At 62.9% G+C, this 114,049-nt stretch carries 103 protein-coding genes and 1 pseudogene (1 of these 104 cut by a window edge); 69 read left to right on the plus strand and 35 right to left on the minus strand.

What is annotated here, in order from left to right; all coding sequences use genetic code 11:
* Positions 1–147 precede the first annotated feature (147 nt).
* The 3 genes from ACYVRZ_RS03655 to mscL form a co-directional block, all read right to left on the minus strand.
* Positions 148–2,880 (minus strand): YhgE/Pip domain-containing protein, encoded by a 2,733-nt coding sequence (locus ACYVRZ_RS03655; RefSeq protein ID WP_461224913.1) that lies wholly within the window; start codon positions 2,878–2,880, stop codon positions 148–150.
* 299 nt (positions 2,881–3,179) lie between these two features.
* Entirely contained in the window at positions 3,180–3,692 is a 513-nt protein-coding gene (locus tag ACYVRZ_RS03660; RefSeq protein WP_461224915.1) for an HAD-IIIA family hydrolase, read from the minus strand.
* Between the two features lie 47 nt (positions 3,693–3,739).
* Positions 3,740–4,114 carry a large-conductance mechanosensitive channel protein MscL gene (gene mscL, locus ACYVRZ_RS03665; protein WP_461224917.1) on the minus strand — a complete coding sequence of 125 codons (375 nt, stop codon included), beginning with the start codon at positions 4,112–4,114 and terminating at the stop codon, positions 3,740–3,742.
* A 143-nt stretch (positions 4,115–4,257) separates the two neighbouring features.
* Between mscL and ACYVRZ_RS03670 the strand changes: the two genes are divergently transcribed.
* Genes ACYVRZ_RS03670 through ACYVRZ_RS03680 form a run of 3 tightly spaced genes read left to right on the plus strand, consistent with a single transcriptional unit; the run spans position 4,258 to position 8,288 of the window.
* Positions 4,258–5,196, plus strand: a complete 939-nt coding sequence (locus ACYVRZ_RS03670; RefSeq protein WP_461224919.1) for an AAA family ATPase — start codon at positions 4,258–4,260, stop codon at positions 5,194–5,196.
* A 4-nt stretch (positions 5,197–5,200) separates the two neighbouring features.
* Positions 5,201–6,184 carry a DUF58 domain-containing protein gene (locus ACYVRZ_RS03675; protein ID WP_461224921.1) on the plus strand — a complete coding sequence of 328 codons (984 nt, stop codon included), beginning with the start codon at positions 5,201–5,203 and terminating at the stop codon, positions 6,182–6,184.
* A 4-nt stretch (positions 6,185–6,188) separates the two neighbouring features.
* Positions 6,189–8,288 (plus strand): DUF4129 domain-containing transglutaminase family protein, encoded by a 2,100-nt coding sequence (locus tag ACYVRZ_RS03680; protein WP_461224923.1) that lies wholly within the window; start codon positions 6,189–6,191, stop codon positions 8,286–8,288.
* A gap of 70 nt (positions 8,289–8,358) precedes the next feature.
* On the opposite strand, the gene ACYVRZ_RS03685 is transcribed toward ACYVRZ_RS03680, so the two are convergent.
* Positions 8,359–9,411, minus strand: coding sequence for a YdcF family protein (locus ACYVRZ_RS03685; protein WP_461224925.1), 1,053 nt, complete (start codon positions 9,409–9,411; stop codon positions 8,359–8,361).
* A 139-nt stretch (positions 9,412–9,550) separates the two neighbouring features.
* Between ACYVRZ_RS03685 and ACYVRZ_RS03690 the strand changes: the two genes are divergently transcribed.
* The gene (locus tag ACYVRZ_RS03690) at positions 9,551–10,012 is read left to right on the plus strand and encodes an NUDIX hydrolase (RefSeq protein ID WP_461224927.1); all 462 of its coding nucleotides are present in this window, start codon (positions 9,551–9,553) and stop codon (positions 10,010–10,012) included.
* Here the strand turns inward: ACYVRZ_RS03690 and ACYVRZ_RS03695 are convergent.
* Complete coding sequence (locus ACYVRZ_RS03695; RefSeq protein WP_461224929.1) at positions 9,987–11,327, minus strand: HD domain-containing protein; 1,341 nt, start codon at positions 11,325–11,327, stop codon at positions 9,987–9,989. The two genes, ACYVRZ_RS03690 and ACYVRZ_RS03695, sit on opposite strands and share 26 nt — an antisense overlap.
* 119 nt (positions 11,328–11,446) lie before the next feature.
* Here ACYVRZ_RS03695 and ACYVRZ_RS03700 point away from each other — a divergent pair, with 119 nt between their 5' ends.
* The 4 genes from ACYVRZ_RS03700 (at position 11,447) to ACYVRZ_RS03715 (ending at position 15,009) form a co-directional block, all read left to right on the plus strand.
* The gene (locus ACYVRZ_RS03700) at positions 11,447–11,893 is read left to right on the plus strand and encodes a YwiB family protein (protein ID WP_262314985.1); all 447 of its coding nucleotides are present in this window, start codon (positions 11,447–11,449) and stop codon (positions 11,891–11,893) included.
* 43 nt (positions 11,894–11,936) lie between these two features.
* Entirely contained in the window at positions 11,937–12,575 is a 639-nt protein-coding gene (gene rpoE / locus ACYVRZ_RS03705; RefSeq protein WP_461224931.1) for a DNA-directed RNA polymerase subunit delta, read from the plus strand.
* 83 nt (positions 12,576–12,658) lie between these two features.
* Complete coding sequence (locus tag ACYVRZ_RS03710; protein ID WP_461224933.1) at positions 12,659–13,180, plus strand: DUF1697 domain-containing protein; 522 nt, start codon at positions 12,659–12,661, stop codon at positions 13,178–13,180.
* Between the two features lie 227 nt (positions 13,181–13,407).
* Positions 13,408–15,009 carry a CTP synthase gene (locus tag ACYVRZ_RS03715; RefSeq protein WP_461224935.1) on the plus strand — a complete coding sequence of 534 codons (1,602 nt, stop codon included), beginning with the start codon at positions 13,408–13,410 and terminating at the stop codon, positions 15,007–15,009.
* Positions 15,010–15,096: 87 nt separating this feature from the next.
* Here the strand turns inward: ACYVRZ_RS03715 and ACYVRZ_RS03720 are convergent, their stop codons facing one another.
* Complete coding sequence (locus ACYVRZ_RS03720; RefSeq protein ID WP_461224937.1) at positions 15,097–15,537, minus strand: MerR family transcriptional regulator; 441 nt, start codon at positions 15,535–15,537, stop codon at positions 15,097–15,099.
* A 70-nt stretch (positions 15,538–15,607) separates the two neighbouring features.
* On the opposite strand from ACYVRZ_RS03720, the gene ACYVRZ_RS03725 reads away from it, so the two are divergent.
* From ACYVRZ_RS03725 to ACYVRZ_RS03740, 4 genes are all read left to right on the plus strand, one after another.
* A complete protein-coding gene (locus tag ACYVRZ_RS03725; protein ID WP_461224939.1) occupies positions 15,608–16,600 on the plus strand; it encodes an aldo/keto reductase in 993 nt (330 codons plus the stop codon).
* Positions 16,601–16,872: 272 nt separating this feature from the next.
* The gene (locus ACYVRZ_RS03730; protein WP_461224941.1) at positions 16,873–18,135 is read left to right on the plus strand and encodes a UDP-N-acetylglucosamine 1-carboxyvinyltransferase; all 1,263 of its coding nucleotides are present in this window, start codon (positions 16,873–16,875) and stop codon (positions 18,133–18,135) included.
* A 283-nt stretch (positions 18,136–18,418) separates the two neighbouring features.
* Complete coding sequence (locus ACYVRZ_RS03735; protein ID WP_461224943.1) at positions 18,419–18,667, plus strand: type B 50S ribosomal protein L31; 249 nt, start codon at positions 18,419–18,421, stop codon at positions 18,665–18,667.
* A 176-nt stretch (positions 18,668–18,843) separates the two neighbouring features.
* Complete coding sequence (locus ACYVRZ_RS03740; RefSeq protein ID WP_461224945.1) at positions 18,844–20,643, plus strand: UvrD-helicase domain-containing protein; 1,800 nt, start codon at positions 18,844–18,846, stop codon at positions 20,641–20,643.
* 589 nt (positions 20,644–21,232) lie between these two features.
* Here the strand turns inward: ACYVRZ_RS03740 and ACYVRZ_RS03745 are convergent.
* Positions 21,233–22,078: a helix-turn-helix domain-containing protein gene (locus ACYVRZ_RS03745; RefSeq protein WP_461224947.1), complete on the minus strand. Its 846-nt coding sequence runs from the start codon at positions 22,076–22,078 to the stop codon at positions 21,233–21,235.
* Between the two features lie 135 nt (positions 22,079–22,213).
* Between ACYVRZ_RS03745 and ACYVRZ_RS03750 the strand changes: the two genes are divergently transcribed.
* Positions 22,214–22,642, plus strand: coding sequence for a hypothetical protein (locus ACYVRZ_RS03750; protein ID WP_461224949.1), 429 nt, complete (start codon positions 22,214–22,216; stop codon positions 22,640–22,642).
* Between the two features lie 29 nt (positions 22,643–22,671).
* On the opposite strand, the gene ACYVRZ_RS03755 is transcribed toward ACYVRZ_RS03750, so the two are convergent.
* The 3 genes from ACYVRZ_RS03755 to ACYVRZ_RS03765 form a co-directional block, all read right to left on the minus strand.
* Positions 22,672–23,295: a sugar O-acetyltransferase gene (locus tag ACYVRZ_RS03755; protein ID WP_461224951.1), complete on the minus strand. Its 624-nt coding sequence runs from the start codon at positions 23,293–23,295 to the stop codon at positions 22,672–22,674.
* Entirely contained in the window at positions 23,288–24,547 is a 1,260-nt protein-coding gene (locus tag ACYVRZ_RS03760) for an MFS transporter (RefSeq protein WP_461224953.1), read from the minus strand. The genes ACYVRZ_RS03755 and ACYVRZ_RS03760 overlap by 8 nt, the downstream gene beginning before the upstream one ends.
* Before the next feature lie 95 nt (positions 24,548–24,642).
* Complete coding sequence (locus ACYVRZ_RS03765; protein WP_461224955.1) at positions 24,643–25,509, minus strand: helix-turn-helix domain-containing protein; 867 nt, start codon at positions 25,507–25,509, stop codon at positions 24,643–24,645.
* Positions 25,510–25,648: 139 nt separating this feature from the next.
* Here ACYVRZ_RS03765 and ACYVRZ_RS03770 point away from each other — a divergent pair, with 139 nt between their 5' ends.
* Positions 25,649–26,776, plus strand: a complete 1,128-nt coding sequence (locus tag ACYVRZ_RS03770) for an L-talarate/galactarate dehydratase (protein ID WP_461224957.1) — start codon at positions 25,649–25,651, stop codon at positions 26,774–26,776.
* 132 nt (positions 26,777–26,908) lie between these two features.
* Here the strand turns inward: ACYVRZ_RS03770 and ACYVRZ_RS03775 are convergent, their stop codons facing one another.
* Positions 26,909–27,493: a sugar O-acetyltransferase gene (locus tag ACYVRZ_RS03775; protein ID WP_461224959.1), complete on the minus strand. Its 585-nt coding sequence runs from the start codon at positions 27,491–27,493 to the stop codon at positions 26,909–26,911.
* Positions 27,494–27,631: 138 nt separating this feature from the next.
* On the opposite strand from ACYVRZ_RS03775, the gene ACYVRZ_RS03780 reads away from it, so the two are divergent.
* The 4 genes from ACYVRZ_RS03780 (at position 27,632) to ACYVRZ_RS03795 (ending at position 31,525) form a co-directional block, all read left to right on the plus strand.
* Positions 27,632–28,462 (plus strand): Cof-type HAD-IIB family hydrolase, encoded by an 831-nt coding sequence (locus tag ACYVRZ_RS03780; protein ID WP_461224961.1) that lies wholly within the window; start codon positions 27,632–27,634, stop codon positions 28,460–28,462.
* Entirely contained in the window at positions 28,459–29,250 is a 792-nt protein-coding gene (locus ACYVRZ_RS03785; RefSeq protein ID WP_461224963.1) for a Cof-type HAD-IIB family hydrolase, read from the plus strand. The genes ACYVRZ_RS03780 and ACYVRZ_RS03785 overlap by 4 nt, the downstream gene beginning before the upstream one ends.
* Before the next feature lie 270 nt (positions 29,251–29,520).
* Positions 29,521–30,117, plus strand: coding sequence for an NADPH-dependent FMN reductase (locus tag ACYVRZ_RS03790; RefSeq protein ID WP_461224965.1), 597 nt, complete (start codon positions 29,521–29,523; stop codon positions 30,115–30,117).
* A gap of 67 nt (positions 30,118–30,184) precedes the next feature.
* On the plus strand, positions 30,185–31,525 hold the full coding sequence (locus ACYVRZ_RS03795) for an NAD(P)H-dependent oxidoreductase (RefSeq protein WP_461224967.1): 1,341 nt from the start codon (positions 30,185–30,187) through the stop codon (positions 31,523–31,525).
* 91 nt (positions 31,526–31,616) lie between these two features.
* Here the strand turns inward: ACYVRZ_RS03795 and ACYVRZ_RS03800 are convergent, their stop codons facing one another.
* Positions 31,617–32,720, minus strand: a complete 1,104-nt coding sequence (locus ACYVRZ_RS03800) for a M24 family metallopeptidase (RefSeq protein WP_461224969.1) — start codon at positions 32,718–32,720, stop codon at positions 31,617–31,619.
* A gap of 189 nt (positions 32,721–32,909) precedes the next feature.
* On the opposite strand from ACYVRZ_RS03800, the gene ccpA reads away from it, so the two are divergent.
* The gene (gene ccpA, locus ACYVRZ_RS03805) at positions 32,910–33,911 is read left to right on the plus strand and encodes a catabolite control protein A (protein ID WP_262314970.1); all 1,002 of its coding nucleotides are present in this window, start codon (positions 32,910–32,912) and stop codon (positions 33,909–33,911) included.
* A gap of 151 nt (positions 33,912–34,062) precedes the next feature.
* A complete protein-coding gene (gene lexA / locus ACYVRZ_RS03810; protein WP_262314969.1) occupies positions 34,063–34,689 on the plus strand; it encodes a transcriptional repressor LexA in 627 nt (208 codons plus the stop codon).
* A 517-nt stretch (positions 34,690–35,206) separates the two neighbouring features.
* Here lexA and ACYVRZ_RS03815 read toward each other — a convergent pair.
* The 5 genes from ACYVRZ_RS03815 to ACYVRZ_RS03835 all read right to left on the minus strand — a co-directional run bounded on the left by ACYVRZ_RS03815 (position 35,207) and on the right by ACYVRZ_RS03835 (position 39,588).
* Entirely contained in the window at positions 35,207–36,145 is a 939-nt protein-coding gene (locus tag ACYVRZ_RS03815; protein ID WP_461224972.1) for an AEC family transporter, read from the minus strand.
* An 84-nt stretch (positions 36,146–36,229) separates the two neighbouring features.
* Positions 36,230–36,772, minus strand: a complete 543-nt coding sequence (locus tag ACYVRZ_RS03820) for a 5-formyltetrahydrofolate cyclo-ligase (RefSeq protein ID WP_461224974.1) — start codon at positions 36,770–36,772, stop codon at positions 36,230–36,232.
* Positions 36,769–37,128: a DUF488 domain-containing protein gene (locus ACYVRZ_RS03825; protein ID WP_461224976.1), complete on the minus strand. Its 360-nt coding sequence runs from the start codon at positions 37,126–37,128 to the stop codon at positions 36,769–36,771. The genes ACYVRZ_RS03820 and ACYVRZ_RS03825 overlap by 4 nt, the downstream gene beginning before the upstream one ends.
* A gap of 194 nt (positions 37,129–37,322) precedes the next feature.
* A complete protein-coding gene (locus ACYVRZ_RS03830) occupies positions 37,323–38,702 on the minus strand; it encodes a class II fumarate hydratase (protein WP_461224978.1) in 1,380 nt (459 codons plus the stop codon).
* Positions 38,692–39,588, minus strand: coding sequence for a LysR family transcriptional regulator (locus ACYVRZ_RS03835; RefSeq protein WP_461224980.1), 897 nt, complete (start codon positions 39,586–39,588; stop codon positions 38,692–38,694). Before ACYVRZ_RS03835 ends, ACYVRZ_RS03830 begins: the two co-directional genes overlap by 11 nt.
* 105 nt (positions 39,589–39,693) lie before the next feature.
* Between ACYVRZ_RS03835 and ACYVRZ_RS03840 the strand changes: the two are divergent.
* Positions 39,694–41,355, plus strand: a pseudogene (locus tag ACYVRZ_RS03840) (malolactic enzyme); the annotation flags it as partial.
* A 20-nt stretch (positions 41,356–41,375) separates the two neighbouring features.
* Positions 41,376–42,350, plus strand: a complete 975-nt coding sequence (locus ACYVRZ_RS03845) for an AEC family transporter (RefSeq protein ID WP_461224982.1) — start codon at positions 41,376–41,378, stop codon at positions 42,348–42,350.
* Between the two features lie 96 nt (positions 42,351–42,446).
* On the opposite strand, the gene ACYVRZ_RS03850 is transcribed toward ACYVRZ_RS03845, so the two are convergent.
* Both ACYVRZ_RS03850 and tpx read right to left on the minus strand, forming a co-directional pair.
* On the minus strand, positions 42,447–42,956 hold the full coding sequence (locus tag ACYVRZ_RS03850) for a hypothetical protein (RefSeq protein WP_461224984.1): 510 nt from the start codon (positions 42,954–42,956) through the stop codon (positions 42,447–42,449).
* A 153-nt stretch (positions 42,957–43,109) separates the two neighbouring features.
* Positions 43,110–43,607 carry a thiol peroxidase gene (gene tpx / locus ACYVRZ_RS03855; protein ID WP_461224986.1) on the minus strand — a complete coding sequence of 166 codons (498 nt, stop codon included), beginning with the start codon at positions 43,605–43,607 and terminating at the stop codon, positions 43,110–43,112.
* A gap of 174 nt (positions 43,608–43,781) precedes the next feature.
* Here tpx and ACYVRZ_RS03860 point away from each other — a divergent pair, with 174 nt between their 5' ends.
* Complete coding sequence (locus tag ACYVRZ_RS03860; protein WP_461224988.1) at positions 43,782–44,288, plus strand: flavodoxin domain-containing protein; 507 nt, start codon at positions 43,782–43,784, stop codon at positions 44,286–44,288.
* Between the two features lie 82 nt (positions 44,289–44,370).
* Here ACYVRZ_RS03860 and pepF read toward each other — a convergent pair whose 3' ends face one another.
* Positions 44,371–46,182, minus strand: coding sequence for an oligoendopeptidase F (gene pepF, locus ACYVRZ_RS03865; RefSeq protein WP_461224990.1), 1,812 nt, complete (start codon positions 46,180–46,182; stop codon positions 44,371–44,373).
* Between the two features lie 107 nt (positions 46,183–46,289).
* Here pepF and ACYVRZ_RS03870 point away from each other — a divergent pair, with 107 nt between their 5' ends.
* Positions 46,290–47,297, plus strand: coding sequence for a glycosyltransferase family 2 protein (locus tag ACYVRZ_RS03870; RefSeq protein WP_461224991.1), 1,008 nt, complete (start codon positions 46,290–46,292; stop codon positions 47,295–47,297).
* A 112-nt stretch (positions 47,298–47,409) separates the two neighbouring features.
* Here ACYVRZ_RS03870 and ACYVRZ_RS03875 read toward each other — a convergent pair whose 3' ends face one another.
* Positions 47,410–48,186 carry an alpha/beta hydrolase family protein gene (locus tag ACYVRZ_RS03875; protein WP_461224993.1) on the minus strand — a complete coding sequence of 259 codons (777 nt, stop codon included), beginning with the start codon at positions 48,184–48,186 and terminating at the stop codon, positions 47,410–47,412.
* 336 nt (positions 48,187–48,522) lie between these two features.
* On the opposite strand from ACYVRZ_RS03875, the gene adhE reads away from it, so the two are divergent.
* The 6 genes from adhE to trxA all read left to right on the plus strand — a co-directional run bounded on the left by adhE (position 48,523) and on the right by trxA (position 56,083).
* Positions 48,523–51,138, plus strand: a complete 2,616-nt coding sequence (gene adhE / locus ACYVRZ_RS03880) for a bifunctional acetaldehyde-CoA/alcohol dehydrogenase (protein WP_461224994.1) — start codon at positions 48,523–48,525, stop codon at positions 51,136–51,138.
* A 603-nt stretch (positions 51,139–51,741) separates the two neighbouring features.
* On the plus strand, positions 51,742–51,981 hold the full coding sequence (locus ACYVRZ_RS03885) for a cell division protein ZapA (protein ID WP_461224996.1): 240 nt from the start codon (positions 51,742–51,744) through the stop codon (positions 51,979–51,981).
* A 2-nt stretch (positions 51,982–51,983) separates the two neighbouring features.
* On the plus strand, positions 51,984–52,523 hold the full coding sequence (locus ACYVRZ_RS03890; protein WP_461224998.1) for a CvpA family protein: 540 nt from the start codon (positions 51,984–51,986) through the stop codon (positions 52,521–52,523).
* Between the two features lie 73 nt (positions 52,524–52,596).
* A complete protein-coding gene (locus tag ACYVRZ_RS03895) occupies positions 52,597–54,954 on the plus strand; it encodes an endonuclease MutS2 (RefSeq protein WP_461225000.1) in 2,358 nt (785 codons plus the stop codon).
* A 253-nt stretch (positions 54,955–55,207) separates the two neighbouring features.
* On the plus strand, positions 55,208–55,690 hold the full coding sequence (locus ACYVRZ_RS03900) for a hypothetical protein (protein ID WP_461225002.1): 483 nt from the start codon (positions 55,208–55,210) through the stop codon (positions 55,688–55,690).
* 81 nt (positions 55,691–55,771) lie between these two features.
* Positions 55,772–56,083, plus strand: coding sequence for a thioredoxin (gene trxA / locus ACYVRZ_RS03905; RefSeq protein ID WP_262314952.1), 312 nt, complete (start codon positions 55,772–55,774; stop codon positions 56,081–56,083).
* Between the two features lie 113 nt (positions 56,084–56,196).
* Here the strand turns inward: trxA and ACYVRZ_RS03910 are convergent, their stop codons facing one another.
* A complete protein-coding gene (locus ACYVRZ_RS03910) occupies positions 56,197–56,664 on the minus strand; it encodes a DUF2507 domain-containing protein (protein WP_461225004.1) in 468 nt (155 codons plus the stop codon).
* Between the two features lie 141 nt (positions 56,665–56,805).
* Between ACYVRZ_RS03910 and racE the strand changes: the two genes are divergently transcribed.
* Both racE and ACYVRZ_RS03920 read left to right on the plus strand, forming a co-directional pair.
* Positions 56,806–58,242, plus strand: coding sequence for a glutamate racemase (gene racE / locus ACYVRZ_RS03915; protein WP_461225006.1), 1,437 nt, complete (start codon positions 56,806–56,808; stop codon positions 58,240–58,242).
* A gap of 10 nt (positions 58,243–58,252) precedes the next feature.
* A complete protein-coding gene (locus ACYVRZ_RS03920; protein ID WP_461225008.1) occupies positions 58,253–58,774 on the plus strand; it encodes a metallophosphoesterase family protein in 522 nt (173 codons plus the stop codon).
* Positions 58,775–58,867: 93 nt separating this feature from the next.
* Here ACYVRZ_RS03920 and ACYVRZ_RS03925 read toward each other — a convergent pair whose 3' ends face one another.
* Positions 58,868–59,602 (minus strand): MIP/aquaporin family protein, encoded by a 735-nt coding sequence (locus tag ACYVRZ_RS03925; RefSeq protein ID WP_262314948.1) that lies wholly within the window; start codon positions 59,600–59,602, stop codon positions 58,868–58,870.
* Positions 59,603–59,770: 168 nt separating this feature from the next.
* Between ACYVRZ_RS03925 and cbpB the strand changes: the two genes are divergently transcribed.
* Entirely contained in the window at positions 59,771–60,256 is a 486-nt protein-coding gene (gene cbpB / locus ACYVRZ_RS03930; protein WP_262314947.1) for a cyclic-di-AMP-binding protein CbpB, read from the plus strand.
* 96 nt (positions 60,257–60,352) lie between these two features.
* On the opposite strand, the gene ACYVRZ_RS03935 is transcribed toward cbpB, so the two are convergent.
* Positions 60,353–61,240 (minus strand): DUF368 domain-containing protein, encoded by an 888-nt coding sequence (locus ACYVRZ_RS03935; protein ID WP_461225010.1) that lies wholly within the window; start codon positions 61,238–61,240, stop codon positions 60,353–60,355.
* Between the two features lie 162 nt (positions 61,241–61,402).
* Positions 61,403–62,284: a mechanosensitive ion channel family protein gene (locus ACYVRZ_RS03940; RefSeq protein ID WP_461225274.1), complete on the minus strand. Its 882-nt coding sequence runs from the start codon at positions 62,282–62,284 to the stop codon at positions 61,403–61,405.
* Between the two features lie 154 nt (positions 62,285–62,438).
* Here ACYVRZ_RS03940 and ACYVRZ_RS03945 point away from each other — a divergent pair, with 154 nt between their 5' ends.
* The 4 genes from ACYVRZ_RS03945 (at position 62,439) to ACYVRZ_RS03960 (ending at position 64,830) form a co-directional block, all read left to right on the plus strand.
* The gene (locus ACYVRZ_RS03945) at positions 62,439–62,867 is read left to right on the plus strand and encodes a DUF948 domain-containing protein (RefSeq protein WP_262314944.1); all 429 of its coding nucleotides are present in this window, start codon (positions 62,439–62,441) and stop codon (positions 62,865–62,867) included.
* A gap of 22 nt (positions 62,868–62,889) precedes the next feature.
* A complete protein-coding gene (locus tag ACYVRZ_RS03950; protein WP_461225013.1) occupies positions 62,890–63,381 on the plus strand; it encodes a YtxH domain-containing protein in 492 nt (163 codons plus the stop codon).
* A gap of 234 nt (positions 63,382–63,615) precedes the next feature.
* A complete protein-coding gene (locus ACYVRZ_RS03955; RefSeq protein WP_461225014.1) occupies positions 63,616–64,446 on the plus strand; it encodes a metallophosphoesterase family protein in 831 nt (276 codons plus the stop codon).
* Between the two features lie 75 nt (positions 64,447–64,521).
* Positions 64,522–64,830, plus strand: coding sequence for a hypothetical protein (locus ACYVRZ_RS03960; protein ID WP_461225015.1), 309 nt, complete (start codon positions 64,522–64,524; stop codon positions 64,828–64,830).
* Between the two features lie 50 nt (positions 64,831–64,880).
* Here ACYVRZ_RS03960 and ACYVRZ_RS03965 read toward each other — a convergent pair whose 3' ends face one another.
* Together ACYVRZ_RS03965 and ACYVRZ_RS03970 are read right to left on the minus strand one after the other, a co-directional pair.
* Positions 64,881–65,876: an NAD(P)-dependent oxidoreductase gene (locus ACYVRZ_RS03965; protein ID WP_461225017.1), complete on the minus strand. Its 996-nt coding sequence runs from the start codon at positions 65,874–65,876 to the stop codon at positions 64,881–64,883.
* Between the two features lie 228 nt (positions 65,877–66,104).
* Entirely contained in the window at positions 66,105–67,091 is a 987-nt protein-coding gene (locus ACYVRZ_RS03970) for a helix-turn-helix transcriptional regulator (RefSeq protein ID WP_461225019.1), read from the minus strand.
* Between the two features lie 578 nt (positions 67,092–67,669).
* Here ACYVRZ_RS03970 and efp point away from each other — a divergent pair.
* The 10 genes from efp (at position 67,670) to ACYVRZ_RS04020 (ending at position 79,793) form a co-directional block, all read left to right on the plus strand.
* The gene (gene efp / locus ACYVRZ_RS03975; protein WP_262314938.1) at positions 67,670–68,227 is read left to right on the plus strand and encodes an elongation factor P; all 558 of its coding nucleotides are present in this window, start codon (positions 67,670–67,672) and stop codon (positions 68,225–68,227) included.
* Positions 68,228–68,413: 186 nt separating this feature from the next.
* Entirely contained in the window at positions 68,414–69,766 is a 1,353-nt protein-coding gene (locus tag ACYVRZ_RS03980; RefSeq protein WP_461225021.1) for a polysaccharide deacetylase family protein, read from the plus strand.
* A gap of 73 nt (positions 69,767–69,839) precedes the next feature.
* The gene (locus ACYVRZ_RS03985; protein ID WP_461225023.1) at positions 69,840–70,460 is read left to right on the plus strand and encodes a histidine phosphatase family protein; all 621 of its coding nucleotides are present in this window, start codon (positions 69,840–69,842) and stop codon (positions 70,458–70,460) included.
* A gap of 8 nt (positions 70,461–70,468) precedes the next feature.
* Positions 70,469–71,068: a VanZ family protein gene (locus ACYVRZ_RS03990; protein WP_461225025.1), complete on the plus strand. Its 600-nt coding sequence runs from the start codon at positions 70,469–70,471 to the stop codon at positions 71,066–71,068.
* 400 nt (positions 71,069–71,468) lie between these two features.
* Positions 71,469–72,434, plus strand: a complete 966-nt coding sequence (locus ACYVRZ_RS03995) for an ABC transporter substrate-binding protein (RefSeq protein WP_461225027.1) — start codon at positions 71,469–71,471, stop codon at positions 72,432–72,434.
* 391 nt (positions 72,435–72,825) lie between these two features.
* Positions 72,826–73,791 (plus strand): ABC transporter substrate binding protein, encoded by a 966-nt coding sequence (locus ACYVRZ_RS04000; RefSeq protein ID WP_461225029.1) that lies wholly within the window; start codon positions 72,826–72,828, stop codon positions 73,789–73,791.
* Between the two features lie 111 nt (positions 73,792–73,902).
* Positions 73,903–74,808: an ABC transporter permease gene (locus ACYVRZ_RS04005; RefSeq protein WP_461225031.1), complete on the plus strand. Its 906-nt coding sequence runs from the start codon at positions 73,903–73,905 to the stop codon at positions 74,806–74,808.
* 1 nt (position 74,809) lies between these two features.
* Positions 74,810–75,613, plus strand: a complete 804-nt coding sequence (locus tag ACYVRZ_RS04010; protein WP_461225033.1) for an ABC transporter ATP-binding protein — start codon at positions 74,810–74,812, stop codon at positions 75,611–75,613.
* A gap of 251 nt (positions 75,614–75,864) precedes the next feature.
* Entirely contained in the window at positions 75,865–77,385 is a 1,521-nt protein-coding gene (locus ACYVRZ_RS04015) for a helix-turn-helix domain-containing protein (protein WP_461225034.1), read from the plus strand.
* Positions 77,386–77,678: 293 nt separating this feature from the next.
* A complete protein-coding gene (locus ACYVRZ_RS04020; RefSeq protein WP_461225035.1) occupies positions 77,679–79,793 on the plus strand; it encodes an AAA family ATPase in 2,115 nt (704 codons plus the stop codon).
* A 584-nt stretch (positions 79,794–80,377) separates the two neighbouring features.
* Here the strand turns inward: ACYVRZ_RS04020 and ACYVRZ_RS04025 are convergent.
* A complete protein-coding gene (locus ACYVRZ_RS04025; protein WP_461225037.1) occupies positions 80,378–83,056 on the minus strand; it encodes a transglycosylase domain-containing protein in 2,679 nt (892 codons plus the stop codon).
* A 130-nt stretch (positions 83,057–83,186) separates the two neighbouring features.
* On the opposite strand from ACYVRZ_RS04025, the gene ACYVRZ_RS04030 reads away from it, so the two are divergent.
* Positions 83,187–83,873, plus strand: a complete 687-nt coding sequence (locus ACYVRZ_RS04030) for a YjjG family noncanonical pyrimidine nucleotidase (RefSeq protein ID WP_461225039.1) — start codon at positions 83,187–83,189, stop codon at positions 83,871–83,873.
* 211 nt (positions 83,874–84,084) lie between these two features.
* On the opposite strand, the gene ACYVRZ_RS04035 is transcribed toward ACYVRZ_RS04030, so the two are convergent.
* The 3 genes from ACYVRZ_RS04035 to ACYVRZ_RS04045 all read right to left on the minus strand — a co-directional run bounded on the left by ACYVRZ_RS04035 (position 84,085) and on the right by ACYVRZ_RS04045 (position 87,700).
* Positions 84,085–84,840: a biotin--[acetyl-CoA-carboxylase] ligase gene (locus ACYVRZ_RS04035; RefSeq protein ID WP_461225041.1), complete on the minus strand. Its 756-nt coding sequence runs from the start codon at positions 84,838–84,840 to the stop codon at positions 84,085–84,087.
* Between the two features lie 67 nt (positions 84,841–84,907).
* Entirely contained in the window at positions 84,908–86,314 is a 1,407-nt protein-coding gene (pepV, locus tag ACYVRZ_RS04040) for a dipeptidase PepV (RefSeq protein WP_461225043.1), read from the minus strand.
* 81 nt (positions 86,315–86,395) lie between these two features.
* Positions 86,396–87,700 (minus strand): glycerophosphodiester phosphodiesterase, encoded by a 1,305-nt coding sequence (locus tag ACYVRZ_RS04045; RefSeq protein WP_461225045.1) that lies wholly within the window; start codon positions 87,698–87,700, stop codon positions 86,396–86,398.
* A 76-nt stretch (positions 87,701–87,776) separates the two neighbouring features.
* Here ACYVRZ_RS04045 and ACYVRZ_RS04050 point away from each other — a divergent pair, with 76 nt between their 5' ends.
* The 16 genes from ACYVRZ_RS04050 (at position 87,777) to ACYVRZ_RS04125 (ending at position 106,838) form a co-directional block, all read left to right on the plus strand.
* Positions 87,777–88,097, plus strand: a complete 321-nt coding sequence (locus ACYVRZ_RS04050; RefSeq protein ID WP_262314924.1) for a hypothetical protein — start codon at positions 87,777–87,779, stop codon at positions 88,095–88,097.
* A complete protein-coding gene (locus tag ACYVRZ_RS04055; RefSeq protein ID WP_461225046.1) occupies positions 88,087–89,151 on the plus strand; it encodes a YibE/F family protein in 1,065 nt (354 codons plus the stop codon). The genes ACYVRZ_RS04050 and ACYVRZ_RS04055 overlap by 11 nt, the downstream gene beginning before the upstream one ends.
* On the plus strand, positions 89,148–89,885 hold the full coding sequence (locus ACYVRZ_RS04060; RefSeq protein WP_461225048.1) for a YibE/F family protein: 738 nt from the start codon (positions 89,148–89,150) through the stop codon (positions 89,883–89,885). The genes ACYVRZ_RS04055 and ACYVRZ_RS04060 overlap by 4 nt, the downstream gene beginning before the upstream one ends.
* The gene (locus ACYVRZ_RS04065; RefSeq protein ID WP_461225050.1) at positions 89,882–90,484 is read left to right on the plus strand and encodes a metallophosphoesterase; all 603 of its coding nucleotides are present in this window, start codon (positions 89,882–89,884) and stop codon (positions 90,482–90,484) included. The genes ACYVRZ_RS04060 and ACYVRZ_RS04065 overlap by 4 nt, the downstream gene beginning before the upstream one ends.
* A gap of 69 nt (positions 90,485–90,553) precedes the next feature.
* Complete coding sequence (locus ACYVRZ_RS04070) at positions 90,554–90,802, plus strand: hypothetical protein (RefSeq protein WP_461225052.1); 249 nt, start codon at positions 90,554–90,556, stop codon at positions 90,800–90,802.
* A gap of 127 nt (positions 90,803–90,929) precedes the next feature.
* Positions 90,930–91,280 (plus strand): DUF1827 family protein, encoded by a 351-nt coding sequence (locus tag ACYVRZ_RS04075; protein ID WP_262314919.1) that lies wholly within the window; start codon positions 90,930–90,932, stop codon positions 91,278–91,280.
* A gap of 169 nt (positions 91,281–91,449) precedes the next feature.
* Complete coding sequence (locus tag ACYVRZ_RS04080) at positions 91,450–93,285, plus strand: APC family permease (protein ID WP_461225054.1); 1,836 nt, start codon at positions 91,450–91,452, stop codon at positions 93,283–93,285.
* Between the two features lie 259 nt (positions 93,286–93,544).
* Entirely contained in the window at positions 93,545–96,262 is a 2,718-nt protein-coding gene (gene mutS, locus ACYVRZ_RS04085) for a DNA mismatch repair protein MutS (protein WP_461225056.1), read from the plus strand.
* 32 nt (positions 96,263–96,294) lie between these two features.
* A complete protein-coding gene (gene mutL, locus ACYVRZ_RS04090; RefSeq protein WP_461225058.1) occupies positions 96,295–98,463 on the plus strand; it encodes a DNA mismatch repair endonuclease MutL in 2,169 nt (722 codons plus the stop codon).
* Positions 98,464–98,557: 94 nt separating this feature from the next.
* Positions 98,558–99,136 carry a Holliday junction branch migration protein RuvA gene (ruvA, locus tag ACYVRZ_RS04095; protein WP_461225060.1) on the plus strand — a complete coding sequence of 193 codons (579 nt, stop codon included), beginning with the start codon at positions 98,558–98,560 and terminating at the stop codon, positions 99,134–99,136.
* A gap of 22 nt (positions 99,137–99,158) precedes the next feature.
* Positions 99,159–100,160, plus strand: a complete 1,002-nt coding sequence (gene ruvB, locus ACYVRZ_RS04100; RefSeq protein WP_461225062.1) for a Holliday junction branch migration DNA helicase RuvB — start codon at positions 99,159–99,161, stop codon at positions 100,158–100,160.
* Positions 100,161–100,173: 13 nt separating this feature from the next.
* Complete coding sequence (gene queA / locus ACYVRZ_RS04105) at positions 100,174–101,208, plus strand: tRNA preQ1(34) S-adenosylmethionine ribosyltransferase-isomerase QueA (RefSeq protein WP_461225064.1); 1,035 nt, start codon at positions 100,174–100,176, stop codon at positions 101,206–101,208.
* 15 nt (positions 101,209–101,223) lie between these two features.
* Complete coding sequence (gene tgt / locus ACYVRZ_RS04110) at positions 101,224–102,366, plus strand: tRNA guanosine(34) transglycosylase Tgt (RefSeq protein WP_461225066.1); 1,143 nt, start codon at positions 101,224–101,226, stop codon at positions 102,364–102,366.
* A gap of 94 nt (positions 102,367–102,460) precedes the next feature.
* The gene (gene yajC / locus ACYVRZ_RS04115; RefSeq protein ID WP_461225068.1) at positions 102,461–102,799 is read left to right on the plus strand and encodes a preprotein translocase subunit YajC; all 339 of its coding nucleotides are present in this window, start codon (positions 102,461–102,463) and stop codon (positions 102,797–102,799) included.
* A 224-nt stretch (positions 102,800–103,023) separates the two neighbouring features.
* Positions 103,024–104,592: a ribonuclease Y gene (rny, locus tag ACYVRZ_RS04120; RefSeq protein ID WP_461225070.1), complete on the plus strand. Its 1,569-nt coding sequence runs from the start codon at positions 103,024–103,026 to the stop codon at positions 104,590–104,592.
* A 221-nt stretch (positions 104,593–104,813) separates the two neighbouring features.
* On the plus strand, positions 104,814–106,838 hold the full coding sequence (locus ACYVRZ_RS04125) for a KUP/HAK/KT family potassium transporter (RefSeq protein WP_461225072.1): 2,025 nt from the start codon (positions 104,814–104,816) through the stop codon (positions 106,836–106,838).
* A gap of 56 nt (positions 106,839–106,894) precedes the next feature.
* Here ACYVRZ_RS04125 and ACYVRZ_RS04130 read toward each other — a convergent pair whose 3' ends face one another.
* The 3 genes from ACYVRZ_RS04130 to ACYVRZ_RS04140 all read right to left on the minus strand — a co-directional run bounded on the left by ACYVRZ_RS04130 (position 106,895) and on the right by ACYVRZ_RS04140 (position 109,762).
* Positions 106,895–107,905, minus strand: a complete 1,011-nt coding sequence (locus tag ACYVRZ_RS04130) for a DUF4179 domain-containing protein (protein WP_461225074.1) — start codon at positions 107,903–107,905, stop codon at positions 106,895–106,897.
* The gene (locus ACYVRZ_RS04135) at positions 107,898–108,428 is read right to left on the minus strand and encodes a sigma-70 family RNA polymerase sigma factor (protein WP_461225076.1); all 531 of its coding nucleotides are present in this window, start codon (positions 108,426–108,428) and stop codon (positions 107,898–107,900) included. The genes ACYVRZ_RS04130 and ACYVRZ_RS04135 overlap by 8 nt, the downstream gene beginning before the upstream one ends.
* Positions 108,429–109,273: 845 nt before the next feature.
* Positions 109,274–109,762 (minus strand): DUF2798 domain-containing protein, encoded by a 489-nt coding sequence (locus tag ACYVRZ_RS04140; protein WP_461225078.1) that lies wholly within the window; start codon positions 109,760–109,762, stop codon positions 109,274–109,276.
* A 679-nt stretch (positions 109,763–110,441) separates the two neighbouring features.
* On the opposite strand from ACYVRZ_RS04140, the gene ACYVRZ_RS04145 reads away from it, so the two are divergent.
* From ACYVRZ_RS04145 to ACYVRZ_RS04155, 3 genes are all read left to right on the plus strand, one after another.
* Complete coding sequence (locus ACYVRZ_RS04145; protein ID WP_461225080.1) at positions 110,442–110,816, plus strand: iron-sulfur cluster biosynthesis family protein; 375 nt, start codon at positions 110,442–110,444, stop codon at positions 110,814–110,816.
* Between the two features lie 252 nt (positions 110,817–111,068).
* Entirely contained in the window at positions 111,069–111,488 is a 420-nt protein-coding gene (locus tag ACYVRZ_RS04150; protein WP_262316559.1) for a GNAT family N-acetyltransferase, read from the plus strand.
* Between the two features lie 14 nt (positions 111,489–111,502).
* Positions 111,503–111,796, plus strand: coding sequence for a hypothetical protein (locus ACYVRZ_RS04155; RefSeq protein ID WP_461225082.1), 294 nt, complete (start codon positions 111,503–111,505; stop codon positions 111,794–111,796).
* Here the strand turns inward: ACYVRZ_RS04155 and ACYVRZ_RS04160 are convergent.
* Positions 111,787–112,773 (minus strand): alcohol dehydrogenase catalytic domain-containing protein, encoded by a 987-nt coding sequence (locus ACYVRZ_RS04160; protein WP_461225084.1) that lies wholly within the window; start codon positions 112,771–112,773, stop codon positions 111,787–111,789. The two genes, ACYVRZ_RS04155 and ACYVRZ_RS04160, sit on opposite strands and share 10 nt — an antisense overlap.
* Before the next feature lie 89 nt (positions 112,774–112,862).
* On the opposite strand from ACYVRZ_RS04160, the gene ACYVRZ_RS04165 reads away from it, so the two are divergent.
* Positions 112,863–113,267: a hypothetical protein gene (locus ACYVRZ_RS04165; protein ID WP_461225086.1), complete on the plus strand. Its 405-nt coding sequence runs from the start codon at positions 112,863–112,865 to the stop codon at positions 113,265–113,267.
* Positions 113,268–113,523: 256 nt separating this feature from the next.
* Positions 113,524–114,049, plus strand: partial view of a hypothetical protein gene (locus ACYVRZ_RS04170; protein ID WP_461225088.1) — the 5' portion only. The gene runs 395 nt beyond the window's last position; the window shows 526 of its 921 coding nt (coding positions 1–526); its start codon is at positions 113,524–113,526; the stop codon falls past the right edge of the window.

The raw sequence follows: 114,049 nt of genomic DNA on the forward strand, positions 1-114,049 counted from the left end.
GCAACACTCGCAGAACTCATGCCGTTCAAGTAGGCAGTGACAGCCTTGATACGAAAATCTAAGTCGAATTTGACCATAATAAAACCCCCAGATTTGGATTGTTGTCCAAACTTGGGGGTTCACATCAATGCCCCGGCGTTTTTGGCGTCACTCGATGATTTTGCTTTGGCGCGTGATGCGGTGCATGCGGTCGATCCACGGCCGGATCGGGCCCTTGAGCAGCAGGCCCAAGGCGGTGAAGGCCAGGCCAAACGCAGCAAGCGCCGCGAGGTCTTGCCACAGCCCCGGCCAGTAAATGCCGCCGACGGTTTCGCGCAGCAGGTTGACGGCGTAGGTGAACGGCAGCCAGGGGTTGATGGCCTGGAAGAACCCGCCGGACAGCACCACCGGGAAGTTACCGCCGGCGCCGGAAATCGATAGCACCAAGATAATGATACCGATGCCCTTGCCGACGTTGCCGAACAGCGCAATCAGCGCGTAGAGAATCGAGACGAACACCACGGCCAACAGCATCGCAAACAGCAGGTAAAGCGGCTTGTTGACCACGTAGGTGTGAATCAGCACGATGTTGCCGGCCGCCGCGACCAGTGCCTGCAGCATCCCGAGCCCGGCGAAGGTCAGCCACCGGGCCAAGTAGCGCTGGCGAACGGTGGTGTGGGCGAGTGCGGCCGGCAGCTCGTATTCGGTCATCAGAATCGCACCGAGCAGCAAGGCGCCGACCCAGATGCACAAGGCGAGGTAGAACGGGGCGCTTTGGGAGCCGTAGGTCGGGATGTGGTACAGCGTGGTTTGGCTGACGGTCACCGGAGCGGCCAAAAAACTGGCCTCCTTGGTGGCGTCGCGGCGCAAAAGCGCGATTAAGGCGCTGAGGTCGACGGACCGCTCGCCCTTTTTGATGGCGGCGGCGCCTTTTTGAATCGCGGTTTCAAGCGTCGGCCAGTCGTTTTGCTTGAAGGCGGCCGCGGTTTGCAACCCGCTTTCCAAAAGCGGCAGCTCGGCGTTGGCCTGCGCAAGCGACGTGGTTAGATCGCGCTCAATGCCGGGCAGGTCGCTTTGGATGAAGCCGGTCGCCTTTTGCAGCTTGGTCTTCAGCGCCGGAAACTCGGTTTGGTAAAGCCCCGCGGCCAGGGTGACCCCGGATTGAATTTGGCTCATGTGGCCGTTGAGCAGCCGGTCGGCGTCGGCCAGCTCGGTTTTCAGGGCCGGCAGCTGGCGGCGCAGCGCCTTGAGGAAGGTGTTGGCCTGGCGCAACAGGGTCTTGGTGTTGGCGAGCAGCGCCGGCATGGCCGGCAGAACTTGCTGATTGATCTGCGTCAGCGTGGTGTCGGCGGCGCTCAAGGCAGCGGTGAAGTGGCTCATCACGGTCTGAACACTGGCGGCGAGGTTCAGGTTGGCCAGCACTGTGGCCGCTTGGGCGAAGCCATCTGCCGTGGTCGTCAGTGTGGTCAGGCGCGACCGCAGCTGGGCCAAGGAAAGATCCGGCACCGCCTTCGCCAGCGCCTTGGCCTGAGTCTCCAGGCCGGCCGCCGTGGTCGCCACCCGATTCAGCCGGTCGATCGCCGTCGTCAGTGCCGCGGTATCTTTGACTTGCAGCGTTTGCCCGGTTGCCTTCAGGTGCGTCAGCGTGGCGGCCAGGGCCCGGGCGGTGGCCGCCGCGTTGGCGGCGCGAGCGGCGGCCTGCGTCAACCGCGTGGCAATCGCCGCTCGCACCGCGGCGGTGGCGGGTGCCGCATCCAGTTCGGCCAGGTCGGCGTTCAGGGCGGTCAGGTCGGCCGCCCAGGCGGTGTTCGCTTGACCGATGACGCTCAGCCCTGCGTCAACGGCGGTGTGAACCACGCCCAGTGCCTGGGTCACCTTGGGCAGCACCTGATCCTTGGTGGTGGCCACTGTGGCCTGGGCCGCCTGACCGAAGCGGGTCAACGACGGCAGGGTGCCGTCGACTTGATCGATCACGGTCAGCCCCTGGCCGGTGACCGTCGCGGCCTTGGTGACGGCCTGGGCCAGCGTGTCGTACTGGGCGTTGACCGCGCCCAGCTGGGTGCCGGCGGCCTGGACCTCGGGCAGCTTGCCCTTCACGGTCACGGCCAGCTGCCCGGCGTCTTGGACCAGCGGCAGGTAGCCGTTGGCCGCCACGAGCTTTTGGCCGGCCGCGTTGACTTGCGGCAGGTAGCCGACCAGCTGGTTGGCCGCCTTGAGCTTGGCCTTCAGGGCCGGCAGCTTGGCCTGCACGGTCGAGACGGTGGCCAGGTACTGACGGATGGTCGGCAGCTGGTCGTTCGTGGCGGTGACGAGGCTTGCAAAGCGGCGAATCAGCGGCAGGTTGGCGTCCAGCTTGACGCCGGCCTGGTTGAACACCCCGACCAGCGTCTTGGCCACAGTGTCGACGAACTGGCTTGAAATCGTGCTTTGCAACGTCGTAGTGCCGCTGGCCGTGATTTTGGGCGCAATCGCGTTGATCTTCTCGTTGACGTAGTACTTCAGCTTCGGGCGCTGAATCTTGCCGTCGACGAAGGTCATCAGGTCCTTGGAAAAGCGGCGCGGCACCACGATGCCGGCGTAGTACTTGCCGCTTTGCACCCCGTCGACCACCGCCTGCTTGGAGGAGACGAACTGCCAGCCGAGCTTTTTGTTGGCGTGAAGCTGGGTGATCAGCTCGTCACCGATCGCAATTTTCTTACCGGCGAATTGAGTTGGCGCGTCAGCCGAATAGACGGCGACCTTCAGCGCCTGGGTATTGCTGTAAGGATCCCATAGCGCCCAGACGTTGAACCAGCAGTAGAGGCTGGGGATGATGACCAACGCGCAGATCAACAGGAAGGCGAAGGGGCTCTTGAAGATACGCTTCCAGTCCAGAACGAACAACTTGCCAATGTTTCGCATATTCTCTCCTTGTGGTATGTTCTGCGCGATATTATATCATGTTATGAACATTTTTTTTGGAGAAAATAAAAAGCGCGGCGGTACCGAACGTGTTATTCGACTGGTCGACTGATGCCCGGCCCTCGCAGACGACGCAACGAAGCACCGTCACCTTGATTCGGGCTGACGGTGCTTCGTTGCGCAGGTGGCGTAATCCACGACGCGGTCTGCGATAACCTCGTCGTTGTCCGATTCTGCGATTAGACTAATTTTAGTTTACGGGGTACGCGGTGCCTCCACGGCGGCTCGCTTGCGCTTGGTTAGATTGTGGCGCCGCAGTGGGCCAGCACCCAGTTCGTGGCGGCGGTGAAGTCTGGTTGCTCGATGACACCGGGCCGGCCAGACGCGGGTTCGCCGCGCCCGGTGGCCACGTGCAAGCCGAGGCAGCCGGCGGCCTCGGCCAGGCCCATATCCGCTTGGTTCGAGTCGCCAATCACCACCGCCTCTTGGGCGGTGAAGGCGTAGCGAGCCGTTGCCTGCCGAAACAATCCCAGGTGCGGTTTACGACAGCTGCAGCCAGCCGCTGCTGAGTGGGGGCAAATGAAGACATCATCAGCGCCGAGGGCCAGGAGGCTGGCGACCAGCGCTTTTTCATCGAGCTCACCGCTTGCAATGCGGGTCTGGTTCGTCAGGACTAGGCAGCGCAGGCCGTGCTGGCGGAGCTGCTGCAAGGCGGTTGACACGCCAGGGTAGGGGACAAAGTCTGCGAGTGGGTGAAAATGGCCGTCGCCGCCGAGCGTGCCGTCGCGATCAATCAGAACAGTGGTGAGCATGCAAACCTCCTACTTAGTATTTCCGGATTGGCTCGTCGAAACGCGGCCTAGTCTTGGTTCTGCTTGGCCAGCAGGTCGCGAATCTCGGTGAGTAGCACCTCTTCCTTGGTCGGACCGGCCGGGGCCGCCGCTTTCTTGGGCAGCAGCCGGTTCACGGTGCGAACGATCAGGAAAACGATGAACGCCACAATCAGAAAGTTGATGATGTCGTTCAGGAAGGCCCCGTAGGTGAAATTAGCGCCGAGGACCGAAAAATGCAGTTTGGTCAGGTTGGTGCTCTTGGTGAACATGCCGAGAATCGGGCCGATCAGGTTGTCGGTCAAAGACGTCACCAGCTTGGTGAATGCACTGCCGATGATGACGCCGACCGCCAAGTCTAAGACGTTGCCGCGCATGATGAACTGTCGAAATTCTTTGAACACAATGAACCTCCTGTCGCCGGGACCACCGGCTGGTTTTGCCTTCAGTATACCGGTCTCAACTAGGTGGCCACAAGCGTTGTATCCGCTTGCATTCGAAATATAAATCGATAATAATTAAGGAAAGACCGACAGGAGGAAACAGCATGACACCAGAGGAAGCACAGGCGCTGATCGACGCGGCAATCGATCACATCGACACGGTGATCGTGGGCAAGAAGCAGGTGATTCGCATGACCATCGCGGCCCTTTTGGCAGGTGGGCACGTCTTGTTCGAAGACATCCCAGGGGTGGGCAAAACCACGCTGGCCAAGGCGCTGGCGCGAACCTTCGCGGGGGACTTTCACCGCATTCAGTTCACGCCGGACCTGTTGCCCAGCGATATTTTGGGGGTGACGGTGTACGACCAGGCCCAAGGCGCCTTTCGCTTCCAAAAGGGGCCGGTATTCACCGCCTTTTTGCTGGCCGACGAAATCAATCGGGCGACGCCGCGGGTGCAGTCGGCCCTGCTGGAGGCGATGGCCGAGCGGCGCGTGACCATCGACGACCACACCCACGACTTGCCGGCGGACTTCTTCGTGCTGGCGACTCAAAATCCCGCCGATTACGAAGGCACCTACCCGCTGCCCGAGGCTCAGCTCGATCGCTTCTTGATGCGGCTGACCATCGGCTACCCGGATGCCCAGGCCGAACGTACCCTGCTGGCTTTGGGGCAGGCGGCGCCGCGGCTGGAGGCCCTGACGCCGCTGGTGTCGGCCGCCCAGCTGGCGACGCTCAAGGCGCTGGTCGCCTCGGTACACGTCGCCGGGTCGCTACTCGATTACGTGATGAGCCTGGTCGTGGCCACGCGCGAACACCCCGAGCTCGCCACCGGGGTGTCGCCTCGCGGGGCCTTGGCGTTGGTGGCCGCGGCCAAGGCCTACGCGGTGACGGCCGGGCGCGACTACGTGGTGGCCGCCGACCTGCAGCTGCTGGCACCGGTGGTCCTGCAACACCGCCTGTTGGTGCGGCCCGGTGCCAGCGCGACGGCCCAGGAGGTGCTGGCGGAGTGCCTGGCGAACACGCCGGTGCCGGTGCGGGGGTGAAGCGATGCGGATGGTGATGCGAGACGCCTTGGTGGTGGCGCTGGCCGGCGCGGTGATGCTATTCGGGGCGGCCTTCAACACCGACACCGGCTGGACCCTGGCGCTGTGTGCCGCCGGGCTGTTGGCGATTGGCGTCGTCAGCCTGGGCTGGCCGTTGCGGCTGATTCAGGCGACCAGCCGCAGCCTGGCGACGGCGGAGGCCCCGGTGGCCTTGACGCTGCACGGTCGCGCCTGGTTCGCCCAGCTCGCCGTTCGCGGCGGCGTTCAGCCCGTCAGCTGGGCGCCGGTGTGGGGCCGCGCTCAGGGCAGCGTGGCCGTCAGGCTGGAACGCGGCCGCTACCACCGGCTGCCGCTGACCCTGGTGGCCACGGATGCGGTCGGGCTACTTCAAAAGGCGCGGCCGCTGACGCTGCGGGAGCCGCTTTTAGTCGGCCCCAGGCGGGAGGCGGCGCTATGCGCCAGGCTATACCCGGTGCTTCGCGCGGCGACGGCACGGCTGCAAACTACGGCGGGGGCGCCGAGCTTCGACTTGATCGGGCTGCGACCTTACGTGGCCGGCGACCCGATTCAGGCGATCGATTGGAAGCTGACCGCCAAGCACGGTGCGGCCATCGTGCGGCAGACCAGAAGCGCCACCCAAGTGCCGTGGCAGGCGGTGTTGCTCGCCGACCCGGCGCGGTTTGAGTTACAGTTGGCGCTGGTCCACACGCTGGCTTCGCGGGGACTGTGGCGCGAGCTCACGGCGCTGACGGCGGCGGGGCCGGTGGTCGCCCCAAGCGAGGAATGGTTCGCCACGGTTCAGCCGGATGCGGTCGGTGCGGCGGGGCTTGCCACCTTGCCGAATCTGCCCACCATTGTGTTTTGTCCCGAGGCGGCGGTGGCGGCGGTGCAGGCGGCGCTTGCGCCGCAGCCCGTCTTGGCGGTAGCGCTGACGGCGGCCGGGCCGGTCGTGATGGCCGGCGGTCGCAGCCAACTGGTCAGGGGGTGAGGCGATGAGACAACGCAATCTGGGTGATTGGTGGCGAGCGGTCCTGATGCTCTGGCTGATTCAGGTCATGCTCACCCCGTTTTTGGCCGTCAACGCCCTGGACCACCCCTGGGTGCTGCGCGGCGTCGGCTTGGTCGCGGTGGTGCTGGCCGCCTGCTGGCGCCGCTGGCCGCGCTGGCGGGTGCTGTGGGTGCTGGCGCTGGTGGGAGCAAGCCTGGGCAGCTGGTGTGCCTTGCTGCCCGACATGGCCAAAAACAACCGTAACCTCTGGACGCTCGGGCGCGAGCTGGCCCAGGCCTGGCAGGGGTTCGTCACACGCGGCGGGGTGAACGTGGCGACGCTTTTGGCCGCCTTGCTCGGCCTGCTGTTCGCCTTGGCCCTGGCGGTGCTCGGGGTGCGGTATGCGCATCCATACCTGGCCCTGCTTTTGGTGCTGTGGTACTTGCTGATGGTGCATGCCATTAACGGCAACGCACTGGTGGCCGAGAGCCTGCAGGTGATGGCGATTGCCTGCCTGATCAACGCGGGGTCTTGGCAAGGGGGCCTCGGTCGCGGGGCGGTCGCGGCCATGATCGCCTTGGTCGCGGTGCTGGGCGTGGCGCATGGGTCAAGTGTTTTGGACACCGCCACGGTGCCGGTTCGCAACTGGGTCAACGCGTCTGGGCTGTACGATGTTTTGCTGGCCATGACCGAAGACACGCCGCGAACCGGGTACAGCGACAACGACACGACGCTGGGCGGCCCGGTGTACGACGACACCACGCCGGTGTTCACGGTGGCGACCAAAACCCCGCTGTACCTGCGGGTCACGGTCAAAACCGACTACAGCGGCCGCGGCTGGCAGGAGGGCCCTTTGAGCCGCGACCAGGTGCAGACGCTGACGCTTGACAACGGTATCCTGACCGGAATCAAAGACGCCAAGGCCGCGGCCTACGCCGCCGGCCAAGCGGTCACCATCACCGCCAAGACGCCGGTTGACTACTTCGGGCTGCCCAACGGCGACGTCAGCATCACGGCCGTGTCGCCGGGGTCGTTCAACGACCTCTTTTACGCGGCGGATTTTGCCCGGCTGTTCCGCGGCCAAAGCGGCGGCATCAAGAAGCTGAGTCTGCGGGTGAAACCCAAAAAGCGCGACGCGGCCGCCCTCAGGCAGGTCGGCGACCGCGCGACGGAGGGCCGCACGGTGCAGCTGCCGGAGAAGCTGCCGGCTCGCATCAAGCAGTTGGCGACGCGCGTCACGGCCGGTGCGACCAACGATTACGACCGGGCGGTGGCCATCGAGCAGTTCTTGAAGACGGATCCGCGCTTCACCTACTCGAAGGTCGACACGCCCAAAACGCCCAAGGGTCGTGATTACGTCGATCATTTTCTCTTCACCAGCAAGGTCGGCTACTGCGACAACTTCTCAAGCGCCATGGTGGTGATGCTGCGAACGCTGGGCGTACCGGCACGGTGGGCCAAGGGCTTCAACCAAGGCACCGCCATCGGCAACGACACCTACGCAATCACCAACGCCAACGCTCATTCCTGGCCGGAGGTGTACTTTGGCCCCAAGTACGGCTGGATCGACTTCGAGCCGACGCCGGGGTTCGGCAGCAGTGCGGCGACCCCGCTGACGCTGCAGACCAGCGAAAGCGCCAGCAGCGTAGGCGCCAGCGCAAGCAGCCAAAGTACGGCCAGCGGCAAAAGCGCGTTGCAGGCCGCCAGCCAAAGCAGCGCGACCGTGCAGCAAACCCAAGCGGCCGAGGGCCACGGCCTGTGGCGGTGGGCCCTAGCGGTGATCGCGGCCGCCTTGCTCCTGGTGGCCTGGCTGCTGCGCCGCAAGCTCGTGGCGCGACTTGCCGCGGTCGCGCTGACGCCGCAGAACTTTCCGCGGCGCTACCGGCTGCTGTTGTATGCGCTGGGCGGGGTACGGCGGCGACCGAGCGGCCAGAACCTGGTGGACTACGCCGCGGCCATCGAGGCTCGGCTGCCGCTTGACGGCGCCTTCACGACCCTGACCGCCGCCTACGAGGCCAGCGTCTTCGGCCACCACCAGGCGGTGCCGCTCGCCGCGTTCAGGCGCGTCAGCCGCGGCCTGCCCTGGCTGGCGCGGCGCCTTTAGGCCAAGCCAAAAACACCGGTCACGTTCGCCCACAGTGGGTGAGCGTGACCGGTGTTTGACTTGCGCTGGGTTAGGGCAGGAACGCCTGCTGCAGCGCCACGGCAAGGCCGAAGGCGGCGATCAGGCCGAGGATGACGATGTGGCGGCGCTTGTGGATCACCACGAAGGCCAGGTACTCGCGAATCACGGCGTTAGGCAGGAAGTAAAACGACGTGGCGGCGCCGACCCCGTTGGCGGCCAGCCCGGCGGCCCGGGCGAAGATGCCGGCCCGGAGCAGGTGGTAGTTGTTGGTGAAAAAGGCGGCCTTGTATGGCTGGCCGGCGGTGCGGCTTTCGATCAGGCGCTTGGAGAACAGCATGTTTTGGTAGGTGGTTTTGGAGGCGCCTTCGACCAGCGTGTCGGCTTCGGGAATCCCGGCGGCCAGGGCGAAGCGCTGCATGGCCAGACCTTCCGGCAGCTTTTCGTCCGGGCCCTGGCCGCCCGAAAAGACCAGCGTCGCGTGCTTGCCGGTTTTTTGCAGCTGCTTGCGGTAGAACTTGAGCCCGGCGTTGATGCGAGCGGCCAACAGCGGTGAGACCCGGTCGCCGCCGATCAGGCCGGAGCCCAGCACGATCAGGTAGTCCTTGTCGCGGCGGGGGCGGTACAGGTTGTACAGCACCAGCGCCGTCAAGAAGTTGTACAAGGCGACCAGCTCGTAGCCGATGGCCAGGCTGAAGAACACGGCCAGGCCGTTGTAAACCGGGTCGGGCAGCCAGCCGCGGCCGATGCTGGCGGCGATTTCGAGCAGTAGCAGGCCGATGGCGATCAGAAGCGTCAGCATGTTGCCCAGCGAGTGGCCCTCGCGCCGCCACACCACCCGGGCGTTCCACAGCAGCCAGACCAGGTGCAGGGCGAACAAGACGCCGATCACCAACAGGGCGATGACGAAGAGGGTGGCGAACACCGCGATCAACAGCCGGTTGTTGGAGGCGAGAATCGCCCCGGCGGCCGCGGTCAAAACGGTGATGCCGAATAGGTTGAACAGCAGGCCGTTGAGCAGGCGCCGCGGCTCCTTGAAGAAGCTGGTGAAAAACAGGGCCCCGAACAAGGCGACGGGGATTAACAGGTAAGGCACGACGGCCATGGCGACACTTCCTTGTGGTGATTAAATTTCCGTGGGGTTATAATGAGACCAATCCAGCGGTTAAAAAACAGGGGACAATCGCTTAGGCGCCTTCGCCGCGTTGCGCGGCGGCCCGGCGTTGTCTCGGAAAGGTGTACACATGCATGATCCAGTATTCGGCACCAAGGATCCGACTTTGACCTACAAGACGCGCATCGGCGTGTACGGGGTGATTCCCGATGACACCGGCAAGCGATTGTTGATTCTGGAGGCGCCTAACCACGCGCTGTTTCTGCCCGGCGGCGAGGTCGAGGGGCAGGAAAGCGACGCGCAGACGCTGTCGCGGGAGCTTCTCGAGGAGTTCGGCGTGGCGGTGACGCAAGGGGCGCTTTTGGGCCGAGCCAGCGAGTACTTCTACTCCCATCACCGCCAAACCGCGTACTACCACCCGGCCACCTTCTACGCGGCCCAAGACATTCGGCGGGTGCAGGCGCCGCTTGAGGACTTCAACACGCTGATGCTGATGCCCGTCGAGCTGGCGGCGGCCCAGCTGAAGCGGCCGACGCATCGCTGGGCCGTGGCCCAGTGGCTGCGCCTCACGGCCGGATCAGCGCCCCGTTGAGCAGGTACTTCTGAAAGGTGCGGTAGACCTTGGCGTTGGCCGCCTCGGCATCGGTGTCCAGCATCACCTTGGGGAAGTAGAAGCGCTTGTCCCCGACGGCCTGACCGGACAAGGCGGCGACCAGCCGCGACAGCGTCGACAGCTCCTCGAGGGTGCCGTCGGCCTGGATGATCTCGATTTGGGTCTTCGGGTTGGCGGCGCTTGGGTCGTACTGATCGTATGGCAGGTCGAAGCTGTCGTTTTCGGCGGTGTAGTAGGTGGGGTCAAACCCGGCCTGTTGCACCAGGTCGCGCAGCGTCGGCAACAGGCCGGCGGTGGCCTCGGTGAAGGTCACCGACTTCAGCGGCCGCCGGCTCAAGAAGCGGTCGGCCAGGTCGGCCAGCACCGGATCGGGGTAGTCGAGCCAGTAGCTGAAGTAGGTGTTGAGCACTCCGTCGTCCAAGCGCAAGTAGTCCTGCAGCGTGAAGTCCCGCTTGAAAAACGGAATCAACAGCCGCGGGGCGAAGCTGGCGTCGAACTTGCCGGCCTCATACAGCACCTTGGCGCGTTGCAGAAGGTGGGTTAGAATCATCTCCATCCCGCGCGACACCGGGTGAAAGTAGATCTGCTGGTACATCTGAAAGCGGCTGACGATGTAATCCTCCACCGCGTGCATCCCGTTGGCGTCAAAGCCGATGCCGCCGGCGTAAGGCCGCATCACCCGCAGGATGCGGGTGAGGTCGAACTCGCCGTACTTGGTGCCGGTGTTGTACGCATCGCGCAGCAGGTAATCCATGCGGTCGGCGTCAATTTGGCTTGAAATCATCTGCACGACCTGCGGGTTCGGGTAGGTGTGGGCGATCACGCTGGCCACCTTCTCCGGAAAGCCCGGCGCCACCTGTCGCAGGATGCGGCAGACGTTGGTGCTGGGGTCGGTCACAATCTGGCGAGTGATTGCCTCGTGGTCGGTGTTGAAAATGTGCTCGAAGGTGTGCGAGTAGGCGCCGTGGCCGATGTCATGCAACAGCGCCGCGCAAAGCGCCACCAGCCGCTCGGCGTCGTCCCACAGGCCATCGCCGGCGGTTTGGGTCGGGTAGTTGGCCGCGAAGTTGTCGCAGATCTGGCGGGTGATTTCGTAGACGCCGAGGCTGTGGGTGAAGCGGGTGTGCTCGGCGCCTTGGAAGACCTCCGCCGCCACGCCCAGCTGCTTGATGCGACGCAGCCGCTGAAACTCGGGGGTGTTGATCAGATCCAAGATCACCTGGTGCCGGACGTGGATGTAATTATGAACCGGATCACGAAACACTTTTTCGCGCGGTAAGTACTGAATCGGCATGATTTCTCCTGACTGGGCCAAGGCCCGTGCGTATCACCTTCATTATAAAGGAAAAGGCCGGTCATGACACGCACTTGTGAATTTTGGTATAATGGCTGGCAGAAAGGGACGGTGAGTGCATGGATTTGACACATGGCATCGCGATTACGCTGCACCTGGAAACCTTCGTGGAGCAGGACGGCGAGACTGAAAAACACGTTTTTGACGAGCCCGGCACCTTGGTGGCCATGGGCGGGACGCTGTACATCCGGTACCGCGAGGTGGACCCGACGGCCGGCACAGACTACCCGGTGACACTCAAGCTGCGAACTGACGGCTCCGTTCAGCTGTCGCGCGGCGCAAGCGATGCGGAGACCAACCTGCGCCTGCATTTTGCCAACGACCGGCGCATCTTGACCCGTTACCGCACCCCGTACGGCGATATTCCGGTCGAGACGGTCACGCCGCGGCTGGACGTGCGGATGACCGAGGACCCCTTGGCCGGCGAGGTGTACATCGAATACCAGCTGTTCGGCAACGGCGAACACCTTGGAAATTACCGGCTGCATTTGCAATTTACCGCCTGAGCGCGTAATATCTTTAATAGACTGTGGAAAGGGCGTGTACCGGTTGAAACTAGACGTATTTGCCGATGCGAACAAAGCTGAACTGTCCATGATCGAGGTGGCACGCGCCATCCTCGAGGAGAAGGGCGACACCATGCCTTTCGTGGACATTGTGAATGAGATCCAGACCTACTTGGGAAAGAGCGACGAGGAAGTTCGCGACCGCTTGCCGCAATTTTACACCGACCTGAACGTCGATGGCAGCTTCATCTCCTTGGGCGATAACGTCTGGGGCCTGCGCGAGTGGTACCCTTACGAATCCGTCGATGAAGAGGTCAACCACCCCGAAGAAGACGACGACGCCCCACGCCGCAAGAAGCGCAAGAAGGTCAACGCGTTCCTGGCCGATGTGGCCGACGACGACGATGTCATCGACTACAACGATGACGATCCGGAAGACGACGACTTCGACGACGACGATGACGCGGAAGACGACGCAGAGGCCGACGGCGATGAGCCGGATGACTTCGACGCCGCCGTCGATGCCGACGACAGCGACGAAACAGACGATGCGGCCGACGACCTGCCGGATGGCATCGAAGGGCAGCTGGCCGAGTTCGGCGACGACGATGACGAAGCCGACGACGCGGATGAAGACGGCGACGACTTCACGGCCGATGACGCCGATTCAGACAAAGACTAAGCGTTGATGAAACCGGCTGCGGCCGGTTTTTTGGTCTCACCACGCCGGCCGGTTGGCGGCGCGAGCCAATCCAGGAGAGAGACATGGAATACCTGCTTTTGCTGCGCGGCGTCAACGTCGGTGGCAACCATCGCGTTGTGATGCGTGAGCTGACGGCGGCCGGGGGCCGCGACGTGGTCAGCTACATCAACTCCGGCAACCTCTTGTTGACCTGCGATGGCGACGCAACCGCGCTGGTGGCGCCGGTGCTGGCCACCTACGACTTTCCCATCGCCTTTGCGACCCTTCAAGGCCGGGCCTTTGTGGCCGCGGTCGCCCAGGCGCCGGCGTGGTGGGGGCAGCCCGGTGACCTGCGGCACAACGCGCTGGTTCGCCTGCCGGGGTATGATCCGGCCTACGACGCGCGAATTCGCGCCGGGCTGACGCCTTACGACCGGGTGGCCTTCACGCCGCAGCTGATTTTTTGGTCGGCGCCGGCCAAGGTCAACTACTCCCGGGCCTTTTACGCCAAAATGCTGCCGGAGCCCTTCTACCCGCTGGTGTCGATTCGCAATCGCAACACCACCCTGAAGCTGGCCGCGCTGATGGCCAAGCGCCTGGCCTGAGTCATTTTACGCCGAAATGGGCGCCGAGTGAGCCGCTGAAACCGGCGCCAGCCGCGGGTTTCACGCGCGACTTTCACAAAGTCCTTGACGCCTGGTGTTATTTTCGTTACTATACTTTTTGGGCGCTCTGCTCTTGCAGAGCCAAAACGGTTGCAAGCTCCCTGTTCGGTTGAATAGGGAGCTTGTTTTTGTTTTTACCCGTCAAAATCACACAAAGGAGTTTTCTCATGACCAAGTATATTTTTGTTACCGGTGGGGTCGTGTCTTCACTTGGCAAAGGGATCGTGGCGGCAAGCCTGGGTCGATTGCTCAAAAACCGGGGCTTGAAGGTAACGATTCAAAAATTTGATCCGTACATCAACGTGGATCCCGGCACGATGAACCCGTACCAGCACGGGGAAGTCTTCGTAACCGACGATGGTGCCGAAACGGACCTGGACCTTGGCCATTACGAACGCTTCATCGATATTAACCTGAACAAGTACAGCAACGTCACCACCGGCAAGATCTACTCCGAGGTGCTGGACAAGGAGCGCAAGGGTGAGTACCTCGGCGCGACCGTTCAGGTGATTCCACACATCACCAACATGCTCAAGGAGAAGATCATGCGGGCGGCCACGACGACCGACTCCGACATCATCATCACCGAAATCGGCGGCACGGTCGGTGACATCGAATCCCAGCCGTTCCTCGAGGCGATTCGCCAGATGAAAAACGACGTGGGCGCCGAAAACACCTACTACATCCACGCCACCCTGGTGCCTTACCTGCGGGCCGCCGGCGAGATGAAGACCAAGCCGACCCAGCACTCGGTCAAGGAGCTGCGCAACATCGGCATCCAGCCGAACATGCTGATTCTGCGGACCGAAAAGCCGGTCACGGAAGGCATGAAGGAGAAGATCGCGCTGTTCACCGACGTGCGTCAGGACTCGATCATCGAATCCCGCGACGCCAAGACGTTGTACGAGATTCCCTTGGCGATGCAGGCCCAGGGCATGGACCAGCGCGTGATCGAGCACTTCGGCCTGGATGTGCCGGCCGCCGACATGACCGAGTGGACCGCCTTGGTTCACAAGGTGCAAAACCTGCACCACAGCGTCAAGATCGCCTTGGTCGGCAAGTACGTCGCCCTCAAGGATGCCTACATCTCCGTCGCCGAGGCGCTGAAGTCGGCCGGCTACTTCTGGGATTCAGACATCGACCTTGAGACTTTCCAGGCCGAGGACGTGACCGATGACAACGTCAAGGAGCTGCTGGGCGACGCCGATGGCATCCTGGTGCCTGGGGGCTTCGGCGACCGCGGCTTGGAAGGCAAAATCGCCGCGATTCGCTACGCGCGTGAGAACGACGTGCCGTTCTTGGGCATCTGCTTAGGGATGCAGATGGCGTCCATTGAGTTCGCCCGCAACGTCGCCGGCATCAAGCATGCCGGCTCCACCGAGGTGGCACCGGACATCGAGGACCCGGTCATCGACCTGATGCCGGATCAGGTCAACGTCGAAAACCTCGGCGGGACCCTGCGTCTGGGCCTGTACCCATGCGTTTTGCAGCCGGGGACCGTGGCCGCTGCGGCCTACGACAACGTGCCGGAGGTGCAAAAGCGTCACCGCCACCGCTACGAGTTCAACACCAAGTACCGCAAGACTCTGGAGGACAAGGGTTTGGTCTTCTCCGGCGTGTCGCCTGACAATCGCCTGATGGAAGTAATCGAGCTGCCGGCCAACAAGTTCTTCGTCGCCTCCCAGTACCACCCGGAATTCCAGTCGCGTCCGACCCGTCCGGAAGGCCTGTTCAAGGCCTTCATCAAGGCCGCTGGTGACTTCAACTAACCATAGACACGCCAAAGGGGTACCCGCGATTTGCGGGTACCCCTTTGCTTGCGTGTGGCTAGGTCTGTGCAGGGTAGTGGCGGCTGCCTAGGCGTGGGCTAGTGCGGCCTCGACCTCCGCTTGTGGACAGTTGCGGTAGTGGTCCCAGCCAGGCGCTTCGGTGCCGGTGGCCGCGGCGGCCGCACAGGCGCGGTGGAAGGCCAGCTTGCGGTGCAGGTGAGCCAAAGATTCCGCCAGGGCCTGCTGCTTGGCCGCAAGCACGCGCTCTTGCTGGGTCAAAAGCGCGACGATGGCCGGCTCGCTGCCGGGCGTGTCGGCCAGGTCAAAGTAGGCCTGCAGCTGGGTGATGGTCATGCCGGCCTGCTTGAAGCAGCAGATCGACTTGAGCCGGTTGAAGTGACCGTCGGTGTAGAGGCGGCGGCTGCCGCGGCGCTGGACGTGAGTCAGCAGGCCGACTTGCTCGTAGTACCGCAATGTCGACGCCGGCAGGTTGAACAGCCGGCTGAGTTGGGTAATGGTATAGGTCATAATTGCCTCCGAGAAATCGCTTTACTTCAAGTGTACTTCAAGTTGTACACTAAGCCCAGAGGTGATCAAAATGTATCTTGCAGATGAGAATCGTTACCAGAACATGACTTACAACCGCGTGGGCAACTCCGGGCTGAAACTGTCAGCCCTGTCGCTTGGACTGTGGCACAACTTCGGCACCGTCGACCCCTTGGCCAACCAAAAAGCGGTGCTCGAGGCCGCCTTCGACCACGGCATCACGCACTTCGACCTGGCCAACAACTACGGCCCGACCGCCGGGGCCGCCGAGGAGAACTTCGGGCGGATTTTCCACCAGGAGTTCGCGGCCTACCGCGACGAAATGGTGATTTCCACCAAGGCCGGTTACTACATGTGGCCGGGCCCGTACGGGGAGTGGGGTTCCAAGAAGAGCATCATCGCGTCTTGCGACCAGAGCCTGCGCCGGCTGGGACTGGACTACGTGGACATCTTCTACAGCCACCGGCCGGACCCGGATACCCCGTTCGAGGAAACCGCCCAGGCGCTGGACCAGCTGGTGCGGCAGGGCAAGGCCCTGTACATCGGCATCTCCAACTACTCGGCCGAGCAAACCGCGGCGATTGTGCCGATTTTCCGCCGGCTGGGAACGCCGCTCATCATCCACCAGGTCTGCTACAACATGTTCACCCGCGGTCCGGAAGACGGGTTGTTCCAGGAGCTCGCCAAGGCGCAGCTAGGGGCGATTACCTTCAGCCCACTGGCCCAGGGGCTGTTGACTGACCGCTACCTGAACGGTATTCCGGCCGACTCCCGCGCCGCTCGCAGCTCCAGCCCGTTCCTGCACCCGGCCAACGTCGAAAAAACGCTGGTTACCGTCCGGGCCCTCAACCAGATTGCGGCCGACCGCGGCCAGAGCCTGGCCGCGATGGCCCTGGCCTGGATCTTGCAGCAGCCGACCGTCGCCAGTGTCTTGATCGGGGCCTCGCGGGTCAGTCAGCTGGAGGCCAACCTCAAGGCGCTGGATCAGCCGGACTTCACGACGGACGAGCTGGCGGCCATCGATCGGGTTTTGGCCCAAAAATAACAGCGCGTTCAAAGCCCCGGCGAAGCGATTCGCCGGGGCTTTGCTGACCCCATCGATGCGGCCGAATCCGCGGTCGGCCGCTTCGTGAGGGTTTTCTCAGAATTACCGGTAATCCGGGATCGGCCTTGTGTTTTGTACAGAAGTTCATTAAAATAAAACGATGAACGTGTGTTTTTTTGCACGACTCTCCCATCAGTGAACGAATCAACCGTTGCGCCTGTCTTAGTGGCGCGGCCATACCTGTGAACGTCTGTAAGTGAGGAATAATTCAAATGAAAAAAATGCTGATCCGCGGCGGCAAGAAGCTCTCCGGCACGGTCGTGATCGGCGGGGCCAAGAACAGCACCGTTGCGCTCATCCCCGCCGCGATTTTGTCACGCACCCCGGTGACCCTTGACTCCGTCCCCCACATTCAGGATGTGGACAACCTGATGGCGATTCTCGACGAGATGAACGTGAAATCCGAGTTCGCCGACTGTGTGCTCAAAATTGACCCGACCGAGATTCAAAACGTGCCGCTGCCCAATGGCAAGATCAAGTCGCTGCGGGCCTCGTACTACTTCATGGGCGCGATGCTCGGCCGCTTCGGCCAGGCGGTCGTCGGCCTGCCCGGCGGCGACGACATCGGGCCGCGGCCGATCGACCAGCACATCAAGGGTTTCGAGGCCCTCGGCGCCAAGGTGGCCAACGAACACGGCGCCATCGCGATTCGCGCCCCCAAGGAGGGGCTGCACGGCGCCCGGATTTTCCTGGACATGGTGTCCGTCGGCGCGACCATCAACGTGATTCTCGCCGCGGTGACGGCGCATGGCCGCACGGTGATTGAAAACGCGGCCAAGGAACCCGAAATCATCGACCTAGCCACCTACCTGAACAACATGGGCGCTTCGATTCGCGGCGCCGGCACCGACGTCATTCGCATCGAAGGCGTCGACCAGCTGGCCGCCCACAACGCCCACACCATCATTCCCGACCGCATCGAGGCCGGCACCTACCTCGCCATGGCGGCGGCCGTGGGGGACGGGGTGAAGGTCCAAAACATCATCTCCGAACACCTCGACGCCTTTTTGGCCAAGCTCGAGGAGATGGGCGTGACCATGGACGTCGGCGAGGACAGCATCTTTGTGTACCCCTCCGGCGACCTGCGCATGGTGCAGATCAAGACCATGCCTTACCCGGGCTTTGCCACCGACCTGCAGCAGCCGATCACGCCGCTGTTGCTCAAGGCGCATGGCGAGGGCATTATCGTCGACACCATCTACCCCAAGCGGGTGCGGCACATTCCCGAGCTGATTCGCATGGGCGCCGACATCACGGTCGAAAACGATGTGATCTTGCTGCACCACGCCGACCGGCTGCAAGGCACCGAGGTCGCGGCCGAGGAGATTCGCGCCGGGGCGTGTTTGATGACCGCGGCCTTGATGGCGGAGGGCGAAACCGTCATCACCAAGGCGGAGAACATCCTGCGCGGGTACGATCGCGTGATCATGAAGCTGCAGGGCCTCGGGGCCGACGTCGCGTTGGTCAACGAGTGAGGCGCTTTTGCCGGCTGTCAGGGGGCCAATTGCACCAGCTGTGAGGGTGCCGCAAGCGCGGCTCCCGAGTTTGCTGTACCCGCGCCGCGGTCTGAACGGCGCGTTTGGTAGAAGGGGTGCGGTCCTTTGCGGGGTGCTAGAGGCCGGACGCTGCCGGGTCTGCTACCGCGGCGGATTTGCCAGCGAGCGGTTGCTTTTGGCGAGCGGCTATGATAAACTGCTAAGGTTGTGACACGAATATCTCTAGGTCAGGCAATGGCTTAGGGCAAAGGAGAAGATTACTATGAAGCAAGGCATCCACCCAGATTACCACCAGGTCGTATTCATGGACTCCGCAACCGGGTTCAAGTTCGTTTCCGGCTCGACCAAGACCTCTAACGAAACCGTTGAATTCGAAGGCGAAACCTACCCGTTGATTCGTGTGGAAATCACGTCCGATTCCCACCCGTTCTACACCGGTAAGCAGAAGTTCAGCAAGGCTGACGGCCGTGTTGATCGCTTCAACAAGAAGTACGGTCTTACCAGCAAGTAAACCTGCAATTAAGCAGACGCGCGGCGCATTTGGCCGCGCGTCTTTTTTACGTCACACGAAAGGGCAGATCACTTGATCTGCCCTTCACCATCCTTATTATACCATGGCCGCGCAAGCCAGAAACAGACTGGTTCTCAGGCCCAAAGCGTGTAGACTGAGGGCTCGGAGGTGACGCCATGCAGACGGAACAGGAGCACTTGACGACAATCTACAATCGGCTGGGTGAAGACATCACGACGCTTGCGGCCAAACTGGCCGCCATCACGCAGGAGGGTCAGGCGGTTAAGCGCGAGCTGGGCAGTACCGGCCACCTATCGTTGGGGTCGGCCGCCGAGCGACTGGAGACCTTCGCAAACCTCGAGTCCGGCAACCGGCAGATCGACACGCTCAATTCGCGCTACGACGCGACGGCGACGCGGCTGGCCCATGCCAGGCTGCTGCACCCTGCGGCCTATTTTGCCAAACTCGACCTGGATTACGGCGACGGCGAGCCCGAGTCCGTGTATCTGGGTAAAGTGGGATACGCCACGGCCGACGCCACCGACTTGATCTACGACTGGCGAGCCCCGGTGGCCGACGCCTATTACGCCAACCGCATTGGGGCGACCAGCTTCCGGGCCAACGGGCAAGACATTGCCATCACGGTGGCCAGGCGGCTACAGCTGGTGGTCGACCACGGCAGGTTGGTGGCGGCCACTGAAGCCGGGGCGGCCGTCGCCGACACCCAGCTGCTGGCGGTGTTGGCCCAGGATCGAACGGGGTCGCTCAAGGAAATCACCGCCACCATTCAGGCGGAGCAAAACGCGGTGATTCGCGCGGCGGCGCCGGTGCTTTGGGTCGATGGGGTGGCCGGCAGCGGCAAGACCTCGGTGCTGCTGCAGCGGGTGGCCTACCAGCTGTTTCAGCACCGCGCCGATTGGGCCCCGGACAGCGTGTTGCTGCTCACGCCCAACCGCGCCTTTCGCCGCTACATCCGCGGGGTGCTGCCGGCGTTGGGTGAGCGGGAGCCGCTTTGCACCACCTACGCGGCCTTCATTCGCCAGCTCGGCGACCACCTGGGGCTGCCCGGCGTGACTCAAGTTGGCAACCATCTGGCGGCGCTGGCCGGCTTGCTGCAACAGCCGCTGCCGGCCGGGGCGTTCGGGTTGTCTGAGGCCGCACTGCGTCAGACCGCGGCTTCGGCACCGGCGGCCAAGCGGTTGCAGGCGGCCTGGCGCCTGCTGGTCGCCCAAGCGGCGGTGCCAGCCGACGTGAGCGGTTGGCTGGACTGGGCCAGGCTCGCAGCGGCCTGGGGTCTGGCGGCACTGACGCCTTACGACCGGCTGTACCTGCTGGTGGTCGCCACCGGCTACCGCCAGCCTGGTATTCGGGCGGTGTTCATCGACGAGGCGCAGGATTACGACGGCGACGCCTGGGCGATGCTGGCCGCGCTGTTCGATCAGGCGGCGCTCACCATCGTCGGCGACCACCGTCAGCGCCTGTTTGGCCGGGCCCCGGCAATCGCCGACTGGTTCGCCGGTCGCCAGACCAAGCGGCTGGCGCTGACCACCAGCTACCGGTCGACCGGGGCCATCACCGCCTTTTTCGCCCAGTACGCTGGCAGCTGGGCTGTTCGGGCCGTGCAGCCTCATGGCGTGGCGCCGCGCCAGGTGACGGCGCCGGATTGGGCGGCGTTGGTCGCGGCGCTGCCGGTAACGCCGGGGCAAAGCGTGGCGCTGATTGCGCCGGACGATGCGGCGGCTTCGGCGCTGGCCGCCGTGGTGCCGGAGGCCACGCTGATGCAGGCGGATGACGGCAGTGACGCTGTGGCCGCCTCGGTCCGGGTGATGGCGCTCGCCACGGCCAAGGGCCTGGAGTTCGATCACGTCATCGTGGCGGATTGGCACGGTCGTTTCTACGCGGATGCGCAAAACGGCGCCAATCGCCGCTACGTCGCCGCCTCGCGCGGCACCAAGACGCTGACGCTGGTGAGCTAAGCCAAACTCGTGCGGGGCAAGCGGCGCCGAGAAAAGGCCGAGTCAAATCAGTTGACGGCACATTGGTCTGGTGTTAAGCTACCAGTGAATGATCAGTCACGTGCGGGGATGGCGCTGCGGCCGCAGCGCTGGCACCTCTGCCGCATAGGGGAACGATCCGGAGCGCAAGCGCCTCTAGTACCCAACCCATGCCAAGCCGCAGTGTCGTGCCACACGGCTTTCAAACTCAAGAGTTTTAGTGCAACCCCTTCAACTTAGGAGGAGATACCAGGGCATAGGATTTCACCAACCCACTGCTCGCACCAAGTTAGGACCTACTCGCAACGTGAGGTAGCTGCGGCCCCAGCGAGCGCGGTGGTGAACCACATTGGCAGGACGAAGCCAGGAACGTAACCGAATAAGCCAAGGCCACCGGATTCACTGAGTTCGGTGGCTTCGGCGCGGCCGGCGTCGTAGCGCCAACAGCCCGAACCGTCATTGAAGACGATTCGGGCTGTTTTTGGTGGTGCGATGGCGGCTGGGTGGCGGCAATCCGCCGTCAGACCGATGGCAATCAGGGCGATACGGCGGCCGTCAACAAGGCGCGAGGTCAACCATCGCGTCTTGCCGCCAGCTGGGTCTGCCAGGCGCGAAACTTGGTTGCAAGCGTCGGGTCGATCAGCGCCGTCACCGTCAGAAACTGTGTGAGGGCGGCCGCGTCTTGTGTCTGGCGGGACTCCAGCCAAGGCGTCAGCAGGCGCAAAAAGGCAAAGTGGATGCGGAGGTAAAGATCGCTTGAGTCGGTGCTGTCGGGCTCGACCGCGGCCAACAGCCTGCGGGTCTCGGCGTAGTCGCCGGCCTCCAGCTGGTTCACGGCGAGGTTGTAGACGGCCGCGGTGAAGAGCGGGGTGTAGCTGGGCAGGTGGAAGGCGTGGTACTCCCGCAGCATTTTGGCCAACAGCCTTGCATTGGTCTGCGGCGGCAGGCTATAGGCGAGGTTGCCAAAGGCGATGTATTCCAGGCCAAACCAGCGACCGTCCTGCATCAGGTAATCCGAGACGAATTCGGCAGCCGACGGGGCCAGCTCGGCGTAATACGAGGCTACAATCAACCGAATGAGGTAGCGCGGTGGCGTCGCCGGCAGCGCGTCGGCGTAATTGGAAAGCATGGTCGCGATGGCGGTCGTATCACCACGATCATAGGCCGCGGAAAGCTGGCGCAGCGTGGCCGCCACGCTGGTGTTGGCGGCGGGGAGCAGCTGCGTGAACTCGTCAACCGGCATCCCGGTCGACGCAAGCAGCGCCACCAGGTTAGTCACGCGAATGTCTGCGCTGTCGCGTTCGAAGTGTGAAACCGCCGAGGCGTCCAAGTCGCCACGGACCTGCTTAATGGCCAAGCCGCGGCGCTGGCGCAGCTCGCGGTAGGCCGCCCCTAGGGTGGGGTGTTCGAAAATCATGGCCACGCCTCCTCAAAAATGTGAATCAATTCAGCTTGGCCTCGCGGTGAAACCGTTCTCGGCTACACTGAAGCCAATGCGCTGCCTCTATCTTAGATGGGCCGCGCGTGAATTGAAAGGCGAAAGGAGACAATTATGGTTGCATTGACGCAAGAAGCCGCCTTGGCCATCGTAAAGTCGCTCGGCGTGACACCGGTCGGCAATTACCTGTGGGGCCGCCGCACCGGCTCCTCTGCATCGCGGGTGGTGTTTGACATCACGTCCAACCCCGCTTTGTACGCGGATCTGTTCGAGCGGCCGGTGCTGTTGGTTTTCACCGCGGAGAAGTTGTGGGTGTACCCGCTGAGCGGGCGCCACGAGGGGCGGCCCGAGGCGCTGGCGACGGCCGACATCTCGGACTTTCGGGTGAGCAACACGTTGACCGAAAAGCGCCTGGACATGCGCGTCGCTGGCAAGTGCCGGCACTTTCGGTTTCCGGCTGACCGCCGCGGCGGGATGGCCTACAATGGCGAGAACTTGGCGTATCTGACCGCCATCGACTGGTATGGGTTGGTTGGCAAGTAGCACCCGGGGGGCTGACCGCGTCAACGCGGTCAGCCCTTTGTGTTAAGCATCCCCGGGTCGATGCGGTGGTCTTTGAAGTAAAAATCGCGGTCGTGGTCGTTGACCGGCCGGGCAATCTTGCAGGGGTCGCCGAACGCGACCACGTCGCTGGGCAGGTCGTGGGTGACCACGCTGCCGGCGCCGATCACGACGTTGTCGCCGATGGTGACGCCGGGCAGCACGATGACGCCGGCGCCGAGCCAGCAGTTCTCGCCGATGCGAACCGGCGCGTTGTACTGCAGCCCCCGGGCCCTGAGCTCGGGCAGAATCGGGTGGCCGGCGGTGGCAATCGTGACGTTGGGGCCGATCATCGTACGGCTGCCGATGTGAATGTGGGTGTCGTCGACCAGCGTCAGGTTGAAGTTGGCGTAGACGTGGTCGCCGAGGTGGACGTGGTGGCCGCCAAAATTGGCGTGAAACGGCGGCTCGAGGTAGCAGCCTTCCCCGATATCGGCGAACAGCTCGGCCAACAAGGCGGTGCGACGCGCGGCTTCACCCGGCCGGGTGTGGTTGTAGTCGTACAATTTTTCCAGGCAGGCGACTTGCAAGGCGGCAATCGCCGGGTCACCGGGGTCGTAGAGGGATTCGTTGTGCATTTTTTCGGCTTCAGTCATGAGTGACTCCTTTCGCTAAGCGCGTGACGACAAGCAGGGTAACCAGGGCAATGGCGGCCAGGGTGGCGGCAATCCAGCCCAAGGCGTTCACCGTCACCGTCGCCGGGCCCAGTTGCCCCAGCCAGTTCCACACCGGCGGGGCGAAAAAGGCGGAGGTGACCGTGGCGACGGTCAAGGCGCTGGCGGCCATGTCAATCTGACCCGCCGTCAGCCCCAGGCTGGTGCGGTAAATCAGGTAAGGCCCGGTGTAAGAGTAGATCCAGTTGAAAAACACGGCGGCGGCGATGACCGCAACCGGCTGGCGCCAGGCAATCAGCGCCCAGACGCCAAGTGCCGCGCCGAGGTAGCCGGCGGCCAGCGTGAAGGCGTGAAGGCGCCGGTGCAGCCGGCCGAAGGTGAGCCCGGCGACCAGGCCGCCCAGGTTCATCGCGGCCAAGGTCCAGTTGGCCACGGCCGCCCCGCCGACGTGGTGGGCGGCCATCAGTGCCGGCAGCTTGAGCTGAACGCCCCAGATCAGCAGGTAGGTGAGAAAGGCCAAGGCGCATAGCCCCCACTTGGCCCAAGGCAGGCCGGCCGCGGTTTTTGCGCCGCGGTGGTCGGCGGCCTGGGCCGGGGCGGGGCCATCCGCCGCGGTCGGGGTCGCGTCAACAACGCAATCGGCGGCAGGCGCGGTCCTTGGCTCGGCGGTCGCGCCGCGAGTCGCCTCATCCCCCAGCACCCGGGCCGCCAGCACCGCCAGCGGCCAAAGCAGCAGGTACAAGGCGAAGACGCCGCGCCAGCTGACGGCGATCACAAGCCCGGCCAGCGCCATTAAAAGCGCGTTGCCCAACGCCGACAGCCCGGTTTGGTACCCGAGCAGCCTGGCGCGAAAGTCGCCGCGGTAGGTCCGGGCGATCAGCCCCAAGGCGTGGGGCGAAAACAGCCCGACGCCAAGCCCCAAGCCCAGCCGGCTGGCCAACAGCCAGCCGTAAGGCAGTGGGATGAGCGGCAGGCTGCCGCACAGGCCGGCAAGAAGCAGGCCGTAGACCACGACCAGCCGCACCCCGAAGCGGCCGGTCAGCCAGGGGTTGGCGAGCAGCGTCACCAGCGCCGCCAGGTTGGCGGCGGTGACCAGCCACTCGATGGCGGCGGTGGGTTGGGCTGCGTAAAGTTGCTGCAGGTGGGGAATCAGGCCGGTGATCAGGCTGGCGCAGCCGCCGACCAGAGATAGGCTGAGGATGCTGGCCAGGCGCCAGGCGTTGTGGTGGGACATCAAAAGACCGCCTTTCGTGCGAGGACCCGGTGACGTCAAAAAAGGCCTCGCGGTATGCGAGTACCTTATCACGGTCGTGTCAACGCGAGGCGACACTATTCGCGGCAGTCGGCGTCATCGTTTTCAAAAGGCGCCAGGCGAAAGGCCGATGGGGTGCGGTGAACCAGGCGGCGGAAGTTGCGCTGGAAGGTTTTGACGCTGCCGAAGCCGCAGACGCTTGCGATGTAGTCGATGCCGGCGGTGCTTTCGACCAGCAGGCGCTTGGCGGCGATCACCCGCACCTGCGTCAGGTAGTCATGCACCGGCATGCCCATCGCGTCTTGGAACTGCTGGTTCAGCGTGGTCTGGGAGACATGGGCCCCGGCGGCCAGCGCGGCGACGCTCAGGTCGCCGGCGTAACCGCGGTGAATGCGATCGAGCACCGTGTCGACCAGGTTGGGATTCGGTGCGACCGCCGCGGCCTTGGTCTTGGTGGTGAAGTGGCGATCGAGCAAGACCAGCAGCCGGTAAAAATGGCTCAGCACCAGCAGCCGGTCGTCGGCGTCAAGCGCCGTCGTGATCAGCTGACGCATCGCCTGGGCCTCCGCGAACAGTGCCTGGTAGGCGGCCGGCGCAGCTTCGGCTGAGGCCTGGCCGTTCAGGTGCAGCTGCCAGTCGGCGCTTTGGGGCAGCTTGCCCTGCAAGAAGCGCTCGTCAATGATGAAGCCGAACTCGTCCCAGACCAGCGTGTTGTCGCCGTCTGCTTCGTGGCTGACGCGGCGGTCGACGGCCCAGCAGTCGCCGGGGCGGTAGGTGGTCGCGCGGTTGCCGGCGACGAAGCGCAGGGGGCCGCCGGCGACCAGGAAGTTCAGCTCGACTTCCGGGTGCCAGTGCGGCGCCACGGTGATCGGGGTGCCGGGGTGGTGCTGAAAGAATTTGAACGGCAGGGTTGGCCACTGCTCGACTTGCTCGAATTTGATCATCTGCTACCTCCCAGGACTCGTCACCATTGTAGCAGATTGATTGGCCGCACGGACCGGCGTTCCAAAAGACAGTTAGTCCAAGGAACATTGCGCCACTTTTGGCGGGTCAGTATGCTGGGGGCAAAGGAGTGTGAAGCTGATGAGTTACCAGGTAGATGCGATTCGGCACGTGAAAGTCACGGAGGTCAATGTGCCGCTGGCCGCGCCAGTCAGCGATGCAAAGGTGCTGCAGGGCAAGCAAAAGGCGCTGGCCGGCGTCTTCGTGCTGTGCGTGGAGATCACCACGCACAGCGGGACGCAAGGGGCGGGATTCAGCTACGCCTTACGCGCCGGCGGCATGTCGCAGTATGCCCTGGCCCAGGAATTCGCGCCGCTGATGATCGGCGAGGATCCCAACGATATTCAGCGGCTGTGGGATAAGCTCAGCTGGGCGGGTAACACCTTGGGGGAGAACGGCCTGATCAATCAGGTGATCGCGGCGTTCGACATTGCGCTGTGGGACCTCAAGGCCAGAAAGGCCGACCTGCCGCTGGCCAAGTTGATCGGCGCCAACCGCACCGGCGTTCCGTGCTACAACACCTCGGGCGGTTACCTGCAGGCGCCGATCGACGAGGTGATTGCCAAGGCCAAGTGGTCGCTGGCCCATGGCATGGGCGGCATCAAGCTGAAGGTCGGCCAGCCCGATGCGGCCATCGACATTGCCCGGGTGAAGGCCCTGAGAAATGCCTTAGGTCCCAATGTCCCACTGATGGTCGATGCCAATCAGCAGTGGGATCTGAGTACCGCACTGCGGGTGGGGCATGCGCTTGACGCGTTCAACCTGACCTGGCTGGAGGAGCCGCTCAACGCCCATGACGTGGCCGGCCACCGCAAGCTCAAGAATGCGTTGACCACCCCGATTGGGACGGGCGAAATGCTGTCCAGCCTGAGCGACGTTCTCGACTTTATCGACCAAGATGCCGTGGACCTCATTATGCCGGATGCCCCGCGGCTGGGCGGCATCACGCCGCTGCTGGCCGTGCTGGAACACGCCCGTGAGAAGCGCTTGACGGTTGCGCCACACTTTGTGATGTCCTTGCACCTGCCGCTGGCCGCAACCTACCCGTACCCGATCTGGGTGGAGCACGTCGAGTGGCTTCAGCCGCTTTTCAACGAGGACGTGGTGATTGCAGACGGGCTGATGCAGGTGCCAACCACGCCAGGGCTTGGCATCACCTTTAATCAGGCGAAAATGGCCGAGTTTGGTCTGGCCACGGCGACTTACTAGGCGTCTTAGCGCATTCAAAAGGATGGTGGCCGTGATGTGACCCCCAGGTTTGGACAACAATCCAAATCCGGGGGTTCCATCACGGCCCCATCCTTTTTGGTCCGGCCACTCGGGGCAGCCAAACGGCGTCACTCACGCTCGCACGTCGCCAATCACCTTGGCCGGCACCCCGGCGACGATGGCGAAGGCCTCGACGTCCTTGGTGACCACGGCGCCTGAGCCGACCACCGCGTCGTGGTGGATGGTGACGCCGGGGTTGACGGTGACGCCGCCGCCCAGCCACACGTTGCTTTCAACGGTGATCGGCTGGGCGGATTCGAACAGGTGGACCTGGCCGGCCGCGTCGAACTGGCGGTTGCGAGCGGCCGCCTGTAGGGGATGAACCGGCGTCAGGAAGCTGCACCGCGGCCCGACGAACACGTTGTCGCCGAAGCGAATCTCGGCGCAGTCGAGAAAAATGCAGTCGAAGTTGAAGTAGCAGTGATCGCCCAGGTACAGGTTTTCCCCGTAGTCGAAGCGAACGCTGGGGTTGAGCTCGCAGTCATCGCCTAGGTGGCCCAGCAGCCCGGCGAGAATGGCGTGGCGCTTGGCGTCGTCGCCTTCTTGGGTGGCGTTGTAGGCATCCGCGGCCTGACGCGCCAGCCTGCGTTGCGTGGCCAGTGCCGGGTCCATCGCGTCGTACAGCTGCCCGGCCAACATTTTGGATTGTTCTGTCATGATTGCCTCCTATCGGTGACAGTTTACCACCCCGGTCACCCGGTGCCGGCCGAATCCGGCAGGTGTCGGCAAGTGCTTGCAATTTTGTCGCGTCGGATGTGCTAAGCTGAGGGCAACACCTTGCAAAGGAGCGAGCTTATGACCATTCGACTGATTGCACTCGACATCGACGACACCCTGCTGGACTCGCATCACCGGATTCTGCTTTCGACTCAAACCGCGGTGGCGGCCTGCCTGGCCCGGGGCATCAAGGTCGTCTTGACCTCGGGGCGACCGCTGGCCGGCATCGCGCCGTTCATGACGGCGCTGGGCATTGACGGCCCCGACCAATACGCCGTCACCAACAACGGGGCGGTGGTGGTGACCGCAGACGGAGCCGTGGTCGGCCGCCGGCTGGTTGACAACGCCGGCTACCGGCGGATGACCGCGCTGGCCAAGGCCCTTGACGTGCCGTTCAACGTGGTGGCCGAAGACAGCACCATCATCACCGCCGACCGCGACGTCGACGCGACCATCGTCCAGCAGGCCGCGGAGAACGCCGCCGGGCTGTTGATCCGCGAGCCCGGTGAGCTGCCGGCCGATTTTGCCGTCACCAAGGGGCTGTTCGTCGGCGCCAAGACCCGGCTGGACGCGGCCGCACCGCAGATCGAAGCGGCGCTGGCCGCCGATTACAGCGTCTTGCGAGCTGGGCCGAGCTTCCTGGAGGTGATGGCCCAAGGCGTCGACAAGGCGGCGGGGCTGCGCCTGCTCGCCACGCGCCTGGCTATTTCACCGGCCGACATGATGGCCTTTGGCGACGAGGGCAACGACCTAGCGATGTTCAAGCTGGTCGGCCTGGCGGTATGCATGCAAAACGGCTCGGACGTCGCCAAGGCCCATGCGGATTTTGTTACCGCCAGCAACGACGACGACGGCATCGCCAAGGCCATCACGCGCTTTGTGCTGAAGGATGCAGAGGTGGCGCGATGATTCGACTGATTGCAACGGACATGGATGGCACCTTCCTGAAGGGCGATGGCACCTACGACGTCGCCGCGTTCGCCCGGCTGCACGAGCGGATGCAGGCGCAAGGCGTCCGCTTCGTGGTCGCCAGCGGCAACCAGTTTTCGCAGCTGGTGTCCTTTTTCCCGGATTACCCGGACCTCTTGTACGTGGCGGAAAACGGCGCCTACCTCCGCACGGTCGACCAAGAACTGGCGGTGCATGCCTTTGCCCCAGCCGCTGCGGTCGCCATCCTGGCGGTGTTAGCGGATTTTCCCGAGCTGCAGGTGTTGGTCTGCGGCCGCCGCAGCGCCTACGCTGGCCCGACCGTCGCACCCGCCCATGTCGCCGCGATGCGGCGCTACTACCACCAGCTCGCCGTGGTGCCGGACGTGGCGCAAGTCGCAGACGACGTGCTGAAGTTCGCCCTGAGCTGCCCTCCCAAACGCACGACGGCCTTGGTCGCGGCCTTGAGTGAGCGGCTCGCCGGTCTGGCCGTGGCGGTCAGCTCGGGTCACGGCGACATCGACCTGATTCAGCCCGGGGTTCACAAGGCCGCGGGGTTGCGGGAGCTTGGGGCGATACTCGGCATCGACCTGGCCGACATGGCGGCGTTCGGCGACGGCGGCAACGACCTGGAGATGATTCAAGAAGTCGGGCTCGGCGTGGCGATGGCCAATGAGCAGCCGGCGGTGCTGGCGGCGGCCAAGGACAAGGCGGCCAGCAACGAGGATCAAGGTGTGTTGCGCTACATTGAGCGGCACCTGCTCAAGTAACTCGCGCCGGGTGTGGTGTCGGCCCCAGTCCGGCCGCAGCACGGCACCGCGGCCCAGCCGGTGTTCTAGGTTAGGCGGCTGGCCGTGGTCGCGATGACCGAACACACAGCACAGACAAGCGGTCGGGCCCCTGCGGCACCGGCCGTTTTTGCGCCCCGTCGCGACATCATAGTTTCGGATAACGATGATGGCAGTTTCAAATATTGAACACTTTTTCACAATCTGGCATAATGTGGGTGGTAAGTCGATAAACTAAGGATGGTGAGTTACATGTTGCATTACATTGGCATCGCCGGGACCAACTCGGCGCATTCCACGAATCGCCAGCTGATTCAGTTCGTGCAGCACCACTTCGCAGACAAGGTCGACGTCACGCTGCACGAGCTGACGGACCTGCCGCTTTTCTACAAAACGGCGGATCACAGCATCCCGGCCGCGGCCACTGAACTTGCGGCCGCCATCGCGGCGGCCGACGGCGTGATCATCGCGACCCCCGAGTATGATCACAGCGTCCCGGCCGTTTTGAGCAGCGCCTTGGCCTGGCTGTCCTACCACGTTCACCCCTTCGCGGGCAAGCCGGTGCTGATCATGGGCGCGTCTTACGGGGCCTTGGGCACCTCCCGCGCCCAGGCGCAGCTGCGCCAGATCCTCGAGTCGCCGGAGCTTGACGCGCGGATCATGCCGAGCGGGGAATTCATGGTCGGGCACTCGCTTTCTGCCTTCGATGACAATGGCGATTTGACCAGCCAGACCTTGACCCACCAGCTTGACGCGCTGATGACGAATTTCGCGACCTTCGTGGACGTGAACCGCCAGCTGACCGCCAAGATGACGCGCAGCGCCGACTGGCAGGAGACCAATCACTGATCATTCAAAAAGGAGGGGCAGGCCAGGACCGAAATCCGCTCGCAAGAGTCGCCTGCCAATAATCGCTTTGAAATTCGTTGGAATTGCGGGATCCATCGCGGATGAATCCTATAATCGCAAGTTGTTGACCTACATCGCCAGTGAGTTCGCGCCGCTAGCCGACATCGAGCTGTTGAGCATCCAAGACGTGCCGATGTTCAGTCAAGACGACGACCAGACCGACAGCGCCCCAATCCAGTACCTGGCCAAGAAAATCGCCGCCGCCGACGGGGTGATTCTGGCCACACCGGAGCACAACCACACCCTGGCCCCGGCCATGAAGAACGTGATCGAGTGGCTCTCGTTCAACGTTCACCCGTTCGAAAACAAGCCGGTGTTGATCGTCGGTGCCTCTTATTACACCCAGGGTTCGTCTCGGGCCCAGCTGTCGTTGCGCCAGATTCTCGAGTCCCCGGGTGTCGGCGCCTTGGTGATGCCAAGCGACGAGTTTTTGCTCGCAGATGTTCGCACCGCCTTTGACGACCACGGCAACCTCAAGGATGCCCGCACCGTCAAGTTCCTCGGCAGCGTGATGGGCAAGTTCGCTAAGTGGGTGACGGTGCTCAAGGCGATGAAGGACAAGCAGCCGGACGAGGCCTGGCGCCAAGAGGACCTGAGTGCCGGCCACCCGACCGACACTACCATCGACGTGCCGATGGACGCCAAGGACTGGGTCGAGCAAGGCGCGGCCAAGACCAACGCCGCCGCCGGGCACGATTACGTCAAGCTCGACCGCGGCCTGTTGACCGTCGATCAGCTCAACTGGTTCTTGAACACGTTCCCGATGGAAGCGACGTACATGGACGACAACGATCAGTTCGTCTACTACAACCACTTCCTGGACCACGACGACATGCTGGCGCCACGCTACCCGTGGCAGGTCGGCAACGCCGCGATTGCCTGTCACCCGGAACGTGCCCGTGACCACGTCAAGCAGGTGATCTGGATGCTGCGCAGCAAGCAAAAAGACCTGTTTGCGATGCCGGTGCCGGGCAACAAGATCAACGAAAAGTACATCATGCACTACTACAAGGCGATGCGCGACGGCGACGACAAGTACCGCGGCGTCAACGAGTGGGTGCTTGACATCTGGCCGATTGTCGCCGATTACCTGCGCCGCACCGGCCAGACCTTGGCGCCGAACCCAAGCGCCAAGGCCGACGCCGTGAGCGGTGCGTCGCAAAGCGAAAAGCCGACGCCAGACGCCGACACCGGCGCCTCCGCGGCCACGCCAGCCGCACCGGCGGCCGACGCGACCAGCGGGGCGTCGCAAAGCGCAACGCCGGCGGTTGACGCGACCAGCGGCGCCTCCGAGGCGACCCCGGCGCCGACCGCGCCGGATGCCACCAGCGGCGCTTCCGAGGCGTAAGCCACGAATACACAAAAACTGGGTTGCCCAAGCGGGTAACCCAGTTTTTGTGTCTGAAACTCGCAAGCCGAGCGGTTGACCCAAGCGGCGGCTAGCCGACTTGGGTGTAGTCTTTTGGGGTGTGGGTGAAGGGCTCACAGCCGGTTGCGGTGACGTGAACACAGTCTTCGATACGAACACCGGCGACGCCGGGGATGTAGATGCCCGGCTCGATGGAAAAGCACATGCCCGGCTGCAGTTCCATGTCGTTGCCTTCCATGATGGACGGGAACTCGTGGGTCGACATGCCGATGCCGTGGCCCAGGCGGTGGTTGAAGTACTCACCGTAGCCGGCCTTTTCAATCACGTCACGGGCGATTTTGTCCAAGGCGGCGGCGGTCAGACCCGGCCGCACGGCGGCCTGGGCGGTCAGCTGGGCCTCCAGGCAGACCTTGTGGATCTCACGGGCCTTGGCGGAGACGGGGCCGCCGAACGCGACGGTGCGGGTGGCGTCGGACATGTAGCCGTGGTTGTTGGTGCCAAGATCGAACAACACGAGCTCGCCCGGTTGTACCTTGGTCTGCTCCGGGCCGCCGTGGGGATCCGCGGCGTCGACGCCGGCCTGGACGATGGTGTCAAAGGACATGTGCATCACGCCTTCTTGCATCATCTTGTACTCGATTTCGGCGACGACCTGCTGCTCGGTGATGCCGGTCTTCAAGGCGGCGAAGCCGGCGGCAAAGGCGCGGTCGGCCTGGGCGCCGGCCTCAATCATCGTCGCGATCTCGTCTGGGGTCTTGATCAGCTGCAGACCCTCGGTGAAGCGGCTGGCGTCGGCCGGGAAGGTGGCCTGCGGGAACTCGCGCATCACGGCCTCGAACTTGAAGACGGCCAGGTCATCTTTTTCGATGCCCCACAGCCGCGGGTTCGGGTTGCGGCGCTTGATCTGATCGGCGATCAAGGCGAAGGGGTCCTCGTGGTCGAGGTAGCCGGCGACGCCGTACGGCCAGCCGGTCTTCTTCACGGCCTCGATGGACAGGGCCGGCACGAACAGGAAGGGGTCCTGGTCGGGGAAGACGAACAGGCCGGTAATCCGCTCCTCGGGATCGGAGTAGAAGCCGGTGAAGTAGTTGATGTTGGTGAAGTTGCTGATGTAGGCAAGGTCGAGGCCTTGGGCTTCGACCCATTGTTGCAGTGCTTGCAGGTGTTGATTCATGGTTAGCCTCCTAGACGGCGTTTGGCGCCGGATTCACCCAAAAGTATACCATATTGCCTGTTTTAACGGCTTTCTGAAAAGCCTTGGTGAAAGTTTGCATGAAAACTTCAGTAAACCGCTTGCATTGCGATTATACTTTTGTTACAGTTGATTGGAAATCAACAGCAGATGCCAAGGAGCAATGACACAATGGAAAAACAAACGATTACGATTTACGATGTTGCGCGTGAGGCCAACGTCTCCATGGCGACGGTCTCCCGCGTCGTGAACGGCAACCCCAACGTTAAGCCGGCCACCCGCAAGAAGGTCCTCGAGGTGATCGACAAGCTCGACTACCGGCCGAACGCCGTCGCCCGGGGCCTCGCCTCCAAGAAAACCACCACGGTCGGGGTGATCATCCCGGATGTCACCAACATGTTCTTCTCCAGCCTCGCGCGGGGGATCGACGACGTGGCGACGATGTACAAGTACAACATCATTTTGGCCAACTCCGACGAGAACAGCCAAAAAGAGGTGCAGGTGCTCAACACCTTGCTGGCCAAGCAGGTCGATGGCCTGATCTACATGGGCAATGACATCTCCGACGGCGTTCGCCAGGAGTTCTCCCGCTCAAAGACCCCAATCGTGCTGGCTGGCTCCGTCGACCCGGACGAGCAGGTCGGCTCCGTCAACATCGACTACGTGGCCGCCGTTGAGGCCGCAACCACGCAGCTGATCAACAACGGCAACAAGCAGGTCGCCTTGATCACCGGGCCTTTGAGCCAGGCCATCAACGGGCAATACCGCCTGAAGGGTTACAAGCAGGCGCTGGACAACGCCGGTTTGGCCTACGACGAAAGCCTGGTCTTTGAATCCGACACCAGCTACCACGCCGGGCTCGCATTGTTCGAGCAGCTGCAAAAGGCCGGGGCCACTGCCGCGGTCATCGGCGATGACGAAGTGGCCGTCGGCGTTCTCGACGGCGCAATCGACGCCGGCGTTTCCGTGCCGGACGACTTCGAGCTGATCACCTCCAACAACACCAAGCTGACCGAGATGGCGCGGCCGCAGCTGACCTCCATCGATCAGCCGCTGTACGACATCGGCGCGGTTGCGATGCGCCTGCTCACCAAGATGATGAACAAGGAAGACATCGATGCCAAGACCATTCGCCTGGGCTTTGACATCACCGACCGTCAATCCACCAAGTAAGCCATTGCACCACGAAGCCGTCGCGTTTGCGGCGGCTTTTTGCGTGGCCGGGCGAAACCGGCAACAAACCGCGGCACGACGCGAAAAAAGTTGCAAACACGCGTTTGGTTTGGTATATTAAGGTCAGCAAATCTCATTAGGCGGTGATTGTATGCCATCCCAGGCAAGTGCAAAGCGGTGGAAAGAGATCCTTTTGACCATCCATGATTCGATCGAAAACCGCGGCTACCCGCCGACAGTGCGGGAAATCGGCAAGGCGGTCGGCTTGAGTTCCTCCAGCACCGTGGCGGCCTACCTCGACCGTCTGATCAAGGAAGGGCTGATTGCCAAGGACCCGACCAAACCCCGCACCCTCGAGGTGACCAAGGCCGGTCGTGCTTTCGCCGGCATTCAGGAGGCCGGCATTCCCATCATCGGGACCGTGGCCGCCGGCGTGCCGATTACGGCCATCGAAAACATCGAGGATTACTTCCCGGTGCCGGGCGAGCTCAGCTACGACCCAGACGACCTGTTCATGCTGCGCGTTCAGGGCAACTCGATGATTAAGATCGGCATCCTGAACGGCGATCAGATTATTGTCAAGCAGCAGGCCACCGCCGAGAACGGCCAGATCGTCGTGGCGATGACCACCGACGACGAGGCGACGGTCAAGCGCTTCTTCAAGGAGGCCAACGGCGTTCGCCTCCACCCGGAGAACGACACGATGGCCGACATGTACTTCGACGACGTCATCATCTTGGGCGTCGTGGTGAGCCTTTACCGCCCAGCTTTGGTCTGAGCCAAACAAAACGTCTGTCTTCTTGCGTGATGCAGGAAGGCAGACGTTATTTTTGTGCCGTGACGCAGGGGGAACTTTCGCGAAGTTCGCCTGGCTTTGTCCTAGTTCGTCGGGCTCCGCCAGGCAACGCGGAAGCGCCTAGCTACGGCGCATCACTTGGGCCCAAGTGCGGGACCCAAGCAACAGCGCTAGGTAGTCTCTGCAAAAAAATAGTCTGTATTTAGCCTAGAATGCCACTAGTGAGTGGATTTACCACTAGGCAGGGCGGAGGCTCGGACGGCACCGCTGTTGGAGGCGTAGGGCCGGGGCGAGCCAGCGTGAAATCCCTGTTAGTCGGCCGTACTTGCCGGCTTACAGGCAGGGCGGGTCCTGAGACCGGGACGGGCTCAGGGGAGCCCCACGCGTTCCGCCGCCCCGGGCCGGAGCCGGAAGTAGTGGTCCGTCCGGGCCGGAGCCCGGATTTTCAGATACTACCTAGGCTAGCCGTCCTGCTAAACCCGCGGCCTTTCGCCCTGGTCTACTGCACCAACACCATGATGATTGGGATGGCGACCATCGCCAGCAGGGTGGTGGCGGTGACGGTGATGGCGGCGTTGTTCGCGTCGGCGCCGTAGAGCTTGGCGACGACCGGGGCGTTGGTCATCACCGGCATCGCAGATTGCAGAATGAAGACCTGTTTCATCAGCGTCGGCACCGGGGCGAAGGCGACCAGGGCCGCCATCAGAAGCGGGGCGATGACGAAGCGGCCGGCGCAGATGCCAAGAAGTTCGCGGTCGAAGCGGATGTTGGCGATTCCCGCCTGATGCATCGCAATACCGATGAAGAACATCGAGCCGGGGATGGTCAGGTTGCCGACGTAATTGAGGTCGGCCATCAGAAACTGCGGCAGCTGGATGTGCAGCAGCACCATCAAGACGCCGACGATGAAGCCCAAAAGCGGCGGGGACAGCACCTTGCCCAGGGCTTGCTTGAGGTCAAAATGGGCCGGCCGCGGTCCGTCGCCTTGGATCAGGTAGACGCCGACGGTCCAGAAAATCGTGGTGTTGGCCATGTAGTAGACCAGCACGTACGGCAGGCTTTTGGGTCCGAACAGCGCCATGTTCACCGGCAGCCCGATGAAAACGGTGTTGGAGTTGAAGAACATGGATTTGAACAGGCCGCGGCGCATTTTGGGCACGGCCAGGGCCCGGGCGACCCCGAAGGACAGGCCGAACAACAGGGCCATCGACAAAACGGGAAAGCGCAGGTCCGGCAGCAGGGTCAGCAGCTGATGGGCGGTGAACTTGCCGGTGATGGTGACGATCATGTAGGCCGGCAAGGCGGCCTGCAGGACCACCTTGGAAATCACGCGGCTGGCGCGGTCGTCGAACCAGCCGATGGCGGTCATGCCGTAGCCCAGCGCGATCAGCACCAGGATCTCCAACACGCCGCCGATACTTGAGGCGAATGCAGACAATAGTAGACTCCTTTTCATGGCGCCGGCCGGGGCAACCGGCCAACAAAAAAAGCAGCGGCGCGGCCGCTACGAGGCGTGGATCGGTCAGACGAGAATCAGGTCTTGAATGGGAACGTCGTAATCGTTGATCGGCCAGGCCGCGGTGGCAAACTGCATCACCTTGGGCACTAGCGTGATCGTGTGGCCGCGGTAGCCGGCCAGGAAGCGGTCGTAGTAGCCGCCGCCAAAGCCCAACCGGGCGTGGGTGTCGGTGGCAAAGCCGATGCCCGGCACCAGCATCAAGTCGACCTGCTGGTTGACCTTGGCCTCAAGGTAAGGCGGCTCGGGAATGCCATAGGCGCTGGTGATGCGTCCGGCCGGCCCGGGATCCTCGAGAAAGGCCATCTGGCGGTGCGGCATTGTTTTGGGCAGGTAGACGGTTTTGCCGGCCGCCTTGGCCGCCGCAAGCAAGGCCGCGGTTGGCACCTCGATCGGGCTCGCCACGGTCAGTGCAATCGTCGTGGCCGCCTGCCAGGCCGGGGTGGCCATCAGCTTGGCGGCCAGCACCACGCCGTCTTTTTGCGTCTGGGCGGCCTGGGCCTTGAGTCGGGCGAGCTGCTGGGTTCGAAAATCACGTTTGTCGCTCATGCGTGGTCCCTCAGGTAGCCGGCCAGGACCACGGCGTTGTTGTCGTGCTCGTCCTTGGCGCCGAACAGGAGCAGCACTCGCGGCACGTTCAGTTGCCGCAGCTTGGCGATGAAGGCCGGGGTCTCGGGATTGGCGTCGAGTTCCTGGCGGTACCTGGCGGCGAATTCCGCGGCCTTGGCCGGGTCATGGCCGAACCACTTGCGCAGCTCGGTGCTGGGTGCAATCTGCTTGGCCCAGTCGTCCAAGGCCGCGTTGACCTTGCTGATGCCGCGTGGCCAGACGCGATCCACCAACAGGCGGTAGCCCTCTGGTTGGTTGTGGGCGTAAATGCGAACCGGTACGAATTCCATGATCATTCCCCCTTTGTCTCGATTAAAGCAGGCCGCGCCTGGCGCGTCAAGGGCCGCCGGCACCGCTCGCGGCCGGGGGCGTGGTCCTGGCGACCGGCCGAACGCCGGTGGCAGCGCTGCCGGCGTGAAGCGAAAAAGAAACCGATTGTGCCTCGGCACCGGCAGCGCCCGGCCGGTCTGGCCGGGCCGCACTTTGCGGCCTAATCCTGCCGAAGCTTGGCGCCGGTCATCGCCAGCGGGTCGACCCAGGCGTCGTACTGGGCGGCCGTCAGCTGGCCGGACGCGATGGCGGCCTCCCGCAGCGTCGTGTTGTCGCGCTGGGCAGCCTGGGCGATCGCCGCGCTTTGTTCGTAGCCGATGTGCGGCGACAGGGCCGTCACCAGCATCAGCGAGCGGTCGACCAGCTCCCGCATCCGTGTGGCGTCGGCGGTCAGACCCGCCATCATCAGGTGATCGAACTGGGCGATGCCACCGGCCAGCAGGTCGCAGCTTTCAAGGAAGCTGGCGATCAAAACGGGCTTGTAGACGTTGAGCTCGAAGTTGCCCTGGCTGGCCGCGATGCCGACGGTCACGTCGTTGCCCAGCACCTTGGCGGCGATCATGGTCAGCGCCTCGGCCTGAGTCGGGTTGACCTTGCCGGGCATGATCGAGCTGCCCGGCTCGTTGGCGGGAACGCGCAGCTCACCGTAGCCGCCGCGGGGGCCGCTGGCCAGGAACCGCACGTCGTTGGCGATTTTCATCAAGTCGGCCGCCAGGGTCTTCAACGCCCCGTGAACGACGGTCAGCTCGCTGTGGCTGCTGAGCCCGTGGTAAAAGTTGGACAGGCTGGTGAACGGCAGCCCGGTGGCAACGCCGATCGCGTCGACCATCGCGGTGGTGCGAGCGGTCGTCGTGTTCAGACCGGTGCCGACCGCGGTGCCGCCGAGCGTCAGCCCCAACAGCTGCGGGGCAAGCGCGGTCAGGCTGGCTAAGTCGGCCTCAAGCGTCGCTCGCCAGCCGGAGCACTCCTGGCCGAACGTCAACGGCGTCGCGTCCTGCAGGTGGGTGCGACCGAGCTTGACGGTGTCTTGGAAAGCCGCCTCCTTACCGCGCAGCGTGGCAATCAGCGCCGTGGCGGCCGCCGCCACGCGCTGGACGGCGGGGTAGGCCGCCATGTGCATCGCCGTCGGGAAGGTGTCGTTGCTGCTTTGGCCGCAGTTGACGTGGTCGTTGGGCAGCACGGCCAGGCCGCTATGTTGGCTGGCCAGGTGAGCCAGCACCTCGTTGACGTTCATGTTGGTCTGGGTGCCGCTGCCGGTTTGGTAGACGTGCAGGGGAAAATTCGTCATCAAGGCGTCATCCGGCAGCGCCAATAGCGTCGCGGCCGCCTGGGCGATGGCCGCGGCCACCGGCGCCGGCAGCGCCGCCTCGCGACCGTTGACGTCAGCGGCCGCCTGTTTGATGGTGATCAAGGCGCGAATCACCGCCGCCGGCATCTGCGGTCCCTGGTTGAAGTTGTGGCGGGACCGCTCGGTTTGGGCCCCCCAAGTGGCGGTGTCCGGCAGCTCGACTGGGCCGAGTGAATCGTGTTCAATGCGCATGTGTCTCTCCTTGTGAATTGGCCAAAAGCGTGAGTAATTGGGTGACGGCCGGCGTCGGCACCAGGTGTGAGCCGGTGACCAGCGCCATGTCGAAGGTCGGCTGGCCGCTTTCTGTCAGCGTCAGGGTCACCAACTCGTCGCCAGGCGTGACCGCAACCGCAGCCAGCAGCGCGACGCCGACGCCGGCCTTGACCATCTGCTTGAGAATGGCGACATCCGGGGTGCGGTAGACGATGCGGGGGTGAACACCGGTGGTGCGGGTGAACCAGCTCAGCGCCTTGGTGTGAACGAACCCCTCCGACAGGGTGACAAAAGGCGTCTCGGCAAGCTCGGCGAAGGCCACCGTTCGGCGCTTGGCCAGCGGGTGGTTGGGGGCCACCACCAGGCCAAACGGGCCGCTGGCCAGCGGCCGCACGGTCAGCCCCGCCACCGCCAACGGGCCGATGGAGCCCAAAAGCGCCACGTCGAGGTGGCCGGCCTTGAGGGCCTCCAGCAGCCGAGCGGAGCCGGCCTCGTGGGTCTGCAGCCGATCCATCAGCCCGGCTTGGAGCAGCGCCGGCGCCAGGCGGGGAAAGTAGAAGCTGCCGATAATCGGCGGTAGCCCCAGCTGAATCTTGGTGCTGCGAGCCCGGGCCAGCTCGGACTCGGCCACGGCCAGCTGGTGGGTGATCACCGCGGCATGGGCCGCCAGCTGGGCCCCGGCCGGGGTGACGCGCAGCTGGCCGTGGCTTTGGTCGCGGTCAATCAGCTGAATCTTGAAGTGGGCCTCCAGGCGCTTGAGGGCCATGGTGATGGTCGGTTGGGTGACGCCGAAGCTTTGCGCCACCTGCGAAAAATTTTTTATTTCGCATAATTTCTGAAAATAATCGAGGTCACGCGTGTTCAAGCCGGACACCTCCTGGTCATATAAAAAGAGTTTATCACACCGCGGCGGTTTGACTATGATTTTTTCGGCGGGGTAAGCTGAGTTCATCGAAACCACAAAGGAGATCACGACATGAAATACACACCACAACAACTGCTGCACGATCCGTTTTTGAACAAGGGCACCGCCTTTTCGCAGGTCGAACGCGATGAATATGGCCTCAACGGGCTGTTGCCGGCCGCCGTTCAGACGCTGGACCAGCAGGTGGCCCAGGCCTACGCCCAGTACCTCGGCAAGGGCGACGCGCTTGAAAAGCGACTGTTCTTGATGCAGCTGTTCAACGTCAACCACGTGCTGTTTTACAAGCTGTTCTCCCAGCACATCAGCGAGTTCATGCCGGTGGTTTATGACCCGACCATCGCCGACACGATTGAAAATTACAGCGCCTTGTTCGTGGAGCCGCAAAACGCGACCTACCTGAGCATCGATGCGCAAGACGACATCGCATCCGCCTTGGCCAACGCCGCCAACGGCCGCGACATTCGCCTGCTGGTGGTGACCGACGCCGAGGGCATTTTGGGCATCGGCGACTGGGGGACCCAGGGCGTCGACATCGCCGTCGGCAAGCTGATGGTGTACACCGCCGCGGCCGGCATCGACCCGTCCCAGGTGCTGCCGGTGGTGCTGGATGCCGGCACCAACAACCAGGCGCTGCTGGACGACGACTTGTACCTGGGCCTGCGCAAGCACCGCGCCTCCGGCAAGCCGTACCGCGCCTTCGTCGACAAGTTCGTCGAAGCGGCCACGACCCAGTTCCCGCACCTGTACCTGCACTTTGAGGACTTCGGCCGCGACAACGCCGCCGAGATTCTGGATCAGTACAAAGACAAGATCACGACCTTCAACGACGATATTCAAGGGACCGGCATCATCGTGCTGGCCGGCCTGCTCGGCGCCTTGAACATCTCCAAGCAGCGCCTGGCAGACCAAGTTTACATGAGCTTTGGCGCCGGCACGGCCGGGGCCGGCATCGTCTCGCGCATTTACGACGAATTCGTCGCGCAGGGCATGAGCCCGGCAGAGGCCAAAAAGCACTTCTACTTGGTCGACAAGCAGGGCCTGCTGTTCGCCGATGACCCGACCCTGACGCCGGCGCAGCGGCCGTTTGCGCGGTCCCGCAGCGAGTTTGCCAACGCCGATGCCCTGACGACCCTTGAGGCCGCGGTCCATGCCGTCCACCCGACGGTTCTGGTCGGCACCTCGACGCAGCCCGGCGCTTTCACGGAGCCAATTATCCGCGACATGGCCGCTCACACCGAACGCCCGGTCATTTTCCCGATTTCCAATCCAACCAAGCTGATGGAGGCCAGCGCCGCCGACTTGATTCGCTGGACCGACGGCCGGGCCCTGGTCGCCACCGGGGTGCCGTCTGCCCCGGTCACCCTGGATGGGGTGACCTACGAAATCGGCCAGGCCAACAACGCCTTGATCTACCCGGGGCTGGGCCTTGGCACCATCGCCGTGGCCAGCTCGCGCCTGTCCGACGGCATGATCTCGGCCGCCGCTCACAGCCTGGGCGGCCAGCTGGACGCAACGGTGCCTGGCGCCGCGGTGCTGCCGCCGGTCAACAAGCTGGATGTGTTCTCCAAGACCGTCGCGGTGGCGGTGGCCGAAGCGGCGGTGGCCGAGGGCCTCGCTGAGCCGGTGGCCGATGTCGCGGCCACGGTTGCCGCTAGCCAGTGGCACCCGGAGTACCAGCCACTGACAGGCGTTGAAATCGTGAAGTAACCCGCAAAGGAGAGAATACCGTGACTGCTTTATACACTTCGGTCCAAAGCATTTTGACCATTGTCTTGATCATCGCCTTGGGCTACCTGCTGCAACGCAACAATTGGTTCGACGACGCGTTCGGCGGAACCATCAGCAAGCTCTTGATGAAAGTCGCGCTGCCGGCCTCCATCTTCATCTCGGTGCTGGAGCGGCTGACGCTCAAGAAGCTGGTGAGCCTGAGCTCCGGGCTGCTGTACGGCTTCGGCGCCGTGATCTTGGGTTACCTGATCGCCTTTTTGCTGGTTCGCCTCCTCAAGATTCGCCCGGGGCGGCGCGGCACCTTCATCAACATGTTCGTCAACGCCAACACCATCTTCATCGGCCTGCCGCTCAACCTCGCGCTGTTCGGCGACCAGGCGACGCCGTACTTTCTGATGTACTACGTGGTCAACACCGTCTCCACCTGGACCCTCGGCGCCTTCTTGATGAGCTGGGACGACCCGACCGCCGGCAAGGCCAAGGTCGCCTTTAACTGGAAAAAGCTGCTGCCGGCGCCGCTGTTGGGCTTCCTGGTCGCCTTGGTCTTCTTGCTGTTGAACATTCCCTTCGTTCACGTCGGCTGGCTGGGCTTTGCCGTCAACACGCTGGATTACGTCGGCGGCCTGGTGACGCCTTTGTCTCTGATCTACATCGGGATCATTTTGGCCAAGGCGGGATTCAAAACCATTCGCTTCGATCGCGACTCGATCGTCGCCTTGCTCGGTCGCTTCGTGATCGCCCCGGCCTTGATCACCGCCTTGATCGTGCTTGGCCTTCACGCCGGCTTCAACGTGCCAAGCCTTGAAATCAAGACCCTGATCGTTCAGGCTTCGGCCCCGGGACTGGCGGTGCTGCCGATTCTAGCCACCGAAGGCCACGGCGACGTCGAATACGCCACCAACGTCGTGACGCTGTCGACGGTGCTGTTCGCCATCGTGGTGCCGATTGTAATGCTGCTGATCCAAGGCTTCTAGCCACACGAAAACACGCCGCCTCCATGTGGAGACGGCGTGTTTTCGTGTGGCGGAACGGCGATGCGAGCCGGCGAAACGGTTAGACCGCATCGCCGCTCAGTTGGCCGAGAGCTCGTTGACCTGGTAGTCCGAACCGGCGGCGCTGAAGGCCTCGGCCACCGCCTCACCGTACTGTGCGGCCAGCGCCTGCTCGAACACCGGGTGCAGGTCCTGGTTGACGTAGCGCTCAATCGCCGCGGCGAAGGCGTCGATGCGCCCGCGGTCGGCCCGGGCCTCCCGGTAGTAGCCCTTGGCCACCGGCCAGGCGTCGCGCAGCCGCACGCTCAGTCGAACGGTGTAGCGAACCCGGGCGCCATCCTGTTGAAAGGCGATGGTGGCGCGGCGCAGCTTGGCGAATGGCAGGTAGGCGAGGACCACAATTAGCACGACGACGGCCACCGCCAGCGCCACCAGCGCGGCGCCGAGGGCCAGGGCGGAGACGCCCAGCGCAATCGGCACCACGACCGCGAGCACGACGGCGGCGATGAGCACCGCGAGGATGATAACGGGAATGGCGGCCAGGCCGGACACCGGCTTGCCGTTGACGAGGATAGAGGATTTTTTCATGTTGGGCCCTGCTTTCTTGTTGTTGAGACCAGCTTACCCCACGTCACGGGCCGCGTCACGCAATTGGCGCGAACGGTCGAAAAAGTTGCGCGAGCGGCGCGACCCACGAAAAAAGGCCGGCCTTCCCGAGTGGGGAGGACCGGCCGCTGTCGCTTAACGGTTGTGGGTCTCGAGGTAGGCCAAGGCGCTGTCGTAATCCGGCTCGTCGGTTTGCTCAAGCACCAGCTCGCGGTAGACAATCTTGCCGGTTGCGTCGGCAATCCAGACGCTGCGGGCGTCGGTGTGGCCGTCTGCGACCAACAGGCCCATCGCGCGGCCGAATGCGCCTTCGGCATCAGACAGCAGCTGAATGTTGGCGACGCCTTCTGCGGCACACCAGTTTTGCTGGTCGGCCGCGGCGTTGGTCGATACGGTAACGAAGTGGGTGCCTTCAAAATCGGCCATTGCGGTGTTGAAGCGCTTGGTCGACAGGCTGCAGACGCGGGTGTTGATGTCCGGCACGACGCTGATCAAGGTGTATTGGCCGGCCCAATCCGCCGGGGTGACGGTTCGCCCCGCGGCGTCTTGCAGGGTGAAGGCCGGCAGCGCGTGGCCGATGCCAAGCGGTTCGCCGGTGGTCTGAAGTGGGGTGCCATGACGTGTGATTTGCATGATTAGCCTCCTATGGGTGACGTTACCTTCAGTATAACACAATCCCGTCGACGACGAATTGTGAACAATTTAATTTCAAAAAAGCAACATTTTGATGACAGTTGTGTGCAAAGGTGGCAAGGTGTCAAAGCAGGCTGTTACAATACAGGAAGAGAGACGAAGGGAGCGGGACGGATGGCCAAGTGTTTGATCGTGTACACCTCACAGACCGGGTTCACCCAGCAGTACGCGCTGTGGATTGCGCGGCAGCTGCACTGCGAGGTCGTCGATAGCAAGTTCATTACGCGAACCGAGCTGCAAAACGCCCGGCTGGTGGTCTACGGTGGCCACCTGCTGTGGGGGCGCAAGGTCAGCGGCTTCTCGCGCTTCTACCGCCGGTATGCGGAGGTCTTGCCCGAGCATCTTTTGGTGTTCGGCACCGGGATGCTTGCGCAAAGCGAGCTGGACCTCGACCGGGTTTGGGCTCACAGCTTCGCCAGCTGCACCGTGGCCCCGCAGTTCTTCTACTTCCGCGGTCAAGTCGACCCCAAGGCCTTGCCGGTGCGGCTGCGGCTGGTGTTTCACTGGACGCAGTACTTCGCCTCGGCCACGGCGCCCAAGCCGCCGAATGTCGCCTCGATCACGCCGCTTCTGGTCGCCGCCACGCAGCTGGACGACCTCGGCCTTTTGGAAGGTGATTGATCCGACGCCAAACCCCCGCCATCGGCCGATGGCGGGGGTTTGACTGATTATTGCTGGCCGGCGTGATGCGGCCGGGTGGCGGTTAGTCGCCGATTTCGGCGGAAAGCGCCTCAATCTGTTGCTCGGTGTCGTCCAGGAAGTGAATCATGTTGCGCAAGGCGCCGTCGCTTGTGATGTCGACGCCGGCCACCTGGGCCGAGTGGATCGGATCCAGGCTGTCACCCAGGGCCAAGAAGCGCTGCCAGTCGGCAATCGCCGGCTGGCCCTCTTTTTGCACCCGCAGGTAGGCGCCGGTCGAGACCACCATGGAGGCGGAGTAGGTGTAAGAGTACAGCCCCATGTAGTAGTGCGACTGGCGCATCCACGTCAGCTCCGGGGCCCCGTCGTCCAGGTCGACGGCGTCGCCCCAGAACTGGTGCAAAACGCCCTTTTTGATGCGGTTGAGGTCGGTGGCGGTGAAGGAGGCACCGGCGTCGATCAGCTTGTAGACCTCCCGCTGGAAGGCGGCCTCCAGCAGGTGGGTGACGCAGTTGTGGAAGTAGGTGTCAGACAAAAGGCGGCTCAAGGCGAAGCGGCGCAACCGCGGCGACTCGGCCTGCTGCACCAGACTGTGGGTCAACAGCAGCTCGTGGAAGGTCGAGGGCCCCTCCACAATGTAGGTCGACGGGTTGGCGGCGAGGATGCCATGGGCCTGGGCCGCAAGCGTCATCTGCCCGGCGTGGCCGAGCTCGTGAACCAAGGTGTAAATCGCCGGCAACGTGTCGCTCCAGCTCATCAGGATGTAGGGATGCGCCGAGTACGGGGCCGAGGCGAAGGCGCCGGATTCCTTACCGACGTTGGGGGCAAAATCGACCCAGCGTTCCGGAAAGGCCCGCATGATCAGGTCTTGGTAGGCCTGACCCATCGGCGCCACCGCGTCTTTGATGTACTGTGGGGCTTGATCCAGCGTGACCTTGGGCGTGTAGGTCGGATCCAGGTCGATTTGCAGGTCGGTGTAGCCGATGTGATCCAGCCCCCAGAGCTTTTGGATGTGGCCGATGTAGCGGCGCATCACCGGGGCCAGCTCGGTCATGATCACGTCGATCTGGCGGTCGAACATCTCGCGGGTAACTTCCTGGTCGGCCAGCAGGTAGTCGATTACGGAGTCGTAGCCGCGCATGGTGGCCAGCGTTTTTTCCTTGGCGACCTGAGCGTAGTAGCCGGCGGCCATGCCGTTTTGGTACTTGGCCAGGGTCTTACTGAACTGGCGGTAGGCGGCGCGGCGAACCGCGGTGTCCGGGTGCTTTTGGTAGGTCTCCTCGTAGTCGACGAACGACAGCGGGTAGGTCTTGCCGTTGGCGGTGAAGGTGCCGAAATCCGCATCGCCAAAAAGGCTTTGGCTGCGAATCGCGTTGGGGGCGTCAAGCGCCGGGGCGAGCTCGGCCAGGGCCTTTTCGGCGGCGGGATCAAGCGCCTGTTTCTTGTCTTGCAGCACGTGGCGGATGTACGGGGCCAGCTCGGCGTCGGCCGCCGCCACGGCGTCAAGCGTCGCCGTCGGCTGCTGCTGCAGCTCGGCGGCCAGGAAGGTCAAGGCGCCGTCGAGCTGGGCCATCAGGGCCTCAACGCGGTTGTTTCGCGCCGTTGCCTGGGCGTCGCCGGTGTCGGCGGCGGCCGGCAGGAAGCCGTAGTGCATCACGCGGTCTGCGATGTCTTGGATGTTGGCGTAATCCTCCAAGGCGTCTTGAATCACCGCCGGCTGGGTCAAGTGGCCCTGGTACATGCGGGTGAAGTCGGCGGTCAGTTCCTTGAGCTTGACGATGTCGGCCTCAAAGGCGGCATCGGTGGGGTACAGCGCGGTCAGGTCCCAGGTCTGGTTGAGCGGGGCCTGGCTGCGGGTCATCGGGGTGGTGGACATGAGCATAACTTCCTTTCGTGGTCAGGCTTATTTTACCTGTTTTAGGCGCGTTTGCCGAACACTTCTGATATGATAAGGGCAGTGACTATAAAGAAAGTTGTGATCATGTGAAACTCTTAAGCGTCGTCGTGCCATGCTACAACTCCGCCGATTACATGGCCCGCTGCATCGATGCGCTGCTCACCGGCGGCCCGGAGCTTGAGATCCTGATTGTCGACGACGGCTCCAAGGACGACACCGGGGCCATCGCCGACCGCTACGCCCAAGACTACCCGCAGGTTCGGGCGTTGCACGAGGCCAACGGCGGTCACGGGCAGGCGATTAACTACGGGCTGGCCGAGGCCACCGGGCGTTTTTTCAAGGTGGTGGACTCGGATGACTGGCTGGACCCCGCGGCCCTCAAAGCGCTGATGGCACACCTGGCCGATGCGACCTTCACCGCCGGGCTGGACATGCTGATCTGCAATTACATCTACGACAAGGTGGCGCAAAACCACAAGAAGGTGATTCAGTTCCGCCACCTGCTGCCGACGGACCGTGCGTTCAACTGGCAAGACGTGAAGCTGCCGGTGGGGAAGTACCTCTTGATGCACACGGTGATCTACCGCACCGCGTGTCTGCAGGAGGCCCACCTGAGCCTGCCGGCACACACCTTCTATGAAGACAACCTCTACGTCTTCTACCCGCTGCCTTACGTGACCGCGATGCGCTACCTGGACCTGGATCTTTACCACTACTTCATCGGCCGGGCGGATCAGTCCGTCAACGAGCAGGTGATGATCGGGCGCATCGACCAGCAGATTTTCGTCAACAAGGCGATGATCGATTACTACGCGACCGCGCCGTTGCACGACCCGGCGCTTGCGCGGTACATGAGAAGCTACGTGACCATTGTGACCGGCATTTCGTCGATTCTCTTGCTGCGAGCCAAGACCCCACAGGCCCTGGCCAAAAAGCGCGAACTTTGGGCCTACATGGCCCAAACCGCGCCGGCGCTATACACCCAGATGCGCCACGGCCTGGTCGGGCGGGTGATGAACCTGCCCGGTCACACCGGTCGGGCCCTGACCGTGACCGCCTACCGCATGGCGCGGCACGTTTATCAGTTCAACTGACACGCAAACAGCGCGACCCTCGCTTGGGGGTCGCGCTGTTTTGGCGTTCGGATGCCGGCGCCGACCCGAGGCCTTCGAGCAGTCGGCGAAGCACGGGGCTGTCGCCGGCCCGTCAGATTGTGGCAGCCAAAAAGCCTAAGACGTCTTCGTGAACCGCGTCGAGGTAGCCCTTGCCATGCGCGGTGCCGGCCAGAGCCCGGATGGTGAACGGCACTGCCGCCGTGCTGGCGGCCGCCGCCATCTGCAAGACCCCGCTCATCGGCACGAACTCCTGCAGCGAGTTGGCCAAAAACAGGGGCCCGGTCGCGTGGGTCACCCGCGGTGCCGGCGTCGCCGGGGCGTACTGCGCCTGATCCGGCAGGTAGTTGGTGACGAACCACTTGTAAAAGCCGGGGTCGGCGCCGCCTTGGTCGATGGCGCTTGACGCGACGCTAGCCCCCGGCTCGCGCGGCACGGGCACCACGTCTTCGTGCTCGGCCAGCCACGGCGCGATGTCCAGGATGCCGGACAAAGACACCGCGGGGATGCCGAAGCGAATCGCGAGCTCGACGGCCATGTTGCCACCGGCGCTTGCCCCGACCGCCGCCATGTGCTCGCTTGGGAAGGGCAGGTCGTGGCGCTTGCACCAGCCCATCAACGTCGCCATGTCGCTCAGCGGCGCCGGGAACGGTGCCACCTTGGCCAGGCGGTAGTTGGGCACCATCACGAAGTAGCCGGCGGCGGCCAGCGCCTCGGCCCAATCGGCGTCCTTGTGCTTGTCCCCTTGGAACCACCCGCCGCCGTGAATCAGGATGATGCCCCCTCGGGCGTGGCCGGCCGGCTGGTACAAGTCGGTGGTCAGCCCCAGGCCCTCGGCGTAAAACACATCGGTTGCGATCAGTTGTGCCATGTTGCACCTCCATTGTTGGCTTCGCCTTCCACTTTACGCGGCCGAACGCCCCCGGGCAATTTTTTTGCCTGGCGCGGCCAAGTTTTTTTGAGCCGGCAGTGTGTGAAAAAGTAGACAGTTGCGGTTGCGCCTCAACACAGCCAAAGGCCGCGAAATGAAGCCGGTTACGCTCATCCAGTCACACCCTGGGACAGCTTTAAATCGTTGATGCAACAGTGATTCAAAATCTCCGTGAAAAAATTCACCGAAACTTGTTTACAAATTCACAAAACCTTGCTATATTATTGTTTGTGAAATGGTTAACGAAAACTTGCAAACAAAAGTGGAGGGATCCAGATGCTTAAAGAGACACCTAAAACTGAAGCGCCCGTCGATGTTGACAAGATGATCGACGAACTCGTCGCCAACGCCCATGAAGCGCTGAAGGTCATGAAGACCTTCGACCAGGCCAAGATTGACCACATCGTTCACCGCATGGCGATTGCCGGGCTTGACCACCACATGGAGCTGGCCAAGCTGGCGGTTGAAGAAACCGGCCGTGGTGTGTACGAAGACAAGGCGATCAAGAACATGTTCGCGACCGAAGAGATTTGGCACGCCATCAAGGACAACAAGACCGTCGGCGTGATTGCCGAAGACAAGCAGCGCGGCCTGGTTTCCATCGCGGAACCAATCGGGGTCATCGCCGGCGTAACGCCTGTGACCAACCCGACGTCGACCACGATGTTCAAGTCCGAAATCGCGATCAAGACCCGCAACCCAATCATCTTCTCCTTCCACCCAGGGGCGCAAAAGTCCTCGGCCAAGGCGCTTGAAGTGATTCGCGAGGAAGCGGAAAAGGCCGGCCTGCCAAAGGGCGCCCTTCAGTACATTCCGGTGCCAAGCATCGAAGCCTGCCAGAAGCTGATGAACCACCCAGGCATCGCCACGGTTCTGGCCACCGGCGGCCCTGGCATGGTCAAGGCGGCTTACTCCACCGGCAAGCCGGCGCTGGGCGTCGGGGCCGGCAACGTGCCAGCCTACATCGAAGCCTCTGCCGACATCAAGCAGGCGGTCAACGATGTCATCTTGTCCAAGAGCTTCGATAACGGCATGGTCTGCGCGTCCGAGCAGGCGGTCATCGTCGATGCTGCCATCTACGACCAAGTGAAGGCCGAATTCATCGCCCAAGGCGCCGCTTTTGCCAAGCAAAAGGACATCCCGGCTTTGAGCAAGACCGTCATCAACCTGGAAAAGGGTTCCGTCAACCCACCGATCGTCGGCCAAAGCGCCCACACGATTGCGGACTGGGCCGGCATCGAGATCCCAGAAGACGCGCCGATTCTGATTGCCGAACTCAAGGGCGTTGGCCCGAAGTTCCCGCTGTCTCGTGAAAAGCTCAGCCCGGTTCTGGCCATGATCAAGGCCGAAGACCACGCCGATGGCTTCGCCAAGGCCGAAGGGATGCTCGACAACGGCGGCCTCGGCCACACCGCGGTCATCCACACCGCCGACGAAGACCTGGCGCTTGAATACGCCGATCGTATGAACGCCTGCCGGATTCTGGTCAACAGTCCTTCCACCATGGGCGGCATCGGGGATCTGTACAACGAAATGATTCCGTCGCTGACCCTGGGCTGCGGCTCTTACGGCGGCAACTCGATCTCCCACAACGTCGGCACCATCGACCTGTTGAACGTGAAGACGCTCACCAAGCGCCGCAACAACATGCAGTGGGTGAAGCTCCCCCCCAAGATCTACTTCGAGCGTAACTCGGTCCGTTACCTCGAAAAGATGGACGGCCTGGACCGCGTTTTGATCGTCGGCGACCGCGGGATGGAAAAGCTCGGCTACGTCAAGATCGTTGAGGACGTGCTGAACCAACGCACCAACGACGTGCAGATCCAGACCTTCGTCGATGTTGAGCCGGATCCTTCCTCCAACACCGTTTACAAAGGCACGGAAATTGCCAAGTCCTTCAAGCCCGACGCAATCGTTGCGATCGGCGGCGGCTCCGTCATGGATGCGGCCAAGGGCATCTGGCTGTTCTACGATGGCGACGGCGACTTCTTCGGCGCCAAGCAGAAGTTCCTGGACATCCGCAAGCGGACCTACAAGTTCCCGAAGCCGACCAAGTCCAAGCTGGTCTGCATCCCGACCACGTCCGGTACCGGCTCCGAAGTAACGCCTTTTGCAGTCATCACGGACTCCGACACCGGCATCAAGTACCCGCTGGCCGACTACGCGCTGACCCCAGACGTTGCGCTGGTTGACAGCCAGTTCATCGAAACCGTGCCGCCGAAGGTTGTCGCCGACACCGGGCTGGATGTGCTGTGCCACGCCACCGAAAGCTACGTCTCCACGATGGCCACGGACTACACTAAGGGCCTGTCGATGCAAGCCATCAAGTCTGTTTTCGCCAACCTCGAAAATAGCTACAACGGCGACCTCGACGCCAAGGCTAAGATGCACGACGCCTCCACGATCGCCGGGATGGCCTTCGCCAACGCCTTGCTGGGCATTAACCACAGTATCGCCCACAAGCTTGGCCAGACCTTCCACCTGCCTCACGGGCGTTGCATCGCCATCACGATGCCGCACGTCATCCGCTACAACGCCAAGACCCCGAAGAAGCGGGCCATCTGGGCGAAGTACAACTACTTCCAGGCCGCTGAAGACTACGCCGACATCGCGCGGGCTTTGGGCCTGAAGGGTAACACCACCGAAGAGCTGGTTGAGGCCTACGTTCAGGCCATCATCGACCTGGCCCACCGCGTCGGCGTCAAGCTGAGCCTGAAGGACCAGGGCATCTCCAAGGAAGACGTTTTGGCAAGCGTTGATCGCCTCGCCGAACTGGCTTACGAGGATAACTGCACGGTCACCAACCCGGTAGAGCCTTTGATCGCAGACATGAAGCAGATCGTGCTTGATGAATACGAAGGCACCGACTCCGATCCATCCGTTCGCATCTAAGTTTCACCAACCTTTCACATGCCCCGGCCGCCACTGGCGACCGGGGTTTTGTGATTCCGCGACGTGAGCTTATAAGTTGACAGCAAAATTGGCAGGGCTTACACTGGCTTCAGATGATTGTCAACGGGCAAGGAAAGCGTTGCGGCCGCAGCGCTTGCACTTCTGTTGCTTAGGGGGAAGGTCCGGGACATAAGCATTCCCAGTACCCCCACCCATGCCATGCCGTACCAGGCAACAACGCCGACGTTTTCGCGCAACGGTCCCCTCCGATTGGGACCGACCACCAGGGTGTGGACCACCATCTTCCTGCCGCACAGCGGCTTGCCTACTCGCGTCGAGGTAGCTGCGGCGAGTCGCTGACAGGGGGCCAGTTCTTGCGTCGCCTTGAGAAGGCCAAGGCCTTCTCGTGGCAACGCTGATTACCGCAACGCGTCAACAAGTTGACTGAGGCCGCCACGTGTGCGAGCGCGTGGTGGCTTCGGCGCGGCCGCCGCAGTGAAAAGACTGCGGCGGCTTTTGGCGTGGCGGCGCGTTTGCAGGGCGGTAGCGCGGTTGTGGCATTCATGGTAGAATAAATCAGTATACGAAAAGGAGCGGTGTCGGTTGCAAGAACAAAAAAGACGGTTCAAGGCCGTGATCAATGGCAAACCTTACACAATCGTCGGGCCCGGCAGCGCGGCACATTTTGAGGCGGTTACGGCCATGCTCAATGAGCGGCTGAACCAGATCAAGACGCTGGCGCCAACGCTCAGTTCAGAGGATGCTGCTATTCTGTTGGCCTTCAACGCGTTGTCCGACGCGGTCAAGATCCAAGCGCAGGCGCAGCAGGACACGCAGGAGTAATTATGCTGAGTTTTTTGATTATCCTGGCGCTGGCGTATTTCTTTTACGCCGGGGCCCGGCGGGGGCTGCTGTTGCAGCTGGTGCATGTGGCCGGCTACGTGCTGTCCCTGCTTTTGGCCGCGGCCTGGTACAAGGGGTTGGCCGCCAAAATCACGCTTTTGATTCCGTACCCCTCGGCGACGGAGCAAAGCCGCTTTGTGTTCTTTGATAACCAAGTGGGGCTGACGCTGGACGACGCGTTTTACCGCGGCGTCGCCTTCGTCACGCTGCTGGCCTTGGGGTGGCTGCTCACGCGCTTTGTCGCGCTGTGGCTGCACGACCTCAAGTACCGGACGCTTGACACCCACCTCGATTGGCTGGCCGGCGGGTTCCTCAACCTGGCGATGGGCTACCTGTTCATCTTCTTGCTGCTGTACTTGGTGGCGCTGGTGCCGATCGGCGGCCTGCAGGACATGCTCGAGCACTCGCTTTTGGGCAAGTCCATGGTGCGTTATTCCCTGGGGTTGACCAACCTGTTCACCCAGCTGTGGGTGGTCGGCTAAAACTGAATGTGCGGCCAAGGCGAGGGTGACCTCGCCTTTTGACTGCTTGGAACTGTGAAAGGATATTCCCGATATGAATTCTAAAATACTGCAAACCCTGGCGTACGACCGCGTCACGGCGGCGCTGAGCCAGGAGGTCGCCACGGCGGCCGGCCAGCAGCGCGTCTCGGCACTTCAGCCGACCGCCGACGCCGACGCCGTTCAGGCAGGGCTTGACGAAACCGCCGATGGCGCCACGATTCTGCGCCTCAAGGGCGGCATCCCGATTCCCACGCTGGGCAACATTGGCCCGTCGCTCAAGCGCGTTCGCATCGGCTCGGTGCTCAACGGCACGGAGCTTGCGGCGCTTTCGCGAGTGCTGCGAACCGTCAGCACCGTCGACCGCTTCTTGACCGACCTGGCCGACAACGTCGACTTGCGGGTGGTGTACGACCTCCAGCAGTCTCTGACCACGCTGCCGCAACTGGAGCGGCGTTTGACCACCGCGGTCGATGAGGAGGGCAACCTGACCGATGAGGCCAGCCCGGAGCTCGGTCGCATCCGCCAGTCGATCAAGCGTCTGGAAGGCGACATCCGCTCGCGGATGGAAAACTACACCCGCGGCGGGTCGGCGAAGTACCTGTCGGACCCGATCGTCACCATTCGCGACGACCGCTACGTGATCCCGGTGCTGGCCCAGTACCGCGGCCAGTTCGGCGGCGTCGTGCATGACCAAAGCGCCAGCGGCCAGACGCTGTTCATCGAACCCCAAGCGATCGTCGAGATGAACAACCGGCTGCGCGAGGCGCAAATCGCCGAAGCCACCGAAATCGAGCGCGTATTGGCCGAGCTGTCCGATGAGGTCGCGCCCAACGCGACGGCGCTGGCCGCCAACGCCGAGGTGATCGGCCACCTGGACTTCATCAACGCCAAGGCCAAGTACGCGCGGCTGATCAAGGCCACCGAGCCGACCGTGTCGCGCGAGAACCACGTCGACTTGCTGGCGGCGCGGCACCCCTTGCTCGACCCGCACAAGGTCGTGCCCAACCGCATCACCCTGGGCGAGGACTACCAGGCGATCGTGGTCACCGGCCCGAACACCGGTGGTAAAACCATCACGCTCAAAACCCTGGGCCTGTTGCAGCTGATGGGCCAGTCCGGCCTGTTCATTCCGGCCGCGGCCAACAGCCAGATCGGCGTGTTCTCCGATGTTTTTGCCGATATCGGCGACGAGCAGTCCATCGAGCAAAACCTCAGCACGTTCTCGGCTCACATGAGCAACATCATCACGATCCTCGACCACCTGGACAAGGACGCCTTGGTGTTGTTCGACGAGCTGGGGGCCGGGACCGACCCGCAGGAAGGCGCGGCCCTGGCCATCGCCATTCTCGATGAGGTCGGCGTGATCGGCGCGGATGTCGTCGCCACCACCCATTACCCGGAGCTCAAGCTGTACGGCTACAACACACCCAACACGATCAACGCCTCCATGGAGTTCGACGTCGCGACGCTGCAGCCGACCTACAAGCTGTTGATCGGGGTGCCGGGGCGGTCCAATGCGTTCGACATCTCGCTTCGCCTGGGGCTTGACGCGACCATCGTCGACCGCGCCAAGCTGTTGATCGCCGACGACTCCCACGACCTGAACAACATGATTGCCGATCTTGAAAGCCAGCGCAAGGCCGCCGAAACCGAGTACAAGGCCACCCGTCACGAGCTCGACGAGGCCGAAAAGCTCCACCGAGACCTCCAAGGCGCCTACACCGAGTTCTTCAACGAGCGGGAGCGGCAGCTCAACGCCGCCAAGGACCAGGCCAACGCGATTGTCGACAAGGCCCAGGAGAAGGCCGACAAGATCATCAAGAACCTGCGGCAGATGCAGCTGACCAACCCCGGCACCGTCAAGGAGAACCAGCTGATTGAGGCCAAAAGCGAGCTGTCGCACCTGCACCAGGAGAAAAAGCAGCCCAACCGCGTCCTTCGCCGCGAGAAGCGCAAGCAGGCGCTGGCCGCCGGCGATCGCGTTCGCGTCCTGAGCTACGGTCAAACCGGCGACTTGCTGGAGCAGGTCGACGCCAAGCACTGGGACGTCCAGATCGGCATCATGCGCATGCGCATCGCCACCAGCGACATCGAGAAGGTCAAAGACGACCCGGAACCCGAGCCCAAGCGCCGCATCGCCGGCGTCAAGGGCGGCGGCATGACCGGTCCGAGCACCACCTTGGACTTGCGCGGCCAGCGCTACGAGGAGGCGATGGCCAACCTCGATAGCTACATCGACTCGGCGCTTTTGGCCAATTACCAGCAGGTCACCATCATCCACGGCCTGGGCACCGGCGCGATTCGCAACGGCGTGACCCAGTACCTGAAACGCAACCGGCAGGTCAAGAAGTTCGGCTTCGCCCCGCAAAACGCCGGGGGTTCTGGCGCCACGATCGTCGAGTTCAAGTGAAACGCCCAAACGCCAGCCCGAGCGGTTGGCGCTTTTTTGTGACGTGTTTTTTTGAAACCGGCGCGGCCAAGCCCGGTGCCGGCATGACAAGCCGCACCACCGCAATATGTCACGCTTCGGGTAATCCCCCCAATTTATTTTGCGGTTAATGATCTGGATTACTTTTGGCCGCGGGGCGGGGGTTGACGCCTTCCCCAAGATATGAGATAAGTGCGGAGAGGCGGCGCGAGACGCGGCCGAAAGGGGTGACAACATGCGCCGACAGCATGTGATGATGATCGCACGCAAGGCCGCCTTGGCGGCACTCTTGGCGATTTGCCTAGTCGCCTGCGCCCGACCGCAGGCCAGCGGCTCACTGAACCACCGCTTGCTGGATCGCAACGGTCATACCGTCGGTCACAAGCAAGCGGCGGATTGCGGTAGTGGCAAGCTGACCGCCTTCAACGGGCAGGCGGTGCGACCTGGGCAGGCCGCCACCGTGGCGGCCGCTCGGGCCAGGGTCCAGGTGACCTTGCGAGACTTCCCGCTTCACGCGGTGGCGTATGTGGTCGTTGACAACCGAATCGTGGCGATCGACGAGGTGACGGCGGCTGAGCACACCATCGCGCTGAAGATGACCAAGGCGGCGCAGACACCGGGCCGGCACCGCCTGCGGGTGATGACCTTCGCTCACGACGACGACCGGCAGGCGGTGACCCGGGCTCACAGCCTGTGGTATCGGGTGTTAACCGAATAGGGGAACGCTTGCTTTTGGCCCGGCGGTGCGGTATGCTATGGTTAGTTACGAAAAGTAAGCATAGCATAAGGAGTGATCGTGATGGTACAAGTTGTAACCGACCAGAACTTTGAGACAGAAACTGCCACCGGCGTGACGCTGACCGACTTTTGGGCAACCTGGTGTGGCCCCTGCAAGATGCAAAGCCCGGTGATCGAATCCCTGGCCGAAAGCCGCAAGGACGTGAAGTTCGTCAAGATGGACGTCGACGCGAACCCGGACACCCCGTCGAGCTTCGGCATCATGGCGATTCCGACGCTGCTGGTCAAAAAGGACGGCAAGCCGGTTGAAAAGATCGTCGGCTACCACACCAAGGACCAGCTCGAAGAAGTGCTCAACAAGTACACCAACTAACATCAAAAAAACCGCCGCTCTCCGGTTCAGTCATCGTGACTGGCCGGGAAGCCGCGGTTTTTTGCATGGTGCAAATGCGTGGTGCAAATGCGTGGTGCAAATGCGTGGCGCGATTACAACGCGATGGGCTTATCGGCGGTCGGCTGTTCGGTCTTGGGGTCCAGCACGACGGTCAGCGTGACGGTTTTCTTGCGCCGGTCAATCGTTGGGTTGGCCTCGACCACGACGCCCAGCACCTGCTGCAGGCTCTGGGCCAAGAAGCCGGCCTCAAGGCGAAAGTCGGGGTCGTCGAAGTTTTGGATGCGCGTCTCTACCACGGCGCCGGCCAGCAGGTACGACCGCTCGACGCGTTTGGCAGCCTCAGGTGTCAGGGTGCCCAAGCCGACCTTCTCGAACAAGGCGGGGATGTCCGGTTCGGCGACCGGCAGCTTGGCCGCCAAGGCGCGGCCGGCCCAGTACAGGATGTTGGAGGTTTCGACCCCCAGCAGGTCTGGCAGCAACAGGTCGCGAATGGCCAACTGGCCGAACAGCGGCCCGGTTGCCGGAAGGGTGAGTAGATCTTGATAACTTGCTTTTGCCATGACGGCCTCCTCGTGAACGTTACTTCTAGTATACTGGAATCCCGGGCAAAAATCAGCACCGAAGCCCGGTCGGCACCACTTGATTTTGGCGGCGGAAGCGCCCACAATGAAGGTTCAGACTAAACGAAAGAGGCGTTTGCTATGAAGACGCAACCAATCGGTTTTATCGACTCAGGCGTCGGCGGCCTGACCGTGGTCAAGGAGGCGCTGCGGCAGCTGCCCAACGAAGGCGTCGTGTTCCTCGGCGACCAGGCTCGCCTGCCTTACGGGCCGCGGCCGGCGGCACAGGTGCGTGAGTTCACCTGGCAGATGGTCAACTTCCTGCTCGACCAAGACATCAAGATGCTGGTCGTGGCCTGCAACACGGCGACCGCCGCGGCCCTGCCGGATCTCAAGGCCAAGCTGAACATCCCGGTCATCGGTGTGATCGTGCCGGGCTCCCGGGCGGCGATCAAGGCGACGCGAAAGGCCCACATCGGCGTCATCGGCACGGAAGGCACCGTCGCCAGCCACGCCTACGCCGATACTATTCACGCCAAGGCAAAGGGGTTGAAGGTGACGGAGCTTGCCGCCCCGAAGTTCGTGCCGCTGGTGGAAAGCAACGAAATGACCACCCCGACGGCCAAGCGCGTGGTAGCCGAGACGCTGCAGCCGCTGCTGCACCTGGGCCTCGACACCCTGGTGCTCGGCTGCACCCATTACCCGCTGCTGCGGCCGCTGATTCAAAACGTGATGGGCGACGGGGTCACGTTGATCGACTCCGGTGCCGAAACCGTCAGCGAGGTCTCCACGCTGCTGGATTACTTCGACATCGCCAACGACGCGCCGACCGCGGCACCGCAGCGCGATTTTTACACCACCGGCAACGCCGAACTGTTCGACGTGATCGCCGGCAACTGGCTGAACATGACGGTCAAGGCGACGCACGTGGCCATCGACCAGTTGCCCACCACCGGCCCCAAGCAGGCCCCGACCCGCACCGTCGTGGTGGCCTCCAACAACGCCGGCAAGGTCAAGGAGCTGGCCGCGATGTTCGCCCAAGACGGCATCAAGGTCTTGAGCCTGCGCGACTTTCCCGAGGTCCCGGAGGTCGCTGAAAGTGGCGCGACCTTCGAGGAGAACGCGCGGCTGAAGGCCGACGGCTACGCCAAGGCGCTTGAGCTGCCGGTGCTCGCCGACGACTCTGGGCTTACGGTCGACGCGCTGGACGGCCGGCCCGGCGTGTTCTCCGCCCGGTTCGCCGGGCGCGGCCACAACGACGCGGCCAACAACGCGAAGCTGATCGCCGAGCTGGCCGACGTCGCGCCGGAGGATCGCACCGCCACCTTCCACGCCACCCTGGTGTTCGCCAAGCCCAACCGGCCGGCGGAGGACCTGGTGGTGACGGGCTCTGTGGCCGGGCTGATCACCGGGGTGCCGCGCGGTGAGAACGGTTTTGGCTACGATCCGTACTTCCTGCTGCCGAGTTTGGGCAAAACCATGGCGGAGCTGACGGCGGCCGAGAAGAACGCAATCAGCCACCGCGGCAACGCGATGCGGGCCTTGGAGCAAAAATGGCGTTCCTGGTACCAGGACTGAGGAGGCCGCTGTGAAACTAGTCGTAGTGAGTGACACCCACGGGGACCGCGCGATCCTCGAGACGATTCTGCGCCAGCAGCCCGGTGCGGCCGGGTATTTTTACGCCGGCGACTCGGAGCTTACGGCGGCCGACCCGCTGTTTGACACGTTCCGCGCCGTGGCCGGCAACATGGATTTTGACCCCGACTTCCCGCTGACGGTGACCGCGACGATTCAGGGGCTCACCGTGTTTGAGACCCACGGCCACCGCTTCGGCGTCAACTTCGGGCTCGGTCAGCTGATTGAGGCCGCCCAGGCGGCCAAGGCCCAGGTGGCGTTGTTCGGCCACACCCACCAGCTGGGCTGCGAGGTTCACGACGGCATCCTGCTGGTCAACCCCGGCAGCATCTCCCAGCCCCGCGGCCAGTTCGCCAGTCTTCGCGGCACCTACGCCGTGATTGATGTGACCGAAGCGGCCTTTACGGTCACTTATTACCTGCGCGACGGCCAGCCGGCCCCAGGGCTTCAGCGGCGCTTCACGCGCCAGCGCTGAGGTGCTAGACCAAAAGGCGCCGCCACCTTCGCAATTGCTGCGAGGTGGCGGCGCTTTTTGGGGGCCGCGTGAGGCGTTCGCGCGGCGCCGCGGCTACTTCATGAACACGGTCTTGTACAGCAGGATGGCGGTGATGGCCGCGGCGATCGGCGCGACCACCGGTACCCAGGCGTAGCCCCAGTCCGAGCTGCCCTTGTGGCGCAGCGGCAACAGCTGGTGCAACAGGCGGGGCCCGAGGTCACGCGCCGGGTTCAGGGCCGGGCCGGTCGGGCCACCGAAGCTGGCAACCAGCGTGGCGACCAGAAAGCCCAGCGCCATGTGGGCGGTGCCGAGGTTGTCTTGGAAAAACGGCGCCTTGGTGATGCCCAGTGCCCCGAAGAAGAGAATGAAGGAACCGATGAATTCGTTGATGAAGCCGTTGAGCTTGCTCTTCGTGGCGTTGATGGTGCTGAAGGTCCCCAAGATGTGCTGGGTGTTGGTGGTCAGGTCGTAGTGCGGCTTGTAGGCGGCGACCACCCACAGCTGACCGAACATCGCGCCCAGGAACTGGACGACCAAGTACGGCAGCACTTCCTGCCACGGGAACATGCCGGCCACCGCCAGGCCGATGGTGAAGGCGGGGTTGATGTGGTTGCCCGAGATGCCGCCGATGATCATCGCGGGAATCATGACCCCGGCGCCGTAACCCACGGCGATCAGCATCCAGTCGGAGCCGTTCCCCTTCGTCCCTTTCAGGTCCACGTTGGCCACGGATCCGTTGCCCAGGGCAACCATGATCGCGGTGCCCATGAATTCAGCAATCAGCCGAACTCCTAAATCGTATGTCATTTCGTCTCTCCCTTTACCCGGACTTTCTGAAAATCCGTAATGCACATATTCTACCAATTTATGGAATTATAGGCAAGATTAACGAAGACGTAAAGCTTTTTGCTCACGGGTGCATCGCCCGGCCAATTCCGGTAAAATGAGGGGGTACCCACAAAGAGGAGTGTGCAAATGATCAACAAAGTGATCGATCACATGATGATAGAGAATCGCCAGCACTTCATGATCCCCGGCGAGGTGGTGGCCAGCGTGAACGAGGACAACTCGCTGCGCCACGCGTTTTTGGTTCTGACCAAGGTGCGTTACGCCAAGATTCCGGTGTTGGACCACGACGACCACCTGAAGGGGCTGTTGTCTTTGCCCATGATCACCAACACGATGCTCGGCCTTGACGACCTGAACATCGACCCGCTGGACCGCCTGTGCGTCCGGGACGTGATGGAAACCGACCTGGTGACCGTTGAGGACCCGTACGATGTGGAAAACGTGCTGCACCTGCTGGTCGACAGTCCGTTCCTGCCGGTGGTCCAGGCCGATGGCACCTTCACCGGCATCGTGACGCGCCGCGAGGTCATGAAGGGCATCAACTACATTGGCCACAACATCGACAAGCAATACGCGGTGACCCCACTTGAACAACCGGTTGCCAAGCCCTGACCAGCGGCCCCAGCAACAAGTAACCGCACCGAATTCCAAAACAGCGACCCCCAAACGCCAATTGGCGCGTCAGGGGTCGCTGTTTTGGTCTGAGAATCACGCGTCCGGCCGGTCCAAAAACAGGGTGGCGACGATGCCCAAGGCCCCGGCCACGCCGCACTGAAGCGCGGCGGCCAGCCAGTGGGGCGGCCAGGCCGGGGCGATGCCGGTTTGCACCAGAATCACGACGGCGGCGCAGACAATGCCTGAGACCGTCCAGTAAACCAGCGCCTCAAACCGCGCGAGCAGCCAGGCCATCAGCCGCGCCACCGCCAGTAGGCCGACGGCGGCGCCGAGGGCAAAGGGCACAAGCAGCGCGACGCTGGCAGTGGCCTGGCCAAAGCCGGCCCAGTCGCCGGCGACCGCGGCGCGAGCCGCCGTGCCCAGCTGCCCTACCGCGTTGTAGACGGTGCCGTACTGGTCGATCACCATCAGCATGATCGAGCCGGAAATGCCAGGAATGGCCATCAGCGCCACGGAAAAGGCGCCGGCCCAAAGCATCGTGAAGAAGTCCCCGGCGCCACGCAGCATGGGAATCGCAATCAGGGCCGTCGTGTCGCCTTCGCCCAGCCGCGCCAGCCCGTAGATGGCGGCAAAGCCGGCGATCGCCAGCAGCGGGTGCCAGGCGGCAAAGGGGATTTGGCGGCACTTGCGCCACACGAACGGCGCGATGCCCAGCACCAACCCGGTGAAGAAGGCGTAGGCCAGAAGTGGCCACGCCGCGGTGGCGGCGAGGATGGCCTTGGTCGACAGGAGAATGCCCAAAGCCGCCCCCAGTCCCACCGGCACCAGCAGTCGCAGGTGGCGCCGCGGGTCGTCGCGGAAGTGGTTGAGGGCGGCGAGCAGCCGGTCGTACAAACCGACCACGACGGCGAAAATGCTGCCGGAGAGCCCGGGAATCACCAGGGCGATGCCGATGAAGGCACCTTTGATCAAGTTACGCATAGTTGTCCTTTCACGGGGGTTGGCGAGGGAAGGGCGACAAAAAACGAGGGGGTTGTCTGAGATTGAGGCAGCGGCTTAGCGGCATGGTCGGCCTGGGCCGCCGCGCTGTGCTGCAGTCAGGACTGGCGCAGCCGTTGGACCTGGCCGGGGCTGCGGCAGGTGCTACTGCTGGGGGTGTGGCACCGTGGCGGTCGGCAGCACGATGCCGGCGTCGGTCAAAGCCTGGCTGTAGGCGGCCAGAAAGTCGCGCTGGACCGCCAGTTGCTGCCCGTTTTGGACGAACATCAGGACCTGGTAGGAGAAGGTGCCGTCACCGTTGTCGGTCAGCCCCAAGACATCCGGGCCGCTCTTGATTTCCTTGTGGGTCGGCACCAGCTTGCGGTTGACCGCGTCGATCACCGCGTCGACCTTGGCAAAGTCGGTGTCCGGCCGCATCGGCAGCCTAACTAGCGCCTGCATGTTGCTCCGCGACAGGTTTGAGACAATGCTGATGTTGCGGTTGGGGATGTAGTTGATCGTGCCGTTGAAGCTTTGCACGATGGTCGTTCGCAGCCCGACGCTGGTCACTTTGCCCGAAATCGCGCCGAGCGTGACGGAATCGCCGACGTCGAACTGGCCCTCGAGGATGATGAAAATGCCGGTCACCACGTCGGACACGAAGCCTTGCGCCCCCAGGCCCAAGGCGATGCCGACCACGCCGGCGCCGGCGATCAAGGTGCCGACGGGAACGCCGAGGGTGGATAAGACGGCGTATAGATAGAAGAACAGCACCAGGTACGAGAAAGCGTTGCGCGTCAGGGTGTGCATGGTGTCGACGCGCGTCGGGGTCAGCCGGCTGCGGTCCTTGTAGGTCTTGAAGCCGCGGTTGACCAGTCGCTTGCCGAGGCTGTTGATCAGCCAAAACAGCAGGGTGAACAGCACCAGCTGAACCACCACGGACACGACGCGGTCCAAGACGCCGTCCCAGTTGATGTTTTGAACATAGCGCAGGAAGAGGTTAGTCTGCTGCGTGAGGTCTTTGGCCTGAGCTAGAAAAATCACAATTAATCGCTCCAATCTTTCCTTAGTGTACCAAACCGGGCAGTTGCCGACCACTGACCAAAGGAAATCTTGGGAAAATCCCGCAAGCGTTTGCGGCGGTATAGTAATGATGATATTCTTAGGGTATCGGGCTTAAAGCCAGTGAGGAGGGTGTTGCATGTCAGGAGCAGAAGTTGCCGGCGTGATCGCGGCCGTTGCGTTACTGGTCATCGCGCTGGCCATCGCGATCGTCGCAATCCGGCTGTCGGCGGTCACCAAGGAAATCAAAAATACGGTGGCGGAGGTCAACCAGACGCTCGCCACGGTCAACGGGGAAATCAAGCCGCTGACCAATGAAGTCGAAGCATTGCTAACGAAATCCAACACGCTGCTCAACGACGTGAACGGCAAGGTGGCCGCGGTCGATCCGGTGTTCACCGCGATCGGCGAGCTCGGCGAGTCGGTGTCCGACCTGAACTCGGCCACGCGCAACCTGACCGAAAAAGTCGCAGGGGGCGTCCAAAACACCGCGAAGGTCACCGCCGCCGCCAAGGTTGGCAAGATGGCGATGTCGATGCTGAAGAAAAAAGAGTCCAAGAAGGATTAGACACGTTTAAGGAGGGTTTCACATGTCAAAGAAGAGTCACTTTTTGTTAGGGTTCGTGCTTGGCGCCGCCAGCTCGCTGGCCGCCACCTACCTCTTGACCCCGCAGACCAGTTCGGATTTGAAGAAGAAGTTCGCGACCACCAAGGATGACTTGGCCGACCGGGCGGCGGATTACTACGATTACGCCAAGGATGCGACGGCCGAGTGGCGCGATTCCGCCACGGCCCTGGTGGCTGACCTGAAGGCCAAGGCCCAAAAGCCCGAGGACGCGGTGGCCAACTACGACCAGGCCACGGCCTCTTTGAAAGATCAGCTGACGGCGGTGCCGGAAGTCGGCGGCAACGACGACTTCGACGACATCGTGCTGGACGGCAAGAGTGCCTTCGCCCAGGCCAAAGACCAGGCGGATGCCCCGGTGGCCGACGCCGAGGGACCGGAGCTGCAGGCCGCAGACGAGCCGGATATCCCGGTCGACGCGGATGAACCGGCCGCAGACGAAGATACAAAAGACTAAGCGCGACACGCATTAGCCACCGCGGCGAAGCCGACGGTGGCTTTTTGATACTCAGAGCGAAGCCGAGCGGGTATCGCCGGACGGGTAGTGTCGGGTTTGGGCGTTTGGCCCGACCTTGGCCCGGTGACCGCCCTAAGCTAGCCGCTGCGGCGTCGCTCGCCGACCCAGCGGAAAGCGGGACGGGTAGTTAGCGCCGCATCCTCGATCGGGTCGCGGTGAGACAGGAGGACGAACATGACGACATTGGCGGTGATTTCGGATGTGCATGGCAACCAGACGGCGCTGGCCGCGGTGCTGCAAGACGCCAAGGCGCAAGGTGCGACGCAAATCTGGCTGTTGGGGGACCTCTTTTTGCCCGGGCCCGGCGCGGCCGGATTGTTCGCGCTGCTGGCGCAGTACCACGTGCGTTACGCCGTGCGAGGCAACTGGGAGGACATTTTTCTCAAGGGGTTGACCAATCATTACCAAGACACCGCCAAGCACCGCTACTTCACGGGGTTGGCTCGCCACGTCGCGGCCCGGCTGAGTGCGGCCCAGCTCGCTGCTTTGCCGGCCCTGCCGATGCAGGCGGCGGCGCAGCTGGGTGGGTTGACCTTCAGTCTGACGCACAACCAGCCGGGCAAAAATTACGGGCAGGCGCTGGTACCGGCCGGTTCGCAGGCCAATTTTGACGCGCTGGTGCCGGATGCGGCCGATGTGGCGCTGTACGGCCACACCCACCACCAGATAATTCGCTACACCAGCCGCGAGCAGCTGGTGCTCAATCCCGGCACCGTGGGCATGCCGGTGTTCAACTGGCCGCACCACCCCTTCGATCACCGGGCCCAATACGCGCTGCTCACAGTCGCCGACGGGATGATCGACCAGCTGACGCTGCGCAAGGTCGACTACGACATCGCGCAGGAGGCGGCGCTGGCCCGGCAGGTCAACCTGCCTTACCTCGAGCTGTACCTGGATCAGCTGACGACGGGGCGCATTCACACTTACGACACGGTCAACCAGGAGCGGTTGACCGCCTGGTACGCCGCCCATCCAGGGGCAGACGGTGGCGCAACTCAATCCTAAGACCGATGGGTTCACGACTCACTTTTGGTACCATAAGCGTAATGAATCGGTGCGTGACCAAAAGGGGGGAGTCGAATGACACAGACACAGACGCTGGTGGCCAGTCGCGAGGCCGTGATGGCCGCCGTGGCCGCCCAGGCGCCGCGCCTTTTGGTCGATGCCCAGGCCGTGCCGGAGCTCGCCGTGTTGGTTGGGGTGCAGGGTCCGGCGGCGGCCAGCTGCACCGAGGCGAACGTCGGCCAGCTGCTGGCCCAAAGCGGCGTCGGCCCCCTGTGGCGCTATGTCCTGCTGCGGGGCTGGGGGGCGGCCGCCGTGGTGGCCGTGCTGACCCAGTACCGACTGGTGGCCGCCGACCTTGACGTGGTGACGTTGACGCGGCACTAGCGCATTGGCGAAAAACCGTGCGGGAAAATTTTCCGCACGGTTTTTTGCGCTTAATCGCCGGTCACAAGCAAGGCGCTGGTGCCGCGGTCGGCCAGCTCGTGGAGGCAGTCCAGCGCGGTGTCTACCATGCTTTGCACGGCGGTCTGGGTGTAATAGGCGATGTGGGGCGACAGCAAGACGTTCGGCTGGGCCAACAGGGCCTGCCACTGCGGGTCCCGGAAGTGGCCGCGGTGGCTTAGTGCAAGCAGGTCTTGCGTTTCGTTCTCGTAGGTGTCGATGCCGGCGCCGCCGAGCTGGCCGCTGGCCAAGGCCGACACCAGCGCCTTGGTGTCGACCAGGTTGGGCCGGCCGGTGTTGATCAAAATGGCGCCGGGACGCATGGTCGCAAGCGCCGCCGCATCGATCAGGTGGTGGTTGGCGGCGGTACCCGGCACGTGCAGGCTCACGATATCGCTTTGGGCCAGCAGCTGCGAAAGCGGCACCGGCGTGTGGGTGAGCCCGGGCAGCTGGGCATCGTGGGTGTCGTGGGTCAGCACGTTGGCGCCAAAACCGTTGAGCAGGCCGATCAGCTTGCGGCCGATGCGACCGGTGCCGACGACGCCGACGGTGCAGCTGTTGAGCTCGCGGCCGAGGTGGGTGGTGGCCTCCTGGTAGCGGTCGGCCTGCAGGTCTTGTTGCACCCGGCCGGTGTGGCGCAGCAGGTACAGCATGTCGGCGATGGCGAACTCGGCGATGGCGGCCGGGGAGTAGGCCGGCACATTGGTGATGGCGACGCCGTGCTGGGCAGCCGCGGCGAAGTCCACATTATCGGTGCCGGTGTTGCGCAGCGCCAGGGTCGTGATGCCTTGCGCCGCAAGCCCCGCAAAGACGCCGGGGACGTAAGGCACGGTTTGAAAACAGGTGACGGCCTGGGCGCCTTGGGCCCAGCCAACCGTCTCGGTTGTGAGAAGCTCGGGGTACAGGTCAAGCGCGTCGCCTGTCCGGGCGGCCCACTTGGCGAAATAGGGGCGTTCCGACGGGCGAACGCCGAAAGCGGCGATTCTCATCTGGTCAAGTCCTTTCGATCGGGAGATAGAACCCTAAGCTTACCACTTTCACACCAAAAATGGCACCGCTTTCCGCAATTTTTAGCAATCGCTTTCAATCCATCATCACAAAAACGCACCGGGTGACCGGTGCGTCAATGGTATCTGTACTGTTTTTGAGTCAACGGGCGGTGATTGCGTCCTGTGTACCATCCTCACCTAAGCAGGTTGCGCAGCGCGTCGCCGCCGTCAGATTTCGAAGTGCGGGTCGCCCGATAGCGTGTCGTGGTAGAGGTCGTTCATCTCGCCGACCGTGCGGGTCAGCTCGGCGACAAGGCTTGGCGGCGTCAGCAGCTTGGCCATGTTGCCCTGGCTGAGCAACCACATTTTGAAGGCCTCGGCATACACCGTGGCCTGAATCGTGACCTTGTGGTGCTGCGCGTCTTGGGTGATGATGCTCGCAGTTGGCAGCCAATCAAGCGCCGCGTCCGGGCGCCCCCAAAAGTCGAAGGTCACCGTCACCCGTGGTCCCCCCGCCATGATCGGCAGGTAGCGCCGCAGCTCGCCTTCCGGGTAGCGGCTGGCGTAGCCGTTGGCCTGACCGTCCTCCGACCGCAGCCGGTAGTCTTGAATCCGGTCGAAGCGGTAGAACCGCTCGAGACCGCGTTCCTGGTCGACGGCGATCAGGTAGAAGTAGTGGTCGGAGAAAAAAATCGCCTTGGGTGCGACCAGAACGCTTGATTCCTTGCCGTTGCGTGAGCGGTAGCTGAGCAGCACGGTCTGGCCGCGGGTGATGATCAGGCTGAACTGCCAGATCAGGCCGGTCAGCGGCTGGTTGTGGTGCAGCGGCAGGTAGTTGAACACCTCGTTTTGAATCACGCGGTTGATCACGCGCCGCTCGCTTGGCAGCGCCGTCTGAAGCAGGTTGGCGATCAAGGCCTTGGCCTCTTCCGTGTTCAAGGCGCGACTGGCCAGCAGGATTTTGATCAAAACCACCAGCTGGGCGGAGTTCAGCTCGCTGGCGCCGGACTGAAGCTCAAAGGCGTGGGTTCGCTGGTTGTACTGAACCTCAAAGGCGACCTCCTCGTGGTCGAATAAGGCGTTGAGCTGGCTGATATCACGCTGGATCGAGCGCTCCGTCACCGCAAAGTGTTTGCTGAGTTGCTGCTTGTTCAGCGGCACGTGACGAAGCAGGTGCAGTAAAATGTAGACCTGACGGTAGGCACTGTTCGCCATCAATCATTCCCCCTGATCCGTAAGACACGTCAATAAGAGTAAACTTCTGCTAAGTTTATTTTACCCTTTGCGTAGACAACGTGCGTCTAGCCGAAAAAATAATCATTTGTTTGCGCAACCATCACTGCCAAAGCCGCCATACCAATGGCGACGCACGGGCTGGTGCTTGGGGCCAAGGGCAGGCCCCAAGCACCAGCCCTACGCTAAGCGTTCCGCTAAACGCGTCGCTGCCTAAACGGGCTCCGCGCCGCACCGCCGCCGCGTCCAGCTGAGGCCGCCGCTCGGGGCAAGGACCGCCCCAACCGTCGCCCTTGCGCTGGTCGTTCCGCTAAACGCGTCGCTGCGCCCTCTGCCCCTAGTCAAGCCCCGAGCTTTACGGTAGAATGAGCAAAGGACGTTCGCCGACAGGCACTAAGGAGCTGACCCGCATGTTTATTTTCTTTTCCGCGCTTGGCCATGCGCTGGTCATGCCGCTGCCGCCACCGGCATCAGCGATTCGGCAGTAGCCACAATTGTTCGCCCGTTGTCGGGCATGACCGAGCCCATGCGGCTCACACACACAAATAAGGAGTATTCCAATGACCGAAGCAGTTGATTTACGTGCAGGGATGACATTCGTTGAAGACGGTAAGCTGATCAAGGTGCTTGAATCCAACCACCACAAGCCGGGCAAGGGCAACACCCTGATGCAGCTCAAGCTGTACGACGTTCGCGCCGGCAGCACCGTTCAGACCACCAAGCGGCCGAGTGAAAAAATCGAGCTGGCCGTCCTCGAAGACAAGCCGGCGCAGTACCTTTACACCCAAGACACCCTGGCCTACTTCATGGACCTGGCGACTTACGAGCAGTACGAGCTGCCGACCGAAAGCATCGAAGAGGAGCTCAAGTACCTGCTTGAAAACACCCAGGTCAACATCGAGTTCTACGGCAGCGAAGTGATCGGCATCACGCTGCCGACCACCGTTGAGCTGACCGTCACCGAGACCCAGCCTTCGATCAAGGGCGGCTCCGTGACCGGCGGCGGCAAGCCGGCGACGCTTGAAACCGGCCTGGTGGTCAACGTGCCGGACTTCATCCAAAACGGCGAAAAGCTGATCATCAACACGCAAAACGGTACGTACCAAAAACGCGCCTAAGCGAATCTATGTGATTTTATCAACGGTCGCGCCTGCAGGGGCGGCCGTTTTTGTGTGGTCAGGCGCCGGTAGTGCCGGTCTCATCGAATCCTAATCGGGTCTTACAGCAACGTTATGTTTGCGCCGACCAATTCCTGTATACTAAGGGTGGAGAAGCTAGGGCTCGGGCCCGGAACGGAGAAGCGAATGAGACAGTTAAAGTACCAGAGACGGCGGCGTCATCTGGGTTGGGTGATTGGCATTGTGACAGTTGTGGTGGCGGCGATCGCGGCGACCGGCGGCTTTTGGCTGTGGCGGCAGCAGCGCGACGCCAAGGCCCCGCGGCAGCTGAACGCGGCGGTCGCGGCGGCCAAAAAGGCCCATCAAGGCAGTGTGGTGACGCGCCAGACCAAGGCCGGCAAGGTGATCTACCTGATGCCGGATGGGATTGAGAAGCCGGCGCCGGCGGTCGTGGCGGCCGCCGCCCGGACGCTGGCGGCGCTGCCCCAAGGCGCGACGACCAAAACCGCGGTGGTGACGGTGACCCTGCGTGGGGTGCCGTACGGCCTGGCAAGCCTTGACGTGGCCGGCAAGGGCTACGGGGTGGTGGCTCACCGGCTCGCCGCGGTGGCCAAGAAGGCCACGGACCTGGCGACGGTGACCATGGCCACCGGCCAGCCGGCGACGTTGCACCAGCTGGTCGACACCGACCCGGCGCGTCGTGCGATCAACTACCAGGCCAGGCAGGTGCTGGCCAACAACAAGCAGCTGAGCGACGCGGCGCTGACGGCGGTGTTGACCCAGCCCTTGTTGGCCGACCTCAACGCGCAAAACTTCACGCTGACGCCCAAAGCCCTGACCATTTTGGATGCCCAAAGCCGGCCGGTGGCCGCGGTGCCGCTGACGCGCATCGCCCAGTTCATGAAGGGGGGTCGCGCCAAGGAGCAGCCGGGCAAGGTAATCGCGTTGACCTTCGATGACGGCCCCAACCCGACGCTGACGCCGCAGATTCTCGCGGCACTCCACCGGGCCGGCGCCAAGGCGACGTTTTTCATGCTGGGGTCGGGTATTCACGACTACCCCCAGGCGGCCAAGGCGGTGGCCGCAAGCGGTAACGAAATCGGCATTCACACTTACGACCACCAGTACCTGCCGGGCCTCAGCGTGACGGCCGGGCTGGATCAGGTTTACGGCAAAATGACCCAGACTTACTACCACACCTTCGGCACCCTGCCGACGCTGCTTCGGCCGCCGTACGGGGCGATCAGCAAGCAGCTGGCCGCCGCCGAGGACCTGCCGGCGATTCAGTGGACCACCGACTCGCAGGACTGGGAGTCCAAAAACGCCGGCGCCATTTTGAACCGCATTCGGTCGACGGCCTACGCCGGCGGCATCGTGCTGATGCACGACATTCAGCCGGCCACCGCCCAGGCGCTGCCGAGCGTGATTCGAACGCTGCGCGGCCAGGGCTACCGCTTCGTGACGGTCAGCGAACTGCTCGGGGGCCGGCTCTTGCCGGGCCACCAGTACTTCGGCCGCGGCGACGAGCGGCCGGTGTGATGCCTGCCGGTACCCGACGCGCAGACAAGCAACTGAGCCACGCCTTGTGACGGCGGCTCGAAAGGACAGCGACATGACGGAATTTTACTTGGTGCGGCACGGGGAAACCACGGTCAATCAGGCACATCAGTTCAACGGCGGCCTGTCCGATGGGCCGCTGACGGCGGCCGGGGTCGCCGGGGCTCAGGCGGTCGGGACCAGGCTGGCCCAGCACCACTTCACGCAGGTTTTGACCTCCAGCATGCCGCGGGCGCTGGCCACGACCGACTTGATTATGGCGGCCAACGCCTTTGCCTCGACGACGCCGGTGCAACCGGTGGCGGCGCTGCGGGAGATGGTTCTCGGTGACTGGGACGGTCGCACCGGCGACGAAATCGCCGCCCCACAAGACATCGCCACTTACTTCCACGACCCGCTGGCCTTCGATAAGACGGTCGCCGACCGCATTCACGCCGAGCACTACGCAAGCGTTCGCCGCCGCATCCAGACGGTGATCGCCACCGCCTTTGCGGCGCATCCGACCGGCCGCATCCTGGTGGTGGGACACGGCATCGTGTTCCTGCTTTTGATGAACGCGCTGATGAACCGGCCGCTGAGTGCGGCGCGTCAGCAGCGCATCCTGCAAAACGCAACGGTGACGAAGCTGGTGACGCGAAACGGCCGGGACTTCACCGAGCTTTATCGCGACCGGTAGGAGGCCCGATGATAATTCAGATGGACAACGGCCAGACGTTTGTCGCATCGGTCGCGTTGGTGCCGGGACCACTGCTGTGGCTGATAGTCGGCGGCGGCGTGGCACTTCTGGTTCTTGTCTGGCAGCTGGGGCGACAGCGACTGCAGCCGCTGCGCTACGCGGCGACGGCGCTTCTCTGCCTGTACTTGGCGCTGCTTGCGGAAGTGACATTGTTTCCTATCCGGCTCTTTGCTTGGGGAGCACCGGTGTACGCTCGCGGCTTGGGGCACCAGGTCGGCGGCAGCAACCTGGCGCTCGGCAGACTGTGGGATTACAATGCCGATCAGATTGTCGGTAACCTGATCATGCTGGCGCCTTTGGCCTTCTTCCTGGCGCTGCTGTGGGCGCGGCTGGCCCGGTGGCAGACGAACCTCGCCGCGTGTTTTGCCGCAAGTCTTGCCATCGAGCTGCTGCAACTGGTGATGAATGTGACCTATCTGGGCAACCGGGCGTTCGACGTCAACGACCTGCTGCTCAACACGCTGGGTAGCCTGGCGGGGTATGTAGCTTATCGGCTGCTGGCGCTGGGTTGGCCGCGGCTGGTGGCGGGGGTGCGGCGCAAAGCGTGAGCGCGGGGATGGGAGTGGCCAACCTCGGCCAGCCGTCCCGCCAGGCCGGTGCTGCTGCGCCTTCAAAATTAATTTTTGGATAAGGGTTGACATTTTTTTCTAATGCGCGTATTGTTCTCACCATACCAGTTCAAGGAGTGTTGATGATGACAAGATTAATTCCAACACAACTGAATAACGCGTATTACTACGGCTATTACGGATAGCGGTTTGTGTCTGGGGATGCAAACCGCGCGCAGGTTTGCATCCATATGGTCGTAGCATTTCAACATGCAATCGATGGCCACGTGGATGAGCGAATACTCTCCATGTGGCCCTTTCTTTTCCGGAAAAGTCTGCGGTCACGGGGGGTGTTCATCCCGTGGCCGTTTTATTTCGGGCAAAGAAGAGGAGTTTTATCATGAAGCTGAAGAAAATCGCACTGAGTCTCGCCACCGTTGCCGCCGCCTTGAGCCTTGCCGCCTGCGGCAAGAAGCAGGCCGCAGACAAGAACACCGTCAAGATTGGCATCCTGCAGCTGATCGACCAAAGCGCTTTGAACGCCGCGCGGAAGGGCTTCACCGAGGAGCTCGCCGCCGCCGGCTACAAGGGCAAGAAGGTGCAGATCGATTACGTCAACGCGCAAGGCGACCAGGCCAACCTGAAGTCGATGAGCCAGCAGCTGGCCAAGGACGGCAACGTCTTGAACCTGGCGATCGCGACCCCGGCGGCCCAGGCGCTGCAAAAAGAGGACGCCAAGACGCCGATGCTCTTCACCGCCGTCACCGACCCCAAGGCCGCGGGGCTGGTCTCCGATGTTGACGCACCGGACCTGAACGCGACGGGCGTCACCGACGCCGTGGATGTCGCCGGCCAGATCGACTTCACCCACAAGCTGTTCCCGAAGGCCAAGCGCATCGGGCTGCTCTACAACGCCGCCGAGGAGAACTCGGTGGTCCAGATTGCCCAGGCTAAAAAGGAGCTGAAGAAGCTGGGCCTCAAGGCGGTGGTCAAGACCGCGGCGACGACCAACGACGTGCAACAGGCCGCAGAGGCCTTGGCCAAGCAGTCCGACGCGATTTACATTCCAACCGACAACGTGGCCGCGGCCGCGATGCCAACCATCGGCAAGGTCTCCGAGGCGACCAAGGTGCCGGTGGTCAACGCCGACGCGACGATGATCAAAACCGGCGGTGTGGCGACGCAGGGCATCAACTACGAGGACCTCGGGCGGCAGGCGGCCAAGCTGGCCATCAAGATCATCAAGGGCAAGAAGGTGAAAGACCTCGCCGTTGAGGCCCCGGCCAAGACGTCTTTGGTCACCAACAAGCACCGCATGCAGCTGTTCAACCTGACCCAGGCGCAGGTTGAGGCGGCCGCCGAGTAACCCCGTGTCCCACTTTCTCCTGATCCGAAGCACCGTGCGAAAGATTTGGCCTTGACATGAGAAAATTATGAGTGTATTCTCGTAAACATACCAGAACGACTGGTAATGTCAAAGGAGTGTTGACGATGAACCAAGCAATGCCAACACAACTGAATCGCGCCTTTTTCGCCGGCTTTTTCTTCGGATAGCGGTCCGCATCCCCGATGGATGTGAACCGCGGTTCACATCCATGAGGCCGGCGCAGTTAAATGTGCAATCAACCGCCACATGGATTAACACAATCCATGTGGCCTTTCTTTTTCCGGAAAAAATCGATGGCCAGCCACGTGGAATTGTGTCCCCGTGGCTGGCTGTTTTTTGTCAGTCAGACAACTCAGGAGGAAGAAATATCATGAAGATGACCAAAGTTTTGACCGGGGTGGCTGCCGCCGCCATGCTGATGACGCTCGCCGCTTGCGGCAAGAAGGCGCAGGCCGACGACGGCACCGTGCGTATCGGGGTGTTGCAGCTGATCGACCAAACCGCGTTGACCGACGCGCGGCAGGGCTTCACCCAGGCGCTGGCCAAGGCTGGCTACAAGGGCAAGAAGGTCCAGATCGATTACGTCAACGCGCAAGGCGACCAGGCCAACCTGAAGACGATGAGCGAACGCCTGGCCAAGGACGACAACGACGTCAACTTGGCGATCGCCACCCCGGCGGCCCAGGCGCTGCTCAAGGAAGACAACCAGACGCCGATGGTCTTCACCGCCGTCACCGACCCCAAGGCGGCCGGGCTGGTCGATGACCTCAAGGCCCCGGACAAGAACGTCACCGGCGTCGTCGACCTAGTCGACATTCCCGCCCAGATCAGCTACATGCACAAGCTCTTCCCCAAGGCCAAGACGGTCGGCATGATCTACAACGCCGCCGAGCAAAACTCGATTGTCCAGGTCCAGGCCGCCGAGAAGGCCGCCAAGAAACTGGGGCTCAAGGTGACCAAGCGAACCGTCGCCTCGACCAACGACGTGCAGCAGGCGATGGAGTCCCTGGCCGGCTCAAGCGACGTGATCTACGCGCCGACGGACAACACCGTCGCCGCCGCAATGGCCACGGTCGGCAAGGTGTCTTTGGCCAAAAAGGTGCCGGTGGTGCCGGCGGCCTCGACCATGGTTGAAGACGGCGGCGTCGCCAACATCGGCATCGACTACAAGGAACTGGGGCGCCAAACCGGCCGGCTGGCCGTGAAGATCCTGCGCGGCCAAAAGGTCAAGAAGCTGGCCGTCGAGGCGCCGGCCAAGGTCACCGTGATCAAGAACGAGAAGATGATGAAGGCGTTCGGCATCACCGCGCAAGACGCGGCCAACGCCGCTAAGTAAGGTTTCGGCTCTCAGGCGCTGCGGCGGCGACGGGGTCGCACTCGGATCACCACACAACGCTACTCACCCGGTGCAGCACTGCGCCGGCCCATTATTGGAGGACAAGGCACAATGGATATTTTGATCTCAAGTGTTTCGCAGGGCCTGCTGTGGTCCGTCATGGCCATCGGCGTCTACCTGACGTTCCGCATTCTGGACATCGCCGACATGACCGCCGAAGGGAGCTTCCCGCTGGGGGCCGCCATCACCGCCCATGCGCTGGTGTCGGGGGTCGGCCCGATTGCGGCCACGCTGCTCGGCGCCGGTGGCGGCGCCTTGGCCGGCCTGGTGTCCGGCATCTTGCACACCAAGTTCAAGATTCCAGACTTGTTGACCGGGATTTTGACCATGACCGGGCTGTACTCCGTCAACCTGTTCGTCATGGGGCAGGCCAACGTGTCGCTGCTCGCCAACGTCAAGACGGCCTTTTCCCTAGTTGACCTCGGTGACAGCACTTGGGACACGATTCTGGTGGGGGCCGTGGTGGTCGCCATCGTGATTGTGGCCTTGGTCTACTTCTTCAACACCGAAATGGGCCTGGCCGCCCGGGCGGTGGGGGACAACCAGGCGATGAGCGCGGCCAACGGCATCAACAACGACACGATGAAGATCATCGTCTACATGGTGTCTAACACCTTGATCGCGCTGAGCGGCAGCCTGATGGCCCAGACCAATGGCTACGCGGACATCTCGATGGGGATCGGCACCTTGGTGATTGCGCTGGCCGCCATCATCATCGCCGAGATTCTGGTGCGGAACCTCAGCTTCGGGGCCCGGCTGGTCACCATCATCGTCGGCGCCGTCATCTACCGCCTGATCATCGCCTGGGTGCTCGACATGGGCGTCGACCCGAACGCCTTGCGCCTGTTCTACGCCCTGATGCTGGCCGTGTTCCTAGCCCTGCCGCTGGTCCAAAAGGGGCTGGTGCAGTGGCGCGAACGGCGCGAAAACAAGGCCCGGATGGCCAAGGAGGATTAGCATGAAAGCCTTAGAAGTCAAGCAGCTGCACCAGTACTTCGAAAAGGGAACGGTCAACGAAAACCACGCGCTCAAGGGCATCGACCTGACGCTTGACCCCGGCGATTTCGTCGCGATCATCGGCGGTAACGGGGCCGGCAAGTCGACGCTGCTCAACTCGGTGGCCGGCTCGATTCCCGTCACCCACGGCCAGGTTCGCATCGCCGGCAAGGACGTCACCTACCAAGGCGTGGCCAAACGCGCCAAGCTGATCGCCCGGGTCTTTCAAGATCCCAAGGCCGGCACGGCCCCGCGGCTGACCGTCGAGGAGAACCTGTCTTTGGCCCTCAAGCGCGGTCAGTGGCGCAATTTCTGGGCCGGCGGCGTCAAGCGGCGCGACCGCGACTTGTTCCGGCAAAAGCTCGCCAGCCTGGGCCTGGGGCTGGAGGACCGGCTGACCGCCGAAATCGGCCTGCTGTCCGGCGGTCAGCGCCAGGCGGTGACGCTTTTGATGGCGACGCTGCAGGCACCGGAGCTGTTGCTTTTGGACGAACACACCGCGGCGCTTGATCCGCAGACCAGCGCGACGGTGATGGCGCTGACCGAGCAGCTGGTCGCCGCACAACACATCACCACGCTGATGATCACCCACAACATGCAAGACGCGCTGCGCTACGGCAACCGCCTGATCATGCTCGATCACGGTCGCATCGCCGTGGATCTCAAGGGCCCCGAAAAAGAGGGCTTGACCGTCGCCGACCTGATGCGCCTGTTCAAGGCCCAAAGCGGCGCGGAGCTGAGTGACGACGCGGTGCTGTTGAGCTAGCCCAATCGAATCAGCCTATGAACCGTCGGGAATGCCACCCGGCGGTTTTTTGGTGCCGAATTAGATAGGCCCTAATCAAATAACGCGACGGCTGGGGCAGGTCCGAGGCGAGTTGCGATGAGGCCGCGCTTTGATCAACTTTTTCAACCAATCCGCCGACATTAAACAACAATTGACTTGTCGGCCTGCGGCTTCATTCGGTATAATGAAAGCGATTAGTCTGCGCCACTGCGCAATCTGGAGGAAGCCTTGTGAAAGAGTCCGTCGACCTGTTCTTGCAAAAAAGCGCCTGGGAGAAGCTCAGCTTGTATCGCACCATTCAGCACCTCAAACGCACCGAGCTGCCAGTGGCGACGCGCGTTCAAGAGCAGCTGGCCGGCACGCCGCGCGTGATCGAAGAGGTCAACCTGCGCCGCGTGGCCAACCTGACGGGCAAGAACTACGGGACGCTGTACTACACCTACAACCAGCTTTTGGAGCAGTTGCGGGTGCTGGCCAAGACGCCAGACGCCGACACCGCGACGCTGTTTGCGTTGCCCGACGGCGAGCTGCGCATGGCGCTGGTCGCCCAGGGGGTGGTGTACCAGTTCCTGCGCCACGTGCTGGCCGAGGACCTGCCGCACTTTGAGGCCTTCGTGGCCGCCAGCGACGCGTCGCGGGTGACCTGCCTGCGCTACCTGCGGCCGCTGCGGGATATGGCCAAGCGGCTGGGGGTGCGGATTGTGTACGAGAAAATGCACCTGAGCGGCGACGAGGCGCGGATCCGGATTTTTCTGACCGCGGCCTTTTGGTTGGCGACCGACGGGGCGGCCTGGCCCTTTGCGGCGACCACGCGCGACACGGCGTTGCGGCAGGTGACCGCCATCGGGGCGGCCTTCGAGCGCGACTACCAAAGCCCGGTCATCCGCGAGGTGCTGGCCTACTACAACGCCGTCACCGCCGCCAGGCTGAGCCACGGGCACGTGGTCGACAAGCCCAGTGCCCCACTGAGCTACCCGGTACCCAACCTGTTTGCCGATCAGGCCGCCCTCAGCCGCATCGCCCAGTTCAACGAGTCGCAGCACATGTACCAGCTCAACTTCCTGCTGCCGCTGTATGCGGTGGCCGAGGATCCGGACGTGGCGGCGACCATCGCGACCTTCCGTCGCTACAGCGCCGATCTCTACCAGTTCGTCGACCGCTTCATGCGTAAGCTGCCCGACGCCGTGCTGGATCCCGATCACCTGAGCGCCACGCAGCTGGCGATGATTCAAGCCGACCTGCTGGCGGTGGTGACCAGCGTCGCGACGTTCGGGTTGGACCTGGGCGCAAGCGTCGCCTACGCCTTCAACCAACGCGTGGCCCGGGGAGCGGCCGATCCCAGGCTCGAGGCGCTGGTTCACCAGACGGTGGAGGCCGTGGCGATGCAGCAGCGCCTAACTTGGTTGGGCGATCACGACCTGGCCGCCGTCGCCCAGGCGCTGTACGCCAACCTGCTGCCGGTCCAGCGCTTCGCGCGGCCGCAGCACAAGGTGAAAGTGGCGCTGATGCTTGAGCCGACGATGCTGGGGTTCGCCGATCTGATCATCTTCATGCAGCAGCAACCCTTCGTCGAGCTGTTGCACGACCACTACGAGGCGGCCGACTTGGTGATTCAGGCCTCGTCCTTGCCGCTCAATCTGGCGGCCACCAAGCCGCAGGTTCGCTTTCGCTGGAACATGAACGCCGCAAGCGACCTGTTCGGCGAGCTGGCCGGGGTGCTTTACGCGATGGCCCAAGACAGCGGGGCGTGACCGTAACGCCCATGCGCCAGAAGGCCGCGCGACCAATTGGCCGCGCGGCCTTTTCCTTCGTCCGTATTTAGCACTCTCGTTGACAGAGTGCTAAATCCGTGGTATCATGGTTTATGTAAACAAGAAGGCGTCACCCAGCAGAATCGAACACGTTGAAGGCATCGCGCATCGGGATGTCTTTTTGCTTGCACCGCGCCGTGAGCAGATGGCTTGCGGCACCAGGCGTCACCCGCGTTTAATGGTGGGGACGACAAGTAGCGACCGGCGTTCGCCGGCGACAAGGGGGAATCATGATGGCAAGTTTCAACGATCCGTTTTTCAACAACGACATGGACGACTTTTTCAGTGATGTGCTGCGGCGCATGGGCGACGGTCAAAACCGCCGCTACGTGGTCAACGGCCACGAGCTGACCCCAGACGAGGTGGCCAAACTCCAGCAGGGCCAGGCCGGCGGGGCGATTCCGGTTCAAGACGCCGGCGCTAAGGCCAAGCCCGCAGGTGGCATTCTCGAGAAGCTCGGGCGCAACCTGACGGCGGAGGCCAAGGCCAAGACGCTTGATCCGGTGATCGGCCGCGACAAGGAGATTCAAGAAACCGCCGAAATCCTGAGTCGCCGCACCAAGAACAACCCGCTTTTGGTCGGGGATGCCGGTGTCGGCAAAACCGCCGTGGTCGAAGGGCTCGCCCAGGCGATCGTGCAGGGCAACGTGCCGGCGGCGGTCAAGGACAAGCAGATCTACTCGATTGACTTGGCCAACCTCGAGGCCGGCACCCAGTACCGCGGCAGCTTCGAGCAAAACATTCAGGACCTGATCAAGGCGGTTCAAAAGGCCGGCAACGTCATCTTGTTCTTCGATGAGATTCACCAGATCCTCGGGGCCGGCGCGACCGGCGGCGAGGAAAGCGGCGGCAAGGGCCTGGCCGACATCATCAAGCCGGCTTTGTCGCGCGGCGAGCTGACGGTGATTGGCGCCACGACCCAAGACGAGTACCGCAACACAATCATGAAAGACAGCGCCTTGGCGCGGCGGTTCAACGCCGTGACGGTGCTTGAGCCAAGCGCCAAGGACACGGTCACCATCCTGAAGGGCATCCGCAAGCTCTACGAACAGCACCACCACGTGCAGCTGCCGGATGACGTGTTGCAGGCCTACGTGGATTATGCCGTGCAGTACCTGCCGCAGCGGACGCTGCCCGACAAGGCGATTGACCTGCTGGACATGACCGCGGCGCATCTGGCGGCCAAGCACCCGGTGGTCGACAAGGTGGCGCTGGAGAAGCGCCAGGCCGCCCTGACGACCCAAAAGGACCAGGCGGCCAAGGCCGAGGACTTCGAGCAGGCCGCCAAGCTCAAGACCGAGCTTGAGGCCGTCCAAGCGCAGCTTGAAGCGCCCGCCACCACCGCCAAGCCGGTGGTGGCGACGCCGGACGACGTCGCCCAGTCCGTCGAGCGGCTGACCGGCATTCCGGTGGCGCAGATGGGCGCCTCCGACATCGAGCGGCTCAAGACCATCGGCACCCGGCTCAAGGGCAAGGTGATCGGTCAAGACGAGGCGGTCGACATGGTCGCCCGGGCGATTCGCAGGAACCGCGCCGGCTTCGACGAAGGCAGCCGCCCGATCGGCAGCTTCTTGTTCGTCGGCCCAACCGGCGTGGGTAAAACCGAGCTGGCCAAGCAGCTCGCCTTGGATCTTTTTGGCGACAAGAACGCGATTATTCGCCTCGACATGTCCGAGTACAGCGACCGCACCGCGGTTTCCAAGCTGATCGGCACCAGCGCCGGTTACGTCGGCTATGAGGACAACGGCAACACGCTGACCGAGCGGGTTCGCCGCGACCCTTACGCGATTGTCCTGCTCGATGAAATCGAAAAGGCCGACCCCCAAGTGTTGACCCTGCTGCTGCAAGTGCTGGACGACGGGCGGCTAACCGATGGCCAGGGCAACGTGGTCAACTTCAAGAACACCGTGATCATCGCGACCTCCAACGCCGGCTTCGGTGACACCGCGCTGTCCGGTGACCAGGCCAAGGATCGCGACCTGATGACCCGCCTGGCGCCGTACTTCCGCCCGGAGTTCCTCAACCGCTTCAATGGCATCGTGGAATTCAGCCACTTGACCCGAGCGGACCTGGACAAGATTGTCGGCCTGATGCTCGACGACGTCAACCGCACCCTGGCCAAAAAGGGCCTGACGCTGACGGTCACCAAGCCGGCCCGTGAGTGGCTGATCACCCAGGGCTACGACGAGGCGATGGGGGCGCGGCCGCTGCGCCGCGTGATCGAGGCCAACATCCGCGACACGGTCACGGATTACTACCTGGATCACCAGGATGCCACCGCCCTGGTCGCCGACTTGAAAGACGGCCACATCGTCATCAGCGCGGCTGAACCGGTCGCCACGGCCTAACCGTGAGACCAACAGGGTCCTTGCGCAAGCAAGGGCCCTGTTGGCGTCTGGCGCCGCCAAAAAAACGTCCGGCACAGGCTACGCCGGACGCGCCGAAGCCACCGCGGGGGGAAACGCGCGGCGGCCTCGGTGTTCTTGCTGGTTGGTGCGATGACGCCGTGGTCGCGAGTTGGCAGTTGCACAACTCGCAGCGTCGCTTGGTACAAGTGGTACAAGCCACCGGTCAATGCCCCGCCGCAGCTACCTCGCATGGCGAGTAGGCGGGGCAATACGCAGCCGGTGGGTGGTGGTCCACACCCTGGTGGTCGGCCTCAATCGGAGGGGGCCGTTGCGCGAAAACGTCGGCGTTGTTGCCTGGTTCGGCATGGCATGAGTGGGGTACTGGGAATGCTTATGTCCCGGACCGTTCCCCATAGACGGTGGCCGTGCTGCGGCTGTGATCAAAGCCGCCGCCCCGTCCTAAGATAATCATCTGAAGCTAGTGTAAGCCCTGTCATTTTGGGCGTCAACTTTTAAGCTCACGTGGTGGCACGGCGCCAAAACGCCCCTGATCAGCCAGTCGCTGATCAGGGGCGTTTGCGTGTTCATTGCTGTTCGGATTGCGTGGCCTCGGTGCCGGCGCCACCGCTTTCGGTCGCCGTGCCGGTTTCACCGCTTGCCGCCTCGGTGTCGGCGGTGGTTTCACCGCTCGCCTGAACCTCTTGCGTCGCGGTTTCGGGGTCGGTGGTCGCCGCACTGTCGATGTCGGTGCTGGCGGCCGCGTCGCCGGTGCTGTCGGTGGTGCTTGTGCTGCTGCTTTGCGCCTGGCGCATTTCGGCCGCGGTCTTGGGCTCGTCCTTGCCGTCGGACTTGACGCCGTAGCCGTTGCTCATGCCGATGAAGTGCTCCCAAAACAGGGCGTAGTTGCTGTCGGTGCCGCCGATGGCGAACTTCGCCTGGGTGGCGGTCGGCGTCCAGTTGTTGTACAGGCTGGTCAAAGTCTCGCCGCCGACGTTGAAGGTGCTGCCGTTGTACAAGACGCTGCCGGCCTTTTGCCCGGTTTCGGCGTTGACGGCCACCGACTTGACGCCGCTTGGCCGCTGCATCTGGCGGGTGAGATCGAAGCGATCCGGCATCACCCGGTAGGCGGCGTTAACCAGCTTGGCCCAAAGGCGCTGGTTGACGACGGACCCCTCGGAGCTCAGCGTGTGGTTGGCGCCGGCGTTGTTGTCGTAGCCCATCCAGCTGGCCATGGTCATGCCCGGCGTCGAAGCCAGGAACCAGACGTCCTTGTAGTCGTTGGAAGTCCCGGTTTTCCCAATCAGGTTGGACGTGTCGAAGTTGACCAGGTAAGGTACGGTCGACGCGGTCCCGGAGGCCACGACCTCGTGGAGCATCTGCTGCATGATGTAGCTGGTGGCCGGCGAGAAGACGCGGTTGGGCTTGGTCTTGTGCTGGTAGACGACGTTACCCAACGGGTCGACGATTTTGTCGATCACGTACGGGGTGACGTGGGTGCCGCCGCGTTCGAAGGTGGCAAAGGCGCCGGCGGCCTGCCGCACGGTCACGCCGTAGTCGGTTCCGCCCAGGGCCAAGCCGAGCTGGCTGTAGTCGTTTTTGGTCAGCGTGTCGATGCCGTTTTTGACCATGTAGGACTTGACGTCGACGCTTTGGCGCAGCCGCGAGTAGAGCTGCACGGTGGGAATATTATAGGAAAACTTCAGCGCGGTGGTCGCGCTGACGAACTTGTTTTGAACCACGCCGCCGTAATCGGTGACGGAGTAGCCGCCAAAATCATGCGGGAAATCGGCCAGCATGGTGCCGGAGCCGATGATCTTGTTTTCGATCGCCGGGCCGTACACCAGCGTCGGCTTGATCGAGCTGCCGGGCGACCGCTTGGTGTTGATGTGGTTGACCTGGCCGGACGTGCCGCCGACGAAGCTGACAATCGCGCCGGTGCTGTTGTTCATCAGGACGGCGCCGGTTTGAACCGGTTCCGAGGAGACGGTGGTCTTGCCGGTGATCGAGTCGGTGCTGGTGGTGGTGTAGGTCTGCCCCAGTGACCCCTTGTTCTCGGCGACCACGGTTTGCATCGCGTCGTAGGCCGCCTTGTTGATGGTCGAGTGGATCGCGTAGCCCTTGGTGGCCAAAAGCGACTTCGCGTCGGTTTGGTACTGGTTGGCCAGCGCCGTGTTTTGCTTCAGCTCGGCTGCGGTGTGGCCGTCTTTTTTGGCCAGCTGCTGGGCCAACACCGTGGTGGCCTCGCTGGTCACCATTTCGTAGACGTAGCTGTACTTTTGCGAGGCGCTGGTGGCCTCGGCGCGGGGCAGGAAGTCGGCCTTCAGATCGTAGGCCTTGGCCTCTTGGTACTGCTTGTTGGTGATCGTGCCGGCGCGGTACATGCGAAACAGCACGGTTTTTTGCCGGTTGAGGCCGATGTCAAGCTCGGCCTTGGGCTTCAAGGCGCCGGTGATGGTGTAAGGCGTGTACACCGACGGGCTTTGCGGCAGGCCGGCGATGTAGGCGGCCTGGGCGAGGTTGAGGTCCTTGGCGCTCTTGCCGAACAGCCCCTTGGCCGCCGTCTGCACCCCGGCGATGTTTTGGCCCTTGTTGTTGCGGCCCAGGGTGACGATGTTCAGGTACGTCTCCAGGATTTTTTGCTTGGGGTAGTAGTGATTCAACCGCAAGGCGTACATGATCTCGACGGCCTTGCGCTTGAACGTGGTCTCCGAGCTCAGGAACTGCAGCTTGACCACCTGCTGGGTCAACGTCGACCCGCCGGTTTGGCTGCCCAGCCCGGTCAGATCGGAGAACACCGCGCGAACCAGCGCCTTGGGGACGACGCCGGGGTTGTCGTAGAAGTCCTCATCTTCGGTGGCGACCAGCGCCTTTTGGAGCCAAGGCGAGATGCCAGCGAGGTCGACGGTTTCGCGCAGCAGGTCGTTTTTCATGTGGCCGAACGAGACGTTGTGGGCGAAGTACAGGGACGTCGCCTTGTCCACGTTGTCCAGGGTGCGGGTCATCACCGCCTTGGACGGGACCTTGGTTTCGTTGATGATCTCGGCGAAGTAGCCGCCGAGGATGCCGACGCCCAGCGCCCCCAGGACAATTAGGGTGCCGATTGCGTAGTAAAGAAGCGAACGCAGGGTTTGCAGGGTCACGTCGACGTACAGGGGCCAGGTTGTTTTCGATAACTTCGGCAGCGGCTCGGGCCGCGCCTTCTTGGGTTTGGGCGCCGCGTCGCCGCGAAAATGTGCCCATTGATGTTTGAATCCGGTTTTCAAGTCGTTCCCACCTTCGTGTTGGTCGCACAATATCAGTTATTATAACCCAAAACCCGGTGGCCTGCTTGCGGATGTGCGAAGCCGCCGCGTTTGTGCTACGCTGGTCTGAAAAGACGCAATGGAGGCTCCCATGTACCAAACGCTACTATTCGATGTTGATGACACACTGCTGGACTTCAAGGCCGGTGAAATGGCGAGCCTGCGCCAGACCTTCGCCGGCCTGGGGCTGACCGACACGGCGGCGCTTGAGGCCGATTACCTGAAGCTGAACGCGAGCCTGTGGCGGCAGTACGAGGCCGGCCGGATTCCGCGCGAGCAGATCTTTTCCACCCGCTTCACCGCGCTGTTTGACAAGCACGGCCTGGTGTTCGACGGCATCGCGGCCGAGCACACCTACCACGCGCTTTTGGATCAACAGGCGATTTTGCTGCCAGGGGTCGAAGCGGTGTTGGACCAACTGAAGGCCGCGCGTTGCTACATCGTGTCCAACGGCATCGCGCCGGTGCAGCAGGCCCGGCTGACCAAGGCCGGCATCCGCGACCGCTTCGCCGCACTGTTCGTCTCCGATGCGATCGGGGCCCCCAAGCCGACCACGACCTTTTTTGATTACGTTGCGGCCAAGATTCCCTCCTTCGACCCGGCAACCACGCTGATCATCGGCGATTCGCTGACCTCGGACATCCAAGGTGGCCAAAACGCGCATCTGGACTCGGTGTGGTTCAACCCGCACTTCGTTCCCAACCGCTCCGCCATTCGCCCAGTGTATACCCTGAACCGCCTAGCCGACCTGCCGGCGGTGGTCCACCGCACCAAGTAAAAAGCCTCGCCTGAAGCGCCGGTCAACCGAGATGGCTGGCCGCGACAAGGCGAGGCTTTTTGCAATGGTGGGTGGGGGAGCGGCGGCGTGAGCCCCCTCCCGAGTGATCACCGGCGTTGCGGTAGCCGCCACTCGGCAATCGCCCACCGCGGTCGCAAGCCGGCGCGGTCACGTCTGAGTCGGGCTTTGCCTGCGCCGCCTGGGTGCGACCTCACCGCCGGCGAATTGAACCGGTGGCCGCGGTCACCAGTCCGGCCGCAGTGGCCAGCTGCAGGCTGCCGTCGTTGGCGAAGCCGGCGATGGTGCCGGTCTGCACCGGTCCGGCACCGGTCAGCGTGACGGCCGCCCCCAGCCAGGCGGCGCGTTGCCGGTAGGCCGGCATGATGTCGGCCGGCGTCGCCAGCCGGGCCGCCAGGCGGCTGAGGAAGGCGGCGGCCAAGGTGGCGCGGCAATCCGGCGCCTGGGCGTCTTGCAGCCAGCCGATGGGCAGCGCCGTCGCGGCCAGTGGCACCGCCGGCCGGGGCCGCAGGTTGACGCCGACCCCTAAGATGACGCGCAAGGCGCCGCCGGTGGCCGCCGGCACCGCGGTGGCCAGGATGCCGGCCACCTTGCGTTCGTTCCAAAGCAGGTCGTTGACCCACTTGATCTGCGTGGTGACGTCAAGCACCGCCGCAATCGCCTCTTGAAGCGCGACGCCTGCCGCCGGGGTGACCAGCGAAAGCGGCAGGTCGGCCGGCGGGGCGAAGGCCAGGCTGAGGTACAGCCCGGCTGCGGCCGGCGAGCTGAAGGTGTGGCCCGTGCGGCCGATGCCGGCGGTTTGGGTTTCCGCCAGCACGACCAAGGGTGGCGCCGTGGTCGCCAGCTCGCGCGTGGCTGCCAGCTGCGTGGAATCGAGCGTCGCCGCGGCCTGAATGGTCAGCCCCGGCCAGCCGGTGGTGCGGTTTTGAATCAGTGCGACGTCAAGCATGGTCCTCCTTGCAGGTCAAAAGACCCAGGCGCTTGGCCCGGGTCCTTCAAACCGTGAACGATGTGGGTTACTTGACCAACCGCGCGATCGCGTCGGCGTAGATGGCGACGGCGCGGATGATGTCGGCCACCGGCATGTACTCGTTGGCCTGGTGCATCACGTTCTCTTGGTCTGGCATCTGGGCACCGAACGCGACGCCGCGGGTGATGATGCGGCCGTACGTGCCGCCGCCAATCACCTGCTCGTGGACCGGCAGGCCGGTGTGGTCGCTGAACGTACCCAGCAGCGTCTGCACCAGCGGGTCGTCGCCTGAGACGTAATGCGGCCCCTGGGCGTGGCCGTCGATGGTGACGTCGACTTGGTCTGGGCCAATCGTGGTTTCGATCCGGTCGCGAATCGCCTCGGCGTCGGTGCCTTGCGGGTAACGCACGTTGATCATGACGGACTGTTCCGCGTCTTGGCCGAAGGTGAACAGGTCCGGGCTGGCCGTCAGGTCGCCCATCAGCTTGTCGGTGTAGGCGATGCCCAGCTTGTGGCCGCGGGAGTCGTCGTGCATCAGGTTCGCGATGGCCGTGAGGTACTGCTTGCCGGCGGGGTCAAATCCAAACGGCGCGAGCAGCACCGCCAGGTAGGTCGCGGCGTTGACGCCACCACGCGGCTCCTGCGCGTGGGCGCCCTTGCCGGTCAGCGTGATGGTCAGGCCGCTTGCGGCGTCTTGGCTGGCCACGGTCACGCCGTTGGCCGGGCCGAAGGTGGTCAGCGCCTCGCGCAGCGCGGCCGGGACGTCACCGGTCAGCGTTGCCGTGGCGGTTTGCGGCACCATGTTGGTGCGGATGCCGGCGGTGAAGCTGGTCAGGGTGAGGGCGGCGGAATGCGCCGCGACCGGCTTGAAGGTCACCTTGAAGGTCGCGATGCCCTTTTCACCGTTGATGATTGGGAACTCCGCGTCCGGTGAAAAGCCAAAATCCGGGGCCGGCTGGTTTTCCAGGTAGCGGTTGATGCCGACCCACTCGGACTCCTCGTCGGTGCCGATGATGAAGTGAATTTTCTTGTTGACCGGCAGCTTGAGGTCGCGGATCAGGCGCAGGGCGTAGTAGGCCGCGATGCTTGGCCCCTTGTCATCGGATGCGCCGCGGGCGAAGAGCTTGCCGTCCTTGATCACCGGTTCGAAGGGGTCGGTGTCCCAGCCGGGGCCGGCCGGCACCACGTCCATGTGGCCGAACAGCCCGAAAATCTCGTCGCCGTCGCCGTATTCGATGCGGCCGGCCACGTTGTCGACGTTCAGGGTTTTGAACCCGTCGCGCTCGGCCAAGGCCAGCATCGCGCGAAGCGCCTTGGCCGGGCCCGGACCCAGCGGCTCGTCTTGGGTGCCGTGGGCAACGTCTCGTGCGGAGTCGATGCGCAGCAGTGTGGTGAGGTCTTGCAGTAAGTCGTCTCGGTAGTTCTCGGCTTCTTTTTGCCAATCGATCGTCATCTTATCCCTGCTTTCTATTGATAGCCGGCGTTATCGCCACTTCCATTGTACCCGGTATTCGCGGTGCGAACAATGCCGCCGTCACTGGGCGGTTGACCACAGCGTTGGATCCAGGAGCGGCCCGTCAAACCACAGGCGCTGCGGGGCCTCGGGCAAGACGCCGCAGTTGAGCGGCCGCGGCACCAGTGCCTGAGCCATGCCCAGGCGTTGTAGCCGCACCCAGCCGGCGGTGAGCTTGACCCAGGTGTGGCCGCGGCGTCGCACCACCGCCAGAATCGTGGCGGCCGCGTTGCGGGACAAAAAGCCGCTGCGGCCGCTGGTGCTACTTGGACCGTTGCGCAAGAAGAGGCGCAGGCCGCGGGGCCTGGCCACCACGCGGCGGTTGAGCAAGGCGGTGGCCCAGCCGGCGGCCGGCGCCTTGGTCAGCCCCGCGGTTGGGACGTAGCGGTTTTGGCTCAGCTGGGCGTACCACACCCCGTTGGAGCGAACCTCCGCCTTGGTGGCAAAGCCCTGGCCGCTGGCCAGCGTGTGGCCGGTGGCCGCCTGGGTGTAGGGGTTTTCGTAAATCGGTAGGGCGGCGGTCGTGGTGTTGACCAGTCGCGCATCGACGCTGCGTCGGCTGGCCTTGCGCCGCAGTCTCGCGTAGGTGCTTGCGACCTGCGGATAGTTGGTGACCACGCCGTCGAGGTTCAGGTTGGCCAGCCAGCGCCACTTGGTGGTGGTCTCGTTCATCTCGTCCCAGACGTACACCAGCTGGTGCATCGCGTGAAGCGACTTAACCATGTCTGGGGTGACCAGGTCGGCGGCGACGTCGATGCCCGAGGCGTACTTGAACACGGCGAAGGTGATGCGGTGCAGCGACCCGACAATCAGGAGGCGCGGCACCTGCGGCAGCAGCTTTTGAAGACGCTTCAGGCTTTTTTTGGAAAAGGAGTGAAACATCACCCGGTCGGTCATGTGGGTGCGAACCAAGGCCGCGGCAATCTTGGCCTCCAGGTGGGGGTGGGGGATGCCCGGCTCAATCTTGGTCTCGATCAGCAGGCGGCCCGGGCGGTGTTGGTAATGGGTTAAGACTTCATCAAGGCTGTGAACGGGCTCGCCATTTTTGGTATGATAGGCGTGAAGCGTGGCGAAAGGCGTGGCGGCGATGGCCAAGTCGGCCCCGGTCATGCGCATGATCGTCGGGTCGTGTTGCACCACCAGCACCCCGTCTGCGCTTTCCTGCACATCAAGCTCCACCGCATCGGCGCCGCTGGCCAGGGCCAGGTCGTCGCTTTGCAGCGTTTCTTCGGGGGCCTTGGTCGGATCGCCGCGGTGGCCGACCACGGTGAAGGCGGTGCAGCACAGATAAATTCCAATTAATGACAACAAGATTGCGTTTCGCATAGGCCCTCCTAGTGGTGCCTCGACCATACCACAAATGCCGCAGCGGCCCAAGTCAACGCAATCGCTGGAGGGTACAATGGCGGACAAGCAGAAGTTCGAAACCTTCGATCTAATTCAGGAAATCACGCTCAACGACGGCACCAAGTACGCCGAGCTGGGCAACATCATGATGAACGGCCGCGCCGAACGCGCCGCCTTGAACGGGCTGATTCAGCAGGTGCGAATCGTGCAGCTGAACATTCCCCACTCCACCTCGGTGCGGGTCTACGAGCAGTACGTCAACACCCACTACCAGTTCCCGCCGGTCGACGTCAAGCAGTGGGACGTCTGGGCCAAGCCCGAGGGGCCGGTTCTTGCGGCCTACAACCAGATCATGAAGGAAAACCATGTGGCGTAAGTGGCGCTACCTGCTGCCGGTGCTGGTGTTTGCGCTGGGGTTCGGGTTGGCGCGACTTGATGCCGGCCTGTACCGCCAGCCGATTGCCCAGGTGACCACGGTTCGCGTTTCCCACACCGCGACGCAAAAAGATAACCTGGGAAATAATGACCGGCTGACCACCCAAAAGGTGGCCGCCCGGCTGCTCAACACCGCGCGGCGGGGTCAGGTGATTCACTTCACCAACGTCTACTCGTACTCCGGGGCGATGGACAGCCGCCTGGTTCAGGGCAGCCAAGTCTTCGTCAGCCGCACCAACGGCGGCTACCAGCTGCGCGACCGCAAGCGCGACGGCGTGATCATCGGCCTGTTCGGCTTTGCCGTGGCGCTGCTGATCCTGGTGATGCGGCGGCGCTTCGTGCTGTCGGCGGTCAGCATCCTGGCCAACGTCGGGCTGTTGCTGGTGGCGCTTCACGTGGAGATTCAAAATCACCAGACGCTGGCTTGGTGGCTGTTCACCGGCCTGGCGGTGCTGTTCACCGCGGTGACCACGGTGCTGGTCGTCGGCTTCAACCGCCAGGCCGCCGTGGCGGGGTTTGCGACCATCGGCGCCACCGCCGCCGGGGTCGCGTTGGGGTACCTGATCTTCACGCTGACCGGCTACAAGAACTTGCACCTGGAGTCGGTGAAGTACGTGACCCAGGCGCCGCAGCTACTGTTTTACGTCCAGATCATCATCGGTGCCTTGGGGGCGGTGTTCGACGAATGCACGGACATCACCGCCGCGGTGTCGGAGCTTGCGGCCGGTGGGGCGGCGCGGTTTCGCGCCGGCATGGCCATCGGCCGCAACATCATGGGGCCGCTGATTGCGGTGTTGTTCATGATTTTCATCGCCGACACCTTCACCGAAAGCGTGCTGTGGCTGCGCAATGGCAATTCGATCAGCCAGACGGTGATCTGGGTGATGGGGCTGGGCTTCGCGCAGTCTTTGGTGTCGGCCTTTGGCATCGTGCTGGCGGTGCCTTTGACCGCCGCACTTGCGGCCTGGGCGGCGCCTAAGGAGGTGGTCGCATGAGCACAATCACGGCCTTGGGCCTCACACTTTTGGGGCTGTTGCTGGTGGTCGGTGGCAAGCAGGGGCTGGCTAACTTCCTAGCCCTTGTGATCAACGCGGTGGTGATGATCCTGGCCGTCGTGCTGATGGCCGGGGGGTTCAATCCGATCGCCGTGGCGGTGGTGGTTGGGCTTATCGTGCTGGCCGCGGTGATTTTCCTGTCGACCAAGGACGCTGAGGTCGCAGGCGCCGCCTTCGTCGCGTCGCTTGCGGTGATGGGGCTGGTGCTGGCGGTGGTGATCACCGCGGTCATCCTCAGCCACACCGCCGGCTTTGGCCCTGAGGACTCGGAGGAGCTTGAGGGCTTCTCCTTGTACATCGGCATCAGCTTTCAGAATCTCCTGATCGCCACCGGGCTGCTCAGCACCCTGGGGGCAATCGCCGAGGCGGCGGTGGCGGTAGCCGCCGGCATGACCGAGCTCGGGGCGGCGGTGACGCTCGCCGCTCGCCGGCGCATGGCCGGGGCGATCATCGGCACCGGGTTGAACACGCTGTTCTTCGGCTTCTTCGGCGGCTTTGCCGGCCTGTTCGTCTGGTTCGCCCAGCTGCACTACCCGTTTTGGGAAATCCTGAACAACCAGATTTTTGCCGGGGAGCTGATTCAGGTGCTGTTTGCGGTGATTGCCGTCACGCTGACGGTGCCGATCACCATGTGGGTCGTGCTGACCCGCGCCAAAGGAGGACGCCAATCTTGAATTTTTTCATTGCGGATACTCATTTTGACCACGCCGACTTGCTGGGCAACAACGACTTTGCGCCGCGGCCCTTCGCAAGCGTTGCGGCGATGAATGCGGCGATGCTTGATGCCTGGGCCGCTCGCGTCGACGACAACGACGTGGTCTACCACCTCGGCGACATCGCGATGAACCCGGAGCACGTGCCGACCAATGCCCGGGTGCTGGCGCTGTTGCAGGACCTGCCCGGCCGCATCGTGTTCATCAAGGGCAACCACGACTACCAGGCGCTGTTCAAGTTCCTGGCGGCGCATGACCCGGGCTGGCACGACCAGCCCAAATTCAGCTTCCACCGCGTCGGCACGATTCTCAAGGACGACCACACCCAGTTCATCCTGTCGCATTACCCGATGATGCTGGGCATCACCAAGCAGACGCTGAACCTGCACGGCCACATCCACCACAGCATGGTGCCGATTGCGACCAACCTGAACGTTGGCGTCGATGCCCCGGAGCGGGAGCTGCTGAAGACGCCGCTGCCCTGGGGCAGCCCGCTGACGGCCGGTGAGATCCACCAGCTGGCGGCGGCCAAAAAGGCCTGGTTAGATAAAAGAAATTAGACGATTCACATTGATTTTTAATCAGAGCCTCGGTAGAATGTCATTAAGACATTCGATGGAGGTGATGAGGTGGACACGCGGGAGATGAACGAGCTGCAGGCCGTCCGCCACGCGGTACTGGCCGCAAGCCCGGCCGCCCAGGCGGCGCGGGTCAACGCGCTGTTGACGCTGGTGTTTCGCAAGATTGAAGGCAAGGACTTTACCCGGGACTATTACGAATACAGCTTTTGGCCGCAGCTGGCGCCTTTGCTTGAGCCTTCCAAGCAGGCGACCATCGCGGCCTGCTTCGCGCCGCTGTTGCAGGCACCGCCGGCCTAGCGCGGTTGGCCGGGGCCCTGTTACCTGACAGCGACCGGTCGTGCGGTTGGCCGGGCGAAAAAAATCGGGTGCTGGAATTTATTGGGGTGGGGCAAACGTGGTACACTTACCTAAAGGAGTGATGACCATGAAACTGATCGCCAACCCGATCCGGCTGAACCTCAGCCTGCACAAGATGCTGCCGTACACCATGCGCTACCTGTACGGCAAAAGCACCGTCAAGGCCTTTCGCCTTTACACCCTGGGATCGGTTCACGTGCATTACATCGAGGGCTTTGCCAAAGACGATGTCGTGATGACCCACGAGAAGCGCAACATCAAGCAAGAAGAGATCGATTTTGTCGTCGCGAAGCTATTCCCGAACGTCGATGCCGCCGAGCTGACCATCAACCACGCGGCCAAAAACCAGATTGAATCCGACCTGCACCACAAGATTCGGGTCAAGGACCTTGTGATTATCGAACACCCGGTTGCCTGACCGGGTCCCCTGCGACGACCTGCTGCAAGCTGCGGCGGTCGCTTTTTTGGTTGGTTGACCCGGCGGCGCTTTACGGAATGTTAAAGTTTTGATAGTATTGCGGTGAATTGCGCGTTAAACTAACTGAGTTTGCTTTGGCGAACCGATCAATCTTGAATGGAGCATTCGAATGAATCATATCAAGCGCCTTTTGGTGGGGAAGCCTTTGAAGTCTTCTGAGGAAGGCGGACAAAAGCTTGGAAAATTCAAAGCGTTGGCCATGCTGTCCAGCGACGCGCTGTCCAGTGTCGCTTACGGGACCGAGCAGATTGTCTTAGTCCTGACCACGCTGTCGGCGGCGGCCATCTGGTACTCGCTGCCGATCGCCGCGTTCGTGCTGATCTTGCTGCTGTCTTTGACGCTGTCTTACCGGCAGATCATCCACGCCTACCCAAGCGGCGGTGGGGCCTACCTGGTCGCCTCCGAGAACCTGGGCCAAAACGCCGGCCTGGCCGCCGGCGGGAGCCTGCTTATCGACTACATGCTGACCGTGGCGGTGTCGACCTCGGCCGGGGCCGAGGCGATCACCTCGGCGATTCCGGCGCTGTACGGCCACCAGGTCGCCATCGCCTTGGTGATCATCATCCTGCTGACCGCGATGAACCTGCGCGGCCTGAGCGAATCCGCGAACTTCCTGATGATTCCCGTCTACCTGTTCGTGGTGGCGATCACCGCGATGATCGTCTGGGGGCTGTTCCAGATCGCGACCGGGGCGATTCCTTACAAGGCCACCGCGGTGGTCGGCGGCGTCGTGCCGGGCATCTCCGCGGCCTTGATCTTCCGCGCCTTTTCCAGCGGGTCGAGCTCCTTGACCGGGGTTGAGGCGATCTCTAACGCCGTACCGTTCTTCAAGAAGCCGCGCGAACACAACGCGGCCAGCACCCTGGCCATCATGGCCACAATCTTGGGCTTCTTCTTTGCCGGCATCACCTTTTTGAACTACTGGTACGGCATCGTGCCCGAGGCCAAGGTGACCGTTTTGTCCCAGGTGGCCAAGGCGACCTTCGGCGGCACCGGCGTGATGTACTACGTGATTCAGTTCTCGACGGCCCTGATCTTGGCCGTCGCCGCCAACACCGGCTTTTCCGCCTTCCCGGTTCTGGCCTACAACATGGCCAAGGACAAGTACATGCCGCACATGTACATGGACCGCGGCGACCGGCTGGGCTACTCCAACGGGATCTTGACGCTGGCCATCGGCTCCGGGCTGTTGATCACGATGTTCCAAGGCTCCACCGAGCGGCTGATTCCGCTGTATGCCGTCGGCGTGTTCATTCCGTTCACGCTGTCGCAGACGGGGATGATTCGCCACTGGTGGCACCGCCACACGACGGAAAAAAGCTGGCTGGGCAAGAGCATTGCCAACTTCTCCGGCGCCTTGATCTCATTTGCCATCTTGGTAATCCTGTTCGTCTACCGGCTGCCGGACATCTGGCCGTTTTTCATCATCATGCCGGCCTTGGTCTTCGTCTTCTGGAAAATCCACGGCCACTACCAGGAAGTCGCGATGCAGCTGCGCTTGCCGCAAGACATTGAGCTGCACGACTACGCCGGCTCCACGGTAATCGTGCTGGTCGGCAACGTGACGCGGGTGACCCGCGGGGCGTTGAACTACGCGCAGACCATCGGCGATTACGTCATCGCGATGCACGTGTCGATGGACGAAAACCCCAACAAGGAGCAGGAGACGCAGGCCGAGTTCAAGCAGGACTTCCCGGATGTTCGCTTCGTCGACGTCCACTCCTCGTACCGCTCGGTTGAGGCACCGACCATTCGCTTCGTTGACATCGTGGCCAGAAACGCCGCCAAGCGCAATTTCACGACCACCGTGCTGATTCCGCAGTTCATCCCCAAGAAACCGTGGCAAAACATTCTGCACAACCAGACGACGTTCCGCCTTCGCGCCGCGTTCGCCAGCCGCGAGAATGTCATCATCGCCACCTACAGCTACCACCTGAAGCGCTAGTTCCTGCGCCTCCACCCAAGCGACCCGTGCCAAGCCCAGCTTGCGCCCGGGTCGCTTTGGCGTTGCCGAAGGGCCGCTGCGAGGCGACTTTGTCAACCGGAATCTGGGGCGGCCGCACCACCGCTTTGGGCGTTGGGGCGAGGCGTCTGCCCCGGGTTCGCCGCGGTCGGGCCGGCGGGATTCGCCGCGTTCAAACCCGCGGTCCGACGCGGGTCAAATCATGTTAGAATTGTCCTAGCACAAGAATAGGAGTTAGACCATGCCGCAAAAAACGCAAGACACGCCGATGATGCAGCAGTACCAGGCGATCAAGGACCAGTACCCGGACGCCTTTTTGTTCTACCGCATCGGGGATTTTTACGAACTCTTCTACGACGACGCCATCCGCGGCTCGCAGCTTCTGGAGCTGACGCTGACGGCTCGCAACAAGTCGGCGACCGACCCGATTCCGATGTGCGGGGTGCCGCACCACGCGGCGCAAAGCTACGTCGACATCCTCGTGGATCAGGGCTACAAGGTCGCCATCTGCGAACAGATGGAGGACCCGAAAAAGGCCGTGGGCATGGTCAAGCGCGAGGTGATCCAACTGGTCACCCCGGGCACCAAGATGGACATCAAACCGGGTGCCGCCAAGGCCAACAACTACCTGGCCGCGGTGGTGCCGGCTGCCGGCAAGTACGGATTGGCCTACGCGGATCTGACCACCGGCGAGCTCAAGGTGACCACGCTGGCCAACCGCTTCACGCTTCAAAACGAGCTGGCCGCCTTGAATAGCCGCGAGGTGGTGGTGCCGACCGAGCTCAGTGAGGCCGACACCAAGCTGCTGGGGGCCGGGCGGCTTTTGAGTCCTGCCGACGCGGTGGTGTTGGCCGAGGCCAGCTACGTCAGCCAGGATCTGACCGACGAGCTACAGGTGCAGGTCGTCGCGATGCTGATGAACTACCTGCTGACCACCCAAAAGCGCAGTCTGGACCACATTCAAAAGGCAGTGGCCTACCAGCCCTCCGCCTTTCTCGAGATGGATCAAGACGCCCGGGTGAACCTGGACATCCTCAAAAACAGCCGCACCGGCCGCAAAGGCGACACCTTGCTGGACGTGCTCGATCGCACCAAAACGGCGATGGGCGGCCGCCTGCTCAAGCAGTGGCTGGACCGGCCGCTTTTGGACCTGGCGCAGATCAAGACCCGCCAAGACCAGGTGCAGGACCTGCTCGATCATTACTTTGAACGTAGCGAGCTGCAGGAGCGGCTGACCAAGGTGTACGACCTGGAGCGGCTGGCCGGCCGGGTGGCATACGGCACGGTCAACGGGCGCGACTTGATTCAGCTGCAGACCTCGCTGGACCAGGTGCCGGCGCTCCAAAGCATTTTGCAAGCACTGGACGATGGTAGCTTCAAGCACCTGCTGGCCGCCTTGGACCCGGTGCAAGACGTCGCTAACCTGATTCGCCGCGCCATCGAGCCGGAGCCACCGATCGCCGTCACGGAAGGTGGCGTCATCTTGGCCGGCTACAACCAAAAGCTCGATGACTACCGCGAAGCGATGACCAACGCCAAGCAGTGGCTCGCTGAACTCGAGGCCAAAGAACGCGAGGCCACCGGCATTCACAACCTGCGCATCCGCTTCAACAACGTGTTCGGCTACTATATCGAAGTGACCAAAGGCAACCTGGCCAAGGTGCCGGCCGGCCGCTATGAACGCACCCAGACGCTGACCAATGCCGAACGCTTTTCCACGCCCGAGCTCAAGGAGAAGGAGACCCTGATTCTGGGGGCCAAGGCCCATGCAATGGATCTGGAGTACGACCTGTTTCAAGACATTCGCGAGCAGGTCAAGGCCCAGATTGGCCGGCTGCAGGCGCTGGCGGCCCAGGTCGCGGCGCTTGACGTGCTGCAAAGCTTCGCCGTTGCGGCGGAAAACGACCACTACATTCGCCCGGAGATCCACGCCGGGCGCCACGACCTGGCGATTCACGGCGGCCGCCACCCGGTGGTTGAGCACGTGCTGGGCGAGGCCCAGTACATCCCCAACGACGTGGTGATGCAAGATGGCACCGACATCCTGTTGATCACCGGCCCCAACATGTCGGGGAAAAGCACCTACATGCGCCAGCTCGCCTTAACCGTGATCATGGCCCAGGCCGGCTCGTTCGTGCCGGCCGATTCGGCGAGCCTGCCGGTGTTCGATCAGATCTTCACCCGCATCGGCGCCGCCGATGACCTGGCCAACGGCCAAAGCACGTTCATGGTCGAAATGATGGAGGCCAACGCGGCTTTGAGCCACGCGACGGCCAGCTCGCTGGTGCTGTTCGACGAAATCGGCCGCGGCACCGCGACTTACGACGGCATGGCGCTGGCCCAGGCGATCATCGAGCACCTGCACGACCACGTTCACGCCAAGACGCTGTTTTCGACCCACTATCACGAGCTGACCGCCCTGGGCGACCACCTGGCCCGGCTGCAAAACGTTCACGTCGGCGCCGTGGAGGAGCATGGCAACTTGGTGTTCCTGCACAAGATGCTGCCGGGGCCGGCCGACAAGTCCTACGGGATTCACGTCGCCAAGCTGGCCGGGCTGCCGGCCAGCCTGCTGACCCGGGCCGACCACATCCTGAGCCAGCTGGAGGCCGCGGCGCCGGGCGAAGCAGCCAGCGGGGAAGCCGCCACCGCGTCGCCCGAAGCGGCCGGCGCGGCTATCGCAGCCGCGCCAAGCCCGGCGCCGCAGCCTGCTGACCCGCAACCCGGGGCCGCGGCGCTGGTCGCTGAGCTGGCCGCCGGGGAAGCCGCGACGCCTGTCGACGCAGAACCCGCAGAACCAGTCGACGCGCAGCTGTCCTTGTTCGAGCCGGAGCCCGTCGTGCCAAAGGCCGACCCGATTCTCAAGAAGCTCGGCAAGTTCGACCTGATGGAAGCGACCCCGATGGACGCGATGAACCTGTTGTACGAGCTGCAAAAGCAATTGAAGAAACGGCGCTGATTCGTTGACGCCGGCGGTGAAAGGAGACGCAGATGCCAAAAATTCACGAGTTACCGGAGACCTTGGCCAACCAGATTGCGGCCGGGGAAGTGATCGAACGCCCGGCCAGCATCGTCAAGGAGCTGGTCGAAAACAGCATCGACGCCGGGGCCACCCAGGTCGATATCTTGATCGAAGAGGCCGGGCTGGCCACGGTGCAGGTGATCGATAACGGGGCCGGCATCGAGGCCGCGGACGTCCCGACGGCCTTTTTGCGCCACGCAACGTCCAAAATCCTGACCACCCGCGACCTGTTCAACGTTCACAGCCTGGGCTTTCGCGGCGAGGCGCTGGCCAGCATCGCGGCCATCGCCGACGTGACGCTGGTGACCGCCACAGACAACGGCCTGGGCACGACCGCCCACCTGCGCGGCGGTGAGCTGTTGGACCAGCACACCACGGCGGCGCGGCGCGGCACCCAGCTGACCGTTCACGATGTGTTCTACAACACCCCGGCGCGGCTCAAGTACGTCAAGTCGCAGGCCACCGAGCTGTCGCGCATCGCCGACATCGTCAACCGCCTGGCGCTGGGTCACCCCGAGGTCGCGTTTTCCCTCAAGAACGGCCAGAACCTGATGCTCAAAACCGCCGGTCACAACGACCTGCAGCAGACCATCGCCGGCATCTACGGCGTGAGCGTCGCCAAGCGCATGATGCAGGTCCAAGGTGAAGACGACGACTTTCGGATTCACGGCTTCACCAGCATGCCCGACACCACTCGGGCCAGCCGCAACTACCTGAGCCTGATGATCAACGGCCGCTACATCAAAAACTACCGGCTGACCAAGGCGCTGATCGCCGGCTACGGCTCCAAGCTGATGGTCGGCCGCTACCCGGTGGCGGTGATCGACGTCACGATGGACCCGCTTTTGGTCGACGTCAACGTGCATCCGACCAAGCAGGAGGTGCGGCTGAGTAAGGAAGACCAGCTGGCGGCGCTGCTGGAGCAGGCGGTGCGGCGCCAAATGGGGGCCCAAAACCTGATTCCAGACGCCTTGGGCAACCTGCCCAGGCACTCAAGCGTCAACCTCGAGCAGCTGACCATGGCGCTGAACTCGGCGTCGGCCGGTCAGCTGGTCGGCGAACCCAATCGCCTTGCGTCCCAGCCCGGCACCGGGTTGGGGGCCGGCGCGACGCCGCGGTCCAACCGCGACGGGCAAACCGCCGGGTCGGCGCCGGCCGACGGCGCAGCCGCTGCCGGTCGGGTCGCCGACTCGGGGCTGCCCTTCGCTGACGTGGCGACCCCGCAGCCGCACCAGGCGCCGCAAGCGTCCGGGGCCGCCCAGGCGGCGCTGGAGCCGACCGCTTCGGCCCAAGCCGCTAGCGACAACGCCGCAAGCGCAGCCGCTGGGCCAGGCCCTGATACCGCCGACCGCTACGGCCTGGCCATCACGGCGCTTTCGGCCAAGCCAATTTTCGATGATCCGCAGGCCCTGGCCGCCTGGGATGCGCGGTACGCCACCCAGCCGCCAGTTGCGCCGGCGTTCGCCGCCGCGACCGCCGCGGCCGCCGAGCCGGTTGCCTTGCAGCCGGTCACGCCGCCGGCCAAGCGCTTCCCGGACCTGCGTTACCTGGCGCAGGTTCACGGCACGTACCTGCTGGCTGAGGCCGAAGACGGGCTGTACCTGCTGGACCAACACGCCGCCCAGGAGCGGGTGAACTACGAGTACTACCGCGTCAAGATCGGCGAGGTCGCCGCGGCCGAGCAGGCGCTTTTGGTGCCTTTGGTGCTGGACTACCCGGCGTCCGACGCGGTGGCGATTCGGGCTCACCGCGCGGTGCTTGAAGGCGTCGGCGTGTTCCTGGAGGATTTTGGCCAAAATACCTTCGAGGTGCGGCAGCATCCGACTTGGATGCAGGCCGGCCGCGAGGAGGCGACGATTCGCGAGCTGATCGATTGGGTGCTCAAGGACGGCAAGGTCACCGTCGCCCAGTTTCGCGAGCAGGCCGCGATTATGATCAGCTGCAAACGCGCGATCAAGGCCAACCACCACCTGGACGCCCCGCAGGCCAAGGCGCTGATTGAAAAACTCTCGCACGTCGAAAATCCGTTCAACTGCCCCCACGGCCGGCCGGTCTTGGTCCACTTCAGCAACACCGACCTAGAGAAAATGTTCAAGCGCATCCAAGACAGCCACGAAAGCGCGCATCACCGTAGCTGAGCCCACGCGGCCCGCCGCGGTCGGTTTCACCGCCGCCTGGCCTGTGCTACAATGGACCAAACACATGTACTGCACAGTCAGAAAGGGGCAACTCATGTACGAATACCTCAAGGGCGTGGTGGCGGCCATCACGCCGAGCTTCTTGGTGCTCGAGGTGCAAGGCGTCGGCTACCGGCTGTTGGTGACCAACCCTTACGCCTACCAGGAAGGGGCGGCGGCCACCGTCTACGTTCAACAGATCATTCGCGATAACGACCAGGCGCTGTACGGCTTCGTCAGCGCCGGCGAGAAGCAGACCTTCAACCAGCTGTTGACGGTCACCGGCATCGGCCCCAAGTCGGCCCTTGCCATTTTGGCCAACGCCAGCACCGACGGCCTGGCCGGTGCGGTGGCGGCCGGTGACGTCACGTACCTGACGAAGTTTCCGGGCATCGGCAAGAAGACGGCCCAGCAGATTATTTTGGATCTCAAGGGTAAGCTGGCCGCCCCGGTCGGCGACCTCTTCACCCCGGTCGCGCCGGTGGCCGACCCGGCCCTGAACGACGCCTTGGCGGCCTTGGTCGCCTTGGGCTACCCGGAAAAAACCGTGGCCAAGCTGACCACGAAGCTGGCCAAAAGCGGCGCCAAAACCACCGACGCCTACCTGCGCGAAGGGCTGCGCCTGTTGAGCTGAGGGATTAGAAAGGAGGGCCAACGTGACCGACGAAAGAATTGTGGGCACCGGGTCTGAGGAAGCGGAGGACGTGGTCGAGCGAACGCTGCGACCGCACCGCCTGAGCGGCTACATCGGCCAGACCGCGGTGAAAAACCAGCTGGCCGTCTACATCAAGGCGGCCCAAAAGCGCGAGGAGGCGCTGGATCACGTCCTGCTCTACGGGCCGCCCGGCCTGGGCAAAACCACCCTGGCGTTGGTAATCGCCAACGAGCTGAACGTGCAGATTCGCACCACCTCCGGCCCGGCGATCGAAAAGCCCGGCGACCTGGTGGCGCTGCTCAACGAGCTGCAGCCCGGTGACGTCTTGTTCATCGACGAGATCCACCGGCTGCCCAAGATTGTCGAGGAGATGCTGTACTCGGCGATGGAGGATTTTTACATCGACATCGTGGTCGGGCAGGGGCCGACCGCCCATCCCGTGCATTTTCCGCTGCCGCCGTTCACGCTGATCGGCGCGACGACTCGGGCGGGGATGCTGTCGGCGCCGTTGCGCGACCGCTTCGGCATCACCGAGCACATGGCGTACTACACGGCAGAGGAGCTGCAGCAGATCGTGCTGCGGTCGGCCGGCATCTTCAACCTGACGCTGCCCGAAGACTCCGCGCTTGAAATCGCGCGGCGGTCGCGCGGCACCCCTCGGATCGCCAACCGGCTGCTGCGGCGCATCCGCGACTTCGCCGACGTCGCCGGACAGGCGGTGTCCGTGCCGATCGTCGACCACGCGCTGGATCAGCTGCAGGTCGACCAAAAGGGCCTGGATTCGATCGACCGCAAGCTGTTGATGATGATGATCCGCGACTACCAAGGCGGTCCGGTCGGGCTGGCCACCATTGCCGCCAACATCGGCGAGGAAACGGCCACCATCGAGGAAATGTACGAACCGTATTTGCTGCAGATCGGCTTTTTGAAGCGGACGCCGCGGGGGCGCATGGTCACCCCGGCCGGCTTCGCCCACCTCGAACAACCGTACCCCATTCAATGATTGGAAGGAAAACATGTTAACGACTGAAGACTTCGACTACGACCTGCCCCAGGAACTGATTGCCCAGACGCCGCTTGAGAAGCGCGACGCCAGCCGCATGCTTGTGATGAACGCCGAAACCGGGGCGCTTGAGGACAAGCACTTCTACGACATCTTGGATTACCTGAACCCGGGCGACGCCGTGGTGATGAACGACACCCGCGTGATGCCGGCGCGGCTATACGGCGTCAAGCCGGACACCGGGGCCCACATGGAAGTGCTGTTGCTGCGCAACACGACGGGCGATCAGTGGGAGACCCTGATGAAGCCGGCCAAAAAGGCGCCGGTGGGGACCGTGATCGACTTTGGTGACGGCCTGTTGACCGCCACCGTCGTGTCCGAGCTGGAGCACGGCGGCCGCATCATCGAGTTCCACTACGACGGCATTTTCATGGAGATTCTCGATCAGCTGGGCGAAACGCCGCTGCCGCCTTACATCAAGGAGAAGCTCGACGACCCCGAGATGTACCAGACGGTCTACGCCAAGGAGGTCGGCTCCGCCGCGGCGCCGACCGCCGGGCTGCACTGGACCAAGGAACTGCTGGCGGCGGCTCAGGCCAAGGGCGTTCGGCTGGTCTACCTGACGCTGCACGTCGGGCTCGGGACGTTCCGGCCGGTGTCGGTGACCAACATCGAGGACCACAAGATGCACAGCGAGTTCTACCGCTTCTCCCAAGAGGCGGCCGACACGCTCAACGACGTCCGGGCACACGGCGGCCGCATCGTCGCGACCGGCACGACCTCGATTCGCACCCTTGAGACCATCGGCACCAAGTTCGATGGTGAACTGAAAGCCGACTCCGGCTGGACCGACATTTTCATCAAGCCGGGCTACCAGTGGCGAGCGGTCGACGCCTTCATCACGAACTTCCACCTGCCTAAGTCGACGCTGGTGATGCTGGTCGCGTCCTTCACCGGCCGCGAGAACATTTTGAACGCCTACGAACACGCCATCAAGGAGCGCTACCGCTTCTTCAGCTTCGGCGACGCGATGTTCATTCATAAGTAACCCCAAGGAGGCCCCATGGAACCTGCTATCAAGTACCGCCTGCTGCATGTCGATAAGCACACCGGCGCCAGGCTCGGCGAGCTGATCACGCCGCACGGCACCTTCCCGACGCCGATGTTCATGCCGGTGGGGACCCAGGCGACGGTCAAGACCATCGCGCCCAACGAGCTGGAGGCGATGGGGGCCACCATCATCTTGGCCAACACCTACCACCTGTGGCTGCGGCCGGGCGAGGACCTCGTTCAAGAAGCCGGCGGGTTGCACCAGTTCATGAACTGGCACAAGGGGATTTTGACCGATTCCGGCGGCTTTCAGGTCTTCTCGCTGGCTCACATGAGAAACATCACCGAAGACGGGGTCCACTTTCGCAACCACCTGAACGGCGCGAAGATGTTCCTGTCGCCGGAAAAGGCGATCGGCATCGAAAACGCGCTGGGGCCGGACATCATGATGAGCTTCGACGAGTGCCCGCCGTTTTTTGAAAGTTACGAGTACGTGGCCAAAAGCGTGGCGCGAACCAGCCGCTGGGCCGAACGCGGCCTGAAGGCACACCAAAACCCCGAGCGCCAGGGGCTGTTCGGCATCGTCCAAGGCGCCGGCTTCCGCGACCTGCGCGAGCAAAGCGCCCGTGACCTGGTCTCTTTGGATTTCCCGGGTTATTCCATCGGCGGCCTGTCCGTCGGCGAGTCCAAGGAGGAGATGAACCACGTCTTGGACTTCACCGTGCCGCTTCTGCCGGACACCAAGCCGCGGTACCTGATGGGGGTCGGTTCGCCCGACGCCTTGATCGACGGGGTGATTCGCGGCATCGACATGTTCGACTGCGTCCTGCCGACCCGCATCGCACGCAAGGGCACGGCGATGACCAGCCACGGCCGCCTGGTGGTCAAAAACGCCCAGTACGCGCGTGACTTCACGCCGCTGGACCCGGATTGCGACTGCTACACCTGCAAGAACTTCACCCGCGCCTACCTGCGCCACTTAATCAAGGCCGACGAGGCGCTGGGTGAGCGGCTGATGTCTTACCACAACCTGTACTTCCTGTTGCACCTGATGCAGCAGGTGCGAGACGCCATCGCCAGCGATTCGCTGCTGGATTTTCGCCGCGACTACTTCGAGCAGTACGGCTACAATAAGCCCAACGCCCGGAATTTCTGACCTCAGGCGGTGGTTAAACCGGCTTGAATTTGGTACAGTGTAGAGTGAACTAAAACAGAAAACGAGGTGCCTTAATTTGGGAAGTTCTTTTTCAATGATCATCGTGCTGGTGCTGATGTTCGGCTTCATGTACTTCGGCATGATGCGGCCACAAAAAAAGCAGCAGCAAAAGCGTCAGGCCATGCTCAACGCCATGAAGAAGGGTGACAAGGTCGTGACCATCGGCGGCCTGCACGCCGTGGTCGACAGCATCAACGAGGCCGACCAAACCGTCGACCTCGACGTCGATGGGGTCTTTTTGACCTTCAACCGCTCCGCCATCCGCACCATCAACGATGCCGGCAAGCCGGCCGCAGCCAAGCCTGCAGCCAAGAAGGAAGAAACCGAAGACGCCAAAAACGACGACAAGGGTTACTCCGAAGACGACAAGTAGCACCACCCACAACGGCCAGCCTGGCCGTTTTTTTGTGGCCGGAAGCGGCGGTCGACCGGCGCGATCCGAGCGGGTCGCCGCCGGCCAATCGCGACCGTCTTGACACCGCAGGACAAGTTGACACTTGTTCATCAAACCGCTACAATCAGAGAGTGTCATAATGAACAAAATAACACAGCATCAAAGCATGGTACCACATGATGAGATGATGCGGAGGTGAAAAGATGAGCACAGAAATGCTGGTCTCGTTAATCCTCGCCGTCATCGCCTTAGCCGTGGGAGTACTCCTCGGGATCAAGATTCAAACCAACCGTCATAACAAGGCGGTCGACCAGGCCCACACCAGTGCGGCCGGGATCCTCGAGACCGCCAACAAAGAAGCCGCGACCCTGAAGAAAGAAAAACTGGTTGAAGCACGCGATGAAGCCCACCGCTACCAAAGCCAGGTCGAACAAGAGCTCAAGGACCGACGCTCCGAGGTTCAACAATCGGAACACCGCCTCTTGCAGCGCGAGGAGACACTGGATCGCCGCGACGACACGCTTGACCGCAAGGAACAGAGCCTGTCGGACCGAGAGGGAAACCTGAACGAACGGCAAACGCGGCTGGATGCCCGGGAAAAGGACATCGAAGCTGCGATCACGCAGCAACACACTGAGCTCGAGCGCATCGCCGAAATGACCAAGAGTCAAGCGCGTGAGCGAATCATCACCGAAACAAAGACTGAGCTTGCGCATGAACGCGCAAAACTGATCAAGGAAAGCGAAGACGAGGCCAAGGAGACGGCTGACCGAGAGGCGAAGACGCTGATCGCAGACGCCATCCAGCGCAGTGCCTCGGACATCGTGGCGGAAACAACGGTCACGGTGGTCAACCTGCCGAATGACGACATGAAGGGTCGAATCATCGGCCGGGAAGGGCGCAACATTCGCACGTTGGAGACGCTGACGGGGATCGATTTGATTATCGATGACACGCCGGAAGCGGTGGTTTTGTCTGGCTTCGACCCGATCCGGCGGGAAATCGCGCGGATCGCCTTGGAGAAGCTGATTCAAGACGGCCGCATCCACCCGGCGCGGATTGAGGAAATGGTCGACAAAGCACGCAAGGAAATGGACGAGCGCATCCGTGAAATCGGGGAGCAGGCCATTTTTGACGTCGGCATTCACAACATGCACCCGGATTTGATCAAGAAGTTGGGCCGGTTGCACTTCCGGACCAGCTACGGCCAAAACGTCCTGGATCACTCGATTCAGGTGGCCAAGCTGGCCGGGGTGATGGCGGCCGAGTTAGGCGAAGACGTGATTATGGCGAGACGCGCAGGATTACTGCACGACATCGGGAAGGCCATCGACCGGGAAGTCGACGGCTCCCACGTGGAGATTGGGGTCGAACTGGCCACCAAGTACAAGGAGCCGAAAATCGTGGTCAACACGATTGCGTCGCACCACGGCGACGTGGCCCCAACCAGTGTCATCGCGGTGCTGGTCGCCGCGGCCGACGCCATTTCGGCGGCGCGGCCCGGTGCCCGTTCCGAGACGCTGGAGAACTACCTGCACCGCCTGGAGAAGCTCGAGGCCATCGCCAACAGCTACCAAGGCGTCGACCACAGCTTCGCCATTCAGGCGGGGCGTGAGGTGCGGGTGATTGTCAAGCCCGAGGCCCTGTCCGACGAGGAGTCGGTGGTCTTGGCGCGAGACATCCGCAACCGAATTGAAAAAGAACTCGAGTACCCGGGCCACATCAAGGTGACCGTCATTCGCGAGAAGCGAACGGTCGAGTACGCGAAGTGAGGCGACGGTCTCCCCTTGGGGAGGCCGCCGTTTTGGCTTTGCCGCGGCCGGTGCGGGCGTTCACCGCATCGGCGGTGGGGCGAAGACCGCGGCGAGAAGGCGGCTGGCCGCAACGGCCTGGCCGGTCGAACCGCGCTGCCCTGGCGTGACGGGGCGAAGGCCGCTTGACGCACCCGGTTCAAGCGTCTATCATGACGTCTTGTTAACAACAGGAGGAAACTATGTCACCGAAGAAAAAACACATCAGCGCCATCGGGATGCTGGTCACCTTGGGCATCGTCTACGGGGACATCGGGACCTCGCCTTTGTACGTGATGAACGCCGTGATCGCCGACGCCGGCAAGGTGTCGGCGCTGACGCCGGAGTACATCATCGGCGCGATCTCGTTGATTTTTTGGACGCTGATGCTTTTGACCACCATCAAGTACGTGATCCTCGCGATGCGAGCCGATAACAACGGTGAAGGCGGGATCTTTGCGCTTTACGCGCTGGTTCGCAACCACGGCGCGTGGCTGGCGGTGCCGGCTTTGATCGGCGGCGCCGCGCTTTTGGCCGACGGGACGCTGACGCCGGCGGTCACCGTCACCAGCGCGGTGGAAGGGCTCAAGGGCCAGACCTTTGGGCCGCTTCAGTTCTCCGATTCGCAGATGGTGGTGCTGGTAATCACGAGCACCGTGCTGCTCGCGCTGTTTTTGATTCAGCGCTTCGGCACTGCCAAGCTGGGCAACGCCTTTGGCCCGGTGATGCTCGTGTGGTTCCTGTTTCTCGGGGTCGCCGGGGTGGCCCACATGAGCGGCCACCTCGAAGTCCTTCGCGCCTTGTCGCCGCGTTACGCCGTCGCCATTTTGTTCTCGCCGGCCAACAAGGTCGGGCTTTTCCTGCTCGGCAGCATTTTCCTGGCGACGACCGGGGCCGAGGCGCTGTACTCGGACATGGGCCACGTCGGCAAGTACAATATCTACCTGACCTGGCCGTTCGTCTACGTGATGCTGATGCTCAACTACTTCGGGCAAGGGGCGTGGCTGATCAGCCACTACCAGGACGCAGCCTACGCGAATTTGACCACCATCAACCCGTTTTACGAAATGCTGCCGCACGAGCTGCGGCCTTTTGCCATCATTTTGGCGACCTTCGCGGCGATCATCGCGTCGCAGGCGTTGATCACCGGCTCCTACACGCTAGTTCACGAGGCGATCAGCCTGAAGTTCCTGCCGCGGATGCACATCACCCACCCCTCGACGGCCAAAAGTCAGATCTACATCGGCGGCGTCAACTGGTTCCTGTGCCTGGTGACGATGAGCGTCGTCTGGTACTTCCGCACCTCCAAGGCGATGGAGGCCGCTTACGGGCTGGCCATCACCGTCACGATGTTGATGACGACCTTCTTGCTGTTCGAGTACTTGTCGGGCCGCATCGGGCGGCTTCGCGCGGGGCTTGTCACCGGCTTCTTCGGGGTGCTTGAGGCGATGTTTCTGGTCGCAAGCCTCGTCAAGTTCATGCACGGCGGCTACATCACGCTGGTCATCATGCAGCTGATTTTGGCGCTGATGGTCATCTGGTTCTTCGGCAACAAGTCGCGCGAGCGCTACCAAGGCGAAAGCGAGTACGTTCACCTGAACGATTACGTCTCGCAGCTGGTCGCGCTGTCTAAGGACGAGCGCGAGCCGCTGTTCACCACCAACCTGGTATACATGACCAAGGTCAAGGCCGATTACCGGCTCAAACGCACCACGCTGTACTCGATTCTGGACAAGCAGCCCAAACGCGCGAGCGTCTACTGGTTCGTCACGGTCAACGAAACCGACAAGCCTTACGACATGCGCTACACCGTCGATATGATGCACACCCGCAACGTGATTTCGGTCCAGCTGTACCTCGGCTTCCGGACGTCGCAGCACGTCAACTTGTACATCCGCCAGATCATCAACGACCTGCTGACGGCAGGGGTAATCGACCCGCAGCGGCCGCACTACACGACGCTTGAGGACCGCCAAGTCGGCGACTTCAAGTTCGTCATCATCCGCGAGCGGCCGCAGGGGATGCCGACCGAGAACATTCCGGCCTGGCGCCGCTACCTGATTGGCGGCCGTCTGTGGCTGCAAAACGTCACCACCAGCCCCGCCGACTGGTACGGCCTTGAGTTCAGCAGCGTGGTGGAGGAAACCGTGCCGCTGTTCATCCACGAGCCGCGCGAGATGTACTTCACGGACCACAAGATCCTGCATCCCCGGCCCAAGACAAAGTAACACCAAAAATCGCGCCATCCGCAGTAGCGGGTGACGCGATTTTTGCGTGAAGCGACTTACGGCCACAGCACGATGGACTTGACCACCTCACGGGCACTCCTTTCGCCCTTGACGAAGTAGTCCAGCTGCACGCGGTAGGCTTGGCCCCGCACCGGCATCTTGGTCAGGGCCAGATTGGTGAGGCTGCCGTCGGGGTCCCCAAGCTGCATCCCGTCGCTCATGTCGATCAGCGAGTGACCCTGCGCGTCTTGGATGGTCATGATGCCGATTTCGCCCGTATCACCGTGCTCGTACCGCGAGTCGCCGGTGGCGCGGTACTGCAGCTCGGCGCCGTGGGCGTACTTGATCACGGCCACCGGCGCTACGGTGAGACCGGGGACCCCGAAGTCGTAGGTTGCCCCGGCCAGCTTGTTGATCACCGGTGCCGGCTGGCTCATGGTCAAGTCGAAGTTCCAGCGGCCGAAGACGCCGCCGAGCTCCTGGATGCGAATCGGCAGGGTGACTGAAGTCGGCGCGGTGTTGCCGGTCGCCTTGTACAAAAGCCGGAAGCGGTAGCCGGTTTTGGTTTCCTGGAAGTCGTAGGTGTCGTTGAAGAAGTGCTGCTTGGCGGTGCTTGCCGCGTAGTAGGACAGCTCGTGCTCGCCGTTCATGTTGATCTGACGCTCGGTCATGCCGGTGATCTCGCCGGTGACGCTGATGATTTTGCCGGCGTAGTAGGCTTCAACCAGGTGAACCGTGATGCCGTGCGAGGTTGCGGTTTGGTTGAGGCTCTTGGCCACGCCGCTGACGTGAAAGGCGGTGGCGTTGTCGTCGTTGCCGTTGCGCAGGTAAAACGCCGCCAGCCAGCCGACGTTGTCGAAGGCCTGGCCGACCTGGGGCACGAAGGCGGCCAGGCCGGCGGTGGTCAGCGCCAAGGCGGCGGCTGCGGCCAGCAGCACGTTGCGAACGCGGTGGTGGCGCGGCGCCTTTTTCACCCCTTGCGCCAGGGCGTCGTGAACCAGCGCCTCTGGCACCGGAATCTGGTCGAACTCGTCGTGCAACAGCTGACGGTCTCGTTGTTCATCCAAAGTAATCTCCTCCTAAAATGGTGCGAAGTGCGAGGCGACCGCGGCGCAAGCGCGTCTTGACGGTGGCCTCCGGGACGTTGAGCAGTCGCCCGATTTCTCGCGTCGGCAGGTCTTGGTAATAGAATAATTGCAGCGCCTGGCGGTATTCCGCCTTCAGCTGGGCGAAGGCGGCCAGCAAGTCGAGGTGCTCGGTGGTGTTGACCGCCGGCGCCGCCAGCGGCTCGCCGGCGTCGGCCGTCGGTTCCTCGCTGGCCCGCAGCGCGTAGACGCTTTGGGCCTGGCGAATCAGAATGCGGGTGTACCAGGTGAAAAACACCTGGGGCTCGCGCAGCTTCCGCACGGCGCTCACCGCCTGCGTCGTCGCCTCCTGCAACACCTCCAAGGCGTCTTGCTCGTTGCCGACGTACAGGTAGGCGGTGCGGTACAGGTAGGCGCTGCGGCCGTCCAGCAGTTGCAGCAGGGCGGTGCGGTCGCCACGCACGGCTCGCCTGGCGAGCTTCAGTTCAAGATCATTCAGTGGCATGTGCGACCCTCCTTTCGCCCAGTTAGTGGCCAGAATTGCCCGTTTAGTTTCACGGGACAAATATATTTTTACTGTGAGCGGCTGTCAACGCAAAAAAGACGCACCAAATCCGCCGGCGGGAAGTACCCCGTCAGCGGATCTGGGCGTTGTGGTCACGTGGGTGTCGACAAGGCGTTGGGTGACCAGGTTTCTGTCCCAGCACGACGCTGCAGCGCCGCACCGGGCCCAAAACCAGGTCCCGCACCTGTCCGGCACCGGCTGGCAGCCTGAAGCTGCCGCGCGGTGCCGCCGTCCCAGGCTGCGCCTATGGTTCGCGAGGTCTGGGGTCGTACCCTCCTGGCTCAGGACTGCGCCGTGCGGTGACATCCACACGCCTGAGCAGGCGGTCGTGCTTTGAATCTCAAAACAGGTTACGCCGCCTGAGCCAGCACACCTTCCGGGCCGCCGAAATGGTTTTGTCGTGCTGGCCGGTACGCGTCCCGGCCGCCTCGCCCGCCCGCAGCTACCTCCGTACTTGGAGTTGGGCGTTTGATAACACTGCAACCGGTTATCCACTACGATTAATGATTCCCGCCCACTCTAATGCGACGGGTTCCACTGATATCATCGATGACGGGGCCGGGCTGGGGCCTGGTCTGCGTGAGGTAGCGTGGCGCTTGCCACTGGATCGCCGCCGAAGAAGGGTTTGTCACGGTGGCCGGCCACCGACCCCTATCCTAGTGATCACTTGAGTTTAGCTTAGCAGGTAAGCGGTTACCTGGCAAATTTTAAGCACGTTTTTTGAGCGGCAACCAACAACGGCGGCCAACTCGTCGTGAGTTGGCCGCCGCAGTGTGGGTTTTGAATTAGTCGGCGTCTGCCTCGGCCGCGGTGCCGGCGTTCTGCAGCGTCGCCAGCGCCTTACGCGCAATCGGGCCGACGATGAGCAGCTGCAGCGGCAGCGCCATCAGCAGGTTGAAGCCCCAAGTGTGCAGGTAGGTCAAAGCGAGGTTCCCGCCGAAGTTCTGGGTGACGATGATGCCAAAGGCCGACATCAGCGTGACCATGCCGGCGACCATCAGGCAAGAAATCCAGATGCCGATGACCAGCGGGGTTTTTTCCATCTCAGGCTTGAAGATCCGGCTGAAAAACAGCTTCTTGGCCAGCGGCCCGACCAGGCCGAGGTCGAGAATCAAGGCGACCACCAGCGCGACCGGGTAGCCGCGCAGCACTTCAAGCACGTAGCCGTCGCCGAAGCCATCGGCCAGGGCGACGTTGTAGCCTGCCATCACCAGCACCATCAGGCCGGCCATAATCAGGCTGAAAAACAATTCTTCTTTAAAATTCTTAGGCAAGTTGAAACTCCTCATGTGGTCCGGGATTTTGAGCTGTAGATTTCATACGCACCCATTGCGACCACGACAAGATAAAAGTCTAGCAGAAATTTTCAGCTGGCGTAAGCAGAAGTTTCAGAAAAATTGAAAGCGGGGTGGTTGACGCCTTGCCGGCAACGCGGGAGCGGCTAGCTGAGGTCGGCCACCGGGCCAAGGTGCGGCCCGATGCCCAACCTTACGCTACCCGTCCCGCTAACCCCGCGTTTCTGCGCTCTGGATCGGCGAGCTTCGAAGCGCAACGCAGACACACACAGCGACGCCGCGTCGCTTGGGCCCAAGCCCGGGTCCCAAACGCCCCGGCTAGGCTATGTGGTCTGCTAAATGCGCGTTTCTGCGCTCTGGGCAACAAAAAAGCCGCCATGGGTGGTGGCGGCTAAGGAGTAAGGATTGACCGACGAGTGGGTGGCTCGCCGGTGATTTTTACTTTGGAGGAGTAAAAATGAAAAAGTTGGGTATGGGTATGGAAATGAGTGGGTGGCTCATTTCTATGGTTACAATGTAACGCCGGAATGTGAAGAAAGTGTGACGAAATCGCCGCTCACTTATGAAAAAAAGGTAAAGGCGGCAACTATTTTCGCCGAGGCGTCTCGCTTGCCTTTTGGTGAGTCGGCGACTACGCTTGAGCAAAGGAGATGATTGCATGAACATTCACTTTAACGCGGCCAGTGCGACCAAGCTGACCCCGCACCTGGCACCGACCAAGCAGCTACTGTTGACCTTCGAGGACGGGGTGGGGCCCTACTCGCAACACGCGATGATTCACATGCAAGTTCAGTTCACGCTCAACGTGGTCGCGGCCGATGCCGACCTGACCGGCTACGACCAAACCGTCTCGTCCAACCTCGGCGACATCCGCATCAAGGGCTACTCCAGCGAGGACCTCGATGAGCACATGGCCGTTCATCTGAACCCGACCACCAACACGATGAGCCTGACCGGCGACGGCGGCGAGATTGACAGCAATCTGGGTTTCATTGACTTCACGGCACCCGGCGGCATCAATCCGGCTCGCTGACTGAACCGATTCGTCGATTATTCGACTTGCCGATTGGCCCGGTTCGGCGACCAACGTGGCTGAAAGGCCACTCCCGGCGAACCGACTGACCCCCTCGGTTCGCCGAGGGGCCAGCTGCGGCTGCGCTTGGCCCGGGCGGGTGAAAATGTGGTCGGCCCGGTCAATTCCTGCTTTCAACTGGTTTCACGATGGTGTAGAATCATCGTGGAATATGAGCGCGGCCAAGCCGTGCGTTTTGGAGGCAGTTAGACCTTGCAGTACACATTTGAATCCGCATTGACCATCCATGAAATCAAGGCGCTTTACGGCGCCGTCGGCATGGACCAGTACCTGAGCGACCCGGCCGAAACGGCGCGGGGCATCGCCAACTCAACGCTTTTGACCGCTCGCGACGGCGACAAGCTCGTCGGCCTGATTCGCGGTGTCTCCGACATGCACACGGTGGTCTTCATTCAAGACTTGCTGGTGCTGCCGGAGTACCAGCACCAAGGCATCGGCCGGGAGCTGCTCGGCCAGTTCGATGATTACTTCAAGCAGGTCGCCCGCATCGTGGTGGTCTGCAGCAGTCCGGAGCTTCAGGCTTTTTACGAAAGCGCCGGCTACCTGCCGGGGACGCAGGCCCACGCCACCACCTACGTGCGGCCGCGGCGACTCTTGGAACCCAAGTACTGATCAGGAGGTAAACGATGGAACCGACGGCGACAGTTTCGCGGTTGCAAAAAACAGAAGGCGCGGATCTGATCATGGATCAAGGCTTTTTGACCGAGCGCGAGGAACCCGCCATGATGGACCAGGATTGGTGTCACGAACTTCTGCCGCAGATCAACGACGAGATGCGGCTCAGGACGTTGCCCAACCGCGTGGTCCTCAAGCAGTTCCATTACTACTCCGGCCTCGGCACCATCCTGTACGACCCGACGCAGCTCACCGCGGCCAAGGCCAAGCAGGTCCTGATGCACGCGCTGGGTTATCACAAGTGAACTCGCCCGGTGAGGACAATCTTACCGGTGACATGGCCGGCCGCCAGCTTCTGGAGGCCGGCCTTTAAGTTACCCAAGCTGCGGTCGGCATAATGCGTGGTGACGCTGGCCTGAATCGTGCCGGCGGCGGTCAGCGCGGCCAGCCGCCGCAAAATTGCCCCTTGGCTGGCGACTGTGTAATCAAAGTCGCTTTTGGCGAACATGTACTCAAAGTCAAGGCTTGCGGCCTTGGCCTTCAGCGCCGTCACGTCCAGCGGCTGGCGCGGCGTGACCAGGGTGGCGACGTGGCCGAAGGGGGCGACCAAGGCGGCGGCCTGGGCGAGGTAAGGCTCCGGCGCATAAAGAATCGCCACCCCGGCCGCCGAATCGGCCGCCAGCGTCTGAGTCAGCGGCCGGTGATAGTCCAGGGGATGGGCGACGCCGTGAGCGGCCAGCCAGTCCCAGTTGACGGGGCTGGCCGTTGCCCAGACCTCAAGGCCGCTCCACGCGGCCAGCTGGGTGAGAAGCGAGCCGACGCCCCCGGCCCCGTTGATCACCACCAGGCGCTGGCCGGCGTTGGCGCCTGGCTGCGGGGTGAAGCCCATTTTCTCAAACAACAGCTCCCAGGCGGTCAGCCCCACCAGCGGCAAGGCGGCCAGGTCTGCGAGCGGCAGCGTCGCCGGGGCCTTCGCCACCAGGGCCGCCTGCACCAGCTGGTAGTCGGCAAAACTGCCGGGCCGCTTGGTGGTGCCGGCGTAAAACACCCGGTCGCCTGGAGCGAAGTCGGTGACGGCGGGGCCGATTGCCACGACCTGGCCGACGGCATCAAAGCCTAGCACGGTCGGCCGCGTGACGCCCGTGGCGAGCTTCAGGTCAATCGGGTTCAACCCGGAACCGAGGACTTGGACCAGTAAATCGGTGGCGCCGGGTTCGGGGATTTGGCGCGTTTGGGCGATGAAGCCGTCCGGGGTCGCCGCCAACACATTGTTATCAGACAAGATAGTGCCTCCGTTTCGTAACGTCTTTGATATGTCTATTCTAACTGTTTTCTGCTACACTAGGGTAAATTTGGTTTTCGGAGGACGACATGGCAAAACGACATCAATCTCGCTCCCGGGTCGGGGAGGCCATTACCTTAATTGTGGCGGCGCTTTTGTTCACCGGCTTCGCTTGGTTCGTGACGCAGCCGGACACGGCCTTGGCCATGACCAGCACCGCCAGCTTCGGCGTCGGGCTGACCATTCTGATTTGGCTGCTGGCCTTTTTCGATGACTGGGCCAAGGGCCGCGGCTCCCGCTTTGTTTTGGACCTGGTAATCGGTAGCGCGATGGTGACGCTGATTTACGTCTACATGATCGGCTTCATCGTCTACCCGGAGTTCATGTACGGGGCGTTCGGCGTGGTGCTGGTGCTGGCGGCGCTGTTCGCCATTCGCAAGCCGACGCGTGGCAACGACCACAACATCGCGCGGGTGGTTGAAGACGCGGAATAGCCGGAGTTGGCGAGGCGCGAGCAATCGCGCTTTTTTCGTGGTTGCAAGAAACTCGGGGCCAAGTTCGGGCCTAAGCACCAGTCCTGCGCTATGCGTCCCGCTAGACCCGCCGGCATCGCTCTGGTCGTCGAGCTCCGCCGAGCAACGCGGGAGCGGCTAGCTAAGGCCGGACACCGGGCCAAGGTGCGGCCCAATGCCCAGCCTTACGCTACCCGGCCCGCTAAATTCGCTCGGCTGCGCTCTGGAGGAATAATTCATGCACATTTTTGTCTGCTGCGCCGGTGGGGGGAGCTCGAGCCTGTTTTGTGCCCGGCTGGCCAAGGCGATCAATGAGACCGATGAGAATTTGACGGCGAGCTTTGACACCGTGGCTGCGGTGCTTTCGGCGTCGCCCTTTGCGCCGGCGGCCGACCTTGCTTTCGCCTACGGAGCGGTGGATGCGATTCGCCCGGCCACGGCTTACGACTTTGGCAGCCGCTTCGACGTGGTGCTGGTCGCGCCGCAAGTGCGGTACCTGACGGCGGCCAAGCAGGCGGTGCTGGCGAATTACCCGACGGTGGTCGCCGACATGGACCGCCGGGTGTTCGGGCTGATGGACGGTAACCGCGGTTACCAGGAGCTGCTCGACCAGCTGCTGACGCTGGATCTGATGCGTGGCTTCCAGTCCGGCCTGGGGTTTGCCTCCAAGCGCGGTGACAAGGACTTGGAGCTTCTGGTGGTCGGGGCCAGCCGCAGCGATCGGGCGATGCGCAACCTGACGGCGGCGCTTTTGGCCGCGGGGG

It is taken from the genome of Lacticaseibacillus suihuaensis (assembly GCF_054785075.1).

Coding starts and splice junctions, on each gene's coding strand:
- ACYVRZ_RS04035 (WP_461225041.1), bottom strand. CDS start 84,840: ATGCTTGACGTCGCACTGATTCAAAACCGCACCACCGGCTGGCCGGGG.
- ACYVRZ_RS03895 (WP_461225000.1), top strand. CDS start 52,597: ATGAATTCTAAAATACTGCAAACCCTGGCGTACGACCGCGTCACGGCG.
- racE (WP_461225006.1), top strand. CDS start 56,806: ATGAAGACGCAACCAATCGGTTTTATCGACTCAGGCGTCGGCGGCCTG.
- ACYVRZ_RS04055 (WP_461225046.1), top strand. CDS start 88,087: ATGTGGCGTAAGTGGCGCTACCTGCTGCCGGTGCTGGTGTTTGCGCTG.
- ACYVRZ_RS03715 (WP_461224935.1), top strand. CDS start 13,408: ATGACCAAGTATATTTTTGTTACCGGTGGGGTCGTGTCTTCACTTGGC.
- ACYVRZ_RS04155 (WP_461225082.1), top strand. CDS start 111,503: ATGGAACCGACGGCGACAGTTTCGCGGTTGCAAAAAACAGAAGGCGCG.
- ACYVRZ_RS03655 (WP_461224913.1), bottom strand. CDS start 2,880: ATGCGAAACATTGGCAAGTTGTTCGTTCTGGACTGGAAGCGTATCTTC.
- ACYVRZ_RS03980 (WP_461225021.1), top strand. CDS start 68,414: ATGAGACAGTTAAAGTACCAGAGACGGCGGCGTCATCTGGGTTGGGTG.
- ACYVRZ_RS03970 (WP_461225019.1), bottom strand. CDS start 67,091: ATGGCGAACAGTGCCTACCGTCAGGTCTACATTTTACTGCACCTGCTT.
- ACYVRZ_RS03720 (WP_461224937.1), bottom strand. CDS start 15,537: ATGACCTATACCATTACCCAACTCAGCCGGCTGTTCAACCTGCCGGCG.
- rny (WP_461225070.1), top strand. CDS start 103,024: ATGAGCACAGAAATGCTGGTCTCGTTAATCCTCGCCGTCATCGCCTTA.
- ACYVRZ_RS03925 (WP_262314948.1), bottom strand. CDS start 59,602: ATGACATACGATTTAGGAGTTCGGCTGATTGCTGAATTCATGGGCACC.
- ACYVRZ_RS03765 (WP_461224955.1), bottom strand. CDS start 25,509: ATGATCAAATTCGAGCAAGTCGAGCAGTGGCCAACCCTGCCGTTCAAA.
- pepV (WP_461225043.1), bottom strand. CDS start 86,314: ATGACGATCGATTGGCAAAAAGAAGCCGAGAACTACCGAGACGACTTA.
- ACYVRZ_RS03785 (WP_461224963.1), top strand. CDS start 28,459: ATGATTCGACTGATTGCAACGGACATGGATGGCACCTTCCTGAAGGGC.
- ACYVRZ_RS04010 (WP_461225033.1), top strand. CDS start 74,810: ATGAAAGCCTTAGAAGTCAAGCAGCTGCACCAGTACTTCGAAAAGGGA.
- ACYVRZ_RS04075 (WP_262314919.1), top strand. CDS start 90,930: ATGAAACTGATCGCCAACCCGATCCGGCTGAACCTCAGCCTGCACAAG.
- ACYVRZ_RS03960 (WP_461225015.1), top strand. CDS start 64,522: ATGACACAGACACAGACGCTGGTGGCCAGTCGCGAGGCCGTGATGGCC.
- trxA (WP_262314952.1), top strand. CDS start 55,772: ATGGTACAAGTTGTAACCGACCAGAACTTTGAGACAGAAACTGCCACC.
- ACYVRZ_RS04050 (WP_262314924.1), top strand. CDS start 87,777: ATGGCGGACAAGCAGAAGTTCGAAACCTTCGATCTAATTCAGGAAATC.
- ACYVRZ_RS03825 (WP_461224976.1), bottom strand. CDS start 37,128: ATGATCATGGAATTCGTACCGGTTCGCATTTACGCCCACAACCAACCA.
- ACYVRZ_RS03890 (WP_461224998.1), top strand. CDS start 51,984: ATGCTGAGTTTTTTGATTATCCTGGCGCTGGCGTATTTCTTTTACGCC.
- ACYVRZ_RS03775 (WP_461224959.1), bottom strand. CDS start 27,493: ATGACAGAACAATCCAAAATGTTGGCCGGGCAGCTGTACGACGCGATG.
- ACYVRZ_RS03900 (WP_461225002.1), top strand. CDS start 55,208: ATGCGCCGACAGCATGTGATGATGATCGCACGCAAGGCCGCCTTGGCG.
- ACYVRZ_RS03710 (WP_461224933.1), top strand. CDS start 12,659: ATGGAATACCTGCTTTTGCTGCGCGGCGTCAACGTCGGTGGCAACCAT.
- ACYVRZ_RS04030 (WP_461225039.1), top strand. CDS start 83,187: ATGTACCAAACGCTACTATTCGATGTTGATGACACACTGCTGGACTTC.
- ccpA (WP_262314970.1), top strand. CDS start 32,910: ATGGAAAAACAAACGATTACGATTTACGATGTTGCGCGTGAGGCCAAC.
- ACYVRZ_RS03790 (WP_461224965.1), top strand. CDS start 29,521: ATGTTGCATTACATTGGCATCGCCGGGACCAACTCGGCGCATTCCACG.
- pepF (WP_461224990.1), bottom strand. CDS start 46,182: ATGTCCACCACCCCGATGACCCGCAGCCAGGCCCCGCTCAACCAGACC.
- ACYVRZ_RS04020 (WP_461225035.1), top strand. CDS start 77,679: ATGGCAAGTTTCAACGATCCGTTTTTCAACAACGACATGGACGACTTT.
- ACYVRZ_RS03675 (WP_461224921.1), top strand. CDS start 5,201: ATGCGGATGGTGATGCGAGACGCCTTGGTGGTGGCGCTGGCCGGCGCG.
- ACYVRZ_RS03735 (WP_461224943.1), top strand. CDS start 18,419: ATGAAGCAAGGCATCCACCCAGATTACCACCAGGTCGTATTCATGGAC.
- ACYVRZ_RS03745 (WP_461224947.1), bottom strand. CDS start 22,078: ATGATTTTCGAACACCCCACCCTAGGGGCGGCCTACCGCGAGCTGCGC.
- ACYVRZ_RS04125 (WP_461225072.1), top strand. CDS start 104,814: ATGTCACCGAAGAAAAAACACATCAGCGCCATCGGGATGCTGGTCACC.
- ACYVRZ_RS04080 (WP_461225054.1), top strand. CDS start 91,450: ATGAATCATATCAAGCGCCTTTTGGTGGGGAAGCCTTTGAAGTCTTCT.
- ACYVRZ_RS03730 (WP_461224941.1), top strand. CDS start 16,873: ATGAAAAAAATGCTGATCCGCGGCGGCAAGAAGCTCTCCGGCACGGTC.
- ACYVRZ_RS04135 (WP_461225076.1), bottom strand. CDS start 108,428: ATGCCACTGAATGATCTTGAACTGAAGCTCGCCAGGCGAGCCGTGCGT.
- cbpB (WP_262314947.1), top strand. CDS start 59,771: ATGATCAACAAAGTGATCGATCACATGATGATAGAGAATCGCCAGCAC.
- ACYVRZ_RS04145 (WP_461225080.1), top strand. CDS start 110,442: ATGAACATTCACTTTAACGCGGCCAGTGCGACCAAGCTGACCCCGCAC.
- ACYVRZ_RS03875 (WP_461224993.1), bottom strand. CDS start 48,186: ATGGCACAACTGATCGCAACCGATGTGTTTTACGCCGAGGGCCTGGGG.
- ACYVRZ_RS03680 (WP_461224923.1), top strand. CDS start 6,189: ATGAGACAACGCAATCTGGGTGATTGGTGGCGAGCGGTCCTGATGCTC.
- ACYVRZ_RS03935 (WP_461225010.1), bottom strand. CDS start 61,240: ATGCGTAACTTGATCAAAGGTGCCTTCATCGGCATCGCCCTGGTGATT.
- ACYVRZ_RS03945 (WP_262314944.1), top strand. CDS start 62,439: ATGTCAGGAGCAGAAGTTGCCGGCGTGATCGCGGCCGTTGCGTTACTG.
- ACYVRZ_RS04060 (WP_461225048.1), top strand. CDS start 89,148: ATGAGCACAATCACGGCCTTGGGCCTCACACTTTTGGGGCTGTTGCTG.
- ACYVRZ_RS03695 (WP_461224929.1), bottom strand. CDS start 11,327: ATGCCGATTCAGTACTTACCGCGCGAAAAAGTGTTTCGTGATCCGGTT.
- yajC (WP_461225068.1), top strand. CDS start 102,461: ATGATCATCGTGCTGGTGCTGATGTTCGGCTTCATGTACTTCGGCATG.
- ACYVRZ_RS03965 (WP_461225017.1), bottom strand. CDS start 65,876: ATGAGAATCGCCGCTTTCGGCGTTCGCCCGTCGGAACGCCCCTATTTC.
- mutS (WP_461225056.1), top strand. CDS start 93,545: ATGCCGCAAAAAACGCAAGACACGCCGATGATGCAGCAGTACCAGGCG.
- efp (WP_262314938.1), top strand. CDS start 67,670: ATGACCGAAGCAGTTGATTTACGTGCAGGGATGACATTCGTTGAAGAC.
- ACYVRZ_RS03760 (WP_461224953.1), bottom strand. CDS start 24,547: ATGTCCCACCACAACGCCTGGCGCCTGGCCAGCATCCTCAGCCTATCT.
- ACYVRZ_RS03860 (WP_461224988.1), top strand. CDS start 43,782: ATGGCCAAGTGTTTGATCGTGTACACCTCACAGACCGGGTTCACCCAG.
- lexA (WP_262314969.1), top strand. CDS start 34,063: ATGCCATCCCAGGCAAGTGCAAAGCGGTGGAAAGAGATCCTTTTGACC.
- ACYVRZ_RS03660 (WP_461224915.1), bottom strand. CDS start 3,692: ATGCTCACCACTGTTCTGATTGATCGCGACGGCACGCTCGGCGGCGAC.
- ACYVRZ_RS03910 (WP_461225004.1), bottom strand. CDS start 56,664: ATGGCAAAAGCAAGTTATCAAGATCTACTCACCCTTCCGGCAACCGGG.
- ACYVRZ_RS03820 (WP_461224974.1), bottom strand. CDS start 36,772: ATGAGCGACAAACGTGATTTTCGAACCCAGCAGCTCGCCCGACTCAAG.
- ACYVRZ_RS03995 (WP_461225027.1), top strand. CDS start 71,469: ATGAAGCTGAAGAAAATCGCACTGAGTCTCGCCACCGTTGCCGCCGCC.
- ACYVRZ_RS03690 (WP_461224927.1), top strand. CDS start 9,551: ATGCATGATCCAGTATTCGGCACCAAGGATCCGACTTTGACCTACAAG.
- ACYVRZ_RS03780 (WP_461224961.1), top strand. CDS start 27,632: ATGACCATTCGACTGATTGCACTCGACATCGACGACACCCTGCTGGAC.
- tpx (WP_461224986.1), bottom strand. CDS start 43,607: ATGCAAATCACACGTCATGGCACCCCACTTCAGACCACCGGCGAACCG.
- ACYVRZ_RS03740 (WP_461224945.1), top strand. CDS start 18,844: ATGCAGACGGAACAGGAGCACTTGACGACAATCTACAATCGGCTGGGT.
- ACYVRZ_RS04005 (WP_461225031.1), top strand. CDS start 73,903: ATGGATATTTTGATCTCAAGTGTTTCGCAGGGCCTGCTGTGGTCCGTC.
- ACYVRZ_RS04165 (WP_461225086.1), top strand. CDS start 112,863: ATGGCAAAACGACATCAATCTCGCTCCCGGGTCGGGGAGGCCATTACC.
- ACYVRZ_RS03755 (WP_461224951.1), bottom strand. CDS start 23,295: ATGACTGAAGCCGAAAAAATGCACAACGAATCCCTCTACGACCCCGGT.
- ACYVRZ_RS03950 (WP_461225013.1), top strand. CDS start 62,890: ATGTCAAAGAAGAGTCACTTTTTGTTAGGGTTCGTGCTTGGCGCCGCC.
- tgt (WP_461225066.1), top strand. CDS start 101,224: ATGGAACCTGCTATCAAGTACCGCCTGCTGCATGTCGATAAGCACACC.
- queA (WP_461225064.1), top strand. CDS start 100,174: ATGTTAACGACTGAAGACTTCGACTACGACCTGCCCCAGGAACTGATT.
- mutL (WP_461225058.1), top strand. CDS start 96,295: ATGCCAAAAATTCACGAGTTACCGGAGACCTTGGCCAACCAGATTGCG.
- ACYVRZ_RS03685 (WP_461224925.1), bottom strand. CDS start 9,411: ATGGCCGTCGTGCCTTACCTGTTAATCCCCGTCGCCTTGTTCGGGGCC.
- ACYVRZ_RS03750 (WP_461224949.1), top strand. CDS start 22,214: ATGGTTGCATTGACGCAAGAAGCCGCCTTGGCCATCGTAAAGTCGCTC.
- ACYVRZ_RS03670 (WP_461224919.1), top strand. CDS start 4,258: ATGACACCAGAGGAAGCACAGGCGCTGATCGACGCGGCAATCGATCAC.
- ACYVRZ_RS03955 (WP_461225014.1), top strand. CDS start 63,616: ATGACGACATTGGCGGTGATTTCGGATGTGCATGGCAACCAGACGGCG.
- ACYVRZ_RS03850 (WP_461224984.1), bottom strand. CDS start 42,956: ATGAAAAAATCCTCTATCCTCGTCAACGGCAAGCCGGTGTCCGGCCTG.
- adhE (WP_461224994.1), top strand. CDS start 48,523: ATGCTTAAAGAGACACCTAAAACTGAAGCGCCCGTCGATGTTGACAAG.
- ACYVRZ_RS04045 (WP_461225045.1), bottom strand. CDS start 87,700: ATGCGAAACGCAATCTTGTTGTCATTAATTGGAATTTATCTGTGCTGC.
- ACYVRZ_RS03770 (WP_461224957.1), top strand. CDS start 25,649: ATGAGTTACCAGGTAGATGCGATTCGGCACGTGAAAGTCACGGAGGTC.
- ACYVRZ_RS03800 (WP_461224969.1), bottom strand. CDS start 32,720: ATGAATCAACACCTGCAAGCACTGCAACAATGGGTCGAAGCCCAAGGC.
- ACYVRZ_RS03700 (WP_262314985.1), top strand. CDS start 11,447: ATGGATTTGACACATGGCATCGCGATTACGCTGCACCTGGAAACCTTC.
- ACYVRZ_RS03830 (WP_461224978.1), bottom strand. CDS start 38,702: ATGCGCATTGAACACGATTCACTCGGCCCAGTCGAGCTGCCGGACACC.
- ACYVRZ_RS04000 (WP_461225029.1), top strand. CDS start 72,826: ATGAAGATGACCAAAGTTTTGACCGGGGTGGCTGCCGCCGCCATGCTG.
- ruvA (WP_461225060.1), top strand. CDS start 98,558: ATGTACGAATACCTCAAGGGCGTGGTGGCGGCCATCACGCCGAGCTTC.
- ACYVRZ_RS03985 (WP_461225023.1), top strand. CDS start 69,840: ATGACGGAATTTTACTTGGTGCGGCACGGGGAAACCACGGTCAATCAG.
- ACYVRZ_RS03990 (WP_461225025.1), top strand. CDS start 70,469: ATGATAATTCAGATGGACAACGGCCAGACGTTTGTCGCATCGGTCGCG.
- ACYVRZ_RS03725 (WP_461224939.1), top strand. CDS start 15,608: ATGTATCTTGCAGATGAGAATCGTTACCAGAACATGACTTACAACCGC.